General features: G+C 59.0%; 103 protein-coding genes (1 of these 103 only partly in view). 65 read left to right on the top strand and 38 right to left on the bottom strand.

Translation table 11 applies throughout. From position 1 onward, the window contains the following. Together BLQ09_RS25605 and acnA are read right to left on the bottom strand one after the other, a co-directional pair. On the bottom strand, positions 1-242 hold a 242-nt coding region (locus BLQ09_RS25605), incomplete at its 3' end, for a helix-turn-helix domain-containing protein (RefSeq protein ID WP_043293829.1). A 120-nt stretch (positions 243-362) separates the two neighbouring features. After that, positions 363-3,104 carry an aconitate hydratase AcnA gene (gene acnA, locus BLQ09_RS25610; RefSeq protein WP_065938941.1) on the bottom strand — a complete coding sequence of 914 codons (2,742 nt, stop codon included), beginning with the start codon at positions 3,102-3,104 and terminating at the stop codon, positions 363-365. Between the two features lie 196 nt (positions 3,105-3,300). Between acnA and rlmM the strand changes: the two genes are divergently transcribed. Together rlmM and tusA are read left to right on the top strand one after the other, a co-directional pair. Then, positions 3,301-4,377 (top strand): 23S rRNA (cytidine(2498)-2'-O)-methyltransferase RlmM, encoded by a 1,077-nt coding sequence (gene rlmM, locus BLQ09_RS25615; protein ID WP_092358971.1) that lies wholly within the window; start codon positions 3,301-3,303, stop codon positions 4,375-4,377. 27 nt (positions 4,378-4,404) lie between these two features. Then, positions 4,405-4,656, top strand: coding sequence for a sulfurtransferase TusA (gene tusA / locus BLQ09_RS25620; RefSeq protein WP_027604251.1), 252 nt, complete (start codon positions 4,405-4,407; stop codon positions 4,654-4,656). Here tusA and BLQ09_RS25625 read toward each other — a convergent pair. Further along, the gene (locus BLQ09_RS25625; RefSeq protein ID WP_027604250.1) at positions 4,653-6,047 is read right to left on the bottom strand and encodes an MATE family efflux transporter; all 1,395 of its coding nucleotides are present in this window, start codon (positions 6,045-6,047) and stop codon (positions 4,653-4,655) included. The genes tusA and BLQ09_RS25625 overlap by 4 nt on opposite strands. Positions 6,048-6,208: 161 nt before the next feature. Between BLQ09_RS25625 and pdxB the strand changes: the two genes are divergently transcribed. Continuing rightward, a complete protein-coding gene (gene pdxB / locus BLQ09_RS25630) occupies positions 6,209-7,354 on the top strand; it encodes a 4-phosphoerythronate dehydrogenase PdxB (protein WP_027604249.1) in 1,146 nt (381 codons plus the stop codon). A 54-nt stretch (positions 7,355-7,408) separates the two neighbouring features. Here pdxB and BLQ09_RS31355 read toward each other — a convergent pair whose 3' ends face one another. Then, entirely contained in the window at positions 7,409-7,582 is a 174-nt protein-coding gene (locus BLQ09_RS31355; RefSeq protein ID WP_027604248.1) for a PA1571 family protein, read from the bottom strand. 246 nt (positions 7,583-7,828) lie between these two features. Between BLQ09_RS31355 and BLQ09_RS25635 the strand changes: the two genes are divergently transcribed. Continuing rightward, positions 7,829-9,613, top strand: coding sequence for an ABC transporter transmembrane domain-containing protein (locus tag BLQ09_RS25635; protein ID WP_166655311.1), 1,785 nt, complete (start codon positions 7,829-7,831; stop codon positions 9,611-9,613). Between the two features lie 65 nt (positions 9,614-9,678). Here BLQ09_RS25635 and BLQ09_RS25640 read toward each other — a convergent pair whose 3' ends face one another. Then, positions 9,679-11,607, bottom strand: a complete 1,929-nt coding sequence (locus tag BLQ09_RS25640) for a transglycosylase SLT domain-containing protein (RefSeq protein WP_027604246.1) — start codon at positions 11,605-11,607, stop codon at positions 9,679-9,681. Between the two features lie 213 nt (positions 11,608-11,820). Between BLQ09_RS25640 and BLQ09_RS25645 the strand changes: the two genes are divergently transcribed. Beyond that, on the top strand, positions 11,821-13,740 hold the full coding sequence (locus BLQ09_RS25645) for an ATP-binding cassette domain-containing protein (protein ID WP_065938947.1): 1,920 nt from the start codon (positions 11,821-11,823) through the stop codon (positions 13,738-13,740). Between the two features lie 82 nt (positions 13,741-13,822). Here BLQ09_RS25645 and BLQ09_RS25650 read toward each other — a convergent pair whose 3' ends face one another. Beyond that, a complete protein-coding gene (locus BLQ09_RS25650; RefSeq protein WP_027604244.1) occupies positions 13,823-14,263 on the bottom strand; it encodes a universal stress protein in 441 nt (146 codons plus the stop codon). A 105-nt stretch (positions 14,264-14,368) separates the two neighbouring features. On the opposite strand from BLQ09_RS25650, the gene BLQ09_RS25655 reads away from it, so the two are divergent. The 7 genes from BLQ09_RS25655 to BLQ09_RS25685 all read left to right on the top strand — a co-directional run bounded on the left by BLQ09_RS25655 (position 14,369) and on the right by BLQ09_RS25685 (position 22,843). Further along, on the top strand, positions 14,369-14,806 hold the full coding sequence (locus BLQ09_RS25655) for a hypothetical protein (protein ID WP_027604243.1): 438 nt from the start codon (positions 14,369-14,371) through the stop codon (positions 14,804-14,806). Between the two features lie 495 nt (positions 14,807-15,301). Next, a complete protein-coding gene (gene fadB, locus BLQ09_RS25660; protein WP_027604242.1) occupies positions 15,302-17,449 on the top strand; it encodes a fatty acid oxidation complex subunit alpha FadB in 2,148 nt (715 codons plus the stop codon). Between the two features lie 29 nt (positions 17,450-17,478). After that, positions 17,479-18,654, top strand: a complete 1,176-nt coding sequence (gene fadA, locus BLQ09_RS25665; RefSeq protein ID WP_026136849.1) for an acetyl-CoA C-acyltransferase FadA — start codon at positions 17,479-17,481, stop codon at positions 18,652-18,654. Between the two features lie 96 nt (positions 18,655-18,750). After that, positions 18,751-18,987 (top strand): DUF1653 domain-containing protein, encoded by a 237-nt coding sequence (locus BLQ09_RS25670; RefSeq protein ID WP_027604241.1) that lies wholly within the window; start codon positions 18,751-18,753, stop codon positions 18,985-18,987. Positions 18,988-19,101: 114 nt separating this feature from the next. After that, entirely contained in the window at positions 19,102-21,723 is a 2,622-nt protein-coding gene (gene topA, locus BLQ09_RS25675; RefSeq protein WP_027604240.1) for a type I DNA topoisomerase, read from the top strand. Positions 21,724-21,969: 246 nt separating this feature from the next. Further along, complete coding sequence (locus BLQ09_RS25680) at positions 21,970-22,491, top strand: DUF6586 family protein (protein WP_027604239.1); 522 nt, start codon at positions 21,970-21,972, stop codon at positions 22,489-22,491. Between the two features lie 118 nt (positions 22,492-22,609). Further along, positions 22,610-22,843 carry a hypothetical protein gene (locus tag BLQ09_RS25685; RefSeq protein ID WP_010212068.1) on the top strand — a complete coding sequence of 78 codons (234 nt, stop codon included), beginning with the start codon at positions 22,610-22,612 and terminating at the stop codon, positions 22,841-22,843. Between the two features lie 83 nt (positions 22,844-22,926). On the opposite strand, the gene sulA is transcribed toward BLQ09_RS25685, so the two are convergent. Both sulA and lexA read right to left on the bottom strand, forming a co-directional pair. Continuing rightward, entirely contained in the window at positions 22,927-23,400 is a 474-nt protein-coding gene (sulA, locus tag BLQ09_RS25690) for an SOS-induced cell division inhibitor SulA (protein WP_092358973.1), read from the bottom strand. A gap of 10 nt (positions 23,401-23,410) precedes the next feature. Further along, positions 23,411-24,019, bottom strand: a complete 609-nt coding sequence (lexA, locus tag BLQ09_RS25695) for a transcriptional repressor LexA (protein WP_003172575.1) — start codon at positions 24,017-24,019, stop codon at positions 23,411-23,413. Positions 24,020-24,282: 263 nt separating this feature from the next. On the opposite strand from lexA, the gene BLQ09_RS25700 reads away from it, so the two are divergent. Together BLQ09_RS25700 and nagZ are read left to right on the top strand one after the other, a co-directional pair. Further along, a complete protein-coding gene (locus tag BLQ09_RS25700; RefSeq protein ID WP_027604237.1) occupies positions 24,283-24,990 on the top strand; it encodes a TetR/AcrR family transcriptional regulator in 708 nt (235 codons plus the stop codon). A gap of 136 nt (positions 24,991-25,126) precedes the next feature. After that, complete coding sequence (gene nagZ, locus BLQ09_RS25705; RefSeq protein WP_092358975.1) at positions 25,127-26,134, top strand: beta-N-acetylhexosaminidase; 1,008 nt, start codon at positions 25,127-25,129, stop codon at positions 26,132-26,134. On the opposite strand, the gene BLQ09_RS25710 is transcribed toward nagZ, so the two are convergent. The 3 genes from BLQ09_RS25710 to mfd are packed head-to-tail and all read right to left on the bottom strand — an operon-like array spanning position 26,131 to position 32,861. Then, positions 26,131-28,824 (bottom strand): DEAD/DEAH box helicase, encoded by a 2,694-nt coding sequence (locus tag BLQ09_RS25710; RefSeq protein ID WP_092358977.1) that lies wholly within the window; start codon positions 28,822-28,824, stop codon positions 26,131-26,133. The genes nagZ and BLQ09_RS25710 overlap by 4 nt on opposite strands. Positions 28,825-28,833: 9 nt before the next feature. Next, positions 28,834-29,400, bottom strand: a complete 567-nt coding sequence (locus tag BLQ09_RS25715; RefSeq protein WP_092358979.1) for a CsiV family protein — start codon at positions 29,398-29,400, stop codon at positions 28,834-28,836. Between the two features lie 11 nt (positions 29,401-29,411). Further along, the gene (mfd, locus tag BLQ09_RS25720) at positions 29,412-32,861 is read right to left on the bottom strand and encodes a transcription-repair coupling factor (protein WP_027604233.1); all 3,450 of its coding nucleotides are present in this window, start codon (positions 32,859-32,861) and stop codon (positions 29,412-29,414) included. A 340-nt stretch (positions 32,862-33,201) separates the two neighbouring features. On the opposite strand from mfd, the gene BLQ09_RS25725 reads away from it, so the two are divergent. Further along, positions 33,202-34,665, top strand: a complete 1,464-nt coding sequence (locus tag BLQ09_RS25725) for a glyceraldehyde-3-phosphate dehydrogenase (RefSeq protein WP_027604232.1) — start codon at positions 33,202-33,204, stop codon at positions 34,663-34,665. A 194-nt stretch (positions 34,666-34,859) separates the two neighbouring features. Here BLQ09_RS25725 and BLQ09_RS25730 read toward each other — a convergent pair whose 3' ends face one another. Continuing rightward, positions 34,860-35,393 (bottom strand): chalcone isomerase family protein, encoded by a 534-nt coding sequence (locus BLQ09_RS25730; protein WP_092358981.1) that lies wholly within the window; start codon positions 35,391-35,393, stop codon positions 34,860-34,862. A 234-nt stretch (positions 35,394-35,627) separates the two neighbouring features. On the opposite strand from BLQ09_RS25730, the gene sthA reads away from it, so the two are divergent. Beyond that, a complete protein-coding gene (gene sthA / locus BLQ09_RS25735) occupies positions 35,628-37,022 on the top strand; it encodes a Si-specific NAD(P)(+) transhydrogenase (RefSeq protein WP_003189670.1) in 1,395 nt (464 codons plus the stop codon). Between the two features lie 42 nt (positions 37,023-37,064). Here sthA and BLQ09_RS25740 read toward each other — a convergent pair whose 3' ends face one another. Beyond that, complete coding sequence (locus tag BLQ09_RS25740; RefSeq protein WP_027604230.1) at positions 37,065-37,787, bottom strand: glycerophosphodiester phosphodiesterase; 723 nt, start codon at positions 37,785-37,787, stop codon at positions 37,065-37,067. 44 nt (positions 37,788-37,831) lie between these two features. Further along, positions 37,832-38,416 (bottom strand): PilZ domain-containing protein, encoded by a 585-nt coding sequence (locus BLQ09_RS25745; RefSeq protein ID WP_027604229.1) that lies wholly within the window; start codon positions 38,414-38,416, stop codon positions 37,832-37,834. 94 nt (positions 38,417-38,510) lie between these two features. Between BLQ09_RS25745 and BLQ09_RS25750 the strand changes: the two genes are divergently transcribed. From BLQ09_RS25750 to BLQ09_RS25760, 3 genes are read left to right on the top strand one after another with little or no spacing between them, the layout of a single operon-like run. Beyond that, positions 38,511-39,761, top strand: coding sequence for a lipoprotein-releasing ABC transporter permease subunit (locus BLQ09_RS25750; RefSeq protein WP_027604228.1), 1,251 nt, complete (start codon positions 38,511-38,513; stop codon positions 39,759-39,761). Positions 39,762-39,768: 7 nt separating this feature from the next. Continuing rightward, positions 39,769-40,452 carry a lipoprotein-releasing ABC transporter ATP-binding protein LolD gene (lolD, locus tag BLQ09_RS25755; RefSeq protein WP_024074097.1) on the top strand — a complete coding sequence of 228 codons (684 nt, stop codon included), beginning with the start codon at positions 39,769-39,771 and terminating at the stop codon, positions 40,450-40,452. A 58-nt stretch (positions 40,453-40,510) separates the two neighbouring features. After that, positions 40,511-41,755 carry a lipoprotein-releasing ABC transporter permease subunit gene (locus BLQ09_RS25760; RefSeq protein ID WP_092358983.1) on the top strand — a complete coding sequence of 415 codons (1,245 nt, stop codon included), beginning with the start codon at positions 40,511-40,513 and terminating at the stop codon, positions 41,753-41,755. 104 nt (positions 41,756-41,859) lie between these two features. Here the strand turns inward: BLQ09_RS25760 and BLQ09_RS25765 are convergent, their stop codons facing one another. Both BLQ09_RS25765 and BLQ09_RS25770 read right to left on the bottom strand, forming a co-directional pair. Beyond that, on the bottom strand, positions 41,860-43,215 hold the full coding sequence (locus BLQ09_RS25765) for a heavy metal sensor histidine kinase (RefSeq protein WP_027604225.1): 1,356 nt from the start codon (positions 43,213-43,215) through the stop codon (positions 41,860-41,862). Further along, positions 43,212-43,892 (bottom strand): heavy metal response regulator transcription factor, encoded by a 681-nt coding sequence (locus BLQ09_RS25770; protein ID WP_027604224.1) that lies wholly within the window; start codon positions 43,890-43,892, stop codon positions 43,212-43,214. The genes BLQ09_RS25765 and BLQ09_RS25770 overlap by 4 nt, the downstream gene beginning before the upstream one ends. Positions 43,893-44,049: 157 nt before the next feature. Here BLQ09_RS25770 and BLQ09_RS25775 point away from each other — a divergent pair, with 157 nt between their 5' ends. Both BLQ09_RS25775 and queF read left to right on the top strand, forming a co-directional pair. After that, the gene (locus BLQ09_RS25775; protein WP_065928149.1) at positions 44,050-44,571 is read left to right on the top strand and encodes a copper-resistant cuproprotein CopI; all 522 of its coding nucleotides are present in this window, start codon (positions 44,050-44,052) and stop codon (positions 44,569-44,571) included. A gap of 66 nt (positions 44,572-44,637) precedes the next feature. Beyond that, positions 44,638-45,468, top strand: a complete 831-nt coding sequence (gene queF / locus BLQ09_RS25780) for an NADPH-dependent 7-cyano-7-deazaguanine reductase QueF (RefSeq protein ID WP_092358985.1) — start codon at positions 44,638-44,640, stop codon at positions 45,466-45,468. 63 nt (positions 45,469-45,531) lie between these two features. Here queF and BLQ09_RS25785 read toward each other — a convergent pair whose 3' ends face one another. Both BLQ09_RS25785 and BLQ09_RS25790 read right to left on the bottom strand, forming a co-directional pair. Beyond that, positions 45,532-45,798, bottom strand: a complete 267-nt coding sequence (locus BLQ09_RS25785; protein WP_027604221.1) for a DUF4404 family protein — start codon at positions 45,796-45,798, stop codon at positions 45,532-45,534. 110 nt (positions 45,799-45,908) lie between these two features. Continuing rightward, positions 45,909-46,517 carry an HAD superfamily inactivated hydrolase PcrP gene (locus tag BLQ09_RS25790; RefSeq protein ID WP_092358987.1) on the bottom strand — a complete coding sequence of 203 codons (609 nt, stop codon included), beginning with the start codon at positions 46,515-46,517 and terminating at the stop codon, positions 45,909-45,911. Between the two features lie 194 nt (positions 46,518-46,711). Here BLQ09_RS25790 and BLQ09_RS25795 point away from each other — a divergent pair, with 194 nt between their 5' ends. Further along, positions 46,712-47,401 (top strand): MlaA family lipoprotein, encoded by a 690-nt coding sequence (locus BLQ09_RS25795; protein ID WP_027604219.1) that lies wholly within the window; start codon positions 46,712-46,714, stop codon positions 47,399-47,401. 62 nt (positions 47,402-47,463) lie between these two features. On the opposite strand, the gene BLQ09_RS25800 is transcribed toward BLQ09_RS25795, so the two are convergent. Further along, positions 47,464-47,760, bottom strand: a complete 297-nt coding sequence (locus BLQ09_RS25800; RefSeq protein ID WP_065947405.1) for a PilZ domain-containing protein — start codon at positions 47,758-47,760, stop codon at positions 47,464-47,466. 276 nt (positions 47,761-48,036) lie between these two features. Between BLQ09_RS25800 and rssB the strand changes: the two genes are divergently transcribed. Together rssB and rssC are read left to right on the top strand one after the other, a co-directional pair. Continuing rightward, positions 48,037-49,218 carry a two-component system response regulator RssB gene (gene rssB / locus BLQ09_RS25810; protein WP_027604216.1) on the top strand — a complete coding sequence of 394 codons (1,182 nt, stop codon included), beginning with the start codon at positions 48,037-48,039 and terminating at the stop codon, positions 49,216-49,218. Next, positions 49,218-49,700, top strand: coding sequence for an anti-sigma factor antagonist RssC (rssC, locus tag BLQ09_RS25815; RefSeq protein WP_003172602.1), 483 nt, complete (start codon positions 49,218-49,220; stop codon positions 49,698-49,700). The genes rssB and rssC overlap by 1 nt, the downstream gene beginning before the upstream one ends. An 88-nt stretch (positions 49,701-49,788) precedes the next feature. Here the strand turns inward: rssC and tal are convergent, their stop codons facing one another. Both tal and dusA read right to left on the bottom strand, forming a co-directional pair. Then, a complete protein-coding gene (tal, locus tag BLQ09_RS25820) occupies positions 49,789-50,715 on the bottom strand; it encodes a transaldolase (protein ID WP_027604215.1) in 927 nt (308 codons plus the stop codon). 315 nt (positions 50,716-51,030) lie between these two features. Continuing rightward, complete coding sequence (gene dusA, locus BLQ09_RS25825) at positions 51,031-52,017, bottom strand: tRNA dihydrouridine(20/20a) synthase DusA (protein ID WP_092358989.1); 987 nt, start codon at positions 52,015-52,017, stop codon at positions 51,031-51,033. 348 nt (positions 52,018-52,365) lie between these two features. Here dusA and BLQ09_RS25835 point away from each other — a divergent pair, with 348 nt between their 5' ends. Beyond that, positions 52,366-52,587: a hypothetical protein gene (locus tag BLQ09_RS25835; protein WP_027604213.1), complete on the top strand. Its 222-nt coding sequence runs from the start codon at positions 52,366-52,368 to the stop codon at positions 52,585-52,587. A gap of 52 nt (positions 52,588-52,639) precedes the next feature. Here the strand turns inward: BLQ09_RS25835 and BLQ09_RS25840 are convergent, their stop codons facing one another. Continuing rightward, complete coding sequence (locus tag BLQ09_RS25840) at positions 52,640-53,479, bottom strand: lipopolysaccharide kinase InaA family protein (RefSeq protein ID WP_092358990.1); 840 nt, start codon at positions 53,477-53,479, stop codon at positions 52,640-52,642. 162 nt (positions 53,480-53,641) lie between these two features. Beyond that, the gene (locus BLQ09_RS25845) at positions 53,642-54,829 is read right to left on the bottom strand and encodes an MFS transporter (RefSeq protein WP_027604211.1); all 1,188 of its coding nucleotides are present in this window, start codon (positions 54,827-54,829) and stop codon (positions 53,642-53,644) included. 480 nt (positions 54,830-55,309) lie between these two features. Between BLQ09_RS25845 and mqo the strand changes: the two genes are divergently transcribed. Beyond that, positions 55,310-56,956, top strand: a complete 1,647-nt coding sequence (mqo, locus tag BLQ09_RS25850; protein ID WP_027604210.1) for a malate dehydrogenase (quinone) — start codon at positions 55,310-55,312, stop codon at positions 56,954-56,956. A gap of 87 nt (positions 56,957-57,043) precedes the next feature. Here the strand turns inward: mqo and BLQ09_RS25855 are convergent, their stop codons facing one another. Continuing rightward, a complete protein-coding gene (locus BLQ09_RS25855) occupies positions 57,044-57,757 on the bottom strand; it encodes an NADPH-dependent F420 reductase (RefSeq protein WP_256569170.1) in 714 nt (237 codons plus the stop codon). A 50-nt stretch (positions 57,758-57,807) separates the two neighbouring features. Here BLQ09_RS25855 and BLQ09_RS25860 point away from each other — a divergent pair, with 50 nt between their 5' ends. Both BLQ09_RS25860 and BLQ09_RS25865 read left to right on the top strand, forming a co-directional pair. Beyond that, the gene (locus tag BLQ09_RS25860; RefSeq protein ID WP_092358994.1) at positions 57,808-58,704 is read left to right on the top strand and encodes a LysR family transcriptional regulator; all 897 of its coding nucleotides are present in this window, start codon (positions 57,808-57,810) and stop codon (positions 58,702-58,704) included. A gap of 131 nt (positions 58,705-58,835) precedes the next feature. Next, a complete protein-coding gene (locus BLQ09_RS25865) occupies positions 58,836-59,165 on the top strand; it encodes a YXWGXW repeat-containing protein (RefSeq protein WP_065928138.1) in 330 nt (109 codons plus the stop codon). Positions 59,166-59,172: 7 nt separating this feature from the next. Here the strand turns inward: BLQ09_RS25865 and BLQ09_RS25870 are convergent, their stop codons facing one another. From BLQ09_RS25870 to BLQ09_RS25890, 5 genes are all read right to left on the bottom strand, one after another. Beyond that, complete coding sequence (locus BLQ09_RS25870; RefSeq protein WP_092358996.1) at positions 59,173-59,544, bottom strand: hypothetical protein; 372 nt, start codon at positions 59,542-59,544, stop codon at positions 59,173-59,175. A 69-nt stretch (positions 59,545-59,613) separates the two neighbouring features. Then, positions 59,614-60,009 (bottom strand): PIN domain-containing protein, encoded by a 396-nt coding sequence (locus tag BLQ09_RS25875; RefSeq protein WP_092358998.1) that lies wholly within the window; start codon positions 60,007-60,009, stop codon positions 59,614-59,616. Beyond that, complete coding sequence (locus tag BLQ09_RS25880) at positions 60,006-60,263, bottom strand: AbrB/MazE/SpoVT family DNA-binding domain-containing protein (protein ID WP_027604204.1); 258 nt, start codon at positions 60,261-60,263, stop codon at positions 60,006-60,008. The genes BLQ09_RS25875 and BLQ09_RS25880 overlap by 4 nt, the downstream gene beginning before the upstream one ends. A gap of 207 nt (positions 60,264-60,470) precedes the next feature. Then, complete coding sequence (gene ppnN, locus BLQ09_RS25885) at positions 60,471-61,844, bottom strand: nucleotide 5'-monophosphate nucleosidase PpnN (RefSeq protein WP_027604203.1); 1,374 nt, start codon at positions 61,842-61,844, stop codon at positions 60,471-60,473. Positions 61,845-61,991: 147 nt separating this feature from the next. Then, a complete protein-coding gene (locus BLQ09_RS25890; RefSeq protein WP_027604202.1) occupies positions 61,992-62,816 on the bottom strand; it encodes an aspartyl/asparaginyl beta-hydroxylase domain-containing protein in 825 nt (274 codons plus the stop codon). A gap of 309 nt (positions 62,817-63,125) precedes the next feature. Here BLQ09_RS25890 and fabV point away from each other — a divergent pair, with 309 nt between their 5' ends. After that, the gene (gene fabV, locus BLQ09_RS25895; RefSeq protein WP_092359000.1) at positions 63,126-64,322 is read left to right on the top strand and encodes an enoyl-ACP reductase FabV; all 1,197 of its coding nucleotides are present in this window, start codon (positions 63,126-63,128) and stop codon (positions 64,320-64,322) included. A gap of 149 nt (positions 64,323-64,471) precedes the next feature. Further along, positions 64,472-65,095, top strand: a complete 624-nt coding sequence (locus BLQ09_RS25900) for an HAD family hydrolase (RefSeq protein ID WP_092359002.1) — start codon at positions 64,472-64,474, stop codon at positions 65,093-65,095. On the opposite strand, the gene BLQ09_RS25905 is transcribed toward BLQ09_RS25900, so the two are convergent. Continuing rightward, the gene (locus tag BLQ09_RS25905; protein ID WP_092359004.1) at positions 65,092-65,997 is read right to left on the bottom strand and encodes a LysR family transcriptional regulator; all 906 of its coding nucleotides are present in this window, start codon (positions 65,995-65,997) and stop codon (positions 65,092-65,094) included. The two genes, BLQ09_RS25900 and BLQ09_RS25905, sit on opposite strands and share 4 nt — an antisense overlap. Before the next feature lie 103 nt (positions 65,998-66,100). Here BLQ09_RS25905 and BLQ09_RS25910 point away from each other — a divergent pair, with 103 nt between their 5' ends. Further along, the gene (locus BLQ09_RS25910) at positions 66,101-67,270 is read left to right on the top strand and encodes an aspartate aminotransferase family protein (protein WP_092359006.1); all 1,170 of its coding nucleotides are present in this window, start codon (positions 66,101-66,103) and stop codon (positions 67,268-67,270) included. Here BLQ09_RS25910 and punR read toward each other — a convergent pair. Further along, on the bottom strand, positions 67,259-68,179 hold the full coding sequence (gene punR, locus BLQ09_RS25915; protein WP_092359008.1) for a DNA-binding transcriptional activator PunR: 921 nt from the start codon (positions 68,177-68,179) through the stop codon (positions 67,259-67,261). The two genes, BLQ09_RS25910 and punR, sit on opposite strands and share 12 nt — an antisense overlap. Before the next feature lie 122 nt (positions 68,180-68,301). On the opposite strand from punR, the gene punC reads away from it, so the two are divergent. Further along, the gene (gene punC / locus BLQ09_RS25920) at positions 68,302-69,486 is read left to right on the top strand and encodes a purine nucleoside transporter PunC (RefSeq protein ID WP_027604196.1); all 1,185 of its coding nucleotides are present in this window, start codon (positions 68,302-68,304) and stop codon (positions 69,484-69,486) included. Here punC and BLQ09_RS25925 read toward each other — a convergent pair. Continuing rightward, positions 69,483-70,316, bottom strand: a complete 834-nt coding sequence (locus BLQ09_RS25925) for a nucleoside-binding protein (protein ID WP_092359010.1) — start codon at positions 70,314-70,316, stop codon at positions 69,483-69,485. The two genes, punC and BLQ09_RS25925, sit on opposite strands and share 4 nt — an antisense overlap. 159 nt (positions 70,317-70,475) lie before the next feature. Between BLQ09_RS25925 and BLQ09_RS25930 the strand changes: the two genes are divergently transcribed. Next, complete coding sequence (locus BLQ09_RS25930) at positions 70,476-71,978, top strand: nucleobase:cation symporter-2 family protein (RefSeq protein ID WP_065947414.1); 1,503 nt, start codon at positions 70,476-70,478, stop codon at positions 71,976-71,978. Positions 71,979-72,017: 39 nt separating this feature from the next. Here the strand turns inward: BLQ09_RS25930 and BLQ09_RS25935 are convergent, their stop codons facing one another. Continuing rightward, positions 72,018-72,950, bottom strand: a complete 933-nt coding sequence (locus BLQ09_RS25935) for a proline iminopeptidase-family hydrolase (protein WP_065928127.1) — start codon at positions 72,948-72,950, stop codon at positions 72,018-72,020. Between the two features lie 92 nt (positions 72,951-73,042). Then, positions 73,043-73,807, bottom strand: coding sequence for a LuxR family transcriptional regulator (locus tag BLQ09_RS25940; protein ID WP_027604192.1), 765 nt, complete (start codon positions 73,805-73,807; stop codon positions 73,043-73,045). Positions 73,808-73,990: 183 nt separating this feature from the next. Between BLQ09_RS25940 and BLQ09_RS25945 the strand changes: the two genes are divergently transcribed. The 6 genes from BLQ09_RS25945 to BLQ09_RS25970 are packed head-to-tail and all read left to right on the top strand — an operon-like array spanning position 73,991 to position 80,148. Next, on the top strand, positions 73,991-74,878 hold the full coding sequence (locus BLQ09_RS25945; RefSeq protein WP_027604191.1) for a proline iminopeptidase-family hydrolase: 888 nt from the start codon (positions 73,991-73,993) through the stop codon (positions 74,876-74,878). A 3-nt stretch (positions 74,879-74,881) separates the two neighbouring features. Next, entirely contained in the window at positions 74,882-75,829 is a 948-nt protein-coding gene (locus BLQ09_RS25950; protein WP_092359012.1) for an ABC transporter permease, read from the top strand. Beyond that, positions 75,826-76,683: an ABC transporter permease gene (locus BLQ09_RS25955; protein WP_092359013.1), complete on the top strand. Its 858-nt coding sequence runs from the start codon at positions 75,826-75,828 to the stop codon at positions 76,681-76,683. The genes BLQ09_RS25950 and BLQ09_RS25955 overlap by 4 nt, the downstream gene beginning before the upstream one ends. Beyond that, the gene (locus BLQ09_RS25960) at positions 76,680-77,636 is read left to right on the top strand and encodes an ABC transporter ATP-binding protein (protein WP_092359015.1); all 957 of its coding nucleotides are present in this window, start codon (positions 76,680-76,682) and stop codon (positions 77,634-77,636) included. The genes BLQ09_RS25955 and BLQ09_RS25960 overlap by 4 nt, the downstream gene beginning before the upstream one ends. Next, complete coding sequence (locus BLQ09_RS25965; protein WP_092359017.1) at positions 77,633-78,652, top strand: ABC transporter ATP-binding protein; 1,020 nt, start codon at positions 77,633-77,635, stop codon at positions 78,650-78,652. Before BLQ09_RS25960 ends, BLQ09_RS25965 begins: the two co-directional genes overlap by 4 nt. Then, entirely contained in the window at positions 78,634-80,148 is a 1,515-nt protein-coding gene (locus BLQ09_RS25970) for an ABC transporter substrate-binding protein (protein ID WP_065939299.1), read from the top strand. Before BLQ09_RS25965 ends, BLQ09_RS25970 begins: the two co-directional genes overlap by 19 nt. Positions 80,149-80,269: 121 nt before the next feature. Here the strand turns inward: BLQ09_RS25970 and BLQ09_RS25975 are convergent, their stop codons facing one another. From BLQ09_RS25975 to BLQ09_RS25990, 4 genes are all read right to left on the bottom strand, one after another. Then, positions 80,270-81,010 (bottom strand): YciK family oxidoreductase, encoded by a 741-nt coding sequence (locus BLQ09_RS25975; RefSeq protein WP_027604185.1) that lies wholly within the window; start codon positions 81,008-81,010, stop codon positions 80,270-80,272. Positions 81,011-81,198: 188 nt separating this feature from the next. Beyond that, positions 81,199-81,870: an N-acetylmuramic acid 6-phosphate phosphatase MupP gene (mupP, locus tag BLQ09_RS25980; RefSeq protein WP_027604184.1), complete on the bottom strand. Its 672-nt coding sequence runs from the start codon at positions 81,868-81,870 to the stop codon at positions 81,199-81,201. Between the two features lie 4 nt (positions 81,871-81,874). Continuing rightward, positions 81,875-82,573, bottom strand: coding sequence for a bifunctional 2-polyprenyl-6-hydroxyphenol methylase/3-demethylubiquinol 3-O-methyltransferase UbiG (gene ubiG / locus BLQ09_RS25985; protein ID WP_003172645.1), 699 nt, complete (start codon positions 82,571-82,573; stop codon positions 81,875-81,877). Positions 82,574-82,637: 64 nt separating this feature from the next. After that, positions 82,638-83,969: a TRZ/ATZ family hydrolase gene (locus BLQ09_RS25990; RefSeq protein ID WP_074844549.1), complete on the bottom strand. Its 1,332-nt coding sequence runs from the start codon at positions 83,967-83,969 to the stop codon at positions 82,638-82,640. A 109-nt stretch (positions 83,970-84,078) separates the two neighbouring features. On the opposite strand from BLQ09_RS25990, the gene mtnA reads away from it, so the two are divergent. The 26 genes from mtnA to BLQ09_RS26115 all read left to right on the top strand — a co-directional run. After that, positions 84,079-85,149: an S-methyl-5-thioribose-1-phosphate isomerase gene (gene mtnA / locus BLQ09_RS25995; RefSeq protein WP_092359019.1), complete on the top strand. Its 1,071-nt coding sequence runs from the start codon at positions 84,079-84,081 to the stop codon at positions 85,147-85,149. A gap of 421 nt (positions 85,150-85,570) precedes the next feature. Next, the gene (gyrA, locus tag BLQ09_RS26000; protein ID WP_092359021.1) at positions 85,571-88,225 is read left to right on the top strand and encodes a DNA gyrase subunit A; all 2,655 of its coding nucleotides are present in this window, start codon (positions 85,571-85,573) and stop codon (positions 88,223-88,225) included. Between the two features lie 110 nt (positions 88,226-88,335). After that, the gene (gene serC / locus BLQ09_RS26005; protein ID WP_092359023.1) at positions 88,336-89,421 is read left to right on the top strand and encodes a 3-phosphoserine/phosphohydroxythreonine transaminase; all 1,086 of its coding nucleotides are present in this window, start codon (positions 88,336-88,338) and stop codon (positions 89,419-89,421) included. Next, a complete protein-coding gene (pheA, locus tag BLQ09_RS26010; RefSeq protein WP_003172650.1) occupies positions 89,421-90,515 on the top strand; it encodes a prephenate dehydratase in 1,095 nt (364 codons plus the stop codon). Before serC ends, pheA begins: the two co-directional genes overlap by 1 nt. A 9-nt stretch (positions 90,516-90,524) precedes the next feature. Continuing rightward, a complete protein-coding gene (gene hisC / locus BLQ09_RS26015) occupies positions 90,525-91,637 on the top strand; it encodes a histidinol-phosphate transaminase (RefSeq protein WP_092359025.1) in 1,113 nt (370 codons plus the stop codon). 28 nt (positions 91,638-91,665) lie between these two features. Next, on the top strand, positions 91,666-93,876 hold the full coding sequence (locus BLQ09_RS26020) for a bifunctional prephenate dehydrogenase/3-phosphoshikimate 1-carboxyvinyltransferase (RefSeq protein ID WP_256569224.1): 2,211 nt from the start codon (positions 91,666-91,668) through the stop codon (positions 93,874-93,876). After that, a complete protein-coding gene (cmk, locus tag BLQ09_RS26025; protein WP_003172653.1) occupies positions 93,873-94,562 on the top strand; it encodes a (d)CMP kinase in 690 nt (229 codons plus the stop codon). The genes BLQ09_RS26020 and cmk overlap by 4 nt, the downstream gene beginning before the upstream one ends. 120 nt (positions 94,563-94,682) lie before the next feature. Further along, complete coding sequence (gene rpsA, locus BLQ09_RS26030) at positions 94,683-96,368, top strand: 30S ribosomal protein S1 (RefSeq protein ID WP_027604177.1); 1,686 nt, start codon at positions 94,683-94,685, stop codon at positions 96,366-96,368. Positions 96,369-96,519: 151 nt separating this feature from the next. Further along, positions 96,520-96,804, top strand: a complete 285-nt coding sequence (locus tag BLQ09_RS26035) for a hypothetical protein (protein ID WP_092359029.1) — start codon at positions 96,520-96,522, stop codon at positions 96,802-96,804. Between the two features lie 131 nt (positions 96,805-96,935). Further along, a complete protein-coding gene (gene ihfB / locus BLQ09_RS26040; RefSeq protein WP_027604175.1) occupies positions 96,936-97,238 on the top strand; it encodes an integration host factor subunit beta in 303 nt (100 codons plus the stop codon). Between the two features lie 19 nt (positions 97,239-97,257). After that, positions 97,258-97,506 (top strand): LapA family protein, encoded by a 249-nt coding sequence (locus BLQ09_RS26045; protein WP_027604174.1) that lies wholly within the window; start codon positions 97,258-97,260, stop codon positions 97,504-97,506. A 1,016-nt stretch (positions 97,507-98,522) separates the two neighbouring features. Beyond that, positions 98,523-99,836 (top strand): UDP-N-acetyl-D-glucosamine 6-dehydrogenase, encoded by a 1,314-nt coding sequence (gene wbpA / locus BLQ09_RS26050; RefSeq protein ID WP_027604173.1) that lies wholly within the window; start codon positions 98,523-98,525, stop codon positions 99,834-99,836. A 17-nt stretch (positions 99,837-99,853) separates the two neighbouring features. Further along, positions 99,854-100,804, top strand: a complete 951-nt coding sequence (gene wbpB, locus BLQ09_RS26055; protein ID WP_092359031.1) for a UDP-N-acetyl-2-amino-2-deoxy-D-glucuronate oxidase — start codon at positions 99,854-99,856, stop codon at positions 100,802-100,804. Positions 100,805-100,811: 7 nt separating this feature from the next. Continuing rightward, the gene (gene wbpD / locus BLQ09_RS26060; RefSeq protein ID WP_027604171.1) at positions 100,812-101,396 is read left to right on the top strand and encodes a UDP-2-acetamido-3-amino-2,3-dideoxy-D-glucuronate N-acetyltransferase; all 585 of its coding nucleotides are present in this window, start codon (positions 100,812-100,814) and stop codon (positions 101,394-101,396) included. Next, positions 101,393-102,484, top strand: a complete 1,092-nt coding sequence (locus tag BLQ09_RS26065) for a DegT/DnrJ/EryC1/StrS family aminotransferase (protein ID WP_027604170.1) — start codon at positions 101,393-101,395, stop codon at positions 102,482-102,484. The genes wbpD and BLQ09_RS26065 overlap by 4 nt, the downstream gene beginning before the upstream one ends. A 14-nt stretch (positions 102,485-102,498) precedes the next feature. Then, complete coding sequence (locus BLQ09_RS26070; protein ID WP_092359033.1) at positions 102,499-103,473, top strand: SDR family NAD(P)-dependent oxidoreductase; 975 nt, start codon at positions 102,499-102,501, stop codon at positions 103,471-103,473. A gap of 5 nt (positions 103,474-103,478) precedes the next feature. Continuing rightward, positions 103,479-104,624, top strand: a complete 1,146-nt coding sequence (locus tag BLQ09_RS26075; RefSeq protein WP_092359035.1) for a DegT/DnrJ/EryC1/StrS family aminotransferase — start codon at positions 103,479-103,481, stop codon at positions 104,622-104,624. Positions 104,625-104,736: 112 nt separating this feature from the next. Beyond that, the gene (gene asnB / locus BLQ09_RS26080) at positions 104,737-106,617 is read left to right on the top strand and encodes an asparagine synthase (glutamine-hydrolyzing) (RefSeq protein ID WP_092359037.1); all 1,881 of its coding nucleotides are present in this window, start codon (positions 104,737-104,739) and stop codon (positions 106,615-106,617) included. Continuing rightward, complete coding sequence (locus BLQ09_RS26085; protein WP_092359039.1) at positions 106,599-107,624, top strand: DegT/DnrJ/EryC1/StrS family aminotransferase; 1,026 nt, start codon at positions 106,599-106,601, stop codon at positions 107,622-107,624. Before asnB ends, BLQ09_RS26085 begins: the two co-directional genes overlap by 19 nt. Continuing rightward, the gene (locus BLQ09_RS26090; protein ID WP_092359041.1) at positions 107,614-108,660 is read left to right on the top strand and encodes a GNAT family N-acetyltransferase; all 1,047 of its coding nucleotides are present in this window, start codon (positions 107,614-107,616) and stop codon (positions 108,658-108,660) included. Before BLQ09_RS26085 ends, BLQ09_RS26090 begins: the two co-directional genes overlap by 11 nt. Then, positions 108,657-109,415 carry a methionyl-tRNA formyltransferase gene (locus tag BLQ09_RS26095; RefSeq protein ID WP_092359044.1) on the top strand — a complete coding sequence of 253 codons (759 nt, stop codon included), beginning with the start codon at positions 108,657-108,659 and terminating at the stop codon, positions 109,413-109,415. Before BLQ09_RS26090 ends, BLQ09_RS26095 begins: the two co-directional genes overlap by 4 nt. A gap of 8 nt (positions 109,416-109,423) precedes the next feature. Continuing rightward, positions 109,424-110,719 (top strand): glycosyltransferase family protein, encoded by a 1,296-nt coding sequence (locus BLQ09_RS31155; protein ID WP_139202138.1) that lies wholly within the window; start codon positions 109,424-109,426, stop codon positions 110,717-110,719. Then, positions 110,716-112,176: a flippase gene (locus tag BLQ09_RS26100; protein WP_175472329.1), complete on the top strand. Its 1,461-nt coding sequence runs from the start codon at positions 110,716-110,718 to the stop codon at positions 112,174-112,176. Before BLQ09_RS31155 ends, BLQ09_RS26100 begins: the two co-directional genes overlap by 4 nt. After that, on the top strand, positions 112,173-113,393 hold the full coding sequence (locus BLQ09_RS26105) for a glycosyltransferase (protein ID WP_092359048.1): 1,221 nt from the start codon (positions 112,173-112,175) through the stop codon (positions 113,391-113,393). The genes BLQ09_RS26100 and BLQ09_RS26105 overlap by 4 nt, the downstream gene beginning before the upstream one ends. Before the next feature lie 14 nt (positions 113,394-113,407). Beyond that, a complete protein-coding gene (locus BLQ09_RS26110) occupies positions 113,408-114,271 on the top strand; it encodes an NAD-dependent epimerase/dehydratase family protein (RefSeq protein ID WP_218190477.1) in 864 nt (287 codons plus the stop codon). Beyond that, on the top strand, positions 114,271-115,050 hold the 5' portion of the coding sequence (locus BLQ09_RS26115) for a glycosyltransferase family protein (RefSeq protein WP_256569203.1). The gene runs 378 nt beyond the window's last position; only the first 780 of its 1,158 coding nucleotides appear in the window; the start codon lies at positions 114,271-114,273; its stop codon lies beyond the right edge, outside the window. The genes BLQ09_RS26110 and BLQ09_RS26115 overlap by 1 nt, the downstream gene beginning before the upstream one ends.

Consider the following 115,050-nt stretch of genomic DNA (forward strand, 5'->3'; position numbering starts at 1 on the left):
TCCTTCATCGCGACTACACGGGCCAAAATCTCGTCGTCGGTTTTATTTGGGCTGTTGTGAGGTCGCCGGGACAGTTCGGATAAAGACCTCAAATCGCCGTCGTGCCGGGCAATCCACTTATCGACGGTAGGTCGGCTAACGTCAAAGCGGCGTGCCAACTGGCTTTTAGTGAAGTTGCCAGAAAGCCAATCAGCTACCAGCTTGATTCTTTGATTCATGGGGGACTCTTGGTTCCAGGGCATGATCAGTTACCTCCTGATCATGCGTATTAGCCTGTAAACCATGTCCCCGGTTAGAAATGTAAACGATGTCCCCGGTTTGTACCGGGGCAAGCCCCCTCCCACATTTGATCTCCTGTGTTCTTAAGAGGCAATCAACTGCCGCAGCACATAGTGCAGAATCCCCCCCGACTTGAAGTACTCCACTTCATTCAAGGTATCGATCCGGCACAGCACCTCGACCTTCTCGCTGCTGCCGTCCTCGCGGGTAATCACCAGCGTCAGGTTCATCCGCGGCACGATCTCTACCTCGGTCAGGCCGAGGATATCGATCTTCTCCTTGCCCGTAAGCTTCAACGCCTTGCGGTTCTGATCCAGCTTGAACTGCAGCGGCAGCACGCCCATGCCCACCAGGTTGGAACGGTGAATCCGCTCGAAACTCTCGGCGATCACCGCCTTGACCCCCAACAGGTTGGTGCCCTTGGCGGCCCAGTCGCGGCTGGAGCCGGTGCCGTATTCCTGGCCGGCGATCACCACCAGCGGTGTGCCCGAGGCCTGGTACTTCATGGCCGCATCGTAGATCGGCATTTTCTCGCCGGTGGGGATGTACAGCGTATTGCCGCCTTCCTCGCCGCCAAGCATTTCGTTGCGAATGCGGATATTGGCGAAGGTGCCGCGCATCATCACTTCATGGTTGCCCCGGCGTGAGCCGTAGGAGTTGAAGTCACGCGGCTCCACGCCTTGCTCGCGCAGGTAGCGGCCGGCGGGGCTGTCGGTCTTGATGTTGCCGGCGGGGGAAATGTGGTCGGTGGTCACCGAGTCCCCCAGCAACGCCAGTACGTGGGCGCCCTTGACGTCTTTGATCACCGGCAGAGGCCCGGCGATGTCGTCGAAAAACGGCGGGTGCTGGATGTAGGTGGAGTCTTTCTGCCACACGTAGGTCGCGGCCTGAGGCACTTCAATGGCTTGCCACTGTTCGTCACCGGCAAACACCTCGGCGTATTCCTTGTGGAACATGCCGGTGCTGACCTGCGCAACGGCGTCGGCGATCTCCTGGCTGCTCGGCCAGATGTCCTTCAAATACACCGGATTACCCTGTTGATCGTTACCCAGCGGTTCGCTGCTGATATCGATGCGTACGGTCCCCGCCAAGGCGTAAGCCACCACCAGCGGCGGCGAGGCCAGCCAGTTGGTTTTCACTAATGGGTGCACGCGGCCTTCGAAGTTGCGGTTGCCGGACAGCACCGAGGCTACGGCGAGGTCGGCCTTCTGGATGGCTTTTTCAATCGGCTCGGGCAACGGGCCGGAGTTGCCGATGCAGGTGGTGCAGCCATAGCCCACGAGGTCGAAGCCAATTTTATCCAGATACTGGGTGAGGCCCGCGGCCTTGTAGTAGTCGGTGACCACTTTGGAACCGGGCGCCAGGGAGGTCTTCACCCAGGGTTTGCGCGTGAGGCCTTTCTCCACGGCTTTTTTCGCCACCAGCCCGGCGGCCATCATCACGCTGGGGTTGGACGTGTTGGTGCAGGAGGTGATGGCGGCGATCACCACGGCGCCGTTTTTCAGGCGATAGGTCTGGCCTTCGTATTCATAGTCGGTTTCGCCCACCAGGTCGGCGTTGCCCACGGCCACACCGCCGCCGCCTTCACTTTCCAGGCGGCCTTCTTCCTTGGTGGTGGGTTTGAACTGCAGGTCGAGGAAGTCGCTGAACGCCTGGCCGACATTGGGCAGGGACACGCGGTCCTGTGGGCGTTTCGGCCCGGCGAGGCTGGCTTCGACGCTGCCCATGTCGAGGGCCAGGCTGTCGGTGAACACCGGCTCCTGGCCAGCGTGGCGCCACAGGCCCTGGGCCTTGGTGTAGGCCTCGACCAGCTTCACGGTGGCAGCCGGGCGACCGGACAGGCGCAGGTAGTCCAGCGTCACCTCATCTACCGGGAAAAAGCCACAGGTGGCGCCGTATTCCGGGGCCATGTTGGCGATGGTCGCGCGGTCCGCCAGGGGCAGGTCGGCCAGGCCGTCGCCGTAGAACTCGACGAACTTACCCACCACGCCTTTTTTACGCAGCATCTGGGTGACGGTCAGCACCAGGTCGGTGGCGGTGATGCCTTCTTTCAATTTGCCGGTGAGCTTGAAGCCGATCACTTCCGGGATCAGCATCGACACCGGTTGGCCGAGCATCGCCGCTTCTGCTTCGATCCCGCCCACGCCCCAGCCGAGCACGCCGAGGCCGTTGATCATGGTGGTGTGGGAGTCGGTGCCCACCAGGGTGTCGGGGAAGGCGTAGGTGCGACCGTCCTCGTCCTTGGTCCACACGGTGCGGCCCAGGTATTCGAGGTTGACCTGGTGGCAGATGCCGGTGCCCGGCGGTACCACGCTGAAGTTGTCGAAGGCGCTCTGGCCCCAGCGCAGGAAGGCGTAGCGTTCGCCGTTGCGCTGCATTTCGATGTCGACGTTCTGCCCGAAGGCGTCGGCGTTGCCGAACTTGTCGACCATCACCGAGTGGTCGATCACCAGGTCCACCGGCGAGAGTGGGTTGATGCGCTGCGGGTCGCCACCGGCCTTGGCCACGGCGGCGCGCATGGCGGCCAGGTCGACCACGGCGGGTACGCCGGTAAAGTCCTGCATCAGCACGCGGGCGGGGCGATACTGGATCTCACGGTCGGACTGGCGCTCTTTGAGCCAGGCGGCAATGGCCTTGAGGTCGGCGCCGGTGACGGTCTTGTTGTCCTCCCAGCGCAGCAGGTTCTCCAGCAGCACCTTGAGGGACATCGGCAGCTTATCCAGGTCACCCAGGCGCTTGGCGGCTTCGGGCAGGCTGAAATAGTGGTAGGTCTTGTCGTCGATTTCTAAAGTTTTAAGGGTACTCAGGCTATCAAGGGATGACATTACATGACTCCTTATGGTCCGCACGGCTACGGACCTGACGGGACGAACAGAGCTTTCAAACTAGCGCTGTTTTCAGTAGCTGGCTAATTACTGGACTCTATGGACAGAACCAAGGTTCCGAACTCGGCTATTATGCGCGCGTTTTCATGACAGGCATTGCGATAGCGCAACGTCAGTTGAGTCACCAGGAGAGTCGATGAACACCCTTTTTATGCACTGCCGCCCGGGTTTTGAGGGCGAAGTCTGTTCCGAGATCGCGGAACACGCCACGCGCCTGAACGTTTCCGGCTACGCCAAGGCCAAGACCGGCAGCGCCTGCGCCGAATTTGTCTGCACCGAAGAAGACGGCGCCCAGCGCCTGATGCACGGCCAACGCTTTGCCGAGCTGATCTTCCCGCGGCAGTGGGCGCGCGGGGTGTTTATCGACCTGCCGGAAACCGACCGTATCAGCGTGATCCTCGCCCACCTGCGTGAATTCCCGGTGTGCGGCAGCCTGTGGCTGGAGATGGTCGACACCAACGACGGCAAGGAACTCTCGAACTTCTGCAAGAAATTCGAAGTGCACCTGCGCAAAGCCTTGTTGAACGCCGGCAAGCTGGTGGACGACCCGAGCAAGCCGCGCCTGCTGCTGACCTTCAAAAGCGGCCGCGAAGTGTTCATGGGCCTGGCCGAGTCGAATAACTCGGCGATGTGGCCGATGGGCATCCCGCGCTTGAAATTCCCCCGGGACGCGCCCAGCCGCTCGACCCTGAAGCTGGAAGAGGCCTGGCACCACTTTATCCCCCGCGACCAATGGGACGAGCGCCTGCATGGCGACATGACCGGTGTCGATCTGGGTGCGGCCCCTGGCGGCTGGACCTGGCAGCTGGTCAACCGTGGCATGCTGGTGACCGCCATCGACAACGGCCCCATGGCCGAAAGCCTGATGGACACCGGCCTGGTGCAGCACCTGATGGCCGACGGCTTTACCTTCGTGCCCAAGCAGCCGGTGGACTGGATGGTCTGCGACATCGTCGAAAAGCCGGCGCGCAACGCGGCATTGCTGGAGACCTGGATCGGCGAAGGGCATTGCCGCGAGGCGGTGGTGAACCTGAAGTTGCCGATGAAGCAGCGTTACGCCGAGGTCAAGCGCCTGCTGGAGCGTATCGAAGACGGCTTCAAGGCGCGCGGTATTCGGGTAGAGATCGGCTGCAAGCAGCTGTATCACGACCGTGAAGAAGTGACCTGCCACCTGCGTCGGCTGGTGGATGTGAAGAAAACCAAGGCCCGCTAAACTGAGCGCCGGTTCCAGGAGTAGACAATGAGCGATATTTTCGACACCGCCGTGGATGGCACCCTCGACGCAACGGGCCTCAACTGCCCTGAGCCGGTGATGATGCTGCACCAGCACATCCGCGACCTGCCGCCCGGCGGCTTGCTCAAGGTGATCGCGACCGACCCGTCGACGCGCCGCGATATCCCCAAGTTCTGCGTGTTCCTTGACCATGAACTGGTGGATCAACAGGAGCAGGCCGGTACGTACCTGTACTGGATCCGTAAAAAGGCCGACTAACCCCGCGCCTTCTCCAGGCGAATGCGCCGGCGTGCACTGCGCGCCAGGCGCACCAGCAGCATCCCCGCCGCACAGCTCAAGCCCACGATCAGCCCTTGCCATAAACCGCTCGGGCCGCTGGGTTCGCCCAGCCAGTTGCTCAGCCCCAGGGCGTACCCCACCGGCAGCCCCACGCCCCAATAGGCAAACAGGGTCAGCACCATGGTGACACGAGTGTCCTGGTAGCCACGCAGGGCGCCGGCGGCGGTGACCTGGATCGAGTCACTGAACTGGAACAGCGCTGAAAACACGATCAGCGTCGAGGCCAGGTGGATGACGATGGGGTCCGGGGTGTAGATCGCCGCAATCTGCTCGCGAAACACCAGCATCAGGCTGCAGGACAGGCAGGCGTACGCCAGCGCCGTGCCCATGCCGACCCCGGCGGCGAAGCGTGCTTCACGCGCCTCGCCACGCCCCAGGGCCTGGCCGACGCGCACGGTGACGGCCATGCTCAGGGAATAAGGGATCATGAACACCAGTGAGCTGACGTTCAGCGCGATCTGGTGCCCCGACACAACCGTGGCGCCCAGGCTGCCGAGCAGCAGGGCGATGACGGCAAAGATGCTCGATTCGGCAAAGATCGCGATGCCGATCGGCAGGCCAATCCCCAGTACGCGCTTGATCACCGACCACTGCGGCCAGTCGAAGCGCTTGAACAGTTCACTGCTCTGGTAGGCGGCCCCCCAGCGGGTCCAGGCGGCCATGCCGAGCATCATCACCCACATCGCAATGGCCGTGGCCCAGCCGCAGCCCACGCCGCCCATGGCCGGCACGCCCAGGTGACCGTAGATGAAGATGTAGTTCAACGGAATATTCAGCGCCAACCCGCACAGGCCCATGGCCATGCTGGGCAGGGTGCGGCCCAGGCCATCACTGAAACAGCGCAGCACGTAGTAGAGGGCGATGGCCGGCATCCCGGCGGCGATGCCATGCAGGTAGCCCATGGTGGGGGCGATAAGGTCCGGCTCGACCTTCATGGCATGCAGGATTGGCTCGGCGCAGAGCAACAGCAGCGCGCCGATGATGCCGACCACCACCGCCAGCCACAGTGACTGACGCACCAATGGCCCGATTTCGCCGTAGTGGCCCGCACCGTAGCGCTGGGCGACTTTCGGCGTGGTGGCCAGCAGCGTACCGGTCATCAGCAGGTACACCGGAATCCAGATCGAGTTGCCCAGGCCCACCGCCGCCAGGTCCTGGGGGCTGACGCGCCCGGCCATCACCGCATCGACGAAGCTCATGGCCGTGGTTGCCAGTTGGCCGATCATGATCGGCAGCGCGAGCGTCAGCAGGCCACCCACTTCCCGGCTGATGCGGGCGGGGCGGGTGAGGGGGGCAGTGGCAGTGTTCACGTACGCAAGTCCAGTCAAGAGGGTGCAAGGCCGCGGATTCTACGCCTTGACGTAACGGTCAGGAAAAAACCTGTGTTAGGGATTTGTAAGCGACCTGCCAGCCCCCTCCCACATTGAAGATCGCATCCCTGTACACTGCTGATCCGCCAAAGGAGCCTGCCATGCTGATTGTTGCCGACGAAAATATCCCGCTGCTCGATGAGTTCTTCCAAGGATTTGGCGAGATTCGCCGAGTGTCCGGTCGTTCCATCGACCGCGCCACCGTCGAACAGGCCGATGTGCTGCTGGTGCGCTCGGTGACCAACGTCAACCGCGCCCTGTTGGACGGCACGAAGGTGCGTTTTGTCGGCACCTGCACCATCGGCACCGACCACCTCGACCTCGATTACTTCAAGCAGGCCGGTATCCAGTGGTCCAGCGCTCCCGGCTGCAATGCGCGGGGCGTGGTGGACTATGTGCTGGGCAGCCTGCAAACCCTGGCCGAGATCGAAGGCGCCGACCTCAACCAGCGTACCTATGGCGTCGTCGGCGCCGGTGAAGTGGGCGGGCGCCTGGTCGAAGTGCTCAAGGGCCTGGGCTGGAACGTGCTGGTCTGCGACCCGCCGCGCCAGATCGCCGAAGACGGCGATTACGTCAGCCTCGAGCAGATCATCGAGCAATGCGATGTGATCAGCCTGCACACGCCGTTGACCAAATCCGGCAATGGTTCCACCTGGCACCTGTTTGATCGCGATCGGCTCAGCCGCCTCAAGCCCGGCACCTGGCTGATCAACGCCAGCCGTGGCCCGGTGGTGGACAACGCGGCCCTGCGCGACGTGCTGCTGGCGCGTGAAGACCTGCAAGCGGTGCTGGACGTGTGGGAAGGCGAGCCCGAGGTGGACGTCGACCTGGCCGACCTGTGTGTGTTGGCCACCCCGCACATCGCCGGCTACAGCCTTGATGGCAAGCAGCGCGGTACGGCGCAGATCTATCAGGCGTTCTGCTCGCACCTGGGCCAGGGGCCGAGCATTCAGCTGGGCGACTTGTTACCGCAACCGTGGCTGGCCGAGGTGCACTTGAACGCATCGACCGACCCCGCCTGGGCGCTGGCGACGTTGTGCCGCAGCGTGTACGACCCGCGCCGTGATGATGCGGATTTCCGCCGCAGCCTGGTAGGTACCGTCGAAGAACAACGCAAGGCGTTCGACGTGCTGCGCAAGCATTATCCGGAGCGTCGTGAAATCGACGGCTTGAAGGTGCGCATTGTGAATGGGGAGTCAGCGGTGTTGGCGCGCATCGTGTCCGCATTGGGCGCGGCAACCGTTTAAACACCGAACAAAAAACCCGGCCACCTGGGCCGGGTTTGAAAGAGCGTAGGCCCTTCAGCCTTGCTGGGCAGGCTTGACCAGTCGCTGTTCCAGCTCGCGGCACGCCTGCTGGATCATCTCTTCGGTAATCTGCACTTCGCGGCCCTGGGCGTCGATCACGGAGCAAGGCAAGTGCTGCGGTTGGCGGATCACTTCAATCTTGGCATCGCTGCTGTTTTGCAAGGTCATGGCCTGTCTCCTCATCAGGTTGTGTACCTACTGTATAGCCCCCGAGTGACCGCGCTGTTACAACTCCTTACGAGATCACCGGTTCGAACATCCAGTCCACCAGAAACCGCTGTGGATTTCCAGCCGGGCGTTAGACCGATAGCCTCTAGGGGCCAGCATCGGCGGGCATAATTAACCTGACTCATTGTTATTCGCGCAAGTTCCCCCCATGTAAGCAGGCAGGTACCAACCCTTTCCGATCAGGTGATGCCCTCCATGCTCTCAGTCCGTCAACGCCGTGCAATTCGCCTGGCCAGCCGCTTCATCGCGCCCTACCGCTGGCAGGCCCTCGGTGCCCTGGTCGCGCTGATCGTCACTGCGGGCATCACCTTGTCCATGGGGCAGGGCATTCGCCTGCTGGTGGACCAGGGCTTCATGACCCAGTCGCCGCACCTGCTCAACCAGTCCATCGGCCTGTTCATGGTCCTGGTGCTGGGCTTGGCCGTGGGCACGTTTGCGCGGTTTTACCTGGTGTCGTGGATCGGTGAGCGGGTGGTGGCGGACATTCGCCGGCAGGTCTTCAACCACCTGATCTACCTGCATCCAGGTTTCTACGAGAACAACCGCAGCTCGGAAATCCAATCGCGGTTGACCACCGACACCACACTGCTGCAATCGGTGATCGGCTCGTCGTTGTCGCTGTTCCTGCGCAATGCCTTGATGGTGATCGGCGGCATCGTGCTGTTGTTCATCACCAACCCCAAGCTCACCAGCATCGTGGTGGTGGCGCTGCCGCTGGTGCTGGCGCCGATCCTGATCTTCGGCCGTCGCGTACGCAGCCTGTCGCGCCTGAGCCAGGACCGTATCGCCGATGTGGGCAGCTACGTGTCCGAAACCCTCGGCCAGATCAAGACCGTGCAAGCCTATAACCACCAGGTCCAGGACGAGCAACGCTTTGCCGTGACCGTGGAAGAGGCGTTCACCACCGCCCGCAAACGCATCGCCCAGCGCGCCTGGTTGATCACCCTGGTGATCATGCTGGTGCTGGGTGCGGTGGGCGTGATGCTCTGGGTCGGAGGAATGGATGTGATCAGCGGGCGCATTTCCGGCGGCGAGCTGGCTGCGTTCGTGTTCTACAGCCTGATCGTCGGCAGCGCCGTCGGTACCCTGAGCGAAGTCCTCGGTGAACTGCAACGTGCCGCCGGTGCAGCGGAGCGCATTGGTGAGCTGTTGCAGTCGAGCAACGAGATCCAGGCGCCGGCCACGGGCAGCGTGCAGTTGCCCGAGCGGGTCAGCGGGCGCATGGAGCTGCAGGACCTGCGCTTTTCCTACCCTTCACGACCGGACAGCTACGCCATCGACGGCCTGAACCTGAGCATCAACCCCGGCGAAACCCTGGCACTGGTGGGGCCGTCCGGCGCGGGCAAGTCGACGCTTTTCGACCTGCTGCTGCGTTTCTACGATCCTCAGCAAGGCCGCATCCTGATTGAAGGCCAAGCGCTGACCGATCTCGACCCCCTGGACCTGCGTCGCCACTTCGCCCTGGTGTCCCAGAGCCCGGCGCTGTTCTTCGGCAGCGTCGAAGAGAACATCCGCTACGGCAACCCCACCGCTACCCGCGAGCAAGTCGAAGCCGCTGCCCGCATCGCCCACGCCCACGATTTCATCCTGCAAATGCCCGACGGCTACCAGACCCACCTCGGCGACGGCGGCATGGGCCTCTCCGGCGGCCAGCGCCAACGCTTGGCGATTGCCCGTGCGTTGCTGGTGGACGCGCCGATCCTGCTGCTGGACGAAGCCACCAGTGCCCTGGATGCCCAGAGTGAACACCTGATCCAGCAAGCGTTGCCGCAATTGATGCAAGGGCGTACCACGCTGGTTATCGCCCATCGACTGGCGACGGTGAAGAACGCTGACCGCATCGCGGTGATGGATCAGGGCAGGCTGGTGGCGGTGGGCACGCATCAGCAGTTGATTGCGAGCAATCCGTTATATGCGCGATTGGCGGCGTTGCAGTTCAGTGATGGGGTTGAGGAGAGCAGCGAACACTGAGTTTCGGTGCCGATAAAAAATGCCCGCATCTCTCAATGCGGGCATTTTCATTTCTGCTTCAAACCTTATTGATCATCAAAGTAGCGCTCATGCCAATCCACCAACGGCTGTGGTGAGTTGAGCTTCTGCCCGTAGATCACCGAATAAGACAACACGTTCTGCACATACTGGCGGGTTTCGTCGAACGGGATGCTTTCCACCCAGACGTCGAAGCTCAGGTGGTCGGCGCCGCGCAGCCATTGGCGTACGCGGCCGGGGCCGGCGTTGTAGGCGGCGGAGGCGAGGACACGGTTGCCGTTGAACTGACTGTGCACCTGGCTCAGGTAAGCCGCGCCGAGCTGGATGTTTTTGTCCGGGTCCAGCACCTGGGCGGGTGAGGCCAGGGGGATGCTGAACTTGCGCGCGGTGTCCTTGGCGGTGCCGGGCATCAGTTGCATCAGGCCGCTGGCGCCGACGCCGGAGCGGGCGTCGTCCATGAAGGCGCTTTCCTGGCGGGTGATGGCGAATACCCAGCTGGAATGCAGGCCACGGACCTTGGCTTCGCGCACCAGGGTGTCGCGGTGGGCCATCGGGAAGCGGATATCCAGGTCATCCCAGTACTGGGCCTGGCTGATGGTGCGGATCGCCGGGAAGTACCACTTCATGTCGTAGGCCAGCTTGGCCTGGGCGACCATTTCGTCACGGTTGAAGTGGCGGCTGACGTGGTACCACTCGCGACGACCATCCACGATCTGGCCACGGGCGTAGAACTCAAGGGCACGGCGCACGCCCGGGGTGTTACGCACTTTGTTGACCAGCGCCTGGCTCATCAGCAGCGGCTTGTTCTTCAACTGGTACGGCGCCTTGGAGCGATCGGCGGCCAGGAAGCCATAGAAGTCCCGTTCCTGCGCGAGATTCTTGTACAGCACCAGGGCTTGCGGGTTTTTCGGCTCGGCCAGTTCCAGGCTGCGGGCCTGCCAGTAGCGCCAGCGGTTGGTGGTGGCCAAATCCTGCGGGAGTTTGCGCGTCAGTTGGTAGGCATCTTCCCAGCGGGCCAGGCGCAACAGCAGGCGCAGGCGCCATTCGGACACCGTGTTGTCGCGCAACTCGGGGTCGTACTTGGTCATCACCTCAAGCGCCCGCGGGTCGAAGCGCTTGGCCAGGGTCAGGCCGATTTCACGGGCGATTGCCACTTTTTCGTCACGGGAGAAGTGCATGCTGCTGGCGTAACCGTCGAGCAGGGCCATGGCCTTGTCCGGATCCTGGCGTGCCAGGCGGCGCAGGCCCAGGCCCACGGCGTCAGACATCGCCTCGGTGGCCGGCAGGAAGCGCGACGGGTCGCCGAGCATGTCGGGTTTTTGCGCCACGTCCACCATCAGGCGGCCCTGGGCGCCCAGGGTCGGCAGGGTTTTTACCAGGCTGTTGGCCAGCGGGTAATTGCGTGCTTCGGCGGCGAGTTTGGCGCGGTCCCAGATTTTTTGTTCAGTCAGTTGGCCGTCGGCGGCCCATTGGCTGAAGGTGGCATCGCAGGCGGCCGGCTGGGATTTGCCGGTCATCCACAGTTTTTCGGTGGTCTTGTAGCCTTCAGCCTTGAGGTTGTGGGTCAGTTGGAACTGACCGTGCAGGCAGTCCAGCTCGACGAAATTAAGCTTGGGGTCGTAGTACTTTTCAAAGGTCTGCCAGTCGCCACGGTCGGCCAACCAGCGCAACCAGCGCAGCTTCATCCAGTTGGCCTGGGGCAGGTCGCCGTTTTTGGCGAGGAATTGTTCGATTTCCTCGTTGCTGGCGGTCTTCAACCGGGCGGTCAGTTCGTCGTAGGCCAGGTAGGGCGTCAGCGGGTAGTCGGCCAGGGCCTGGCTGTATTGCATGTAGGGGCCGGTATCGCCCTTGGCCAGGGCGCGTTTGGCTTCATCGTAATATTGACGTTGGGTGGTGAGGTCCACGGCCTGGGCGGATTGAACGGCGGTGGCGGAAAGAAGCAGGCAAGATAAAAAGTTGAAAAGGCGACTGCGCATGAGACGTCCGTGCAGAGAAATCACGACTAGCACCGGCACCGCCGACACTGATTGCCCCTAGCTTAGCCTTTTGCCAGCGGCCGGCGAAAGCTTTGCCGGGTGGTTCGTTCAAGTTCTCCGGAAATGTCCTACAGAACGTGTCGGTAGCGAAAATGCTGGCCGCATCCCACCCTCAAGTCAGGTAGAATGCGCGCCCAGTTTTTGGAGAAGCGTATGACCCTGCTCAAATTCAGCGATGTGTCCCTTGCTTTCGGCGCTATGCCGTTGTTGGACAAGGTGTCCTGGCAGATCGCCCGTGGTGAGCGGGTGTGCATCATCGGCCGCAACGGCACCGGCAAGTCCAGCATGATGAAGCTGGTAAAGGGCGACCAGAAGCCCGATGACGGCTCCGTCTGGCGTGCCCCAGGCCTCAAGATTGGCGAATTGCCGCAGGAATTGCCGGTGGCCGACGGACGGACCGTGTTCGACGTGGTTGCCGAAGGCCTGGACGGTGTCGGTGAGTTGCTTGCGCAATACCATCACTTGGCCCAGAACTGCGTCACCGAAGCCGACCTGGACAAGCTGATGCACGTTCAGCAGGACCTCGAAGCCCGTGACGGCTGGCGCCTGCAGCAACTGGTCGACAGCACCCTGAGCCGCCTGCAACTGCCGGCCGACAAGACCCTCGCCGAGTTGTCCGGCGGCTGGCGTCGTCGTGTGCTGCTGGCCCAGGCCCTGGTGTCCGAGCCGGACCTGCTGCTGCTCGACGAGCCAACCAACCACCTGGACATCGGCGCCATCGCCTGGCTGGAAGAAGCCCTCAAGGATTTCCAGGGCGCCGTGCTGTTCATCACGCATGACCGTTCCTTCCTGCAAAACCTCGCCACGCGGATCCTCGAGCTGGACCGTGGTGGCCTGATCGACTGGAACGGCGATTACGCCAGCTTCCTGGTGCACAAAGAGGCGACGCTGGCTGCCGAAGAAACCGCCAACGCGCTGTTCGACAAGAAACTGGCCCAGGAAGAAGTCTGGATCCGCCAGGGCATCAAGGCGCGTCGCACCCGTAACGAAGGCCGCGTGCGTGCCCTCAAGGCCCTGCGCGTAGAGCGCAGCGAACGTCGCGAGCGCACCGGCAAGGCCAATATCCAGCTGGATACCGCCGATAAGTCGGGCAAGCAGGTCATGGTGCTGGAGAACGTCAGCTTCCATCATCCGGATGGCCCGTTCCTGATCAAGGACTTCTCCATGGTCCTGCAACGCGGCGACCGTATCGGCCTGTTGGGTGCCAACGGTACCGGCAAGACCACCTTGCTCAAGCTGATGCTCAATGGTCTGCAGCCGACCAGCGGCACGGTAGAAGAGGGCACGCGCATCGACGTGGCCTACTTCGACCAGTTGCGCCATCAGTTGGACCTGGAAAAGACCGTGATCGACAACGTCGCCGAAGGCCGCGACTTTATCGATATCGACGGCCAGAGCCGCCACGTACTCAGCTACCTGGGCGACTTCCTGTTCAGCCCGCAGCGTGCGCGTACACCCGTGAAGGCCTTGTCCGGTGGCGAGCGTGCGCGCCTGCTGCTGGCCAAGCTGTTCAGCAAGCCGGCCAACCTGCTGGTGCTCGACGAACCGACCAACGATCTCGACGTGGAAACCCTCGAGCTGCTGGAAGAGGTCCTGCTGACCTTCAACGGCACTGTGCTGATGGTCAGCCACGACCGGGCATTCCTCGACAACGTGGTCACCAGCACCCTGGTCTTCGAAGGTGAAGGCAAGGTGCGCGAATACGTCGGTGGTTACCAGGACTGGCTGCGTCAGGGCGGCTCGCCGCGTCTGTTGGGCGTGACCGAGAGCAAGTCCGGCAAGGCTGACCTGGCCTCGGCTGTGGTGGCTCCGGTGGAAGCGGCTGCACCGGCCCAGGAAGCGGCACCGGCGACCAAGAAGAAACTCAGCTACAAGCTGCAGCGTGAGCTGGAAGCCTTGCCGGGTGATATCGACGCCAAGGAACAGCAGATCGCCGCGGTAGAAGCGGAAATGGCTGACGCAGGTTTCTACCTGCGCCCGGCGGCGGAAACCGCCAAGGTCATCGCCTCCCTGGAGACGTTGAACCAGGAGCTGGAAGTGCTGGTCGAGCGTTGGGCCGAGCTGGATGCCTGAGTGACCTTCGTGCAATAAAAAAGCCCGGCGCCCTAATATGGGCGCCGGGCTTTTTCATATGAAATGCGGTTCAAATGTGGCCTTAAGAGGTTTTTACCAGCCTGACGGCCAATACATCGCACGGCGCACCGTGCAGCACATCATTGGCAGTAGAACCCAGCAGCAACGCCAAACCATGACGGCCATGGCTGCCGACCACGATCAGGTCGCAATGCTGCTCCTTGGCCAGGTGGTGGATTTCCTGGCGCGGTTGGCCGTAGGTGAGGTGGGAGTTTTCCTTGGTCACTTCGGGGTATTTGACGATCAGGCGGTCAAGGCGCTCCTTGGCCTGGTCGAACTGTTGTTGCTGCAGTTGGGAGAGGTCCATGGGCACGTCGCCGCCAAAGGCCATGGCCATGGGCTCGACGATATGCACCAGTGACAGTTTTGCGCCACTGGCAACGGCAAACGCTCGGGCGCGCTTGATCACTGGATCGCACTCTTCGGTCAGGTCTACGGCGACCAGAATATGTTCGTAGGACATGGGGCGTTCCTCCAGGGGACTGCAATAGATTCAGTATGGCTGCTTTCAAGCGGATAGGGTTGCGTCAGGTCAAATCCGCTCATCAGAAAAATCGGGAGTACACATATGACGGTCTGGATAGTGGTGTCAATCCTTGTCGTGGTTCTGAGCCCCCTGGCATGGCTGCGCCCATCGCGCCATCAGAGCGGGCGCATGGCCCTGCGCATGGAGGCACGCCGCATCGGCCTGGCCATGCAACTGGCGCCCCAGGAATGGCCGCACTGGCTCAAGCAAGAGCCGCCGAGCCCCTGTGCGCAGTACTGCCGACCCCGGCGCGGCAGTATGCCGGCCGTTTGGAGCTACTGGCAGCTGGAGCCGGGCGTGTGGGTCAATCAGTGGCGCGAAGTATGTGTGGATGAGAAGTTGTTGCCGCATTTTGCAACGCTGCCGGCGAATGTCTACAAGGTCGAGGCCGACAAGCAAATGATCGCCCTTTACTGGGGCGAGAAGGGCGAGGCGAGCGACCTGCTGGCCATTGATACATTGCTCAAGGCCCTGGCCTGATGCCTGTGTGTCAAAACCCAGGCAATAAAAAGCCCGAAAGCATCATCGGGCTGGAGTTGGCCAGGCAGGCCGGTAAATCCGGGTTTCCCGCGTAGGATGTTCATCCAGGCGCGTTACGGTTGTCGCTAGCCTAGCGGCATATCCGGTTCTGTACAGCGGTTTTCCCTATCTTTTTCATTATTGATTTCGCGAATAGTCGAATATTGACGAATCGCGGGCCTGGCCCCGGGGTTCTGAAATGACTGGAAAGTCGCGTTTTTCCTAGCCTTTCGAGCGATTGACAATTGCTCGGAATTGGATGAAGGTGGCGTACCCAAATCAAACGGGCGTATGAATTGAGCGTTTGTCTGTCAGACCGCTCATACAGAAACCCGACTATCGCATTGGCGGGTGTGCCTGGCGGATTGGCCTGAGCATTGACGAAATTATCAATGTCCAAGCATAGGCCAGCGTCCAATGTGTACTGTTCAGCTTCCATATCGTGGAGATCAGTTGATGATTTACGAAGGTAAAGCCATCACGGTTAAGGCTCTTGAAAGTGGCATCGTCGAACTGAAGTTCGACCTCAAGGGTGAGTCCGTCAACAAGTTCAACCGTCTAACCCTGAACGAACTGCGTCAGGCCGTAGACACCATCAAGGCTGATGCATCGATCAAAGGCGTGATCGTCTCCAGCGGCAAGGACGTGTTTATCGTCGGCGCTGACATCACCGAATTCGTCGACAACTTCAAGCTGCCCGATGCCGAGCTGGTGGCTGGCAACCTCGAAGCCAACAAGATTTTCAGCGATTTCGAAGACCTCAACGTACCCACCGTTGCCGCGATCAATGGCATCGCGCTGGGCGGCGGCCTGGAAATGTGCCTGGCGGCGGACTTCCGCGTCATGGCGGCCACCGCCAAGATCGGCCTGCCCGAAGTCAAGCTGGGCATCTACCCAGGCTTCGGCGGCACCGTGCGCCTGCCGCGCATCATTGGTGCCGACAACGCCATCGAGTGGATTGCCGCCGGCAAGGAAAACCGTGCCGAAGACGCACTGAAAGTCGGTGCCGTCGACGCCGTGGTGGCTGCGGACAAGCTGGCTGAAGCCGCGTTGAACCTGATCAAGGGCGCCATCAGCGGCGAATTTGACTACAAGGCCAAGCGTCAGCCGAAGCTGGAAAAACTCAAGCTCAACGCCATCGAACAAATGATGTCGTTCGAAACCGCCAAGGGTTTCGTGGCTGGCCAGGCTGGCCCGAACTACCCGGCGCCGGTTGAAGCGATCAAGACCATCCAGAAGGCCGCGAACTTCGGTCGCGACAAAGCCCTGGAAGTGGAAGCGGCAGGTTTCGTCAAACTGGCCAAGACCTCGGCGGCCCAGAGCCTGATCGGCCTGTTCCTGAACGACCAGGAACTGAAGAAAAAGGCCAAGGCCTACGACGAAATCGCCAAGGACGTGAAACAGGCTGCCGTGCTCGGCGCCGGTATCATGGGCGGCGGTATCGCCTATCAGTCGGCGTCCAAAGGCACGCCGATCCTGATGAAGGACATCAACGAGCACGGTATCGAACAGGGCCTGGCCGAAGCCGCCAAGCTGCTGGTCGGCCGCGTTGATAAAGGTCGCATGACGGCTGCGAAGATGGCTGAAGTGCTTAACGGCATTCGTCCTACGCTGTCCTACGGCGATTTCGGCCATGTCGACCTGGTGGTCGAAGCGGTTGTCGAGAATCCGAAGGTCAAGCAGGCGGTACTGGCTGAAGTTGAAGGCCACGTCAAAGACGACACCATCCTGGCGTCTAACACCTCGACCATTTCCATTTCGCTGCTGGCCAAGGCCCTCAAGCGTCCGGAAAACTTCGTCGGCATGCACTTCTTCAACCCGGTACACATGATGCCGCTGGTGGAAGTGATCCGTGGCGAGAAGTCCAGCGAGCTGGCGATTGCCACCACCGTTGCCTACGCCAAGAAAATGGGCAAGAACCCGATCGTGGTCAACGACTGCCCGGGCTTCCTGGTCAACCGCGTGCTGTTCCCGTACTTCGGCGGTTTCGCCAAGCTGGTCAGCGCCGGTGTGGACTTCGTGCGCATCGACAAGGTCATGGAAAAATTCGGCTGGCCAATGGGCCCGGCGTACCTGATGGACGTGGTCGGCATCGACACCGGCCACCACGGTCGTGACGTGATGGCTGAAGGCTTCCCGGACCGCATGAAAGACGACCGCCGCTCGGCGATCGACGCGCTCTACGAGGCCAAGCGCCTGGGCCAGAAGAACGGCAAAGGCTTCTACGCCTACGAGGCGGACAAGAAGGGCAAGCAGAAGAAAGTGGCCGACCCGTCGGTGCACGAAGTGCTGGCTCCGGTCATCTACGAGCAGCGTGAGGTGTCCGACGAGGACATCATCAACTGGATGATGATCGCCCTGTGCCTGGAAACCGTGCGTTGCCTGGAAGACGGCATCGTTGAAACCGCCGCCGAAGCCGATATGGGCCTGGTGTACGGTATTGGCTTCCCTCCATTCCGTGGTGGTGCGCTGCGTTACATCGATTCGATCGGTGTGGCCGAGTTCGTTGCCCTGGCTGATCAATACGCTGATCTGGGCCCGCTGTACCACCCGACCGCGAAGCTGCGTGAGATGGCCAAGAACGGCCAGCGCTTCTTCGGTTAAGTGCCCAGACGACTAGAGCGAGAATATTTATGAGCTTGAATCCAAGAGACGTCGTGATTGTCGACTTCGGTCGTACGCCGATGGGCCGCTCCAAGGGCGGCATGCACCGCAACACCCGCGCTGAAGACATGTCGGCGCACCTGATCAGCAAACTGCTGGAACGTAACGTCAAGGTCGACCCGAACGAAGTCGAAGACGTGATCTGGGGCTGCGTCAACCAGACCCTGGAGCAGGGCTGGAACATTGCGCGCATGGCGTCGTTGATGACGCAGATCCCGCACACGGCAGCCGGCCAGACCGTCAGCCGCCTGTGTGGCTCGTCCATGAGTGCGCTGCACACCGCCGCCCAGGCGATCATGACCGGCAACGGTGATGTGTTCGTGGTCGGTGGCGTGGAGCACATGGGCCACGTCAGCATGATGCACGGCGTCGATCCCAACCCGCACATGTCGCTGTACGCGGCAAAAGCCTCGGGCATGATGGGCCTGACCGCGGAAATGCTCGGCAAGATGCACGGCATTACTCGTGAAGCCCAGGACGCGTTCGGCGTGCGTTCCCACCAGCTCGCCCACAAGGCGACCGTGGAAGGCAAGTTCAAGGATGAAATCATCCCGATGAACGGTTACGACGAGAACGGCTTCCTCAAACTGTTCGACTACGACGAAACCATTCGTCCGGATACCACCCTGGAAAGCCTGGCGGCCCTCAAGCCTGCCTTCAATCCAAAGGGCGGCACCGTGACGGCGGGTACTTCGTCGCAAATCACCGACGGTGCCTCGTGCATGATCGTAATGTCGGCGCAGCGTGCCCAGGACCTCGGCATCCAGCCGCTGGCGGTGATTCGCTCGATGGCGGTGGCGGGTGTGGACCCGGCAATCATGGGCTATGGTCCAGTACCGGCGACACAAAAAGCCTTGAAGCGCGCGGGCCTGACCATCTCCGATATCGACTTCTTCGAGCTCAACGAAGCTTTCGCTGCACAGGCCCTGCCGGTGCTGAAAGATTTGAAAGTGCTCGACAAGATGAACGAGAAGGTTAACCTGCACGGCGGTGCGATTGCCCTGGGCCACCCATTCGGTTGCTCCGGTGCGCGTATTTCCGGCACTTTGCTTAACGTGATGAAGCAAAATGGCGGTAACCTTGGGGTTGCAACCATGTGCATTGGTCTCGGCCAAGGCATCTCCACCGTCTTCGAACGCGTCTAAGCGTTGAGTCGACGGAAGCCGGGGCCCAGTGCCCCGGTTTTTGTTTTTTGGAATTTTTAATATTTTTTTCAACAAATTTTGTAAGGGGGCCAGAGCATGAAAGTCGAACCAGGGCTCTACCAACATTATAAAGGTCCGCAGTACCGCGTTTTCAGCGTGGCACGGCATTCCGAGACCGAAGAAGAAGTGGTGTTCTACCAAGCACTGTATGGCGATTACGGCTTTTGGGTGCGCCCCTTGAGCATGTTCCTGGAGACCGTCGAAGTTGACGGCGAGCAGGTCCCGCGCTTTGCTTTGGTCCAGGTCGAACCCAGTCTTTTTTCAGGGCAATAACGGCAGGTCGCGCAGAATGCTGCGCTTGACCTCACCTTGTTGCCACTATATATAGCGTTGCCGCGTCAGGCGCCAACTGCCTTTCACTTCTCGAATTCAGGAATTTTCCGATCCATGGGCAAATCGCTGGTCATTGTGGAATCCCCGGCTAAGGCCAAGACCATCAACAAGTACTTGGGCAACGAGTACGTGGTGAAGTCGAGTATCGGCCATATCCGAGACCTGCCCACCAGCGGTTCGGCTAGCGCCAGCAAGGAGCCTGCCGCCAAGCGCGGCAAGGCGGCTGCGGGCGAAGGCCCGGTGCTCACGCCTAAAGAGAAAGCGCGCAAGCAGCTGGTCTCGCGCATGGGTGTGGACCCGGATCATGGCTGGAAGGCCAAGTACGAAATCCTTCCGGGCAAGGAAAAGGTCATCGAAGAGCTGCGCCGGCTCGCCAAGGATGCCGACACCATCTATCTCGCAACGGACTTGGACCGCGAAGGGGAAGCCATTGCCTGGCACCTGCGGGAAGCCATCGGCGGTGATGACAGCCGCTACAAGCGTGTGGTGTTCAACGAAATCACCAAGAAAGCCATCCAGGAAGCCTTCTCCAAGCCGGGCGAGCTGGACATCGATCGCGTCAACGCCCAGCAGGCCCGTCGTTTCCTCGACCGCGTCGTGGGCTACATGGTCTCGCCGCTGCTGTGGGCCAAGATCGCCCGTGGCCTGTCCGCCGGCCGTGTGCAATCGGTAGCGGTCAAGCTGGTGGTGGAGCGCGAACGTGAGATCCGTGCGTTCAACCCCGAGGAATACTGGGAAGTCCACGCCGACCTGGGCACCGCCAAGGGCGCCAACGTGCGCTTCGAAGTGGCCCGTGAGAAAGGCGAGGCGTTCAAGCCGCTGAACGAAGCCCAGGCCATGGCCGCGCTGGAGAAGCTCAAGGCCTCCAGCTACAGCATCGTCAAGCGTGAAGACAAACCGACCAGCAGCAAGCCGTCGGCGCCGTTCATCACCTCCACCCTGCAACAGGCCGCGAGCAACCGCCTGGGCTTCGGGGTGAAAAAAACCATGATGATGGCCCAGCGTCTGTACGAAGCCGGCTACATCACTTATATGCGTACCGACTCCACCAACCTGTCGCAAGACGCGGTGGCGATGGCGCGTACCTATATTGAAAGCGAATTCGGCAAGAAGTACCTGCCGGAAAAACCGAACGTCTACAGCAGCAAAGAAGGCGCCCAGGAGGCTCACGAAGCGATTCGTCCTTCCGATGCCAACACCGAGCCAAGCAAGCTGAGTGGCATGGAGCGCGACGCTGAGCGCCTCTACGAGCTGATCTGGCGCCAGTTCCTGGCTTGCCAGATGCTGCCGGCGCAATACCTGTCCACTACCGTCAGTGTCGGCGCCGGGGACTTCGAGCTGCGCGCCAAGGGCCGTATCCTCAAGTTCGACGGCTACACCCGGGTGATGCCGCAGATCGCCAAGCCTGGCGATGACGATGTGCTGCCGGACATGGCCCAGGGCGACACGTTGAAGCTGATCAAGCTCGACCCGTCCCAGCACTTCACCAAGCCGCCGGCGCGTTATTCGGAAGCCAGCCTGGTGAAAGAGATGGAGAAGCGCGGTATCGGTCGTCCGTCGACCTACGCGGCGATCATCTCCACTATCCAGGACCGTGGCTACGTCGCGCTGCACAACCGTCGTTTCTATTCGGAAAAGATGGGCGATATCGTTACCGAGCGCCTGTCCGAGAGCTTCTCCAACCTGATGGACTACGGCTTTACCGCCGGTATGGAAGAGAACCTCGATGACGTGGCCCAGGGCGAGCGCGACTGGAAAAACGTGCTCGACGAGTTCTACGGCGACTTCAAGAAAAAACTCGAAGTGGCCGAAAGCCCCGAGAGCGGCATGCGTGCCAACCAGCCGGTGATGACCGACATCCCGTGCCTGACCTGTGGCCGTCCGATGCAGATTCGTACCGCATCCACCGGCGTGTTCCTCGGTTGCTCGGGCTACAGCCTGCCGCCGAAAGAACGCTGCAAGGCCACCGTCAACCTGGTGCCGGGCGATGAAATCGCCGCCGACGACGAGGGTGAATCCGAGTCGCTGGTACTGCGTGGCAAGCACCGCTGCCCGATCTGCAGTACGGCGATGGACGCCTACCTGCTGGACGAGAAGCACAAGCTGCACATCTGCGGTAACAACCCGGATTGCGACGGCTACGAGATCGAAGAGGGCAGCTACCGCATCAAGGGCTATGAAGGCCCGAGCCTGGAATGCGACAAGTGCGGCAGCGAGATGCAGCTCAAGACCGGCCGTTTCGGGAAGTTCTTCGGTTGCACCAACCCAACCTGCAAGAACACGCGCAAACTGCTGAAAAGCGGTGACGCGGCGCCGCCGAAGATGGACCCGGTGAAGATGCCGGAACTCAAGTGCGAGAAGGTCAACGACACCTACATCCTGCGTGATGGCGCCTCGGGCCTGTTCCTGGCGGCCAGCCAGTTCCCGAAAAACCGCGAGACCCGAGCGCCGTTGGTGCTGGAGATCGTGCCGCACAAGGACGAGATCGATCCGAAGTACCACTTCCTGTGTGAAGCGCCGAAGAAGGACCCGGATGGTCGCCCAGCCGTGATCCGCTACAGCCGCAAGACCAAGGAGCAGTACGTGCAGACCGAAGTGGACGGCAAGCCTACCGGCTGGAAAGCGTTCTACGACGGTGGCAAGTGGAAGGTCGAGGACAAGCGCCAGGGCGCTTGACCCGTCGGATGCGCTGAAGATCCAATGTGGGAGGGGGCTTGCCCCCGATAGCGGTATATCAGTCGACATGTGTATGACTGATGCTTCGCTATCGGGGCAAGCCCCCTCCCACATTTGGATCTGTTTGGATCTGAAAGTCGAGTTTTGACCCGCATAAGCAGCGGTTTATTGCACTTGCAGTAGGCTCGGCTGATCCGTGACACTGTTCAGCCAGCATCACGCTTATTCGTTGTGGAGATTGCCGTTATGGCCAACGAGCTCTATACCCGTACCAATCAGAAAATTTATTTTGCGGGTTTGTCCCTGGAAGCCCTTGGCCGTGCCGAGGAGGGGAAGGAGATGAACGCGATCGCGCTGGTCCAGGCCGGGCGTGAAGCCGCGTTGTTCCACCTGTATGGTGCGTTACTGGGCTTGTGTCATGAAATCGCCGGGTTCTACCGCTTGCCCCAGGCCGGTTCGCCCCGTGCGGAAATGATCATGAATCGTGAGGTGCTGGAAAGCATGGCGATCCCTGAGCTGGCCGAGTTGGTGGAAATGGCGCAGAGCCCTGACAGCTGGGTCGCGCGTCTGCTTAAGGCCCATGCTGATATGTTTCAGCCACCCCGTGTTCCCCATGTGCCCAAGGGCGATGTGACCCAGCCCTTGATCGTGGCGGTAGCGCTGGAAGAGGAAGAGCCCGAGCCACTGAGTCGCGAAGAGTTGGAAGGCTGGCGTCAGGCGCTGAAAAAGATGGCATTGCGCTTTCGTGAAGGTTTGAACGAGTGCTGAACGTTGGTCGGATTCACATGGCACCGTTCATCAAGCCGTAAAGAAACCTCTTCAGATCCTCAGCGAGGCCGGGCGGATGACTGATATAATCCCGGCCTTTCGTGGAGAACAGACTTTTATGCCGACGTCCTTTCTGGAAATTGTTGAGTTGCCTGACGGCCGAATCGAGCTGCGCCGGGCCGAGGACGAAGGTTCTCTGGTTATCCTGGATTTTTCCGAGGACGCCAAGGTGTTCCTGCAGGGCCAGCACGTGGAAGTGGCAAAAGCCATGTTGAGCGTTGGTGTGCAGATGGCCGGTCGCCTGGCAGAAGGCGAGCCCGAGAAAGAAGACGGCCCGCGCGTTCTTCACTGAGTGTGGCAAGTGGGTTCGCTGTTGTGGCAAGCCCGCTCACCACAACAGGCCCCCTCCACAGGGATAGCCTGCGGCACACAGAATTAACCCAATCGAATATTCAAGCTCTGTGCATCGCCGGTACGCGCTGCGCTGATCAGCTGTCCCTTGGCAGTGGCATTCAGCGGGTTGAGCCAGCTCACCACGGTGTGGCTACGGCCCAGGCGCAAGGCTTCACAGGTTAACTGCTGAGCACTTTGCGCACCGCGGGGTTGCAGCAACAGGATGCGCTCGCGATTAAGGCCGGCATCCCGCAGCCAGGCCTGGGTCAGGCTGGCGGGCGGGGCGATCAGCGTCAACCAGCGTGCATCCTGTTCCTCGCTCAGTTCACGAAGGATCGGCGCCAGCAGGCTCAGGCAGCTCCCGGCCGCACCGCGCAACGACAGTTCACTGAACGCCTCAGGTTCGGCGCTCCAGGGCGCCTCGACCGTTTCCTTGAGGATGGGCGCAAGGGGTTGGGCCATAAAGGCCTCGAACAGCGACAGTTGTGTGTGTTGGGGGGTGTGCACGAGCTGCATGATGCCTCCTTTAGCGGCGAATGACGCCGACGCTCAGGCCTTCGATCACCAGGTCCTGATCTTTCAGGTTCACTTCAATCGGGGCGAACTCAGGGTTCTCGGCCAGGAGCCAGACCTTGCTGCCTTCGCGCTTGAAGCGTTTGACGGTGACTTCATCGCCGATACGGGCGACGACGATCTGGCCATTACGGGCTTCGCGGGTAGTGTGGACGGCCAGCAGGTCGCCATCGAAGATCCCTACGTCCTTCATGCTCATGCCGTGCACCCGTAACAGGTAGTCGGCGCGAGGGTGGAAGAAGGTCGGGTTGATGTTGCAGGATTCCTCGACGTGCTGCTGCGCCAGGATGGGCGCACCGGCGGCGACACGACCGATGATCGGCAGTGTCGATTCGTCGGCCTTGGCTTCGAAGCCAGGGATGCGAATACCCCGTGAAGCACCGGGGGTCATCTCGATCGCGCCTTTGCGAGCGAGGGCCTTGAGGTGTTCTTCGGCGGCGTTGGGGGACTTGAACCCCAGTTCCAGCGCAATTTCCGCTCGTGTCGGCGGGTAGCCGTTGTCATCGAGGCAGCGCTTGATAAAAGCCAGAATCTCAGCTTGGCGTGGCGTCAGTTTTAGCATGTTGATCGCTCTGTCTTTTTATACAGTGACTGGGATTATATACAGTGGACTGCACTTGGCAATCATCCTTTTCTGCGCCTCCGCTGGACGGTCATTCGTCAAGTGTCCTACAAGGCAGAGATAGCGCTGCCTACAGACCTGGGAGTATGTGATTAAATAGCGATGAAATAGATGACTGCCCGGCCGGAAAGCGAACTTGCAGGCTTGACAAGACACACCCTGAAACGTATGTTTCAAACAAGTGTTTGTCAGGCGGAGTATCCATGGCCCAGTCGGAAACCGTTGAACGCATTCTCGATGCTGCCGAGCAATTGTTCGCGGAAAAAGGATTTGCTGAAACTTCATTGCGGCTGATCACCAGCAAAGCCGGGGTCAACCTCGCCGCAGTGAACTACCATTTCGGCTCGAAAAAGGCCCTGATCCAGGCGGTATTCTCGCGCTTCCTGGGTCCGTTCTGTGCCAGCCTCGACCGTGAACTCGAGCGCCGCCAGGCCAAGGCCGACCACAAGCCGACCCTGGAAGACCTGCTGGAAATGCTCGTGGAGCAGGCGCTGGTGGTTCAGCCACGCAGCGGCAATGACCTGTCGATCTTCATGCGCCTGTTGGGCCTGGCATTCAGCCAGAGCCAGGGCCACTTGCGCCGTTACCTGGAAGACATGTACGGCAAGGTATTCCGCCGCTATATGTTGCTGGTCAACGAAGCCGCCCCGCGTATTCCGCCTATCGAACTGTTCTGGCGCGTGCACTTCATGCTCGGTGCGGCCGCATTCAGCATGTCCGGGATCAAGGCGTTGCGTGCGATTGCCGAGACCGATTTCGGCGTGAACACTTCTATTGAGCAGGTCATGCGCCTGATGGTGCCATTCCTTGCCGCCGGTATGCGCGCTGAAACCGGCGTGACCGACTCGGCCATGGCTGCCGCCCAATTGCGCCCGCGCAGCAAATCCACGCCAGCTGCCGCCAAGGTTTGACCGCTCCGGGTGTGCGCGGCCGCTTGCATCCGCTAAGCTAGCTGCCCATGTCGAATTCAGCTATTTACTCGCAACCTGTTGTCCTCACTGCGCCTGGTGGGGTCAACGGGTTGTGTGCGTTATTTAAGGAAGGTTTATGACTGCTGCCCTGCAAGGTTCTTTGATGGTCGACGTGGCCGGTACTTGGCTGACGGCCGAGGATCGCCACCTGTTGCGCCAGCCTGAAGTCGGTGGCCTGATCATTTTTGCGCGCAATATCGAGCACCCGCGGCAGGTGCGGGAATTGAGCGCGGCGATTCGTGCCGTGCGCCCGGACCTGCTGCTGGCGGTCGACCAGGAAGGCGGTCGCGTACAGCGCCTGCGCCAGGGCTTTGTGCGCCTGCCGGCCATGCGCGCGTTGGCGGACAACCCCAGCGCCGAGTACCTGGCCGAGCAGTGCGGCTGGATCATGGCCACTGAAGTACTGGCGGTCGGTCTCGACCTGAGCTTCGCCCCGGTACTGGACCTGGACTACCAGCGCAGCGCCGTGGTCGGCACCCGTTCCTTCGAGGGCAATCCCGAGCGCGCCGCCGTGCTCGCCGGTGCCTTTATCCGAGGCATGAACAGCGCCGGCATGGCCGCCACCGGTAAACACTTCCCGGGCCATGGCTGGGCCGAGGCTGATTCCCACGTCGCGATTCCCAATGATGAACGCAGCCTGGAACAGATTCGCGCCAATGACCTGGTGCCTTTCGCACGCCTGAGCAAGCAGTTGGCGGCAGTGATGCCGGCGCATGTTATCTACCCGCAGGTGGATGCGCAGCCTGCCGGTTTCTCACGCCGCTGGTTGCAGGACATCCTGCGCGGCGAGTTGCAGTTCGATGGGGTGATTTTCAGCGATGACCTGTCGATGGCTGGCGCCCATGTGGTCGGCGACGCGGCCAGTCGGATCGAGGCGGCGCTGACCGCCGGTTGCGACATGGGGCTGGTGTGCAACGATCGTGCGGCGGCTGAGCTGGCGCTGAGTGCGGCGCAGCGCATGAAGGTCACGCCGTCGGCCCGCATCGCGCGTATGCGTGGGCAGGCGATTGCTTCGACTGACTACAAGCAGGATCCGCGCTGGCTCACCGCACTGGGCGCTTTGCGGGATGCACAGCTGATCTAGCGCTTTTCCTGCTTATTGGGCAACGGCGCAAACAACGCCTCGATATCTTCGTTGCCCAACTGCCAATCCCCCGTCGTACGCCCATCCAGCACGCCCGCTGCCAGGTCGGATTTTTCCTTCTGCAGGTGCTGGATTTTCTCCTCCACCGTGCCCCGCGCAATCATCTTATAGACGAACACCGGCTTCTCCTGGCCGATGCGGTATGCACGGTCGGTGGCCTGGTTCTCGGTGGCCGGGTTCCACCAAGGGTCGTAGTGAATCACGGTGTCGGCTTCGGTCAGGTTCAGGCCCACGCCACCGGCCTTCAGGCTGATCAGGAAAATCTGCAACTTGCCGCTCTGGAAATCCTTCACCGGTGTGCGCCGGTCGCGGGTCTGGCCCGTCAACAGGGCGTAAGCGACACCGCGCTTTTTCAGCTCCACTTCGATCAGGCTCAACATCGAGGTGAACTGGGAAAACAACAGGATCCGGCGACCTTCCTCAAACAGCTCTTCGAGCATTTCCATCAGGCTGTCGAGCTTGCCCGAGCTGCTGCCGCGGGTGGGCAGGGTCGCGTCGTTGACCAGGCGCAGGTCGCAGCACACCTGGCGTAGCTTCAGCAGTGCTTCAAGGATGATGATCTGGCTGCGCGCCACGCCTTTGCGGGTGATTTCGTCGCGGACCTTTTTATCCATAGCCAGGCGCATGGTTTCGTACACATCACGCTGAGCCTCATTGAGATCGACCCAGTGAATGATTTCGGTCTTGGGCGGCAGCTCCGTGGCCACCTGCTCCTTGGTGCGGCGCAGCAGGAAGGGTTTGATACGGCCGTTGAGGTGCTGCAATCGCATCTCACTGGCGCGCTTTTCGATGGGAACGCGGTAGTCGCGGTTGAAGCTCTTGACGTCGCCCAGCCAGCCCGGCAGCAGGAAGTGGAACAGCGACCACAACTCGCCCAGATGATTTTCCAGCGGTGTGCCGCTCAGGCACAGGCGCTGCCGGGCATTCAGCTCGCGCGCGGCCTGGGCAGCCTTACTGGAAGGGTTCTTGATGTACTGGGCTTCATCGAGGATCAGCACATGCAAGGGCAGGGCGGCCAGGTGCTCGATGTCTTTGGGTAGCAGGGCGTAGGTGGTCAACAGCAGGTCGTAGTCCTGCAGGCTGGCGAAGTGTTTTTTGCGCGTGGCCCCGTACAGCGCCAGCACCTTGAGTTGCGGGGTGAAGTGCGCCGCTTCGTCGAGCCAGTTGGGGATCAGGCTGGTGGGCATCACCACCATGCACGGCCGGTCCAGGCGCCCGGCGATCTTTTCACTGAGGATATGCGCCAGGGTCTGCAGGGTTTTGCCCAGGCCCATGTCATCCGCAAGTATGCCGCCCACCTCCAGTTGGCGCAGCGACTGCATCCAGCTCAACCCTTCCAGTTGATAAGGTCGCAAGGTCGCGTTCAGGCCTTCGGGCGCCACGCAGGTGAAGTCCTTGATGTCCCGCAGGCGCTGGGCAAAGTTGCGGATCTTCTCGCCGCCCTCCCATTGCAGGGGCAGGTCTTCCAGCGGGTTGAGGCGAATAGCATCGGCCTTGGCCAGGCGCAGCGCGGTGGTGCCGGGCTCCTGCAGGTAAAACTCGCCGAGGGTGGCCAGTACCGGTTTCAGGCGGCCGTAGGGCAGGGCCACTTGCAGCGGGCCGTGGCCGCCATTGGGCAGGCCGGGAATATTCACCAGGATCAGCTCGTCATCCCGGCGTCGCGCGAGTTTTTCCGGGTTGAGGATCTCGGTGTGGGAGCGCATCAGGTTGAGCAGGATCGGTAGCAGGCTCAGGCGCTCACCGTTGACGATAATCCCCAGTTCCAGGTCGAACCAGTCGCGCTCGGGGCCTTCATCGACGGTGGCGTACCAGTCGTCGACGGCGCTCAGGTCAAACCCGAAGTCATCATCGATCTGCAGTTCCCAGCCCTCGGCCCGCAGGGTCGGCGAGGCATTGAGGGTGAAGTTCAGCCAGGCGCTGTCATTGACCATCTCGAACAGCTCGCCGGCGCTTTCCGGCAAGGCCTTGCTCTGGCGCGTGGCGATCTTGAAACCGAGCAGGCGCAGTTGTTCGCGATAGGGCTGCTCCAGCTCGGGATGGCGCTTGATGCGCAGGCTCTGGGTTTCCTGGCGCACGATGATGTCGGCGTTCTTCTGCCCGCTGACATAGTTGCCCAGGTAGTTGAACGACAACGCCGCACGGTGCTGGATATAGCGTTGCATCTTGCCGTTGCGCGGCTCAAATGCGCTGAACTCGACGCTGGCCAGCCACAGGCGCGGCACGGGCACCACATCCTCCATCACCACCTGCGGCAACACCACGCGGTTATCCAGCACGGCCTGGAGTTTTTCCAGCAACTCGGCATCCTGGGCCGCCGCCGGGTAGGCCAGGGTTTCCTGGACCTTGAGCAGCACCGCCGCGATGTGTTTGCAGTTGGTGTGCACCGGGCAGGTACAGCGGCTGTCCACCAGGATCAGCGCGCCCTTGGCAGATTCGCGCAATGAGATGGTCTGCCGGTAAACGTTGCCCCCCGAGCCTTCGCAACTGGCGATGATGGTGCTGTCGCCGGACTCGACGATGCGCACACGGTTTTCCAGGGCATAGCGCCGCCCGCGCTCCAGGCTTTGTTCTTTGAAGCGATTGGCCCATGAAGGGGCCAGGGGTTTGGTCAACGGCGACGTCAGGGGCATGGCGCTGGATCAGTCCTGAATGTCGGGTGGGGGTGCGCTGGGTGGCTTGGCGGTCAGCGAAGTGATCTTGATCAGCAGTGCCAGGTGGCCGCCGTCCAGGTAGTTGAGCTGGTTGTTCTTGGTGCGCACGTCTTTCTGGCTCAGGTGTTCGCTGGCCACCACGCTGCCGTTGCTGTCGAACGTGTTGAGCCAGAAGTCCGCATCGATATCCGTGAAGCGCCCCAGTTGCAGGCTCAACACGCCCTCGATGGGGAACTGGCCGAACTGCTCCTTGCCGTCGGTGATCGCGATCCTGACCGGCTGCTCGCCGAGGTTCTGTTCCCAGGCCTTGTGCGCCAGCACGGTGAAGCTGTTATCGGCGTTGAGTTTGTCGACGATATTGTTCAGGCGCGGCGGGCTCAGCCTGTCGCCCAACCGCTGCGCGCCCGCATCCCAGTTTTCCGGCGCAGCGCGGCTGTTGAGCGCCGGCTCCGCGTTCTGGCGTACCAGGATCATTTCCACCTGGTACGGACTGTCGGCAAATGCCGAAGGCGCGAGTACCACCAACAACAGGCTCAGAATGCGGAACAGGCGCATTGGGGCGTCCTTCAAGCAGATTTCGGGATGAGGCGCTCGAACAACGCCTCCAATGTATTAAAGCGTTCTTCGGCACGTTCCATCGGCACCATGAACTTGAACAGCGTAGCCCCTTCGAACTTGTAGCGATTGGGCTGGCCCTGGATCAGCTTGATCAGCACCAGGGGGTCCACCGGCGTCTGCGCTTCGAACTCGATACGCCCGCCTTGCGGCCCGGCGTCGACTTTCTTGATCCCGAGCTGCTCGGCCTGCAATTTGAGCAGGGTCAGGCGCACCAGGTTCTTGGTCGGCTCGGGCAGCAGGCCGAAGCGGTCGATCATCTCCACCTGCAGGTCCTTGAGGCCCTCTTCGTCGGTGGCCGAGGCGATGCGCTTGTACAGGATCAGGCGTGCATGCACATCCGGCAGGTAGTCTTCGGGGATCAACGCCGGCAAGCGCAGGTTGATTTCCGGACCGCCGCCCAGGGGCTGGTCGAGGTTTGGCTGCTCGCCCTTGCGGATGGCTTTCACCGCGCGTTCGAGCATCTCCATATACAGGGTGAAGCCGACGGCCTGGATTTGCCCGCTCTGGCCATCGCCCAGCAGTTCGCCGGCACCGCGGATTTCCAGGTCGTTGGTGGCCAGGACAAAACCGGCGCCCAGGTCCTGGGTGTTGGCGATCGCTTCCAGGCGCTTCTCGGCGTCCCCGGTGATCTGCTGGCGGGGCGGCGTCAGCAGGTAGGCATACGCCTGGTGGTGACTGCGCCCAACCCGGCCGCGCAGCTGGTGCAGCTGGGCCAGGCCGAACTTGTCCGCCCGTTCGATGATGATGGTGTTGGCGCTAGGCACGTCGATGCCGGTCTCGATGATGGTCGAGGCGATCAGCACGTTGAAGCGCTTGTGGTAGAAGTCGCTCATCACCTGTTCGAGATCGCGTTCGCGCATCTGCCCGTGGCCGATGGCGATGCGTGCTTCCGGCACCAGTTCGGCGAGGTCGGCGGCGCATTTCTCGATGGTTTTTACGTCGTTGTGCAGGTAGTACACCTGGCCGCCACGCAGCAATTCCCGCAGCAGCGCTTCCTTGACTGTGCTTTTGTTCTGCTCCATCACGAACGTGCGCACCGACAGGCGCCTCGCCGGCGGTGTGGCGATGATCGACAGGTCGCGCATGCCCGACACCGCCATGTTCAGCGTACGCGGAATCGGCGTGGCGGTGAGAGTAAGGATGTCGACCTCGCTGCGCAGGGCCTTGAGCTGTTCTTTCTGACGCACACCGAAGCGGTGTTCTTCGTCGATGATCACCAGGCCCAGGTTCTTGATCTTTACATCGTCCGACAGCAGCTTGTGCGTTCCGATCACGATGTCGATCTTGCCTTCGGCGAGGTCGGCGACGGCGGCATTCACCTCCTTGGCGGACTTGAAGCGGCTCATCACTTCCACGGTCACCGGCCAGTCGGCAAAGCGGTCACGGAAGCTGTTGTAGTGTTGCTGGGCGAGCAGGGTGGTCGGCACCAGGATCGCCACTTGCTTGCCGCCGTGTACCGCAATAAAGGCCGCGCGCATGGCCACTTCGGTCTTGCCGAAGCCCACGTCGCCGCACACCAGGCGGTCCATCGGCTTGGGCGCGAGCATGTCGGCGCGCACCGCTTCGATGGTGGTTTGCTGGTCCGGGGTTTCTTCGAATGCGAAGCCGGCGCTGAAGGTGGCGTAGTCGGCCTTCGGGTCGGCGAAGGCATACCCTTCGCGCGCCGCACGACGGGCATAGATGTCGAGCAGTTCGGCGGCGACATCGCGCACTTGCTCGGCGGCCTTGCGCTTGGCTTTCTGCCAGGTCTCGGAGCCCAGGCGGTGCAACGGCGCCAGGGCGTCGTCGCTGCCGGTGTAGCGGGCGATCAGGTGCAGGTTGGCCACCGGCACGTAGAGCTTGGCGCCCTCGGCGTATTCCATGGTGAGGAATTCGGCGGCCTGGTTGTCGATCTCCAGGGTCTGCAGGCCCAGGTAGCGGCCGACACCGTGGTCGATATGCACCACCGGCGCGCCTTCGCGCAGTTCCGTGAGGTTTTTGATCACCGCGTCGTTGTTGGCGTCGGCGCGTTTTTCACGGCGGCGACGCTGCATCACGCGCTGGCCGAACAGCGGGCTTTCGGCGATCAGCGCGAGCGCCGGGTCATCCAGCAGCAGGCCTTCGTCCAGTGGCGCGATGGTGATCGCCAGGCGCTCTTTGCTGGCGACAAAATCCGGCCAGCTGTCGACGGTTTTCGGCCGCAGCTTCAGGCGTTCCAGCAGCTCCAGCAGCACTTCACGGCGCCCGGCGGATTCGGCGGTGAACAGCACGCGGCCGGGGAAGTCGCCGAGGAAGTTCGAGAGTGCTTCCAGGGGTTGCGTGGCTTTGGCCTGGATCGCCAGGTCCGGCAACGTCGCCGCAGGGAAGCGCTCGCGGCCGCTGCCGGTGTCCACATCCTGCTGGCTGGCGACCACGCGCGGCCAGTTTTTCAGGCGGGCGAAACAGTCTTCCACCGGCAGGAACAGCTCGGCGGGCGGTAATAAAGGCCGGGAAGGATCGACGCGGCGCTCTTCATAGCGGTTACGCACGTCGTTCCAGAAGTTTTCCGCCGCCTGTTCGATGCCCGGCAACGAGAACACCTGGGTGTCCTGGGGCAGGTAGTCGAACAGGGTCGAGGTTTCGTCGAAGAACAGCGGCAGGTAGTACTCGATGCCCGCCGGGGTAATCCCGCTGCTCAAGTCCTGGAAGATCGGGCAGCGGCGGAAGTCCACGTCAAAGCGTTCACGGAAGCGCGCCTTGAAGCGCGTGACCGCGTCCTTTTGCAGCGGGAACTCCCGTGCCGGCAACAGCTTGATCGACTCGACCTTGTCGATGGACCGCTGGTTTTCCGGGTCGAAGGTGCGCAGGGTCTCGATTTCGTCATCGAACAGGTCGATGCGGTACGGCAACTTGCTGCCCATGGGGAACAGGTCGATCAGCGCACCACGCACGGCGAATTCACCGTGTTCATACACCGTGTCGACGCAGCGGTAGCCGCTGGCTTCGAGGCGCGTGCGCATCTGTTCCACGTCGAGCTTCTGGCCGATATCCAGCACCAGGCTGCTGCCCAGCAGGAACTTGGTCGGCGCCAGGCGGTGCAGGGCGGTGGTGATCGGCACCACCAACACACCGTGGGCCAGTTCCGGCAGGCGGTACAGGCTGGCGATGCGCTGGGAGATGATGTCCTGGTGCGGAGAGAACAGGTCGTAGGGCAGGGTTTCCCAGTCGGGAAAATGCAGCACCGGCAAATCGGGGGCGAAGAAGCTCAGCTCCTGCTCCAACCGTTCGGCGCTTTGGCTGTCGGCGGTAAGCAGCAGGGTAAAGCGCTTGGCTGCGCTGGCAGCCTCGGCAATGGCCAGGCTCAGGGCGGCACCGGGCAGGTTGCCCCAGTGCTGTTTACCTGCCGCGGCAGGGAGAAGCGGTAGACGCAGAACGGGCACGGAAGGTTGAGCTCCAAGCGTTGCGACAAAGTCGGTAATTGTAACGGCCCGGGGTGCCGCCTGTCAGTTGCTGACTGAGCCTATTACGGTTTGTAGGAAATGTAGTGGCTAAGACAAACAAAGCAGCCTTTTGACTCATTATGTAGTGCCGTTTTGCACGGATGTTTCGGAGAGTTACGGACAAGTTGGCGGCACTGCGCCATTGGTGGCCTTCTGAAGCCCGCGTGTTTCCTGGCCTGTAGCGGGGTGGTATTTTTTTGCAAGGGCTTTTTGTTGTGGTTGGCGCATTGCTCAACGGGCGGTCGGACGACATAATGTAGCCCCTTTTTTCAGCCCCTACATGTGGAAGGTTCCCGTGACTCAGAAGCCCGACCAGTGTCTTGGTGAATGGATCGACCGTGAAGCACTCGCAGAAGCGATGATCCCGCTTATCGGTCAGCTGTACCGCAATAACAATGTGGTGAGCTCGATCTATGGCCGCAGCCTGATCAACCAATCAGTCATCGCGATTCTCAAGGCGCATCGCTTTGCTCGCCATCGTTCCGCCGACGACAGCGAACTCTCCGTCCACGAAACATTCCCCCTGCTCAAGGCCATGAGCGAGCTCAAGCTCGGCGCGGCTTCGGTAGACCTGGGCAAGCTGGCCTACAAGTTCCGCAAGGAAGGTGCCGGCCGCAGCGCCGAGCAGTTCGTGCGTGAAGAAATGGCCGATGTGGTGGGCCAGCAAAACGCCGCTGCCCGCAAAGGCACCGACGTTGTCCTCTACGGTTTCGGTCGTATCGGCCGCCTGCTGGCGCGCATCCTGATCGAAAAAACCGGTGGCGGCGACGGCCTGCGCCTGCGTGCCATCGTGGTGCGCAAAGGCGCCGAGAACGACCTGACCAAACGCGCCAGCCTGCTGCGTCGCGATTCGGTACACGGTTCGTTCAACGGCACCATCACCATCGACGAAGAAAACAACACCATTACCGCCAACGGCAACCTGATCCAGGTGATCTACGCGAAGAACCCGACCGAGGTGGATTACACCCAGTACGGCATCAAGGACGCCCTGCTGGTGGACAACACCGGCGTATGGCGTGATGCCGAAGGCCTGGGCCAGCACCTGGCCTGCCCGGGCATCGACCGCGTCGTGCTGACCGCGCCTGGCAAAGGCAAGCTCAAGAACATCGTGCACGGCATCAACCACGGTGAAATCACCGCTGACGACAAGATCGTGTCCGCCGCCTCCTGCACCACCAACGCCATCGTGCCGGTGCTCAAGGCCGTTAATGACAAGTTCGGCATCGTCAACGGCCACGTTGAAACCGTTCACTCGTACACCAACGACCAGAACCTGATCGACAACTTCCACAAGGGCGATCGCCGTGGCCGCAGCGCCGCGCTGAACATGGTCATCACCGAGACCGGTGCCGCCACCGCCGCTGCCAAGGCCTTGCCTGAGCTGGCCGGCAAGCTGACCGGTAACGCGATCCGTGTGCCGACGCCGAACGTGTCGATGGCCATTCTCAACCTGAACCTTGAGAAAGCCGCTACCCGTGAAGAGATGAACGAGTACCTGCGCTACATGGCGCTGCACTCCGACCTGCACAAGCAAATCGACTTCGTCAATTCCCAGGAAGTGGTGTCCACCGACTTCGTTGGCTCGCGCCACGCCGGTGTAGTGGACGCGGAAGCGACCATTACCCAGGACAACCGCGTTGTACTGTACGTCTGGTACGACAACGAGTTCGGCTACAGCTGCCAGGTGGTTCGCGTGATGGAAGACATGGCCGGGGTCAACCCGCCTGCGTTCCCGCGCTAAGCCTTAGCACTGAATGAAAAAGCCCCGACTGGTTCGGGGCTTTTTCATGGCAGCGGGTTTGTGTTGTCGAGCAGGGCCTGATCGGCAGCAGGCTCCTTCCCACATTTCGAGGTGTGAATACCTTCAAATGTGGGAGGGGGCTCGCCCCCGATAGCGGTAGTTCAGCGTATGCCTGCCTAACGGGCAGGCCATTTTCATTTCAGCAGTTTGCCGCGCAAGTCATCGGACAAACCCTTGGGCGCCAGCCAAATGCCCAGGTAGGCCCTTGCCAGCGCGTCATTGGCGCTGCTGAACACCACCTGCCCATTGATCTCCAGATTCAGGCCACGGCCGGGGCGAAAGTCCAGGGCGTAGCGATCACCGCTGCGGATGTTACGAAAGCTGGCGTGCAACTGGTCGACTTCAAGCCTCAGGCGAGGGCTGGCTTGCTGGCGCTCCAAGGTGGCCGTCGCCGCCTTGATCACATCGTTGCGGTCGATGTCGCGAAAGTAATACAGCACAAGGCGCAGCGGCTGTTGCGAGTCCCATGCCTGCCTGGCGCTCACGGTCTGCGGGGTATACAGCGCAGCCGCGTACACATCCGCCCAGAGGTAGGTGAACACCGTCTGGTTTTTCAGCGCCAGTCCGGGGGCTTGCGCAGGAAAATCGGCTTGCCGGAGGCGGTCTGCTTCATTCGCATACACCACAACCGAAAAAATCATCATTAAACAGAAAACGACATGCCGCATAATGGCCCGTCCTGCAAAGGTGCGTGTCAGCAGTGTAATGCCGGTTTCCTGTTCCTGTAGTAAAGGCAAAACTGGCCTACGACGCGACCAAGGGTTAATGTGCGCGGCGTTGAGCCTTATATAGACTGTGCCCCGGTTCACACACTTGAGCCAAATTGTCCTTCATGACCGCTGGCCGCGGCATGATTTAGCCAGGCGTCCAACCGTGCGCCTGGCCTGTTCTGAGGAGTACGCATGGCTGTCTACAACTACGACGTGGTGGTACTGGGTTCCGGCCCGGCTGGAGAAGGTGCGGCGATGAACGCCGCGAAGGCAGGGCGCAAGGTGGCGATGGTCGATAGCCGTCGCCAGGTCGGCGGTAACTGCACCCACCTGGGCACCATCCCGTCCAAGGCTTTGCGTCACTCGGTGCGCCAGATCATGCAGTTCAACACCAACCCGATGTTTCGGGCCATTGGTGAGCCGCGCTGGTTCTCGTTCCCGGACGTGCTGAAAAGCGCCGAGAAGGTCATCTCCAAGCAAGTCGCTTCGCGCACCGGCTACTACGCCCGTAACCGTGTCGACCTGTTCTTCGGCACCGGCAGCTTCGCCGACGAGCAAACCGTCGAAGTGGTGTGCGCCAACGGCGTGGTCGAGAAGCTGGTGGCCAAGCACATCATCATCGCCACCGGTTCGCGCCCGTATCGCCCGGCGGATATCGATTTCCACCACCCGCGTATCTACGATAGCGACACCATCCTCAGCCTGGGCCACACCCCGCGCAAGCTGATCATCTACGGCGCCGGCGTGATCGGCTGTGAATACGCCTCGATCTTCAGCGGCCTGGGCGTGCTGGTGGAGCTGGTGGACAACCGCGACCAGTTGCTGAGCTTCCTCGACTCGGAAATTTCCCAGGCGTTGAGCTACCACTTCAGCAACAACAACATCACCGTGCGTCACAACGAAGAATACGAGCGGGTCGAAGGCCTGGACAACGGCGTGATCCTGCACCTCAAGTCCGGCAAGAAGATCAAGGCCGATGCCTTGCTGTGGTGCAACGGCCGTACCGGCAACACCGACAAGCTCGGCATGGAAAACATCGGGGTCAAGGTCAACAGCCGTGGCCAGATCGAAGTCGACGAGAACTATCGCACCTGCGTGCCGAACATCTACGGTGCCGGTGACGTGATCGGCTGGCCAAGCCTGGCCAGTGCGGCGCATGACCAGGGCCGTTCGGCGGCCGGCAGCATTGTCGACAACGGCAGCTGGCGTTACGTGAACGACGTGCCGACTGGGATCTACACGATTCCCGAGATCAGCTCGATCGGCAAGAACGAGCACGAACTGACCAAGGCCAAGGTGCCTTACGAAGTGGGCAAGGCGTTCTTCAAGAGCATGGCGCGTGCGCAGATCGCCGGTGAGCCGCAAGGCATGCTCAAGATCCTGTTCCACCGCGAAACCCTGGAAGTCCTCGGCGTGCATTGCTTCGGCTACCAGGCTTCGGAGATCGTGCACATCGGCCAGGCGATCATGAACCAGCCGGGTGAGCAAAATACCCTCAAGTATTTCGTCAACACCACGTTCAACTACCCGACCATGGCCGAAGCCTATCGGGTAGCGGCCTACGACGGCCTCAACCGGCTTTTTTGAGCGGCTCCGGCCGGTGGCCTGAGCCGGCCGGGGAGACCGATTTCAGTAATTCTCGAGGGTGGCAGTGGCCAAACCGGGAAAGTCTGTAATCAGGCTATCTACGCCGAAGTCGGCGAGCCTGCGCATCAGCGCAGGTTCGTTGACCGTCCACACGGACACATGCAAACCCTGGCGCTGGGCTTTTTCCAGGCGTTCGGGGGTGCACAACGTCCAGTTCAACGCCAGCATCTCACAGCCGTAGTTCTGCGCGACCTTCAGCGGGTCGAGCCAGGCATATTCGGCGACGAGCCCGCGTGACAGGTCGGGGGTGAGTTCAACCGCTGCTTTCAACACTTCCCGCGAGCTTGAGGTCACGGTGACCTTGTCCATCAGGCCGAAACGCACGGCCATCTCACGAATGGCCAGCACGGTGGTCGCGGCGCGGGTGCGCGAGGCGCTTTTGACTTCCAGTTGCCAGTGATCGAAGTCGCACTGTTCGAACAGCTCTTCCAGGCGCGGAATCGGGCAAGGCTTGACCCAGCCCGGGCCGCCTTTGCGCGCGTCCATCTTCACCAGGTCTGCCGCCGAATACTCGACGACTTTGCCGCGCCGGTCGGTGGTGCGCTTGAGGGTCGGGTCGTGGATGACCATCAGCTCGCCGTCCATGGACAGGTGCAAATCCAGTTCGCAGCGGCGTACACCGTGCTTGAGACACGCCTGGAAGCTGGTCAGGGTGTTTTCCGGTGCTTCGCCTTTGGCACCGCGGTGGCCGTAGATCAGGGTCACAGTTGCTCCTTTACGCCAGCTTGTCTGGCGGGGTAAATACGAATTCAGGTGTCTTGGGCGTCGCTCTGTTCCCGTGCCAGGCGCCGTTCCTGCGCCTGTTTCTGCAGGATGTAGCGCGCCAGCAGCTGGCGTTGGGCATCGGTCATGGCTTCGAATTCCGTGCCGACGTCAAAGCCTGTGCCCTTGGGATCGCAATGGGTGACCCGCGCGCGCAGCAGCAGGCCGAGCGCCTGGGGCATCAGCACCAGCTTGACCGCCAGGTGCGCACCCACCGTCAGGGGGGAGGGGTGTTGGAAATCGATGCCGCCTTCGGAAATGATCACCGGCTGCGGGGCGCCGACCTCATCCAGCAGGCCGCGGGCCATGATTTGGCTGAGCAAGTCCAGGCGTTTGTTCTGCACCCGGAGAAAGGCCACGAGGGTGCGATCCTTCTCGCTGAGCTGGCGCAGCAGGTGCTGGGCTTCAAATTCGCTCAGGTGCAGTTCACTGAGCAGATTGAACAGCGGTGAATCATCCAGCAACACTTCCTTGCTCGCCGCTTCGGGGGCAGACAGGCTTTTGATTTGGAGTGCGATCATGTCGTCGATACGGTAGTATTCGCGGCGCTCTTCTTCATCTAATGTCGACATGGCGAACCCCAGGTAACGGTAATGGTCTGAGTGTAAAGCTGCTTACCAGACCCCGCCACCGGGACGTCTTCTTTTCCTCCGAACAAGCCCCGACATGTTCAGACCTCTCTTCGTATTTATTGGCACGCGTTATACCCGTGCAAAGCGTCGCAATCATTTTGTGTCGTTCATTTCCTTGACCTCGATGATCGGTCTCGCCCTTGGCGTGGTCGTGATGATCGTAGTGCTGTCGGTGATGAACGGCTTCGATCATGAGATGCGCACCCGCGTGCTGGGCATGGTGCCCCACGCGACCATCGAGGGCGATGCGCCCATCAGCGACTGGCAAAGCCTGGCCGCCAAGGTCAAGCAGAACCCCAAGGTAGTGGCCGTGGCGCCGTTTACCCAGATGCAGGGGCTGCTGACCAACGACGGCAAGGTGCAGAAAATCCTGCTCAATGCCATCGACCCGGCCCAGGAACGCAACGTCTCGATCATCGACAAGTTCATGTTGCAGGGCAAACTCGACGATCTGGCCCCCGGCAGCTTTGGCATTGTCATCGGTGACAAGGCGGCGGCCAAGCTCGGCGTAGGCATCGGCGACAAGCTGACCTTCGTCGCGCCGGAAGTCACCGTGACGCCGGCCGGCATGTTCCCGCGCATGAAGCGCTTTACCGTGGTCGGCACTTTCCACGTCGGCGCCGGCGAGATCGACGGCTACCTCGGCCTGACCAACCTCACCGACCTGGCCCGCCTGCATCGCTGGCAGCCGGACCAGGTGCAAGGCCTGCGCCTGAAGTTCAACGACTTGTTCGATGCCCCGCGCGGCGCCTGGGAAATCGCCCAGCACCTGGGTGAAAGCCAGTACTACGCCCGCGACTGGACTCGCACCCACGGCAACCTGTACCAGGCCATCCGCATGGAAAAAGCCATGATCGGCCTGCTGTTGCTGCTGATCGTCGCCGTTGCCGCCTTCAACATCATCTCCACGCTGGTGATGGTGGTGAATGACAAGAAGGGCGACATCGCCATCCTGCGCACCCTCGGCGCCACGCCGGGGCAGATCATGGCGATCTTCATGGTGCAGGGCACCGTGATCGGCGTGGTCGGCACCTTGATCGGCACCGCGGTAGGCATTTTGGCCGCGCTGAATGTCAGTGCCGCCATCGCCTTGCTTGAAAAGGTGATCGGCCACAAGTTCCTCAACGCCGACGTCTACTTCATCGATTACCTGCCGTCCCAGGTGCAAGCCCAGGACGTGCTGATGGTGGGCGGCGCCGCGTTGGTCCTGAGTTTCCTTGCCACCCTGTATCCAGCCTGGCGCGCGGCACGTACCCAGCCAGCACAGGCCTTACGTTATGAGTGAATCGGGCATGAGTGAAAAAGCAATCCTGAGCTGCCGCAACCTGGGCAAATCCTACGAGGAAGGCCCGGAATCGGTCGTGGTGCTGTCCAACCTGCAACTGGAACTGCATCCCGGCGAGCGCGTGGCGATCGTCGGCAGTTCCGGTTCCGGCAAAAGTACCTTGCTCAACCTGTTGGGCGGCCTCGATACGCCGTCCCAGGGCAGCGTATGGCTGGCCGGTGAAGAACTGTCGGCCCTGAATGAAAAGGCCCGTGGCCAGTTGCGCAACCGTTCGTTGGGCTTTGTGTACCAGTTCCACCACCTGTTGCCGGAATTCACCGCCCTGGAAAACGTGTGCATGCCGTTGCTGATCGGCAAGACCGCGATCCCGGAAGCGCGCCAGCGCGCCAAGGCGTTGCTCGAGCGCGTCGGCCTCGGCCATCGCCTGGAGCACAAGCCGGCCGAACTGTCCGGCGGTGAGCGCCAGCGTGTGGCGATTGCCCGTGCCCTGGTGAACAACCCGGGGCTGGTGATGCTCGACGAGCCCACCGGCAACCTCGACTCCCACACGGCCCAGGGCATCAAGGACTTGATGCTGGAACTGAGCACCCAGATGCGCACTGCGTTCCTGGTGGTGACCCATGACATGAGCATGGCCCGCCAGATGGACCGTGTGCTGCACCTGCAGGAAGGTCATCTGGTCGCCATCTGACCTGTTTCAAGCCCGGTGCCTGACGCCGGGTTTTCTATTTTTCCAACGGTGCCCGCGAATGTTCAGACCGTTATCGATTTTCATCGGCACGCGCTATACCCGCGCCAAGCGCCGCAACCGTTTTGTTTCGTTCATCTCGATGACCTCGATGATCGGCCTCGCCCTGGGCGTGCTGGCGATGATCGTGGTGCTATCGGTGATGAACGGCTTCCAGCGTGAAATGAGCTCGCGCATCCTTGGCATGGTGCCCCACGCCACTGTCGTCGGGGTGAACCCGATCGACGATTGGCAGCCGGTGGCCGCTGCGGCGATGAAGAATCCGCAAGTGACTGCCGCCGTACCGTTCACGCAGATGGACGGCATGTTCTCCTACAAGGGCGCGATGCAGCCGATTGAGATCAGCGGCGTCGATCCGGCCCAGGAAGGCAAGGTGTCGATCGTGGCCCAGCATATCGTGCAGGGCAAACTGGAAGACCTGAAGCCCGGCGAGTTCGGCGTGGTGGTCGGCGAAATCACCGCCCGGCGTTTTCGCCTGAATGTGGGCGACAAATTGACCCTGATCGTCCCGGAAATCAGCAGTGCGCCCGGTGGTATCACCCCGCGCATGCAGCGTCTGAACGTAGTGGGTATCTTCAAGGTCGGCGCCGAGCTGGATGGCTCCATGGCCCTCATCCACATGGCTGACGCTGCCGAGATACAGCATTGGCAGCCGAACCAGGTGCAGAGCGTGCGCCTGGCGTTGAAAGACCTGTACGCAGCGCCCAAGGTCTCGGCGGACATCGCCGCCAGCCTCGGCAGCGGCTACAAGCCCGATGACTGGACCCACACCCAGGGCAGCCTGTTCAGTGCGATGAAGATGGAAAAGACCATGATCGGCCTGTTGTTGCTGATGATCGTCGCCGTCGCGGCGTTCAACATCATCGCCACGCTGATCATGGTGGTGAACGACAAGGGTGCGGACATCGCGATCCTGCGCACCATCGGTGCCACGCCACGGCAGATCATGGCGATCTTCATGGTGCAGGGCACGGTGATCGGCATTGTCGGCACCTTGATCGGCGGCGTGCTGGGGGTGATTGCGGCGCTGAACGTGAGTGAGCTGGTGGGCTGGCTGGAGCGGGTGAGCGGGCAGCATATCTTCAGTTCGGATGTGTACTTCGTCAGCAACCTGCCTTCGGAGCTGCAAAGTGGCGATGTGGTGCTGATTTGTACGGCCGGGTTTGTGTTGAGCTTCCTGGCGACGATTTACCCGGCGTATCGGGCGGCGAAGATTGAGCCGGCGCATGCCCTTAGGTATTCGTAGTCTTTAAGACCGCTATCGGGGGCAAGCCCCTCCCACATTTGAATGTATTCACGGATCAACGTGTGGGAGGGGGCTTGCCCCCGATAGGGCCGGCCTGGCTTGCATCAATTTCCCCTGGGCAACTCAATCACAAACCTTGTCCACCCCGCCGCGGACTCACAAAAAATCCTCCCCCCGTGTGCCCGCACAATCGACTGGGTAATCGCCAATCCCAGCCCCGCATGCTCGCTGCTGCCTTCATGGCGCGCCGGGTCGGCTCGGTAGAACCGGTCGAACAGCCTCGGCAACACGTGCGCTGGAATACCTTCCCCGCTGTTTTCTACCGTCAGTGTCACGCCCCGTACGCCTTCAACCATCCGCACGCGCACTTGGCCGCCGGCCGGGGTAAACCTGAGGGCGTTATCCAGCAGGTTCGACAGGGCCCGGCGCAGCATGCCGCGATCGCCGGCGGTTTGTGCGCCGCCTTCGCGTACCAGCGAGACCTGTGCGTCTTCTGCCAGCAACGCGAAAAACTCCAGCAACGTCTCCACTTCATCCGCCAGCACCAACGGCTCGCGCTTGGGCACCAGCAAGCCGTGGTCCGCCTTGGCCAGGTACAGCATGTCATTCACCAGCTGCGCCATCCATTGCAGCTCTTCCAGGTTGCTGTGCAGCGCTTCGCGGTAATCCTCCAAGAGGCGCGGTTGGGTCAGGATGACCTGGGTCTGGGTCAGCAGGTTCGACAGGGGCGTGCGCAGTTCATGGGCAATGTCGGCGGAGAAGGCCGACAGGCGTTGGAAGGCGTCGTCCAATCGCCCCAGCATGGCATTGAAGGCCTGGGCCAGTTCGGCCAATTCCGCCGGCATTTGCTGCTGAGGCAGGCGTTGGGTCAAGGAGTGGGCCGACACACTGGCAGCCACTTCGCCCATGCGCCGCAACGGCCGCAAGCCACTGCGTGCAGCCCAGGCGCCCAGCAGCGCGGTGGCCAGGGCCGATAGGCCGACGGTGAGCCAGATCAAATGTTGCATGCGTTGCAGGAAGTGCTGGTGATGGGTGATGTCGAGCATCAGGGTCAGTTGCGGTGAGGCGGGCTGGCCGGGCCTCAAGGGGGCGTTGTACACGCGGTAGTCGGTGCCGGCGTTCTGCAGGGTGTGCAGGCCAGGCGCCTCGGGCAGGCTGACGCTTGGCGCATCGTCCAGCCAGCGCTGGCCGGCGGCGGTGATGCGCAATGTCAGGTCAGGCTGGCGATTGAGCTCGGCTCGCAGCTGCGCTTCGCGTTGGGCGAATGAGTCCAGTGATTCGACGCCCTGCAAGGTACTGCGCAGCGCCACCAGCTTGCTGTCGAGTTGCTGTTGGTCCAGCTCAATGAAGTGCGCCTCGCTGGCACGGTTGAACAGCACGCCGGCGAACAACGAGACCACCGCGGTGCACGCCGCAAACAGCAGGGCCAGGCGGCTGGCCAGGGACAGACGCTGGATCAATGGCTGCGCTCCTCCAGCACATAACCCATGCCGCGCACGGTATGGATCAGTTTGGTGGGGAAAGGATCGTCGACTTTCAGGCGCAGGCGCCGGATCGCGACTTCGATGATGTTGGTGTCACTGTCGAAATTCATGTCCCACACTTGGGAGGCAATCAGCGACTTGGGCAGGACTTCGCCCTGGCGGCGCAGCAGCAGCTCCAGCAGGGAGAATTCCTTGGCGGTGAGGTCGATGCGCTGGCCGTCCCGTTCGACGCGGCGGCGGAGCAGGTCCAGGCGCAGGTCGGCCAGTTGCAGGGCGGTTTCCTGCGGCGTGCTGCTGCCACGGCGCAACAGGCTGCGTACCCGCGCCAGCAGTTCGGAGAAGGCAAAGGGCTTGACCAGGTAATCGTCGGCACCCAGTTCCAGGCCGTGCACCCGGTCTTCCACGGCATCCCGGGCGGTCAGAAACAGCACCGGGATCTCCAGGCCGGCACTGCGTACCGCTTGCAGGATTTGCCAACCGTCGCGACCGGGCAGCATCACATCCAGGATCAACAGGTCATAATCGCCGGTCAGCGCCAGGTGCTGGCCGCTGGTACCGTCGGCCACCAGTTCGGTGGTGAAGCCCGCCTCGGCCAGGCCTTGGCGCAGATAGTGGCCGGTTTTCGGTTGGTCTTCGACGATCAGCAATTTCATGGGCGGCTCTTGGCAACAGTTCACGAGGGGCTTTATACCCTGGGTGCCAGGGGAAGGGCGCAACCTGACAAAGTTGTAATCTAGCAGTCAGCTGGCTGGCAGCGGCGCACTCTTAGAGTGCTGTCCAAGCAGGTTGCACACTTTTTGGAGAATCGAGATGGCATTGCGTACACCCCTGTTGTTGGCGGGCTGCCTGTTGGCGTTGAGTTTCAATGCAATGGCGGATGCGGCCCATACCTATGCGTTCGGCCAGCCGGCACCGGCGGATAAGGCCACACGCACCGTGGAAGTGACGCTGCAGGATATTTCCTTTTCGCCCAAGTCCCTGGACGTCAAGGCCGGTGAGACGGTGCGCTTTGTACTGGTCAACAAAGGTCAGTTGCTGCATGAATTCAACCTCGGTGACGCGGCGATGCACGCCGAACACCAGAAGGAAATGCTGCAGATGCAGGCCAGCGGCATGCTCACTTCCACGGGAATGGGCAAGATGGATCATAGTGCCATGGGCCACGGTGAAATGGGCGGCATGAAACACGACGATCCCAACAGCGTGCTGGTGGAGCCCGGCAAGACCGCTGAGCTGACCTGGACGTTCACCAAGGCCACCGGCCTGGAGTTTGCCTGCAACCTCCCCGGGCATTATCAGGCGGGCATGGTCGGCAAGCTGACCGTTGAGTAAGGCGTTTCTTAAGGGCGGGGGCAAAGGCTGGTAGACTGGCGCGGTTTATTTAGCCAGGTTTCCGCCATGCATCCCGCAGCCGAACATTCGCCGCTGGGCAAGTCCAGTGAATACATTTCCACCTACACCCCTTCGTTGCTGTTCCCGATTCCACGCGCCGCCAAATGGGCCGAGCTGGGCCTGAGCGCCGAGACCCTGCCGTACAAGGGCGTGGATTTCTGGAACTGCTTCGAGTTGTCCTGGCTGCTGCCGTCGGGCAAGCCGGTGGTGGCCATCGGTGAGTTCAGCATCCCCGCCGACTCGCCGAACATCATCGAGTCCAAGTCGTTCAAGCTGTACCTCAACTCGCTGAACCAGACCGCGTTCACCGATACACCAAGCCTGGAAGCGACCCTGCGCACCGACCTCAGCGCCGCCGCCGGCAAGCCTGTTACCGTGCGTATCCGCAGCTTGGCCGACATTGGGGCCGAAGGCGTGATGGCGTTGCCGGGCACGTGCATTGACGATCTGGATATCAGTGTCAGCAACTACGAACACCCGCGCCCGGAGCTGCTGCGTTGTGATGACTCGCGCATTGTCGAGGAGAGCGTGCACAGCCACCTGCTCAAGTCCAACTGCCCGGTGACCAGCCAGCCCGACTGGGGCAGCGTGGTGGTGGAGTACCGTGGTTCGGCGTTGGATCACGGGAGTTTGCTGGAATACCTGGTGAGCTTTCGCCAGCACTCGGATTTCCATGAACAGTGCGTGGAGCGCATTTTCCTCGACCTGCAGCGTTTGCTGAAGCCGGAGAAGTTAACGGTGTATGCGCGCTATGTGCGGCGCGGCGGGTTGGATATCAACCCTTACCGCAGTACTGAGGATGTGGCGTTCCAGAACGTGCGCCTGGCCCGTCAGTAAGCAAAGGTGGGAGGGGGCAAGCCCTCTCCTACCTTTTGGTTCTGCGCCTGGCTTGGGCTCGGGTCAGATCCCCATATTGCCCAAGGTGATCATGATATTGCGCAGTGTCCCGGAAATCACCGGGTGCTCAGCGTCGAACTCTATGGCAGCTTGGCTCACATCGTCGGAAATACTCGGCGTTTGAGTGGCTGGTTCAAGTTCAAGTTGCAATTCAAACTTGGCAATCAAGGCTTGCAGAGCATCACGTTTTTCTTCCGACAGCGGCGGCTCCTGTTCCAGCTGCCCGCGCAGGATCTCGACCTGTTCTTCCAGTTTTTTGCGATCAGGCATGACGTTCTTCCTTTTATCGATAGGCACTGGCATAGACCACGGCACGCCGTGAAAGGTCTACGGACTGACCTGTAGATTAATCCACGGGCGCCGACTGTGCATGATCTCGATCAGGGCTTCTCGCCTTTGAGCTGGCGCAGGCTGATGTCGGCCAGGCAGGTGCCGAGTTCACCGAGGTGATCGATCACCGAGTGGACCCCCAGGCCATAGAGCTCAACGGTTGCTTTGCCGCGCTTGTGCTCGCGTTCCTTGTCGCTCAACGCGTGCCACTGCTCAGGCGCCAGGCCGCACAATGAACCACAGGAGGCCAGGCCAATGGTCCACAAGCCGGCATTCAGGCCCGATTGCAACAGGCGCGGTTCGCCGCTGACCAGTACGCAACCTTCCAGGCGTTCAATGTTGAGTTCCATCAAGGCTTGCCAGCAGGCATGAGGGGCGGGCCAGCGGATGGAGGAGGGGGATGCGGCCTTGAGCCAGCCGGGCAGTACGGCGGCCAGTGGTGTGGTTACCGAAGGCGGCAGTTCATCCAGCCAGGCACAGGGGACGCCTTGTTCCTTGAGGCTGCGCAGGATTTTCAGGGCGCCGGGTGTGGCTTGGGAGTCCGGGGAGGGGGAATCGGTGCGCGCCCGGGAACCAAAGTCCACCAGGCAACCACTCAGGCCAAACAGAACAGCAGTCAAGGCGGGCGCGTTGGCGATGGCTATCTCGGCGTGAGGCATGTCGACATCCCTGAAATAGCTGTGACGCTATCGGGGCAGGATGACAAGCAGATGACAGCGGGGTAATTGTAGGAAAATTGTCCATTTGTGTTAGGACGATTCCTAGCAGCTGCCTAATTGGGTACTTCCGTCATATACTGACGGCCTTATTCAGGGCATAGCGCCCATGACAGACCATTCAAGGAGCAAAAGCTATGCGCTGGAGCCACTACTTCGCTCAGCTATCGGTGTGTGCCACTGTCCTGCTGGCGCCTTTCGCTGCACAAGCTGCATCGGAAGATGATCCATGGGAAAGCGTCAACCGCCCGATCTTCACCTTCAACGACACCGTTGATACCTACGCCCTCAAGCCATTGGCCCAAGGCTATCAGTGGATCACCCCTCAATTTGTCGAAGACGGTATCCACAACTTCTTCCGCAATATCGGCGATGTCGGCAATCTGGCCAACAACGTGCTGCAGCTCAAACCCCACAATGCCGGGGTCGACACTGCGCGCTTGCTGGTTAACACCACCTTCGGCGTGCTGGGCTTTATCGACGTCGGCACCAAAATGGGGCTGCAACGCAGTGATGAAGACTTCGGCCAGACCCTCGGTTACTGGGGCGTGGGCAGCGGTCCCTACGTGATGATCCCGCTGCTGGGCCCGAGCACCTTGCGTGATGCACCGTCCAAATACGTGGACAGCTACACCCAACCGTACCGCTATATGAACGATATCGGCTGGCGCAACAGCACCATGGGCCTGAACATCGTTGACACCCGTGCCAGCCTGCTCGACAGCGAGAAATTGATCACCGGCGACAAGTACACCTTTATCCGCAATGCCTACCTGCAGAACCGCGAGTTCAAGGTCAAGGACGGCAAGGTCGTCGACGACTTTTAAGCTGTGATGTTTTGAAATGAAAAAAAGGCGACCCTGGCGGTCGCCTTTTTTGTGCGCGGGTTTCAGCGCATTTTCAGGATCCTAAGCCCGAGTTGTTGCTCGTCGCCCACGGTTTTGGTCCAGACCACTTCCGTGTCAGCCTCCAGGCCCTTGAGCGCCGCGTGCTCTGAATCAATGCGCACGGTGAGTAGGTCTCCCACCGCGAACTGACGCGGTGCCTGCACCTGCATCCCGGAGCTGGAAAGGTCCACGCAAACCCCGGCAAACTCCTGGCCTTCGTGGAGCAAAGATACTTCGGCATCCACCCGCATGCGGATGAAATCGCGTTTTTCGGCGTAGTCGCGCTCGTGTTCGCCCATCGGTTCCATCCTTACTTTGTGTTGTGGTCTTGGCTGTTCTTATAACTCCCGGTGATTTGCGATGTAAAGACGCCCGGCGACCATCGGCATGAGCTTGAAACCCCCGGCGGATGGGAGTACCGTCTGCGCCTTAGAAGGGCACCTCTGCTTTACAGTTGTGCATGGGAAAAATCCCATTGCGTTGTAGTACAGAGAGGCTAGAAAGCGAATCCAGTACGTGAGCCCGGCCATTGCCGAGCCACCTACGCCAACCTAATTCTGGCGCCGTTTGCCCACATGCAAAAAACCAGTGCCACGCTGCTGATAATCGATGACGACGAAGTAGTGCGCGCGAGCCTCGCGGCCTATTTGGAAGACAGTGGCTTCAGCGTCCTGCAGGCCAGTAATGGCCAACAGGGTCTCCAGGTATTCGAGCGCGACCAGCCCGACCTCGTGATCTGCGACCTGCGCATGCCCCAGATGGGCGGCCTGGAGCTGATTCGCCAGGTGACCGAGCTTGCCCCGCAGACGCCGGTGATTGTCGTGTCCGGTGCCGGCGTCATGAACGATGCCGTCGAAGCGTTGCGTCTGGGCGCTGCCGACTACCTGATCAAGCCCCTCGAAGACCTGGCGGTACTGGAGCACTCTGTGCGCCGCGCCTTGGATCGTGCGCGCCTGCTGGTCGAGAACCAGCGCTACCGCGAAAAGCTCGAAACCGCCAACCGCGAACTCGAAGCCAGCCTTAACCTGCTCCAGGAAGACCAGAACGCCGGTCGCCAGGTGCAGATGAACATGCTGCCGGTCAGCCCCTGGACCATCGACGAATTCCAGTTTGCTCACCAGATCATCCCGTCGCTGTACCTGTCGGGCGATTTTGTCGACTATTTCCGTGTTGACGAGCGGCGTGTCGCGTTCTACCTGGCCGATGTCTCCGGCCATGGTGCTTCCTCTGCTTTTGTCACCGTGTTGTTGAAGTTCATGACCACACGGCTGTTGTTCGAATCCAAGCGCAATGGCACCTTGCCGGAGTTTACCCCCTCCGAGGTGCTGGGCCACATCAACCGAGGCCTGATCAGCTGCAAGCTGGGCAAGCACGTGACGATGGTAGGCGGTGTGATTGATGAAGAAACCGGTCTTTTGACCTACAGCATCGGCGGTCACCTGCCGATGCCTGTTTTATACACTCCCGACAGTGTGCGTTACCTGGAAGGGCGTGGTCTGCCCGTAGGCTTGTTCAATGAAGCTACTTACGAAGACCACATCCTGGAGCTGCCGCCGACGTTCAGCCTGACGCTGATGTCCGACGGCATCCTGGACCTTCTTCCAGAGCCTACACTCAAAGAGAAAGAAGCCGCCTTGCCCCAGAAGGTCAAGTCGGCGGGCGGCAGCCTGGATGGCCTGCGGCAGGTTTTTGGATTGGCCACGCTAGGGGAGATGCCGGATGATATCGCCCTATTGGTGTTGAGCAGGAATCTTTGATGAGTACCGGAAGAATCCAATTCGCCGAGCAAGACGGGACCTTCGTCCTGAAGTTTGTCGGTGAAGTGCGCCTGACCTTGTGTTCGGCGCTGGATGCGACGATTGAGCGGATTTTCACGGCGTTGAATTTCTCGGCGATCGTGATCGATCTGACCGAAACCCGCAGCATCGATAGCACCACCCTTGGGCTGTTGGCCAAGTTGTCCATTCTGTCCCGGCAGAAGGTCGGCCTGTTGCCGACCGTCGTCACCACCCACGAAGACATCACCCGTCTGTTGCAGTCCATGGGCTTCGACCAGGTGTTCAACATCGTTGATCGCCCGATCCCTTGCCCGGAATGCCTCACCGACCTGCCGTCCCAGGATCAGTCCGAGGAAGTGGTGCGGGTCAAGGTGCTGGAAGCGCACAAGATCCTGATGGGCCTCAACGAGTCCAACCGCGAAGCCTTCCACGACCTCGTCAACGCCCTCGAGCGTCACTGATCCCAGGGATCGCCTGCTACTTTAGGGACAGCAGAGCAAAAAAGGGCGGTACCCTCACAGGTACCGCCCTTTTTGTCGCCGGCGCCGTTTACAGCTTGGCGGACAACAGTGCCTCAAGCTTCTCCTGGTCCCGGGCAAACTGACGAATCCCCTCCGCCAGCTTCTCAGTCGCCATCGCATCCTCGTTGGACTCCCAACGGAACTGCGCTTCAGTCAGATGCACTCGCGCTTCTCCGGCGTGCCCTGGCGACAACTTGCGTTCCAGCTTGCCGTCATCCGCCGCCAGCTTCTCCAGCAGGTCCGGGCTGATGGTCAGGCGATCACAGCCGGCCAGCTCTTCAATCTGGCTCAGGTTGCGGAAACTCGCACCCATCACCACGGTCTTGTAGCCATTAGCCTTGTAGTAGTTGTAGATGCGTGTCACCGACTGCACGCCCGGATCATCAGCGCCGGTGTAGTCGTTGCCATTGGCTTTCTTGTACCAGTCGTAGATACGGCCTACGAACGGTGAAATCAGGAACACGCCGGCTTCTGCGCACGCCACCGCCTGGGCAAACGAGAACAGCAGGGTCAGGTTGGTCTGGATGCCTTCTTTTTCCAGCTTCTCCGCCGCGCGGATGCCTTCCCAGGTGGACGCGATCTTGATCAGCACGCGGTCACGGCTAACCCCAGCTTTGTCGTACAGGTCGATCAGACGGTGCGCACGCTTGAGTACGGCGTCAGTGTCGAACGACAGGCGGGCATCCACCTCGGTGGAGATGCGCCCTGGCACGACCTTAAGGATCTCCTGGCCCACAGCCACCGCGAAACGGTCGCTGGCCAGGCCGACATCACCGTTGCAATCCTGCACACACTCATCCAGCAGCTTGGCATAGCCCGGAATCGACGCGGCCTTGAGCAGCAGGGAAGGGTTGGTAGTGGCGTCTTGGGGCTTGAGCTTGGCGAGGGTGGAAAAATCGCCGGTATCGGCTACGACAGTAGTGAATTGCTTGAGTTGTTCCAGCTTGGAAGTCATGGGCGTGCTCTGTCCTATGGGTCTGATGACATTACCCGAGCGCTGGCAGGCGCTCAAGGGCGCAAATGCGTTCGATCGTTTGCGAGGGCAACAACCTGAAAACAGCCGTTTGAATGCCCGGCCGTAGTGCTGAATAGGAGGCCAGAACGGCCGACAGGTTCAACCCGACTGCCCGATGACACTTGGATAGCGCCTTCATGCCAACTGACTCCTTCCCTGGCACACACCGCACCAAATGTGGGAGGGGGCTTGCTCCCGATGGCAGTGTGTCGGCTCATCCAATAACCAACTGCCCCCCCCCTGCAAGCTATCCAATCAACGCCCTTCCAACAAAGCCCCAGCCTGATCAAGCAATGCCAATGGATCCGCAGCCTTATGGATATCCACCGACAACAACTGCCTGAATCTGCGCGCCCCAGGGAAACCGGTGCCCAACCCCAACACATGCCGCGTAATGTGATGCATCGTCCCGCCAGTCGCCAAATGCTCAGCAATATAAGGCCGCAACTGCGCCAACGCCTCCGCCCGACTGATCACAGGCTGCGCGCTACCAAACAACTGCTGATCCACCTCCGCCAGCAGATACGGATTGTGATAAGCCTCGCGGCCCAGCATCACCCCGTCAAACGTCTGTAAATGCTCATGGCATTGCTCCAGCGTCTTGATCCCGCCGTTGAGAATAATCTCCAGCTCAGGGAAATCCTGCTTCAACTGCGCCGCCACGTCATACCGCAACGGCGGAATGTCGCGGTTTTCCTTCGGCGACAAGCCCTCAAGAATCGCAATCCGCGCATGCACGGTGAAACTGGTGCAGCCGGCGTCCTTCACCGTCCCGACGAAATCACACAACTGGGCATAACTGTCCCTGCCGTTGATGCCGATACGGTGCTTCACCGTTACCGGAATCGACACCGCATCACGCATCGCCTTCACACAATCGGCCACCAGGGCCGGGTGAGCCATCAGGATCGCGCCGATCATGTTGTTCTGGACGCGGTCGCTGGGGCAGCCGACGTTCAGGTTCACTTCGTCGTAACCGGCAGCCTCGGCCATACGGGCGCAGGCGGCCAGGTCTGCGGGGACACTGCCGCCGAGCTGGAGCGCGAGCGGGTGCTCGGCTTCGTTATGACGCAGGAAGCGGTCATGGTCGCCGTGGAGGATTGCGCCGGTGGTGACCATCTCGGTGTAGAGCAGGGCGCGTTTGGAGAGCAGGCGCAGGAAGAACCGGCAGTGGCGGTCGGTCCAATCCATCATCGGGGCGACGGAGAAGCGGCGGGAGAAAGTAGCAGTGTGTAGGGACATTGGGGATCTGAGTCAACGAGGCGAATTGGGCGCAGTTTATCAGGGATGGATCTAGGCTGTGGGAGACGCTTGTTTTGCGGTATTCACCACTTCGAACGCGGACATTGCCGTGTATGGAATATGCCGAGGATTTACAGGCGATCACTGCGAGCCCGACATGCGATCAGGTAGGACCAGTTGGCTACTGCCCATTCGCGGTTGTGTTTGACCCGGCCTCCGTCGATCAACCAGCCGGCAACCTGAACCCTCCCTGTCCCCCAGCAAAGTTTCATAATTCCTTCCACCGTTGAGGTCTACGATCTTCCTCAAGAGAAGCCCCCACGGTCCAGTCCACAGGGAACTGAAAAAATGATTTTGAACCTCGTCAAAGTCGTGATGATTACCGGCGCGTTGCTGTTGGGCGCTTGTTCTTCGGGTGCGCCGGGCATGAGTGGCGACCCTTGCTTTTCAGGCGGATGCCAGGCGTTTGGTGACCACAGCTCCAGCAAGGCTGCCAAAGCTAATTTTGGCGGCAGTGGCCTGGGGAGTAGTTATGGGGAATATGGGACGGGGTTGTTGCATGATGATTGATGGCGCATATGGCCCGGCGGGGGCAAGCGCCCTTGTCGCCGAGGGAGGTGAGTCAGCCTGTTATCACAACCCCATTATGGAAAATCTCGCGCCTGGCGCGGCGGCTGATGTTTTCATGTTTGCTTGAGGTGTAGATTTCGTCAAAACGACGGCGATCAATGCCCTCGTAGTTGTCAAGTTCTTGCAGCACCCTCCGGTCGTAATCCTCTTCGATCATGAACCGGAAAATTTCCCGCCGATAATAGAACCCGAATTGAAACGCCAGTACCTCGGTCAAGTAGTCCGTTGGCGTGAGAAAGCAGTTTTCCAGGTCGATGGCCTTGGCGTGCGTCGGCTGCTCCAGGTTGATCATCACATTGTTTGCCCAGAAGTCCATATGCACCACGCCTTTGCTGTGCAGGCAGTGCAACAGTTTGAACGACGCGGTGATCAGGCTCTGGATGTCACGCTCCTGCTTGAGCCATTCCAGGCCATTGAGGTGGCCCTCCAGCATCTCGGTAAAGATGAAGAATTCCTGGATCAGGCCAAGCGCTGACTTTCGATAACCGAACCCATACAAGCCAGCAACCGGCGCACCGCGTTTCTGGGCGCCGAGGGTGTTGATGACTTCTTCGACCGGCCAGTCAAACGCACCGTCCCGCTTGGCGCGCCCGAAGGTCACGCGCAATTTGGGCCTGAGGCTGTCCAGCGGCTGGGACTTGGCGAACAGGTTGGCTTCCATCCCTTTGAGCGGTGCGCTGATGCGATCTGTCAGTTGGTGGCGCGTGTCGATCAGGTCCTGAATCGCCTGCTGCGTTTTGTGGTCGGTGGTGTCGGTGGTGAAGATCGTCGCTTTGCGATGAGTGAGGGTCGTCGGAAAACTTTGCAATACACCTGTGTCAGGAAAGCTCAAAACACGTCCTTGTCATTGGGAATAAATATGACGGATATGTTACAGCTTGTGCTTATTGGATCCAACCTGAACTTTACCTGAACGAAAATGAAATAGTCTAACTGCGCCGATTCTTCACTGTTCATGGCGATTGAAATGTGCTTATAGCCATGGGGCTTGAGCTTAATGCCCTCCCTGCATCCGCCGTGCTATCAGGTAAATGCCCAGCCCGACCAGTGCCGTCGCCGCGCCGATGTAGCCGGTGCTGGTCCAGCCATACCCGGCCGTAATCGCCATCCCGCCAAACCATGGCCCCAGCGCATTGGCCAGGTTGAACGCCGCATGGTTGGACGCTGCCGCCAGGCTCGGTGCTTCGTGGGCGATGTCCATCAGGCGGATCTGCAGCGGTGCGGCCAGCGAGACCATGGTGCCGACCAGGCCCATGCTCAGCAGCACGCCCCATAGCGAGGACGCCGCGAAGGGGAAGAACAGCAACACGGCCATCGACCACACCAATATCCAGCCCACGGCGCGAAACTGCATGCGATCAAACAGCTTGCCGCCGGCGATGTTGCCGATAATCCCGCCCACGCCGAATGCTGCCAGCCCGAATGGAATCCACTGCGGGGATACCTTGGTCACTTCCAGCATGGTCGGTGCCAGGTAGCTGAACACGCAGAACATACCGGCAAAGCCGATGGCGCCAATGGACAGCGCCATCCACACCTGGGGTTTGGTGAAGGCGCGCAGTTCCTTGCGCGGGTCGCTGCGTTGTTCGTCGTGGCGATGGGGCACAAATTGCCAGACCAGGGCGATGGTGCACAGGGCGATCACGCTCACCAGTGCAAACGCCGAGCGCCAGCCCAGGTGCTGGCCGAGGAAGGTGGCGATGGGGTTGCCCAGCAGCATGGCCAGGGTCAGGCCCATCATTACCCGCGCCACGGCGCCGGCACGTTTGTCGTTGGGCACCATGCTCGAGGCGACCACCGCAGCAATGCCGAAGTAGGCGCCGTGGGGCAGGCCGCTGATAAAGCGGAACGCCACCAACGAGCCGAAGGTCGGGGTGAACGCAGTGGCGAGGTTGCCCAGGGCATACAGGCCCATCAGCAACAGCAACATATGTTTGCGCAGCAGCTTGGCGCCGAGGATGGCCAGCAGTGGGGCGCCGACCATCACGCCCAACGCATAGGCGCTGATGGCGTGGCCAACCTGGGGTTCGCTTAAACCCAGGTTTTGCGCGATGTCGGGCATCAGGCCCATGATGGCGAATTCGCCGGTACCGATAGCGAAGGCGCCCACGGCCATGGCAGCTTCCATTTTGGCGGCGCTGCGCGCGGGCAGTACGTGCCCGGGAGTTTGGTGGATAGACATGGATCGCTCTGTATTGAAGGGGTACGAGGGAAAACCGTCGATGCTACGCAAGCAGCGACGAAGGAGTCTAGAACCACCTTTTGCCCGAGAGTTCCTGCCCTGTGACCTCAGGTCGCGCTTGCCACACTTGACACTCGCGCGTTAAAACCGGCGATTTAGAGTTGTCAATTGGCCAAACGACGCATAAACGCCGTGTGGCGTGATATTCTGCGCGCCGTCTTGGTCTGGTCTTTCCCCGGTACGTACACCCGTATACGTCCCGGCGTTTGGCTGTCGCCCAGGTAGCTGAAGCCAATAATGATAAGAAGTCAGCGCAGAAGGGACATAAAAGTGAGGTCGATACGTCGGCCTTGTGTGCCCACCCTGCGGTCCCCGAGTGAATGTGCAAACCCCGCGGTGCGTTGCCTGGCGCAGCGTGATTGAGGGTTGCCCATGATCAGGGGCGGTGGGGCGGATGGCGTTTTATCATAGGTGCTACTGATGTTTAAAAAAGTAAACACTGCCCTGCTGGGGCTGGCTTTGTCGATGGGGATCACGTCCGTTCACGCGGAAGAGGCAAAGAAAGTCGATGTGCTGCTGATCGGCGGCGGCATCATGAGTGCAACCCTGGGTGTCTGGCTCAATGAGCTGGAGCCGGGTTGGTCGATGGAAATGGTCGAGCGCCTCGATGGCGTCGCCGAAGAAAGCTCCAACGGCTGGAACAACGCCGGTACCGGCCACTCGGCCCTGGCTGAGCTGAACTACACCCCTGAAGACAAGAACGGCAACGTTGAGATCCCGAAAGCGGTCGAGATCAACGAAGCGTTCCAGATCTCCCGTCAGTTCTGGTCCTGGCAGGTCCAGCAGGGCGTGCTGAAGAACCCGCGTTCGTTCATCAACTCCACACCGCACATGAGCTTTGTGTGGGGCGATGACAACATCAAGTTCCTCAAGAAGCGCTACGAAGCCCTGCAAGCGAGCCCGCTGTTCGCCGGCATGCAGTACTCCGAAGACCCGGCGCAGATCGCCAAATGGGTTCCGCTGATGATGGAAGGGCGTGACCCGAACCAGAAAATCGCGGCCACCTGGAGCCCGCTGGGTACCGACATGAACTTCGGCGAGATCACCCGCCAGTTCGTCGCTCACCTGCAAACCACGCCTAAGTTCGACCTGAAACTGTCGAGCGAAGTGCAGGACATCACCAAGAACGCCGACGGTTCGTGGCGTGTCAGCTACAAAAACCTGAAAGACGGCACCAAGACTGAAACCGACGCCAAGTTCGTGTTCATCGGCGCTGGCGGCGGTGCACTGCACCTGCTGCAAAAGTCGGGCATTCCTGAAGCCAAGGAATACGCTGGCTTCCCGGTCGGCGGCTCGTTCCTGGTGACCGATAACCCAACCGTCGCCGAGCAGCACCTGGCCAAGGCCTACGGCAAGGCTTCGGTTGGCGCGCCACCGATGTCGGTTCCGCACCTGGACACCCGCGTGCTGGATGGCAAGCGCGTGATTCTGTTTGGCCCATTCGCCACCTTCTCGACCAAGTTCCTGAAAGAAGGCTCGTACCTGGACCTGCTGACCAGCACCACCACCCACAACATCTGGCCAATGACCAAAGTCGGTATTCGTGAATACCCACTGGTCGAGTACCTCGCCGGCCAACTGATGCTGTCGGATGACGATCGCTTCAAGGCGCTGCAGGAGTACTTCCCGAACGCCAAGCAATCCGACTGGCGCCTGTGGCAGGCCGGCCAGCGCGTGCAGATCATCAAGCGTGACGAAGAGCAGGGCGGCGTCCTGAAACTCGGTACCGAAGTGGTCAGCTCTGCCGACAACACCATTGCAGGCCTGTTGGGTGCGTCGCCAGGCGCGTCTACCGCGGCTCCGATCATGTTGACCGTGCTGCAGAAAGTGTTCAAGGACAAGGTTGCGACCCCTGAGTGGCAGGCAAAACTGCACCAGATCGTGCCTAGCTACGGCACCAAGCTGAACGACAGTCCTGAGGCTGTTGCCAAGGAATGGGCCTACACCGCCAATATCCTGCAACTGCCTGCACCGCCTGCGATTCCGCAACAGGCTGCTGTCAAGGCGCCCGAGGCTGCCAAGCCTGCGGCTGAGCCGAGCAAGCCGGCGTCTGACCTGGCGCTGTAAGCCGCTGGGGAGGTCCTGGGTCAGGACCTTGCCGGTAACAAAAAGCCCGCTGAACCGGTAACGGTCAGCGGGTTTTTTTGTGCGTGTCTAACGGCGGGTGCGTTCGACAGGCGGCAGTTCAGCCGTACGCTCGGCGGCGGCCAGCGCTGCCTTCAAGCCAGCCTGGTCCAGCGGCACGCAATAGGCAGGCTTGCCGCGTTCCAGCCGCCAGCTGTCATCCAGGCTGCCGGCATCCACGGCGTCGAAACCCAATTCGTCGAGAAGCGTGATGACGCGTGCCTTCGCTGCGGCGTCATCCGCGGCCACCGGCAACGCCCGGCGGTCGGGGGCACCGTGGGGGCGGGCGTCCTGCGTCAGGTCGGGAGCGAAGATCGCGTTGAACACTTTGACTACATGTGAATGGGGCAAATGCTCGGCGAGCAGCCGGCTGGTGGTGGTTTCGAAGCGATCCAGTACCGGTATATGGCCGTCGCGGTTCGGGTAGTAATTATTCGCGTCCATCACGGTCTTGCCCTCCAGCCATTGCGCCGGGACGCTGCGGTAATGCTCCAGGGGGATCGCCACGAGTACCACATCGCCGAATTTGGCGGCGTCGTCGGCACTGCCCACCTGCACGCCGAGTATGCCGCTCACGACGCTGCTCATGGTGTGGGGGCCACGGGAGTTGCTCAACATCACTTCGTGCCCGGCCGCCAGCGCCAGTTGGGCCACGGCGCGTCCGATAAAGCCTGCTCCAATAACACCAATCTTCATGGTCTTGCTCCAATGAGTAGGGGAGCGGTTATGATGATTGGCAACCAATTGGCGATAAATCGTCGTTTTGGCGTGGATGTTGTTACTGGGAGTAGGGAATGATGGATCGCCTGTCGAGCATGAATGCCTTTGTGATGGCTGCTGAGTTGGGCTCGTACGCGCGGGCTGCCGAGCGCTTGGGCATGTCGCCGCAGATGGTGGCCAAACATGTCACCGCGCTGGAGCAGCGCCTGGGCGCTCGCTTGCTTAACCGCACCACACGGAGGCAAAGCCTGACGGAGCTGGGGAGCGCGTATTACGAGCGTTGCAAACATATCCTGGTAGAAGCCGAGGCTGCCGATTCACTGGCGCAGATCATGAACGACACGCCGCGCGGCAAGCTGAAAATCACCGCGCCCGTCACCTTCGGCTCCTACAGCCTGATGCCGTTGATTACCGGGTTCCTGCGCGACAACCCGGATGTGGAAATCGACCTGCACTTGACCGACCGTTTCGTGGACCTGGTGGAGGAGGGCTATGAAGCCGCTTTTCGTATCGGCCCCCTGGCGACCACCGGCCTGACAGCCAGGCCACTGGCACCTTACCGCCTGGTGGTCTGCGCGTCGCCTGAGTACCTGGTTGCACGTGGTACCCCGCAGGCCCCGGTGGACCTTGAGCGTCATGAATGCCTCGGCTACGCCTTCTGGTCGCGGCCGGCGGATCGCGAGTGGGTGTTCTACCAGGGTTCGACGCCTTGCAAGGTGCAGGTTGCCAGTCGCTTGCAGATCAATGAAAGCAGGGCCTTGATGACCGCCGCGCTGGATGGTTTTGGCATCGTGCTCGGTCCGGAAGACTTCTTGCGCGGGGCGTTGGACAGGGGCGAATTGGTGAGAGTGCTGCCGGACTTTGAAGCGCCGAGCCGGCCGATGCACCTTGTCTACACGGCGAACCGCCAGCGTACGGCCAAGTTGAGACGCTTTGTCGAAGCGGTGTTGGGACGCTTCGGTCACCCTTGATGCGTGCTGCTTCAGCAATCCGACAGACACAACCTGTTAAAAAAGTACCCAGGCCTGAGCAGGAGCATGGCTGAAACACGGGGGCATTTTTACCGGTGCAGGTGTTGGGCGATAACGCCCGAGGGGGTTGTATGTTGTTACGTTACGCGGCATTAGCGGCAGTTGTGGTCGCGGCGTCCGGGTGTGTACAGGAGCGCGTGGTGCATGAGCGCCGGCCTGTACAGCGTGAATATGTCGAGGTGGTTGCGCCACAACCGCCGCCGACCCAGATCATCGAAGTCGAGCCTGCCGTACGTGAAGGTTACATATGGTCACGTGGTTACTGGCGCTGGGAAGGCGGGCGCTACGTTGCCGTACACGGCCATTGGGAGCCGGTGCGCGAAGGCTATCGTTATGTGCATCCGCATTGGGTGCAGCGCAATGATGGCTATCACTGGCAGGTGGGCGGCTGGGTTCGTTGAACCCCGACTAGGAGGGCTTCTTTGTACCCAGGAGCCGTACTTCCCGCAGCAGCGCGGCACCGAGTTGATCGGTGCCCAGTTCCTTGTATCCCACGGCCTTGACCTCTCCGTTCTCTTCGGCCTGGATGATGATCACCGGTGTCTCTTTGCCGCTGGCTTCGTCGATGTGAAAAGCATATTGGGGAATATCCACCTTGATCGGCGTACCTGCGGCCTTGCCTTGCACATTGATCAGGAACGCTGCGCAGCCGGCGTCGACATCCACACTGGTGGCAGAACGCCCGCTGACGAAGCAGCTCTTTGGCAGGTCGGGCCAGATGATCTCGGCCAGTGCGAGGGGCGGCGTCAGGGCCAGGGCAGCAAGAAGAAGCGTGCGCACGTGGGGCGTTCTCTCGTTCAGGGATTAGCGACTTTTACCAAAGCCTGCCCCTTGCCGCAATGTTGCCGCTCAGCCCAGACGCTTCATACCCGCGGCCTTGGCCGCACCGAGGTCAAAGGTAGCAGTGTATTCGCACCCGGCCGCGTGGGCGCAGCGCTCTATCAGGCAATCGGCAAAATCGGCGTTGTTGGCCGTGAACCGTCGAAGCGCCTGCCAGACGACCTCGGCATGTTCGACGGTCAATTCACGGGTGCGCAGCAGTGTTTCCAGAACGACGACAATGTCATTTTTGGCGCATTGGTAGCAGCTCTGTAATACCCACACCAGCTCCACCACGGACACCAGGCTGACAAACCCTGGCGAAAGCGTGGTGAGGGATTCAATCAATTCGCAGGCCTTGGGGGATTGAACGGGATCATCCTGGGTGACGTAGCGCACCAGCACATTGGTATCCAGCCCGATCATCCAGCCTTCGCTCCCTGTGCTGCGATGGCGCGGTTCATGTCGTCAATGGACACGGCCCTTGCAGGCTTACGGACCAGCCCCTTGAGGTCATGGACCGTCTTGCTCGCTGCAATGATGGAAAACTTGCCATCTTCCGTTTCGACGAATTCGACGCGGTCGCCTGTTTCCAGGCCGAGTGCGGTCCTGACTTGGACGGGGATGGTGATTTGCCCTTTTGAGGTAAGTGTGGCGGTCGCCATGGTAAAGATCTCCAACATGATGCTCCTTACCTTAGGGTAAGGAGTGGTGGAGGACAATATCCGTTGGTCCATAGGTCGCTCTTCAGGTGGAGGATGAGTCGGAGTCATGAAAACCTAGTCCGAACTCAGCCCTCCCGCACGCTTACCCATGGCGCAAAGAGATACCAACTATGACCGACCGCCAATAAAGCCTGGCGGCTGTAAGCAAATTACCTGGCGAGCTCACTGCACTACGCGATAACACGGCACATACGCCGCGCCACCCGGCAACTTCATGCGATGCTGGGCAACGAACGCCTGCAACAGCTCATCCAGTGGCTTCATGATGGCCGGGTCGCCGTGGATCTCGTACGGGCCATGTTCTTCGATCAGGCGAATGCCCTTGTCCTTCACGTTACCCGCCACGATCCCCGAAAACGCACGGCGCAGGTTGGCTGCCAGTTCATGGGGCGGCAGTGCGTGGCTCAGTTGCAGGCTGGCCATGTTTTCGTGGGTCGGGTCGAACGGGCGCTGGAAGCCTTCGTCGATCTTCAGCAGCCAGTTGAAGTGAAACGCGTCGTTGCGCTCACGGCGGAACTGCTTCACCGCCTTGAGGCCGGCAGTCATCTGGCGGGCCACTTCGGCCGGGTCGTCGATGATGATCTGGTAGTGCGCCTGCGCGGCTTCGCCGAGGGTGGCGCCGACGAAGGCATGCAATTGTTGCAGGTACGGCGCGGCTTGTTTCGGCCCGGTGAGAATGACCGGGAAGGGGACGTCGCGGTTGTCCGGGTGCATCAGGATGCCCAGCAGGTACAGGAACTCTTCGGCCGTACCGGCGCCGCCGGGGAAGATGATGATGCCGTGGCCCACGCGCACGAAGGCTTCAAGGCGTTTTTCGATGTCCGGCAGGATCACCAGTTCGTTGACGATCGGGTTCGGTGCTTCGGCGGCGATGATGCCCGGCTCGGTCAGGCCCAGGTAGCGCCCGCCGGTAATGCGTTGTTTGGCGTGGGAAATGGTCGCGCCCTTCATCGGGCCTTTCATCACGCCCGGGCCGCAACCGGTGCACACGTCGAGGCTGCGCAGGCCGAGTTCGTGACCGACTTTCTTGGTGTATTTGTACTCTTCGGTATTGATCGAGTGCCCGCCCCAGCACACCACGATCTTCGGCTCCACGCCCGGACGCAGGGTGCGAGCATTGCGCAGCAGGTGGAATACGTAGTCGGTGATGCCCTGGGAGTTGCTCAGGTCGATGCGCTGGCTGTCCAGCTCGTTCTCGGTGTAGACGATGTCCCGCAGGGCGCTGAACAGCATTTCGCGGGTGCTGGCGATCATTTCGCCATCGACGAAAGCATCGGCGGGGGCGTTCAACAGCTCCAGGCGTACGCCACGGTCCTGCTGGTGGATGCGCACTTCAAAGTTCTTGTAGGCGTCGAGGATGGTCTTGGCGTTATCGATATGGGCGCCGGTGTTGAGGATCGCCAGGGCGCACTGGCGAAACAGGGTGTAGATGCTGCCGGTACCGGCTTCGCTCAGTTGCTGGACTTCACGTTGGGACAGGGTTTCGAGGCTGCCCTTGGGGCTGACGGAGGCATTGATGACTTGGCGTTGGGGCATTCTGATTCCTTGAAAACGCAGCCACCGCACCTGTCGAGGTGCGATGACGTGAGAATGGTGGGCGCAGGTTAGGGCGCACGAGCCGGATATTTACCTCAGGCGCAGGGCCGAGCGCAAATACCGTCCAACACCATCATGCCGCAGAACTTACTCAATCAGCTTCCAGTTTTTGTAGAAAACCCGACGCAGGGTAAAGACCAGCCCGGCAAATCCCGCGATGACGGCGTTAAGCACCGACGGCAGCGGCGTCGGCCGTACGATGTCGATGAACAGGCAGTAGCGCTTGGCGTCGTTCTTGTTGAAGGACGCATGCATCAGCGTGTCATCAAAGATAAACAGCGGGTCGTCGTGCCAGTAGTGCTTGTGCTTGCCGACCTGGATGTACACGCCGTCGTGATGGGGCGCCGGTGCCATGTTGTAGAGCACGCGGAACATCATGCGCAGGGGACCGAAGTGAAAGGACGTCGAGCGGTTCTCGTTGAACACCGACACGCCGATGGTTTTCACGAACGGCAGTTTTTTGCGCAGTTCAGGAATATCCAGGGTGGTTTCGATCGGGCGCCCGTACCACTGGAAAAACAACATGCCGCGCTTCTTCTCGGCCATGCGTTCGTCCAGGTAGCCGATGATTTCATCCTTGTGGGCCATGGCGTCATCAAGCACCTGTTGCAGGTCTGTGCGCCAGGCCGGTGGCAGGTCGCCCATCGTGTAGACGTGACGGTTACGCGCGCTTAGAAGGTCGAACAGGGTGTTGAACGGCGCCAGCAGCCAAGTGTTGCGACCGCTGCCGATAAAGTATTTCTTGACGGTCGGCTTGTCATACAGGCCGTTACGCAGGAAGTCGTAAACGCCGCACACCAGTACCAGGCAGAGGAACACCAGCGTGGTTTCGGGGAACACATCGATAATCAGCAACACGCCGAGTACCCAGGCGACCGATACCGCTTTCTTACGCAAAGCAGACTTGTTCATGCAACTCAGCTCCAGGAGGACGCCATTCGACAGGTCCGGATCCGTGGCCGCGAGTGGTGGGGTTTTGAAACATAATGAAACATCTTCGTCATGATAAGGCGTCCAGCAGCGGATTGGCGTTTTAAATAGTGCAAAATTGTGAAGGCTCGACACAGTCTTTAACCCTGGTGGGCTCGTATGGATTGGATTTTGTAAACAGAAGATTTGCGACTATCGTGACGCTTCGGTTTTTCGGACGTCATAGACCGGTACGATTGAAGTTGAATGGCCACCATTGGCCTTCGGCACCTTGGAAGAGGCAGAAATTTTATGATCATCAAACCGCGGGTTCGTGGCTTTATCTGTGTGACCGCTCACCCTGTTGGCTGTGAAGCGAACGTCAAGGAACAGATCGACTACGTAACTGAGCACGGCGCCATCAAAGACGGCCCGAAGAAGGTGCTGGTCCTTGGCGCTTCCACCGGCTACGGCCTGGCCGCGCGCATCAGTGCAGCGTTTGGCTGCGGCGCCGACACCCTGGGCGTGTTTTTTGAGAAAGAAGGCGAAGAAGGCAAGCTGAGCTCCGCCGGCTGGTACAACAGCGCTGCGTTCGAGAAGTTTGCCGTTGAAAAAGGCCTGTACGCCAAGAGCATCAACGGCGACGCGTTTTCCGACGAGATCAAGCGCCTGACCATCGAAACCATCAAGAAAGACCTGGGCAAGATCGACCTGGTCGTCTACAGCCTGGCCGCGCCACGCCGTACCGATCCCAAGACCGGTGAAGTCTACAACTCCACCCTCAAGCCAATCGGCAAGGCTGTAACCCTGCGCGGTATCAATACCGACAAAGGCGTTGTGGTCGACACCACCCTCGAACCTGCAACCCAGGAAGAAATCGACGGCACCGTCAATGTCATGGGCGGCGCCGACTGGCAGCTGTGGATCGACGCCCTGCGTGACGCCGACGTACTGGCCGAAGGCGCCAAGACCACCGCGTTCACCTACCTCGGTGAGAAGCTGACCCAGGACATCTACTGGAACGGCTCCATCGGCGAAGCCAAGAAAGACCTGGACAAGAAAGTCCTGACCCTGCGCGACAACCTCGCTGCACTGAAGGGCGATGCCCGCGTATCGGTACTCAAGGCGGTGGTCACCCAGGCCAGCTCCGCGATCCCGATCATGCCGCTGTACTTGTCGTTGCTGTTCAAGGTGATGAAAGAGCAGGGCACCCACGAAGGCTGCATCGAGCAGGTCTACGGCCTGTTCAAGGACAGCCTGTACGGCAGCGAGCCGAAGCTCGACGCCGACGGCCGCCTGCGTGCCGACCTGGCCGAACTGGAACCGAAGGTCCAGGACGCCGTGGCGGCACTGTGGAACCAGGTCACCGACGAGAACGTCAACGAGATCAGTGATTTCGCCGGCTACAAGGCTGAGTTCCTGCGCTTGTTCGGCTTTGAAGTCGATGGTGTGGACTACGAGGCTGACGTCAACCCGACCGTGAAGATCAAGGGTCTGGTCCAAGCCTAAACGCGGTTAAAAATGTGGGAGGAGGCGTGTCCCCCTCCCATATTTGTTTTTTTGGTTTTTCAGATCCGTCTTACGCTCCGGCGCGCACCTCCCTCCTTGTAAATCTGCCAGACTCCCTCAGCTCTCAAACCATGCTAACGGAGGATCTGATGACGATTCGTGCAGTCGTTTTTGATTTCGGCGGTGTTCTCTTCGATTGGAACCCGCAGCACCTCTATCGCAAACTGATTGCCGACGATCAAGTGCGGCAGTGGTTCCTCGATAACATCTGTACCCAGGCCTGGAACACCGAGCAGGATGCGGGGCGGCCGCTGGCCGAAGCCACGCAGATCCTGATCGATCAATACCCCGAGCATGAACCCTTGATCACGGCCTATTACGGCCGCTGGCACGAAATGCTGCGTGGCCCGTTGCCCGAAGGCGTGGCGATTCTCAACGCGCTGCATCAGGCCAACATGCCACTGTTCGGGCTCACAAACTGGTCGGCCGAGACCTTTCCCTATGCGCTGGCCCATTACCCCTTCCTTCGCAAATTTCGCAACATCGTGGTGTCTGGCGAGTTGAAGCTGATCAAGCCTGACGCGGCGATCTACCACGCCAGTCTCAGCCAGGTACGGGTGTACCTGCCGGATATCCAGCCGGGGGAAGTGGTGTTTATCGATGATGTCGCCGGCAATATCGAAGCGGCCGTCGCCCTCGGCTGGCAAGGCATTCACCATGTGTCTGCCGAGCAGACGGCGGCGCGACTGCGCGAGTTGGGCGTGGGCTTCTAGCGCGCCCACTTTTCCATGGCGAAATCCACAAAGGCGCGCAGCTTCGGCAAGCGATAACGGTCCTGGCCGTACAGCAGATGCATGGGCCGGCTGGGCAGTTGATAGGTGGTCAGCAAGGCCACCAGCTTGCCGGTTTGCAGGTCGGGCTGTACCAGGGCATCCGGCAGCATGACGATCCCCATGCCTTGCACGGCGGCCTGGCGCAAGGCCTGGGAGCTATTGATGGTCAGCGAGCCGGACACCGGGATTTCCACTTCACCTTCTGCGCCGGTCATGCGCCACAACTTGTCGGCGTTGCGCCAGTCATCGGTGGAAGGGTAGGCGAACGCCAGGCAGTCGTGCTGTTGCAGGTCCTCGGGCGTTCGGGGTGTACCACGTCGCGCCAGGTAGTCCGGTGAGGCGCACAGGGTGATGGTGTAGTCCTGCATCGGTCGGGCGATCAGGCTTGAGGGTTCCAGCTCGCCCAGGCGGATAGCCACGTCAAAGCCGCTGTCGACCATGTCCATGCGCTGGTTGCTGAGCACTACGTACAGCTTGATCAGCGGGTAGCGCTGGGAAAACTCGCTCAGGGCCGGCGCCAGGCGTTCAGTGCCGAACGCCGGTGGCGCGGTGATGCGCAGTGTGCCTTTGGGGACGTCGCCGTGGGCCTGTTCGGCCCATTGCTCGGAGTCGGCCACCAGCCCGAGTACTTCCAGGCAACGCTGGTAATACTGGCCGCCGAACTCCGTGAGGCTCTGTTTGCGGGTAGTGCGCTTGAGCAGGCTGACGCCCAGGCGTCGTTCGAGGGCGCGCAAGTGGTTGCCGACCATGGTGGTCGACATCCCGCAGGCGTGGGCGGCGGCGGTCATGCTGCCGGTCTCCACCACTTTCACGTACACCGACATCGCTTGGAACAGGTCCATTATCAAGTCCTGGTTTAAAGTCATTGCAGGAAGGCGCAGTTTATCCAGCTGGGATGGCTAACGATACTGTTGCTATCTCAACGATGCACTGGAGTCCGCCACCATGACCGCCGCCTGCCTGATGACCACCTATCAACCCCTGGCCCTGAGTTTCACCCGTGGCCTCGGCACGCGCCTGTGGGACCAGCAGGGGCGCGAATACCTGGACGCAGTGGCGGGTGTGGCGGTGACCAACGTCGGGCATTCCCACCCGAAACTGGTGACGGCCATCAGCGAGCAGGCCGGCCTGTTGTTGCACACCTCCAACCTCTACAGCATCGACTGGCAACAACGTCTGGCCCAGCGCCTGACGCGGCTGTCCGGCCTGGACCGTGCCTTCTTCAATAATTCCGGCGCCGAAGCCAACGAGACGGCGCTGAAACTGGCGCGGTTGCATGGCTGGAAAAAAGGCATCGAAGAGCCCTTGGTAGTGGTGATGGAGAATGCCTTTCATGGCCGTACGCTGGGCACCATGGCGGCCAGCGATGGCCCCTCGGTGCGCTTGGGTTTCCAACGCTTGCCGGGGGATTTTCTCAAGGTCAGGTTTGGTGATCTGGCGGCGATCGAGGCAATCACCCAGACGTTTGGCACACGGATCGCGGCGGTCTTGCTGGAGCCCATTCAGGGCGAAAGTGGTGTACTGCCCGCGCCGCCGGGTTACCTGCAAGCCCTGCGTGACCACTGCACACGGCACGGCTGGCTGATGATGCTCGACGAAATCCAGACCGGCATCGGCCGCACCGGCGCCTGGTTTGCCTTCCAGCATGAAGGCATTGTCCCGGATGTGATGACCCTGGCCAAAGGCCTCGGCAATGGCGTGCCCATCGGTGCGTGCCTGGCCAGGGCAGCGGTAGCCGCGCTTTTCACGCCCGGCAGTCACGGCAGCACCTTTGGCGGCAACCCGCTGGCGTGCCGGGTGGGCTGCACGGTGTTGGACATTATCGAAGAGCAAGGCTTGTTGCAGAACGCTGCACAACAGGGCGAGCGCTTGCTGGCGCGGTTACGCATGGAATTGGAAGAGCATCCGCAGGTGCTGGCGATTCGCGGGCAGGGCCTGATGATCGGTGTTGAGTTGGCCAGCCCCTATCGCGACCTGGCCCAGCGTGCTGCCCAGGAGCATGGGCTGCTGATCAACGTGACGCGGGGCAAGGTCATTCGCCTGCTGCCGCCGCTGACCCTGGATGCCAAGGAGGTGGAGATGATCGTGCGGGCCATCACTCGGCTATTGAACTAGGTCCTTTCCGTTGAGCCACTCCTGGTTCATGGTTTCGGTATCCCCCAGGTATTCCAATAACCACGCCATGGCCGGGGACAGTTTGCTCTGTGCCCAGGCCACGCACGATGGGCTGGCCGGGAAGGGGCGCGTCAGTTGCAGCGCCATCAATTCGCCGCGTTCGATCCACGGCAATACCTGATGCGCCGGTGCCATGCCGACGCACAGGCCATCGCGCAGGCAATCGATGGCGGAGGCCCAGTTCGGGACTACCAACCGGCGTTGGTTATCCAGGGTCCAGGTGTCGCGCTTGGGCAGGTTGCGCGAGGTGTCGGTCATGCACAGCGAGGCGAAGGGGCGCAGTTGGTCGTCATTGAGCAACCCGTCCACCGCCGCCAATGGGTGCCGGGCGCTGACCACGCACAGCCAATTCAATAAGCCCATATCGCGAAAAGTAAAGTGACTGGCCACCGGCACGGCGCTGGTGGCACCGATGACAATATCGGTGCGCTCATCCGCCAGGGCATCCCACACACCGTTGTACACCTCGTATTCCAGCAGCAATTCCACCTCGGGAAACTGCCGATAGAAATCCAGCACCAACTGTCGGCAGCGCTGGGGTTTGACGATGGAATCCACCGCGACCTTCAACTGGCCACTCCAGCCATTGGCCACCTGCTGGCACAGGCGCCGTGTGCCGAGCATTTTTTTCATTACCCCGCGGGCCTCGTCGATAAACAGGCGGCCGGCGGGTGTCAGTTCCACATCACGATGCCGGCGCACAAACAGCGGTACCGCCAGCCACTCTTCAAGTTGGCGTACGGTATAACTGATGGCTGATGGCACGCGGTGCAATTCCTGGGCGGCGGCGCTGAAGCTGCCATGGCGCGCTACCGCATCGACGACATCCAGGGAGTATTCGGACCACATGAGGGTTGCCTTCAAAATTATTGATAACAGACGCCAATTATTATCGCTTCACAGCAAAACTGTCAGCTTCATAATGGGCGGCAGTCAGCAAATAGTTTGATGGCAGGATTAACAAGGTTTCAATGAAAAATTCTTTTGGTTTCACCTGGTATCTGGCGGGGCTGAGCATGCTCGGTTACCTCGCCATGGACATGTATTTGCCGGCATTCGGCGCCATGGGCGAGCAGTTGCAGATTGGTGCGGGCGCGGTGGGCGCCAGCCTGAGTATCTTCCTCGCGGGCTTTGCCGTGGGGCAGTTGCTGTGGGGGCCGTTGTCCGACCGCCTGGGGCGCAAGCCGATCCTGCTCGCAGGCTTGAGCCTGTTTGTGGTGGGTTGCGCGGGGATGTTTTGGGTCGAGACCGCGCCGCAGTTGCTGGCCTTGCGCTTTATGCAGGCGATTGGCGTGTGTTCTGCGGCCGTGAGCTGGCAGGCGCTGGTGATCGACCGCTACCCGGCCGACAAGGCCCACCGTGTGTTCGCCAGCATCATGCCGTTGATGTCGTTGTCACCGGCGCTGGCGCCACTGCTGGGCGCGATGGTGCTGAACCACTTCGGTTGGCAGGCCATCTTCGGTGTATTGCTGGGGGTGTCGCTGCTGTTGTTGCTGCCGACGTTGTTCCTGCGCTCCGTGTCGAAACCTCAGACGCGGGAAGACGAACCTTCGCGCCTTGGCTATTGGCAGTTGCTCACCTCCCGGGTGTTTACCGGCAATGTGATGATCTTCGCCGCCTGCTCGGCCAGTTTCTTCGCCTGGCTGACCGCTTCACCCTTCATCCTCGGCGACATGGGCTATAGCCCGAATGACATCGGCCTGAGCTACGTGCTGCCGACATTGGCGTTTCTGGTGGGTGGCTACAGTTGCCGTAGCGCTTTGCAGCGTTTCCAGGGCAAGACGCTGTTGCCGTGGTTGCTGCTGGCCTATTGCATCAGCATGGTGGCGCTGTACCTGGTCGCCACCTTGACCGTGCCGACGCTCACCACCTTGCTGATTCCGTTCTGCCTGATGGCGCTGGTCAACGGCGCCAGCTACCCGATCGTGGTGGCGAATGCGCTGATGCCGTTTGCAGAACATTCCGGCAAGGCGGCGGCACTGCAAAACACGCTGCAATTGGGCCTGTGCTTTCTCAGCAGCCTGTTGGTGTCATCGATGATCGAACAGCCGTTGCTGATTACTGTGATAGTGATGCTGGCGACCGCGCCCTTGGCCGTCTTGGGCTATTGGCTGGCGCGGCCGAAAGCAGACAAGTCGGAACTGGCCGCCGCCTAGAACGTCACTTCCATGTTCACCGTCGGCGTTGACGTACGGCTGCCCCGGCCGCCGTCCACGCCGAACTTGTTATGCCAGTACTCGTAACCCACCCCGAGGTACAGGTTCGGCTTCACGCTCCTGCCCGGTCGCACCGCGACCATCAGCGCGCTGCGCATCAGGGTTTCCGGTGCCGTGTCACGGCCATGGTAGTCCGCGCCTTTTTCCCCGACGTAGTTCACAAAACCCTGGAATTTCGCCGCATGGTTGGCGATCTCGAAAGGGCGCATCCACGTCAGGTTGAGCATGTAGGTGTCGTCAAACGTGTGGTTCGACTCACGTGCACCGGGGATGCCGGTGTGGTTGCGCTCCTTGTAGTACAGAAGGCTCAGGTCCAGCACGCCCACGGTGTTGAACTTCAATGTCGGGCCGAGCACCAGTGCGCGTTTTTTCGCCGAAGCGACGTTGTTGTTGCGGTTGGCATCAAAGCCCAGGGTCAGCGCGTAATCCTTGACCAGCCCGGTGCCCAGGGGCACATCCAGCACCCGTGATGCATACAACTGATGCCGGTATACCGCGTACACCTCGCTGCCGCCGTGGTCGGTGCCCTTGCGCGGGTCGCGGTTGTCGGACAGGAACACGTCCAGGTTCAGGAAGTTGCTGCCATACCGGTAGCCGCTGGCGTGGGTAACGCTGTAGATGCGCTTGCTGAATTCGTCGGGGTTATTCGGATTGGTGAACTGCTGGCCGTAGCGAAAACCTACGCTGTTGTTCATCCATTCCACCGCGACGGCCTCCCCGCCGCCGAGGAGGGTGAGTGCAACGGTGGCTCCCTGTAATGCCTTTTTCATTGTTCTAGTGTCCTTTGGCGTTCTGGCTCATCACGGCCGGGTTGTTTTTGTAACGCCGATGGAGGGTATCTTGTTCGAGCGATTGTATACAACTCTATGGACATCCAGTCTAAACATTGCATACAGTGTCACCACAACAAAAACAGAGAACCCCTCACCATGACTATCCCGAAGGCGTCACCGCAGCGGCCGGAAGATGAGAATCTAGGCGTCGCCGCCAACATGGCTTACGGCCTGCAGCATGTGCTCACCATGTACGGCGGCATCGTCGCGGTACCGTTGATCGTTGGCCAGGCGGCCGGGTTGTCACCGGCGGATATCGGCCTGTTGATCGCCGCGTCGCTGTTTGCCGGTGGCCTTGCCACCCTGTTGCAAACCCTTGGCCTGCCGTTCTTTGGCTGTCAGTTGCCGCTGGTGCAGGGCGTGTCGTTTGCCGGTGTGGCAACTATGGTGGCGATTGTCGGCAGCGATGGCGCCGGCGGGGTACCGGCGATTCTCGGCGCGGTGATGGCCGCGTCGTTTATCGGGCTGTTGATCACCCCGGTGTTTTCGCGGATCACCCAGTTCTTCCCGCCGTTGGTGACCGGTATTGTGATCACCACCATCGGCCTGACCCTGATGCCCGTGGCGGCGCGCTGGGCCATGGGCGGTAACAGCCGCGCGGCGGATTTCGGCAGCATGCCCAATATCGGCCTGGCGGCGTTGACCCTGGTGCTGGTGCTGCTATTGAGCAAGATCGGCAGCGCGACCATCTCGCGCCTGTCGATCCTGCTGGCGATGGTGATCGGCACGGTGATCGCGGTGTTCCTCGGCATGGCGGATTTTTCCGGGGTCAGCCAGGGGCCTATGTTCGGTTTCCCTGCGCCGTTCCATTTCGGTATGCCGACCTTTCACATCGCGGCGATCATTTCCATGTGCATCGTGGTGATGGTGACACTGGTGGAAACCTCGGCCGACATCCTGGCGGTGGGGGAAATCATCGATACCAAGGTCGACTCCAAGCGTCTGGGTAATGGCCTGCGTGCCGATATGCTGTCGAGCATGTTCGCGCCGATCTTCGGTTCGTTCACCCAGAGTGCCTTCGCCCAGAACGTTGGCCTGGTGGCGGTGACCGGAGTGAAGAGTCGTTTTGTGGTGGCAACCGGTGGCTTGTTCCTGGTAATCCTCGGCTTGCTGCCATTCATGGGGCGCGTGATCGCGGCGGTGCCGACCTCGGTACTGGGCGGTGCCGGGATTGTGCTGTTCGGTACCGTGGCGGCCAGTGGTATTCGCACCTTGTCCAAGGTGGATTACCGCAACAACATGAACCTGATCATCGTCGCCACGTCCATCGGGTTTGGCATGATCCCGATTGCCGCACCGAGTTTCTACGACCAGTTCCCCAGCTGGTTCGCGACCATTTTCCATTCGGGTATCAGTTCATCGGCGATCATGGCGATCCTGTTGAACCTGGCGTTCAACCATTTCACCGTAGGCAATTCGGACCAGCAGTCGGTGTTTGTGGCGGGGACTGAGCGCAGTTTGTGTTTCCACGACGTAGCGGCGTTGCGTGATGGGGACTATTTCAGGGGGGGCAAGTTATTTGATGCCGAGGGCAAGGAAATTCCATTGGTGGCGCAGGAGCCAAGGAAAGCCCCACACGCAGAAACCACAGAGGTCTAAAAATGTGGGAGGGGGCTTGCCCCCTTCCACATTTGGAACTCAACCAGCCTTGCGGACTGTGTGCGGAACAGAGCACGCCTCATCCAGAAACTTCACCACGGTGCCCATGCACGCCTGGCGTTCTTCCACGTGGGGCATGTGGCTGGAGTCTTCGAACAGCGCCCAGCGCACATCCGCGATTTCATCCAGGAACGGCTTGACCACCAGTGGCGTGGCTTCGTCATGCCGGCCGGAGATCACCAGGGTCGGTACCTTGATCGCCGACAGGCGACCAATGGATTTCCAGTCCTTCAGGCTGCCGATCACGTGGAACTCGGTCGGGCCGCTCATGGCGTGATACACCGTGGGGTCCGAGTCGACCTGGGCGAAGGTGCGCGCCACTTCTTCCGGCCATGGGTTCACCCGGCACACATGCTGGTCATAGAACACCCGCGAGGCGGCGAGGTATTCCGGGTCGAGGTAGGTGCCGGCGGCTTCATGCTTGAGCAGGGTTTCATGCACGCCTTGGGGCAGTAGCTTGCGCAGGCGGTTGGCTTCGCTGACCCAGGTGCGCATGCAGGTCGGCGAGTTGGCCGGGATAAACGCACGCAGGCCCTTGGGTTGCAGGATTGCGTGCTCGCTGCCGAGCATGCCGCCCCAGGACTGACCAAGGATCGCGTAGTTATCGCTGATCTGCAGGTGGTCCAGCAGGTTGTCCAATTCTTTAAGGAACAGATCGACGGTCCAGAAGGACGGGTCTTTCTCAGGCAGGTGCGTGGAGCGGCCGTTGCCCAATTGGTCGTAGTGGATGACCGCATGACCGCTGGCCGCGACGTCCTTGAAGGCGTCGACATAATCATGGGTGCAGCCCGGGCCGCCGTGGATGACCACCAGCGGCGTGCGGCCGCTGGCCAGGTCGCCAGTGACGCGGTACCAGGTCTGGTAGTCGCCAAACGCGGCATACCCTTCGCGGATTTTTTCGATGAAGTCCATTTCCTACCCTGCCCTGAAAAAATGATCAGGGACACGATAGTCTGCGGGCGAGATTTAGGTAACTAGCAAAACAGCTAGGTTTTGCCGGGGGATCAGTCTTCCAGCAGGCGGTAATGGGTGGCGCGGACCACCGCCTGCACGCGGTTCTTGGCGCCCAGTTTGTGCATCGCCGAGGCCAGGTGCAGGGTGACGACGGCCAGTGAGCGGCTCAGTTGCGTGGCGATTTCGGCGGCGGTCAGGCCGTCGGCGGCCCATTTGAGGCATTCGCGTTCACGTTTGGTCAGGTGAATGTGCGGGTAGGTGCGCAGCTCCTTGCCGAACAGCGGGTAGGCCGCTTCCTGCAAAGCGTGGGAAATCAGGCTGAAGTCCGACAAGGTCTGCTGCGCGTCCTGCAACACGGTAGGCGTTTTGCCAGTGCGCAAGCCGGTCAGTGACGCGAAGCCGCCACGGGGCAGATGCATCGGCACGCTGACGCCGCAGGTCAGTTGCTGGTCGTGCAGGTAGGATGAAACGGGGGCGTGGCAGGGGTCGATGATGGTTTGCAGGGCCGTGTCAGCCTTGGCTTCGTAGGACCACACGAACGGCGATACCGTGCGCAGGGCCAGGTGTTGCACCGGGTCGATCTGGTAGAAACCCTTGCTGCACCATAGTGCATGCCAATCGGTCGGCGTGTTACGCAGCTCCAGCACCGAGGGGGTGATCAACGCACCATTCTGGTCGATCGGCACCGGGGTGTAGTCGTATACCAGTGCATCGAAGCCCAACTGCTGGGCGAGGATAAAAGTGTTGTCCATCTGCTCATCCAGGCTCCTGCCCGGCATCAGACGATTATTGAAGGCAGTTAGCTTGGCCAGCATCCGTTCTGCTCCCGAATTCATTTGAATCTCCACTTCCTGCAAGTAGAATGCCACGCCCCGGCGAAGGACTGCCAGGCCAAACCTATAAGAAATACCAGGTTATGGACGCGCGGCATCCTCGGTAGTGTTGGCCTGATAAACGGCCGCTGCCCGCCAGGCCGAAACAACACAAGGAATGTATGCATGTGGCGTGAAATTGCCCCCGACCAGCAGTACAACGTGCAAGTCGATGGCCACAACCTCGTGGTCTACAGCTTCGGCGAAGGCGATGAGGTGCTCTTGTGTCTCAACGGCGGGCCGGGCCTGCCGTGTGACTACTTGCGCGACGCCCATGGCTGGCTCAAGGACCATGACCTGCGAGTGGTTGCATTCGACCAGCTTGGCACAGGCGCATCAGCCAGACCGACCGATGTTTCCCTGTGGGAAATCCGCCGTTATGTCGAAGAAGTCGAAACCGTACGCCAAGCCCTTGGCCTCGGCCGCGTGCACCTGCTCGGGCATTCCTGGGGCGGCTGGCTGGGCATCGAATACGCCATCCATTACCCCGACAGGCTGAAAAGCCTGATCCTCGAGAACACCGTCGGCGACATTCCGCATCTTTCTCAAGAACTCGAACGCCTGCGCGGCGCGCTGGGCAGTGAGACCGTGGCGATGATGCAACGCCACGAAGCCATGGGCACCCTGGATCACCCGCAATACCAGGCCGCGATCACCTTGCTCAACTATCGCCATGTCTGCCGCCTGGACGAATGGCCCGAGCCGGTCAAGCGCTCCCTCGGCGACTGGAACATGGGCCCCTACGAAACCATGCAGGGCCCCAACGAATTTCTCTACGTCGGCAACCTCAAGGACTGGAACCGCATCCCCGAGATGGCCGCTTTCAACATGCCGATCCTGATCACTACCGGCCAGCACGACGAACTCACCCCAGCCTGCGCCATGCGCATGAAGATGGCGGCCAGACACGCCGAACTGCATGTATTTCCCAACAGTAGCCATATGCCGTTCTATGAAGAGCCACAGGCTTATTTTCCGGTACTGTTGGACTTTCTCGCTCGCCACCGAGGCTGACCGATGAACCTGGCGCGCTACCGTTTTGTACTGTCCCGGCCGCTGCAATTGCTGCCGGTACTGTTTGGCATCAGCCTGATCACGTTTGTGCTGGTGCGCTCGATTCCTGGCGACCCGGCACGGGCCCTGCTGGGTTCGCGCAGCACGCCGGACGCCTTGCTGAAAATCCGCGCCCAGTACGGCCTCGACCAGCCTTTGTGGCAGCAGTATTTCTATTTCCTGAAGAACCTGCTCAAGGGCGATCTCGGCCAATCACTGCTGTACAAAGTCGACGCCTTGAAATTGATCGTCACCCGCATCGAACCCACCCTGGTGCTGGTGCTCGGCAGCGTGGTGCTGGCGCTGCTGATCGCGGTGCCGCTGGCGACGTGGGCCGCGCGCAATAAAGGCGGGTGGGCGGACAACCTGATCCGCGTGTTCACCACCGTGGGCCTGGGCATGCCGGCGTTCTGGCTGGGCCTGATGCTGATCCTGCTGTTCAGTGTGCAATGGGGCTTGTTCCCGGTGTCCGGCTACGGCCGTACCTGGCTGGACAAGGCGCACCATATGGTCTTGCCGTGCCTGACCATCGCCCTGGCGCTGTCGGCGGTGCTGGTCCGCAACCTGCGGGCGAGCATGTTGATGGAGCTGCAGGCCGACCACGTCACTGCCGCGCGGGCCCGCGGGCTGTCGGAAGCAGCGGTGTTCCGTCGCCATGTGTTGCCCAATTCCCTGGTGCCGGCGGTCAACCTGCTGGCGGTGAATATTGGCTGGCTGATCAGCGGCACCGTCGTGATCGAAAGCCTGTTCGCCATTCCCGGCATCGGCCAGTTGCTGGTGCGTGGCATTTTTACCCGCGACTACATGGTGGTGCAGGGCGTGGCCATGGTGCTGGCGTGCGCGACGGTGGTGGTCAACTTTATCGCCGACGTGGTCACGGTGGCCCTCGACCCTCGGGTGAAAATGCAATGAGCAGCCGTCCACTGATTACTCCATGGCGCCTGCGTGTGCGGTTTGGCTTTCGCAATGGTCGCCTGACGGCCGCGTGGGGGCTGTTGATCCTGCTGGTGTGGTTGGTCCTGGCGCTGTGTGCGCCGTGGATCGCGCCCTATGACCCGATCGCGCAGAACACCGACATCAGCTTGCTGGGGCCGAGTCTCGCCCATCCATTCGGTACGGATAACTACGGTAGGGACATCCTTTCGAGGGTGATCTGGGGTGCGCGCGTCGATCTGCAACTGGCCATTATCGGGGTGATTTTCCCGTTCATGATCGGCACGTTTGTCGGCGCGGTTTCCGGCTATATCGGCGGGCGCTTCGACAGTTTCTGCATGCGCGTGATCGATGTGATCCTGGCGTTCCCGTTCCTGGTGTTGATGCTGGCGATCATGGCTATCCTCGGTCCGGGTTTGAAGAGTTTTTATATCGCCATGGCGCTGGTGGGCTGGGTGTCGTATGCACGGCTGATCCGCTCACAGATCCTGGTGCTCAAGGAAAGCGACTTCGCCCTCGCGGCCAAGAGCCTGGGCTTTGGCCATGGGCGCATCCTGTTCCGGCATTTGCTGCCGAATGCGATGTTTGGCTCGATTGTGTTTTCCATGTCTGACGCGGTGCTGGTACTGCTCAACGGTGCCGCCGTGAGCTACCTGGGCCTGGGCGTGCAACCGCCGACGGCGGAGTGGGGGACGATGATTGCCGAAGGGCAGGCGTTTATCACCACGGCCTGGTGGATCTGCACCTTTCCGGGGTTGGCCATCGTGACCCTGGCCATGGGCTTCAGCCTGCTGGCCGATGGTGTGGCGCAAGTGCTGGGGGATCGCTCATGAGTCTGCTTCAAGTGCGGGATCTGAGTGTGATCGCCAATAACAGCGGGCGCGATGTGAACCTGGTCGACCGCGTGTCCTTCGACCTGGCCGAAGGCGAGATCCTCGGCCTGGTGGGCGAAAGCGGCTCGGGCAAGACCATGGCCTGCCGTGGCTTGATGCGCTTGTTGCCGTCACCCAACCTGCGCGTGCAGGGCGGTGCGGTACGCCTGGCGGGCCAGGACCTGCTGCAACTGGATGACGCCGGCATGCGCGCGGTGCGTGGCGGGCAGTTGGGCATGATTTTCCAGAACCCCAGCAGCCACCTCGACCCCTTGATGCGCATCGGCGATCAGATCGCCGAAGGCATCCGCCTGCATCAGGGTGCGTCGAAAAAACACGCGCGCCGACAAGCCATCGAAGTGTTGCGCCAGGTGGGCATTCCCGATCCCCAGGCACGGGTCGACAACTATCCCCATGAGTTTTCCGGTGGCATGCGCCAGCGCGCGATGATCGCCGTGGCCCTGGGCTGCAACCCGAACGTATTGATTGCCGACGAGCCGACCACGGCGTTGGACGTGACTGTGCAGGCGCAGATCCTGCGCCTGTTGCTGGACCTGCGTGACCAGCGCGGCCTGTCGCTCATCATGATCACCCACGACCTCGGCGTGGTTGCGCAAACCTGCGATTCCATCGCCGTGATGTATGCCGGGCGCCTGTGCGAGCACGGCAGCAAGTACGACGTGCTCGCCCACCCGCAACACCCCTACACCGCCGGCCTGATTGATTGCCAGCCGGCCCACGGCAGTGGCCCTGGGTTGCTGCGTACCATCCCCGGCCAGCCGCCCTTGCTCGATGCATTACCCGGCGGCTGCCGCTTCAACCCGCGTTGCCCGCAGGTCGGCGCGTTGTGCACCGAACGGTTGCCCGAAGGCGCGCGCGTGGCCTGTCACTACCCGCTCGGAGCACGCCCATGAGCCTGTTGCAGATCAAGAACCTGGAGGTGCGGTTCGCCGCGTCCGGCACGGGGGTGTTCGGCCTGAACAAGCAGTGGGTGAGGGCGGTGAACGGTGTGTCGCTGAACCTGGCCGCCGGTGAAACCCTGGGGCTGGTGGGGGAGTCCGGCAGCGGCAAAAGCACCCTGGGCCGGGCGATCCTGCACCTCAACCCGATCAGTGCCGGGCAGGTGCTGTTCGATGGCATCGACATGGCCCATGGCAGCGCGATCGACATCGCGCGCCTGCGCCAGGAAACGGCGATGATCTTCCAGGATCCCTACGCCGCGTTGAACCCGCGCCACACCATCGGCGAAACCATCGCCGAGGTGCTGCGGGTGCAGCGCAAAGTCCCGGCAGAGCGTATCCCGGCTCGCGTCAACGAACTGCTTGACCTGGTCGGCCTGCGCCCCGAACTGGCCAGTCGCAAACCCGGCGCCCTCAGTGGCGGCCAATGCCAGCGTGTCGGTATTGCCCGGGCGCTGGCGGTGGAGCCTCGCTTGATCATCGCCGATGAATGCGTGGCGGCCCTGGATGTATCGATCCAGGGCCAGATCATCAACCTGCTGTTGGAACTGCAACAGCGCATGAACCTGGCGATCCTGTTTATCGCCCACGATTTGGCCATCGTGCGGCGCCTGTGCGACCGCGTGGCGGTGATGTACCTGGGCAAGATCGTCGAGGAAGGGCCGGTGGAAGCGGTCTTCACCGCGCCGCGCCATCCGTATACCGCGGCGTTGATCGAGGCGATTCCGGAGATCGATCCGCACCGGCCTTTGCCGACGCAGCTGTTGCCTGGCGAGCCGCCGAGCCCGCTGAATTTGCCTACGGGCTGTGCCTTCCACCCGCGTTGCCGGTACGCCCGGACGATGTGTTCCGTGGTGTTGCCGCCTACCCATTCCCAGCACGAGCATCGATACAGTTGCGTGCTTGAAGAACCGTTGACCCTTCCTGCCCATCATGAACAAGGAGTTATGACATGCAATCGCGCCACTTGAAGTTGCTCGCCGCTGCTACGTTGACCGCGTGGTCCCTCACTGCCGGATTGGCGCAAGCCGCCGGCGTCCTCACCATCGGTTGCCGTGAAGACAGCACCACGTTCGACCCGATCAAAAGCGCGCAGAACCGCGATACCTGGGTATTTGCCAACGTCTACGACACCCTGGTGCGCGTGGACAACCTGGGGACCAAGATGGAGCCCGGCCTGGCTGAAAGCTGGGATATTTCCAAGGACGGCCTGACCTACACCTTCAAGCTGCGCGATGCGAAGTTCTCCGATGGCTCGGCGATCACCGCCGAGGATGCGGCGTTCAGCCTGTTGCGCATCCGCGATAACAAGGCTTCGTTGTGGGCTGATCCCTTCAACCTGATCGACACCGCAAAGGCGACGGACTCGAAAACCCTGGTTGTCACACTGAAGACCCCGGCAGTCGCCTTCCTGTCGCAACTGGCTTCGCCGACGGTGTCGATCCTGTCGGAAAAAGCCATGACAAAAATGGGTGAAGACGCCTACTCGGAAAATCCGGTGACCTCCGGCGCGTTTACCGTGGACGAATGGCGCAAGGGCGACCGGGTCATCCTGAAGAAGAACCCGAACTTCTGGCAGGCCAAGAAGGTCAGCCTGGATGGCGTGGAGTGGGTCTCCGTGACCGACGACAACACGCGGATGCGCATGGTGCAGAACAACGAGCTGGACACGGCGATCTTCGTACCGTTTTCCCGGGTTGAAGAGCTGAAGAAAGACAAGAACGTGGTGATCCACTCCGACCCGTCCACCCGTGAAGATCACCTGCTGATCAACCACGCCCACGGTCTGCTGGCCAAGCAGGAAGTACGCGAGGCGCTGGACATGGCCATCGACAAGCAGTCGCTGGTGAAAACCGCGACCTACGGTCAGGGCACTGTGGCCTATTCCTACATCCCGAAAGGCTCGTTGTTCCACTACGCCAACAACCTGCAACGCCCGTATGACCCGACCGCCGCCAAGAAACTGTTGGAAAAGGCTGGCGCGAAGGACTTGAAGCTCAACTATGTGGTCAACGCCGGCAACGAAGCCGACGAGCAGATCGCGGTGATCATCAAGGACCAGTTGGCCAAGGTCGGCGTGACCGCCAACCTGCAGAAGGTCGACCCGACCCAAAGCTGGCAGATGCTGGTGGACGGTGAGTACGATATTTCGGTGATGTACTGGACCAACGACATCCTCGACCCGGACCAGAAGACCACCTTCGTGCTGGGCCACGACACCAACCAGAACTACATGACCCGCTACAAGAACGATAAGGTCAAGGAACTGGTCGCGGCGGCGCGCATCGAGGCTGACCCGGTCAAGCGTGAGCAGATGTATGTCGAGTTGCAGAAACTGGCGAAACAGGATGTGAACTGGATCGACCTGTACTACAGCCCGTACATCAACATCTCACGCAAGAATGTGAGCAACTTCCTGCAAAATCCGTTGGGTCGTTTCACGCTTGAAGATGTCGTGAAAAACTAAGGCCCAGAGAACACCGCAATACAAATGTGGGAGGGGGCTTGCCCCCGATAGCGGTGGGTCAGTCACAGATACAGTGACTGACACCTTGCAATCGGGGGCAAGCCCCCTCCCACATTTGGTTTCACTGGGCGTCAAACGCCTGCCCATTGATGCCGGTACTGTCCGGCCCCATCAGGTACAGGTACACCGGCATGATCTCTTCCGGTGCCGGCCTTTCCATCGGGTTCTCCCCTGGATATGCCTGGGCCCGCATGCTGGTGCGCGTGCCGCCCGGGTTGATGCTGTTGGCTCTTACTGCAGCCACGTCTTCGAGCTCATCCGCCAGGGTTTGCATCAGGCCCTCAGTGGCGAATTTCGACACCCCGTAAGCCCCCCAATACGCCCGGCCCTTGCGCCCGACGCTGCTGGAGGTGAACACCACCGACGCATCCTGGGACAGCTTGAGCAGTGGCAACAACGTGCTGGTGAGCATGAACATCCCATTGACGTTGATGTGCATCACCCGCATGAAGTTTTCGCCGGACAGCTGCTCGATCGGCGTACGTGGGCCGATGATCGAGGCGTTGTGCAGCAGGCCATCGAGGTGGCCGAATTCTTTTTCGATCATCGCTGCCAGCTCATCGTATTGATGGGGCAGGGCGGTCTCCAGGTTGAAGGGGATCACCACCGGCTGCGGGTGGCCGGCCGCTTCGATCTCGTCATACACCTGGGCCAGGTTGGCTTCGGTCTTGCCCAGCAACAGCACGGTCGCGCCATGGGCGGCGTAGGTTTTCGCCGCCGCCGCACCAATTCCGCGACCGGCGCCGGTCACCAGGATCACCCGGCCTTTGAGCAGTTCTGGACGTGCAGAGTAATCAAACATAAAAAGCCTCGACAGAATTCAGCGGGTTACAAACACCCATCTTGAGCGCAGTGAAGATCCAAATGTGGGAGGGGGCTTGCCCCCGATAGTGGTATATCAGTCACCAAATGCAGTGACTGACACACTGCAATCGGGGGCAAGCCCCCTCCCACATTGGATCTTCCTTAGTCAGTAGAGTGAGTGAGCCATCAGCAACTGCACAGTGCGTTATCCAGCACCGTGCGCAGTTCCAGCGGGTGATCCACCACCACATCCGCGCCCCAATGGCGCGGGTTGTCGTCCGGGTGGATGTATCCATAGGTGACCGCCGCCGTGCGGGTGCCGGCGTCGCGGCCGGACTCGATGTCGCGCAGGTCATCCCCCACGAACAGCACGCTGGCCGGGTCCAGGCCGAGCATCTTGCACGCCAGGATCATCGGCTCCGGGTCCGGCTTGCTGTTTTTCACATGGTCCGGGCAGATCAGCAGCGCCGAGCGCTCGGCCAGGCCCAGTTGCTGCATGATCGGCTCGGCAAAGCGCAGTGGCTTGTTGGTGACCACGCCCCAGATCAGCTTGGCCTTCTCGATGTCTTCCAGAAGCTCGGCCATGCCGTCGAACAATGTGCTGTGGACCGCACAACCCTTCAGGTAACGCTCGAGGAATTCCAGGCGCAGCTCTTCAAAGCCGGGGGATTCCGGGTCCATCGAGAAGGTCACGGCCACCATCGCCCGTGCACCGCCGGAGATTTCATCGCGGATATGCTGTGGGTTGATCGGTGGCAGGTCGCGGTCGGCGCGCATCGCCTGGCAGATGGCGATAAAGTCCGGCGCAGTGTCCAGCAGGGTACCGTCCATGTCGAAGAGAACCGCTCGCAACTTCACAGGCTTACTCCTCGCGCAGGGTCTGGATCATGTAGTTGACGTCAACGTCGCTGGCCAGTTTGTAGTGCTTGGTCAGCGGGTTGTAGGTCAGGCCGATGATGTCCTTGACGGTCAGCCCGGCCTGGCGGCTCCACGCACCCAGTTCGGACGGGCGGATGAATTTCTTGAAATCGTGGGTGCCGCGCGGCAGCAGCTTCATGATGTATTCGGCGCCGATGATCGCGAACAGGTAGGCCTTGGGGTTGCGGTTGATGGTGGAGAAGAACACCTGGCCGCCCGGCTTGACCATGCGGAAGCAGGCGCGGATCACCGACGATGGGTCTGGTACGTGCTCCAGCATTTCCAGGCAGGTGACCACGTCGAACTGCTCGGGCATTTCCTCGGCCAGGGCTTCGGCGGTGATCTGGCGATATTCCACGCTCACGCCGGATTCCAGCTGGTGCAACTGGGCCACGGCCAGCGGCGCTTCGCCCATGTCGATCCCCATCACGGTGGCGCCGCGCTGGGCCATGGCTTCGCTGAGGATGCCGCCGCCGCAACCGACGTCCAGCACCTTCTTGCCGGCCAGGTTGACGCGTTCGTCAATCCAGTTGACCCGTAACGGGTTGATGTCGTGCAGGGGTTTGAACTCGCTTTCGCGGTCCCACCAGCGGTGGGCCAGGGCTTCAAACTTGGCGATTTCGGCGTGGTCGACGTTGCTCATGGTGAATCCTCTAAATCTGATAAATCGGTTTGTCGGTCCTGAACACGCGGGTTCAGAGCCAGCGTTATTCGGTGTGCCCGCTGATGCGTTTTCCCCAGGCAATCGCCGTGGCGGTCAACTGTTGTTCATCCATGCGGGTGAGTTGCCGGTCGTCGAGCAACTGCTTGCCGGCGACCCAAAGGTGTTTCACGCAATCGCGTCCGGTGGCATATATAAGCTGTGAGACCGGATCGTAGATCGGTTGTTGCGCCAGCCCGGTCAGATCGAAGGCAACCATATCCGCCGCCTTGCCCACTTCCAGGGAGCCGATTTCGCTCTCCAGGCCCATGGCACGTGCACCGTTGAGCGTAGCCATGCGCAGCGCGCGGTGGGCGTCCAGGGCGGTGGCCGAACCCGCGACGGCCTTGGCCAGCATCGCGGCGGTACGGGTTTCACCCAGCAGGTCCAGGTCGTTGTTGCTGGCGGCGCCGTCGGTGCCGATGGCCACATTGACGCCCGCCTGCCATAGACGCTCCACCGGGCAGAAGCCACTGGCCAGTTTCAGGTTAGATTCCGGGCAATGGATCACGCTGGTGTTGCTTTCTACCAGCAAAGCCAGGTCGTCCTCGCTGATTTGGGTCATATGAACCGCCTGGAAGCGCGGGCCCAGCAAGCCCAGGCGTCCCAGGCGCGCCAATGGCCGCTCGCCGGTCTGTTCGACGGCCTGTTGTACCTCGAAAGCGGTTTCATGCACATGCATATGGATCGCGGCGTCCAGCTCTTCGGCGATGACCCGGATCTTTTCCAGGTTGGCATCGCACACCGTGTAGGGCGCGTGGGGGCCGAAGGTGATCTTGATGCGCGGATGGTGCTTGAGGTCGCCGAACAGCTCGATGCCCTGGCGGATCGCCTCATCGGCGGTGCCGGCGCCGGGAATCGGGAAGTCGAGGATCGGAATCGCGATCTGCGCACGCATGCCGCTGTTGTGCACGCAATCGCTGGCGACCTTGGGGTAGAAGTACATGTCCGAGAAGCAGGTGATACCGCCCTTGAGCTGCTCGGCAATGGCCAGGTCGGTGCCGTCACGCACGAAGGCCTCGTCGACCCACTTGGCTTCGGCGGGCCAGATGTGTTTTTCCAGCCAGGTCATCAGGGGCAGGTCATCGGCCAGGCCGCGAAACAGGCTCATCGCCGCATGCCCGTGGGCGTTGATCAGGCCCGGACTGAGCAGCATGCCCGGCAGTTCGCGCACTTCAGTGGCCGACAGCTTCAATGCCGCAGCCCGTGGACCGATAAAGGCGATACGCCCATTGCGGATGCCCACGCCATGGTCCTTGAGCACCACGCCGGCGGGTTCGACAGGTACCAGCCAGGTTGGCAGTAGCAATAAGTCGAGCGGGGCGGCAGTGGAGGTCATCGCAGGCTTCTTCCCGGGCAGCTATAAAAGAAGCGCGAAGTATACCCGAGCGTCCTGGCTGGCGGATCGCTATAATCGGCGGCTTTTGTTGATGAGTATGGGGTGATGGATGCGCGATCGACTGTTGGCAGCGGAGAAAGTGAAGGCCATCGATTGGCGTGATGGCACGCTGCACCTGCTCGATCAACGCGCCCTGCCGTCCCAGGAACGCTGGGTGGCCTGCTCCACGGTCGATGCAGTGGCTGCGGCCATTCGTGCCATGGTGGTGCGTGGCGCATCGGCGATCGGCATCAGCGCGGCCTATGGCCTGGTGCTCGCCGCTCGCGAGCGCATCGCCGAGGGCGGTGACTGGCAGGCCGCCTGGGAAGAGGACTACGCACTACTGGCCGATACCCGTCCGACCGCCTCGAACCTGTTCTGGGCGCTCAAGCGCATGCGCGATCGCCTGGATCGCGTCAAGAAGCACGCCGATCCGCTGGCGGTGCTGGAGGCCGAAGCGATCGCTATCCATGAAAGCGACCGGGAAGCCAACCTCGTCATGGCCCAGTTGGGCGTTGAGCGGATTCGCAAGCATCAGGGCAACGCCCAGGCGATCTTGACCCATGGCAACGCCGGCGCCTTGGCAACCGGCGGTGTCGGAACGGCCCTCGGGGTGATTCGCGCGGCCTTTCTGGAAGGCTTGATCGAGCACGTCTACGCCAATGAAACCCGCCCATGGCTGCAAGGCTCGCGGCTGACCGCCTGGGAGCTGGCGGGCGAGGGGATCCCGGTCACCGTGAATGCCGACTCGGCCGGTGCGCATCTCCTCAAGACCAAGGGCATCACCTGGGTGATCGTCGGCGCCGATTGCATTGCCGCCAATGGCGATGTGATCAGCAAGATCGGCACTTATCAATTGGCAGTGTGCGCCATGCACCACGGCGTGCGTTTCATGGTGGTGGCGCCGAGTTCGAGCCTCGACTTGATGATGGCCACTGGTGACGATGTGGCCCTGGAGGAGCGCGATCCCGGTGAACTGCTGGAGGTCATGGGGCAGCGCTTGGAGGTCAATGCGTTGAATCCGGTATTTGATGTGACCCCGGCCGACCTGATCGATGTGATCGTGACTGAGAAGGGCGTGGTTGAGCGGCCGGATACGGCGAAATTGGCCAAGCTGATGTGCCGTAAGCGGCTGCATTGAAGGATTTGGTGTCTGTGAAGTGGCTATCGGGGGCAAGCCCCCTGCCACATTTTGACTGTTCACAATTAACGTGTGGAATGGGCTTGCCCCCGATTGGCCCTGAAAGTCAATAAAACCCTCGGATCCACCCTCAAAAAAAAGCACCACCCCATCTCTGAGCCCCTCTCGGCCTCCTCAAGCCTGTCATCCGTCAAATTACTAGTCTCCATGCGCATCAGGGGGATAGGTGCGTGGCGGCGATTGTGATAACATCCGGCGGTTTCCAGGGCCGCCCCCAGGGGTTGCCCATAACGTGCAGATCCGTGTCATAACTCGTTGATTTGTCGTAAGTCGTTGTCAGGCAGTGTGCCGGCGACGGCGAGCTTCGTTCGTCCCATATGGATGCGACGAGGTTTCACCCGAAAAAGGAATCAGGCTTCTCATGGGCGAACTGGCCAAAGAAATCCTCCCGGTCAATATCGAAGACGAGCTGAAACAGTCCTACCTCGACTACGCGATGAGCGTAATTGTCGGTCGGGCACTGCCTGATGCGCGCGATGGCTTGAAGCCCGTGCACCGGCGCGTGCTGTTCGCAATGAGCGAGCTGGGTAACGACTGGAACAAGCCGTACAAGAAATCTGCCCGTGTTGTCGGTGACGTGATCGGTAAGTATCACCCTCACGGCGACACTGCGGTGTACGACACCATCGTTCGGATGGCCCAGCCGTTTTCCCTGCGCTACCTGCTGGTAGACGGCCAGGGCAACTTCGGTTCGGTCGACGGCGACAACGCCGCGGCCATGCGATACACCGAAGTGCGCATGACCAAGCTGGCGCACGAGCTGCTGGCCGACCTGCATAAAGAAACCGTGGACTGGGTGCCGAACTACGACGGCACCGAAATGATCCCGGCGGTCATGCCGACCAAGATTCCCAACCTGCTGGTCAACGGTTCCAGCGGTATCGCCGTGGGCATGGCCACCAACATCCCGCCGCACAACCTCGGTGAAGTCATCGACGGTTGCCTGGCCCTCATCGACAACCCTGAGCTGACCGTCGATGAGCTGATGCAATACATCCCGGGCCCGGACTTCCCGACCGCCGCGATCATCAACGGTCGCGCCGGCATCATCGAAGCCTACCGCACCGGTCGCGGCCGTATTTACATGCGCGCCCGCTCGATCATCGAGGACATCGACAAGGTCGGTGGCCGCCAGCAGATCGTCATCACCGAACTCCCGTACCAGTTGAACAAGGCGCGTCTGATCGAGAAGATCGCCGAGCTGGTTAAAGAGAAGAAACTCGAAGGCATCACCGAGCTGCGCGACGAATCCGACAAAGACGGTATGCGCGTGGTGATCGAGCTGCGTCGTGGCGAAGTGCCTGAGGTGATCCTCAACAACCTCTACGCCCAGACCCAGCTGCAAAGCGTGTTTGGTATCAACGTGGTTGCACTGATCGACGGCCGCCCACGCATCCTGAACCTCAAGGACCTGCTGGAAGCCTTCGTACGTCACCGTCGCGAAGTGGTTACCCGCCGTACCGTGTTCGAGCTGCGTAAGGCCCGCGAGCGCGGCCACATCCTGGAAGGCCAGGCTGTAGCGCTGTCGAACATCGACCCGGTCATCGCCCTGATCAAGGCTTCGCCGACGCCGTCGGAAGCCAAGGAAGCGCTGATCAAGATGCCATGGGAATCCAGCGCCGTGGTGGCGATGGTTGAACGTGCCGGCGCCGACTCGTGCCGCCCGGAGACCCTGGACCCGCAATACGGCCTGCGTGACGGCAAGTACTTCCTGTCGCCGGAACAGGCCCAGGCCATCCTGGAACTGCGCCTGCACCGCCTGACCGGCCTGGAGCACGAGAAGCTGCTGGCCGAGTACCAGGAGATCCTCAACCAGATCGGCGAGCTGATCCGCATCCTCAACAGCGCCGTGCGCCTGATGGAAGTGATCCGCGAAGAGCTGGAAGTGATCCGCGCCGAATACGGCGACGTGCGCCGCACCGAAATCCTCGATGCTCGCCTCGACCTGACCCTGGGTGACATGATCCCGGAAGAAGAGCGCGTGGTGACCATCTCCCACGGTGGCTATGCCAAGACCCAGCCATTGGCTGCGTACCAGGCCCAGCGCCGTGGCGGTAAAGGTAAATCGGCTACCGGCGTGAAGGATGAGGACTACATCGCCCACCTGCTGGTCGCCAACAGCCACACCACGCTGCTGCTGTTCTCCAGCAAGGGTAAGGTGTACTGGCTCAAGACCTATGAAATCCCGGAAGCTTCCCGTGCTGCCCGTGGTCGTCCGTTGGTCAACCTGCTGCCGCTGGACAGTGATGAGTACATCACCACCATGCTGCCGGTCGAGGAATACACCGAAGGTCACTTCATCTTCATGGCCACCGCCAAAGGCACCGTGAAGAAGACCCCGCTGGAATCCTTCAGCCGTCAGCGCAGCGTGGGCCTTATCGCCCTGGAGCTGGACGAAGGCGACGTGCTGATCAGCGCGGCCATCACCGATGGCGAGCGTGAAGTCATGCTGTTCTCCGACGGCGGCAAGGTCACCCGCTTCAAGGAATCCGACGTTCGCGCCATGGGCCGTACCGCCCGCGGTGTGCGCGGCATGCGCCTGCCGGAAGGGCAGAAGCTGATTTCGATGCTGATCCCGGAAGAAGGCAGCCAGATCCTCACCGCTTCCGAGCGTGGTTATGGCAAGCGCACCGCCATCAGCGAGTTCCCGGAGTACAAGCGTGGCGGCCAGGGCGTTATCGCCATGGTCAGCAACGACCGCAACGGCCGTCTGGTCGGCGCGGTCCAGGTGCTCGATGGCGAGGAAATCATGCTGATTTCCGACCAGGGCACCCTGGTGCGTACCCGTGTGGCCGAAGTGTCGAGCCTGGGCCGTAACACCCAGGGTGTGACCTTGATCAAGCTGGCCAAGGACGAAAAACTGGTCGGCCTGGAGCGTGTCCAGGAACCATCGGAAGTCGAAGGCGAAGAGCTGGAAGGTGAGGAGTTCGAAGGCGAGGTGATCGCAGCCGGCGATGACAGCGTCGACGAGCCAACCCTCGATGCTGCCGCAGACGAAGAAGAACCGCAGGAATAAGCGGACACACAGGGGGCGGATGAAGATTCGCCCCCTTGTTGTTTGTCCCTTATGAAAGTATTGAAACCCGATTTATTGCACCACCCCACCAGATCAGAGTGAGATTGGATGTGAGCAAGAGAGCCTATAACTTCTGTGCCGGTCCCGCGGCGCTTCCTGAAGCAGTCCTGCAGCGCGCGCAGGGTGAACTCCTCGACTGGCATGGAAAAGGCCTCTCCGTGATGGAAATGAGCCATCGCAGTGATGAGTTCGTGTCCATTGCCACCAAGGCCGAGCAGGATCTGCGCGACTTGCTCGACATTCCATCCAACTACAAAGTGCTGTTCCTGCAAGGCGGCGCGAGCCAGCAGTTCGCCCAGATCCCGCTGAACCTGCTGCCGGAAGACGGCACGGCCGACTACATCGACACCGGCATCTGGGGGCAGAAGGCCATTGAAGAGGCTTCGCGCTACGGTCATGTCAATGTGGCCGGCACCGCCAAGCCTTACGACTACTTCGCCATTCCCGGTCAGAACGAATGGAAGCTGTCCAAGGACGCGGCCTACGTGCACTACGTCGCGAACGAAACCATTGGCGGCCTGGAGTTCGACTGGGTGCCGGACGTCGGCGACGTTCCGCTGGTGTGCGACATGTCCTCGGACATCCTCTCGCGGCCTATCGATGTGTCGCGCTACGGCATGATCTACGCCGGTGCGCAGAAGAACATCGGTCCGAGCGGCATCCTGGTCAATATCGTCCGTGAGGACCTGCTGGGTCGCGCCCGTTCACTGTGCCCGACCATGCTCAACTACAAGGTCGCGGCCGACAACGGCTCGATGTACAACACCCCGCCGGCCTTCGCCTGGTACCTGTCGGGCCTGGTGTTCGAGTGGCTGAAAGAGCAGGGCGGCGTGGCGGCCATGGGCAAGCTCAACGAAGAGAAGAAGCGCACCCTGTATGACTTCATCGACGCCAGCGGCCTGTATAGCAACCCGATCAACCTCACCGATCGCTCGTGGATGAACGTGCCGTTCCGCCTGGCCGATGACCGCCTGGACAAGCCATTCCTGGCCGGTGCCGACGCCCGTGGCCTGCTGAACCTCAAGGGGCACCGTTCGGTAGGTGGCATGCGCGCCTCCATCTACAACGCTGTCGACATCCACGCGATCAACGCGCTGGTTGCCTACATGGCAGAGTTCGAAAAGGAACACGGCTAATGTCTGAACAAGAACTCAAGGCCCTGCGTGTACGCATTGACAGCCTGGACGAGAAAGTCCTGGAGCTGATCAGTGAGCGTGCGCGCTGCGCCCAGGAAGTGGCACGGGTGAAGATGGCGTCCCTGGCGGAGGGCGAAGTGCCGGTGTTCTACCGGCCGGAGCGTGAAGCCCAGGTGCTCAAGCGCGTCATGGAGCGTAACAAGGGCCCGCTGGGCAACGAAGAGATGGCGCGGTTGTTCCGTGAAATCATGTCGTCGTGCCTGGCGCTCGAGCAGCCGCTGAAAGTGGCCTACCTCGGCCCGGAAGGCACCTTTACCCAGGCGGCGGCCATGAAGCACTTCGGCCACGCGGTGATCAGCAAGCCCATGGCGGCCATCGACGAGGTGTTCCGTGAGGTGGCGGCCGGCGCGGTGAACTTTGGCGTGGTACCGGTGGAAAACTCCACCGAAGGCGCGGTCAACCACACGCTGGACAGCTTCCTTGAGCACGACATGGTGATCTGCGGCGAAGTCGAGCTGCGCATCCACCATCACCTGCTGGTGGGTGAGAACACCAAGACCGACAGTATCAGCCGCATCTATTCCCACGCCCAATCCCTGGCCCAGTGCCGCAAGTGGCTGGATGCGCATTACCCGAATGTGGAGCGCGTGGCGGTGTCCAGCAACGCCGAAGCGGCCAAGCGGGTCAAGGGTGAATGGAATTCGGCGGCGATCGCCGGTGATATGGCGGCAGGTCTGTATGGCCTGACGCGCCTGGCCGAGAAAATCGAGGATCGCCCGGACAACTCCACGCGCTTCCTGATGATCGGCAGCCAGGAAGTGCCGCCGACCGGCGACGACAAGACTTCGATCATCGTCTCCATGAGCAACAAGCCCGGCGCGCTGCATGAGCTGCTGGTGCCGTTCCACGATAACGGGATTGACCTGACGCGCATCGAGACACGTCCTTCGCGCAGCGGTAAATGGACTTACGTGTTCTTTATCGACTTCATCGGCCACCACCGCGATCCGCTGGTCAAGGGCGTGCTGGAGAAGATCAGTCAGGAAGCTGTGGCACTCAAGGTGCTGGGCTCTTACCCGAAAGCGGTTTTGTGAGGCTTTAACATGAGTGGCAACTTCCTCGCCCTGGCCCAGCCGGGCGTGCAACAACTGTCGCCTTACGTTCCGGGCAAGCCTGTGGACGAGCTGGCGCGTGAGTTGAACCTGGACCCCTCCAAGATCGTCAAGCTGGCGAGTAACGAGAATCCACTGGGCCCAAGCCCCAAGGTATTGGCGGCGATTCGCGAAGAATTGGCCGAGCTGACCCGTTACCCGGACGGCAATGGCTTCGCCCTCAAGTCCCTACTGGCAGAAACATGCCGGGTCGAGCTGAACCAGGTCACCCTGGGCAACGGTTCCAATGACATCCTCGAGCTGGTCGGGCGTGCCTACCTGGCGCCGGGCCTGAACGCTGTGTTCAGCGAGCACGCGTTTGCGGTCTACCCGATCGTCACCCAGGCGGTCGGTGCCGACGCCCGTGTGATTCCTGCCAAGGACTGGGGCCATGACCTGCCGGCCATGCTGGCCGCCATCGACGCCCAGACCCGCGTTGTGTTTATCGCCAACCCGAACAACCCGACCGGCACCTGGTTTGATGCGCAGGCGCTCAACGACTTCCTGCAGGACGTGCCTGAGCATGTGCTGGTGGTGTTGGACGAGGCCTACATCGAGTACGCCGAAGGCAGCGACCTGCCGAACGGCCTGGATTTCCTGGCGGCCTACCCGAACCTGCTGGTGTCGCGCACCTTCTCCAAGGCCTATGGCCTGGCGTCGCTGCGGGTTGGCTATGGCTTGTCGACTGCTGTGGTGGCCGATGTGCTGAACCGCGTGCGTCAACCGTTCAACGTCAACAGCCTCGCCCTGGCGGCAGCCTGTGCGGCGGTGAAGGATGCCGAGTACCTGGAAGAAGGTCGCCGCATCAACGCCAGCGGCATGCTGCAGTTGCAGGATGGTTTCCGTGCGTTGGGCCTGGGCTGGATTCCCTCCAAGGGCAACTTCATCTGTGTCGACCTTGGTCAAGTGGCCGCCCCGGTATTCCAGGGGCTGCTGCGTGAAGGTGTGATCGTGCGGCCGGTGGCCAACTACGGCATGCCGAACCACCTGCGGATCACCATCGGCTTGCCGGCTGAAAACAGCCGCTTCCTGGAGGCGCTGGCCAAGGTCCTGGCTCGTGGTTGATGTCACTGCATTGCAACCTGCCGTGCCTATGATCGGTCGCCTGGTGGTGGTCGGCCTGGGCTTGATCGGTGGCTCCTTCGCCAAAGGCCTGCGCGAAAGCGGGCTGTGCGGCGAAGTGGTTGGTGTGGACCTGGACCCGCAATCGCGCAAGCTGGCGGTGGAGTTGGGCGTGGTGGATCGCTGCGAGGCGGACCTGGCGCTGGCGTGTCAGGGAGCTGACGTCATCCAGCTCGCGGTGCCGATCCTGGCGATGGAGAAACTGCTGGCGGTATTGGCCGGCATGGACCTGGGCCAGGCGATCCTGACGGACGTCGGCAGCGCCAAGGGCAATGTGGTGCGGGCCGCGCAGCAGGCCTTTGGCGGCATGCCGTCGCGCTTTGTGCCGGGCCATCCGATTGCCGGTTCCGAGCAGAGCGGGGTGGAAGCGTCCAATGCGCAGCTGTTCCGCCGTCATAAAGTGATCCTGACGCCGCTGGAACAAACCGATCCGGCCGCGCTGGCGGTGGTGGATCGTCTCTGGCGTGAGCTGGGGGCGGATGTGGAACATATGCAGGTCGAGCGCCACGACGAAGTGCTGGCGGCGACCAGCCATTTGCCCCATCTGTTGGCATTCGGCCTGGTGGACTCCCTGGCCAAGCGTAACGAAAACCTCGAGATTTTCCGTTATGCCGCCGGTGGCTTCCGCGACTTCACACGGATTGCCGGCAGCGATCCGGTGATGTGGCATGACATCTTTCTCGCCAATCGCGAAGCGGTGTTGCGCACCCTGGACACCTTCCGCAGTGACCTCGACGCCTTGCGCGACGCGGTCGATGCCGGGGATGGCCATCAATTATTGGGCGTGTTCACCCGTGCGCGGGTGGCGCGTGAGCATTTCAGCAAGATCCTGGCTCGCCGGGCCTATATGGAAACCGCTGTGAACGCCGATGACCTGACTTTCCTCGCCAACCCGGGCGGCCGCTTGAGCGGGCGTATCCGGGTGCCGGGTGACAAGTCGATCTCCCATCGCTCGATCATGCTCGGCTCGTTGGCCGAGGGCGTGACGGAGGTGGAAGGGTTCCTTGAGGGTGAAGATGCCCTTGCGACCCTGCAGGCGTTTCGCGACATGGGCGTGGTGATTGAAGGGCCGCACCATGGGCGCGTGACCATTCACGGTGTGGGCTTGCACGGCCTGAAGCCGGCGCCGGGGCCGATCTACCTGGGCAATTCCGGTACGTCCATGCGCCTGCTGTCCGGTTTGTTGGCGGCACAACGCTTTGACAGCGTGTTGACCGGCGATGCTTCCCTGTCCAAGCGCCCGATGAACCGCGTGGCCAAGCCATTGCGGGACATGGGCGCGGTGATCGAGACCGGGCCGGAAGGGCGTCCGCCGCTGACCATTCGTGGCGGCCAGGCGCTCAAAGGCATGAGCTATGCAATGCCGATGGCCAGTGCCCAGGTCAAATCCTGTCTGTTGCTGGCGGGGCTGTATGCCGAAGGTCAAACTGCGGTGACCGAGCCTGCGCCGACCCGTGACCATACCGAGCGTATGTTGCGCGGTTTTGGTTACCCGGTTGCGGTGGAAGGCGCTACCGCATCGGTGGAATCGGGTCATGTACTGACGGCTGCCCATATTGAAGTGCCGGGGGATATCTCCTCTTCGGCATTTTTCCTGGTGGCGGCTTCGATTGCCGAAGGCTCCGAGTTGTTGCTGGAGCATGTCGGCATCAACCCGACCCGCACCGGGGTGATCGATATCCTGCGGTTGATGGGGGCCGATATCACCTTGGAAAACCCGCGCGAAGTGGGTGGCGAGCCTGTCGCTGACCTGCGGGTGCGGGCAGCTGTATTGAAGGGTATCGAGATTCCAGAAGCGCTGGTGCCCCTGGCTATTGATGAATTCCCGGTGTTGTTCGTCGCGGCCGCCTGCGCTGAAGGCCGGACCATTTTGCGGGGCGCCGAAGAGTTGCGCGTGAAGGAGTCCGACCGTATCCAGGTCATGGCCGACGGTCTGCAGGTGTTGGGGGTGAAGTGTGAACCGACCGCCGATGGGATTATCATTGACGGTGGCCTGATGGGCGGTGGTGAAGTCCATGCCCATGGCGATCACCGGATTGCCATGGCCTTCAGCGTGGCTTCCCTGCGGGCGGCTGCGCCGATTCGTATCCATGACTGCGCCAATGTTGCTACGTCTTTTCCGAACTTTCTTACACTGTGTGCCCAAGTCGGCATCCGTGTTGCCCAAGAGGCTCAATTGTGAATATCAAAGCACCGGTGATTACCATCGACGGGCCAAGCGGCTCGGGCAAAGGCACGATCGCCGGCATCCTGGCCAAGCGCCTGGGCTGGTGCCTGCTGGATTCCGGCGCGTTGTACCGCCTGCTGGCGTTTGCCGCACGCAACCATGGCGTCGACCTGACCAACGAAGAATCCCTGAAGCTGCTGGCCGCGCACCTCGATGTGCAGTTCGTCGGCGCGACGGAAGGTCATCCCCAGCGCATCATCCTGGAAGGGGACGATGTGACCGATGACCTGCGTAACGAGCAGGTCGGCTCCTGGGCCTCCCAGGTTGCCGCGCTGCCGGCGGTGCGTGATGCGCTGTTGCAGCGTCAGCGGGCTTTCCAGGAGCCGCCGGGGCTGGTGGCCGATGGCCGCGACATGGGCACGGTGGTGTTTCCCGAGGCGCCGCTGAAGATTTTCCTGACCGCCAGCGCCGAGGAGCGGGCTCGCCGCCGCTACTTGCAGTTGAAGGGCAAAGTCGATGGTGTTAGTCTGTCGAGTCTGCTAGATGAGATCCGTGCACGCGATGAGCGTGATACCCAGCGCGCAGTAGCCCCGCTCAAGCCGGCGGCTGATGCCATACAGCTGGATTCCACGGAGTTGTCCATCGAGCAGGTGCTGGAACGCATCTTGAGTGAAATCGCCATTCGCGATATCGCCGGGTGATCAAGAAGGCCGCAGGGGACCAGTCATAGTCCTGCGGTGGCTTCTTTTAACTGAAACTGACCCACACCGTCTGGGGTGTGGAGATGGGCGTATTCTTCGCCCTTATCAACAGGAATTAAAATGAGCGAAAGCTTTGCGGAACTCTTTGAAGAAAGCCTAAAAACCCTGAACCTTCAGGCAGGCTCCATCATCACCGGTGTTATCGTTGATATCGATTACCAAGCTCGCTGGGTAACCGTTCACGCTGGTCTGAAGTCTGAAGCTCTGATCCCGCTGGAACAGTTCTACAACGATGCTGGTGATCTGACAATCAATGTCGGTGACGAAGTTCACGTTGCTCTGGACTCGGTTGAAGACGGTTTCGGTGAAACCAAGCTGTCCCGTGAAAAAGCCAAGCGCGCTGAATGCTGGATTGTTCTCGAAGCAGCCTTCGCAGCTGAAGAAGTGGTCAAGGGCGTTATCAACGGTAAGGTTAAAGGCGGCTTCACTGTCGACGTTAACGGCATCCGTGCGTTCCTGCCAGGTTCTTTGGTCGACGTTCGTCCTGTGCGCGACACCACGCACCTGGAAGGCAAAGAACTCGAATTCAAGGTCATCAAACTCGACCAGAAGCGCAACAACGTTGTCGTTTCCCGTCGCAGCGTCCTGGAAGCAGAGAACTCCGCCGAGCGTGAAGCTCTGCTGGAATCCCTGCAGGAAGGCCAACAAGTCAAAGGTATCGTCAAGAACCTCACCGATTACGGCGCATTCGTCGATCTGGGTGGCGTCGATGGCCTGCTGCACATTACCGACATGGCTTGGAAGCGTATCAAGCATCCTTCCGAAATCGTCAATGTTGGCGACGAGATCGATGTCAAGGTTCTGAAATACGATCGCGAGCGCAACCGTGTTTCCCTGGGCCTGAAGCAACTGGGTGAAGATCCATGGGTCGCTATCAAAGCCCGTTACCCAGAAAGCACTCGCGTCACCGCGCGTGTTACCAACCTGACCGACTACGGCTGCTTCGCTGAGCTGGAAGAAGGCGTTGAAGGCCTGGTACACGTTTCCGAAATGGACTGGACCAACAAGAACATCCACCCTTCGAAAGTCGTACAAGTCGGCGACGAAGTGGAAGTCATGGTCCTGGACATCGACGAAGAGCGTCGTCGTATCTCCCTGGGTATCAAGCAGTGCAAATCTAACCCATGGGAAGATTTCTCTGGCCAGTTCAACAAGGGCGATAAAATCTCCGGCACCATCAAGTCGATCACCGATTTCGGTATCTTCATTGGTCTGGACGGCGGCATCGACGGCCTGGTTCACCTGTCCGACATCTCCTGGAACGAAGTTGGCGAAGAAGCTGTTCGTCGTTTCAAGAAGGGCGACGAGCTGGACACCGTTATCCTGTCGGTTGACCCAGAGCGCGAGCGCATCTCCCTGGGTATCAAGCAACTGGAAAGCGATCCGTTCTCCGAGTACGTTCAAGAGAACGACAAAGGCGCAATCGTTAAAGGCACTGTGAAAGAAGTTGACGCCAAAGGCGCCATCATCGTTCTGGCCGACGATATCGAAGCGACTCTGAAAGCCTCCGAAATCAGCCGTGACCGCGTTGAAGACGCGCGCAACGTTCTGAAAGAAGGCCAGGAAGTAGAAGCCAAGATCATCAGCGTCGATCGCAAGAGCCGCGTGATCCAGCTGTCCATCAAGTCGAAAGACGAAGTGGAAGAGAAAGAAGCCATCCAGAGCCTGAAATCGGCTCCGGAAGCTGCAACAGGCGAGACCACCATGGCCTCCCTGCTGCGCGAAGCAATGGCTAAACAGAACTAAGTTCTGTAAGGCTGTTAAAAAGGGCGACTTCGGTCGCCCTTTTTTGTGCCTGAAATTCGCTGAATCAACACGCAAGAACCAAGGCAGACGCCTTGGTGTCAGAGCTGAATACAGTATTGATAAAGGCGCTCCCGTGTTTTTAAGGATTTCGATGAACAGGCTTATCGTGGTGTTCGCAGTGGTAATGCTTGCAGGCTGTTCCGTTACCAGCGCCAAAACTCACGCGAGGCGCGGTGTCAGCGGCATTGAGGTCGATTGCTCGGGGTTGGGCAACAACTGGGATAAGTGCGAGAAACGCGCCGCCCGCGAATGCAGGATGCAGGGCTATAAGGTCATCACCAGATCCAGCGACGCCAAGGACGAAGAGGGTGATTACGTGTTCGGTTGGAACCCTGCAGGAGCGGTCACTCGTACCATGCTCGTGATCTGCAATTGAGAGTGTGGGTCGCTCATGGCGGGCGTTATTCAAACGGCAGATAAGTTGGTAGATGGGCTGTTCAAATTCATCAAGTCATGCTAAAACCTTCGAAGCGCTTTTCCTAGCTGCTTGAAAAAGAAGGGAAAAATATGACGAAGTCGGAGTTGATCGAACGAATTGTCACCCATCAAGGGCTGCTTTCATCCAAGGATGTGGAGCTGGCTATCAAGACCATGCTTGAGCAAATGTCCCAGTGCCTCGCGACCGGGGATCGAATTGAGATCCGTGGGTTTGGCAGTTTTTCGCTGCACTACCGCGCGCCAAGGGTAGGGCGGAATCCTAAGACTGGGCAGTCGGTGAGCCTGGATGGGAAATTTGTGCCTCATTTCAAGCCGGGGAAGGAATTGCGGGATCGGGTGAATGAGGATGAGGAAGTTGAAGGTAGCCTGTGATTGCGGTTTGGAGGTTTGGATGAGCAAGGTTAAGCAGTTTTTCGGTGTCGCGCTGCTCGTTTTCGTTGTGGCGGTTGTGATCATATTCACTCTGGAAAATGATCAGCGAGTAACCTTGGTTTTCCTTACGTGGTCCACGCCTCAAGCCTCTATTGCTGTCTATGTTGTGTTGGCTTTGCTGGTTGGTTGCTGTATAGGTCCAGTTATCAGTTGGTTGGCAGCCATTCGGGGTGGGCGAGTCGAAAAGGCAGGTCCGAAGGTACAGTAAGCTAGTGGTATGTGGCCCTGTTGTGGCTTTCTGGTTGTGTTATTGCTGGTTGATATAGCCGCTCTCTGGATTTGATGCTCAAAATCAATGTCTGCGCGCTCTTCGTCAGAGTGGTATTTTTAGTTTCGCCGATTTGAATGCTGGTGAGTTGGCCTGGTGGCGCAATGCTATCGGAGGTTTGGGCGATTTTGATCGCTGAATTATTGGCTTTGTGTTTCGCATGGCTATTTGCTTCAGGGGTTGATTGTTCATGCCCCGGCTTTTTATACGGCGTATCCGCTACCCTCCTGTGTTAGGCGGTATTACATCCGCTTCCCTTCATGGTCTCGCTTGATCTTCTTCGTGCATGTGGCAGAATGCCGTCTTTTTTTGCGGTGCTAGCTCTCTCCGCATCATCTGCGGCGCCCATTACGAAAAGTGCCCCAGGCCTCGAGAGCATGTTTTGAGTGGTCAATTTGGCTGGCTGATTTGCTGTGGTTAAACCTGACAGCCTTGTATCGAGCATGACATTTTGCAGCGGTGAGGAAGGCCCTTTTGGTTGATGTGGTCGACACTGCTCGGGGTGGGGGGCATCAGTCTAGCCGTTAACATACGCGAGTCCTTGGTCTGGATTTGCACGCCGGTATCCCGTGATTGCTGGCATTTATCTCCGGTGCTGTGGTGGAATCATCAATTTGGCTACAGCCATGCGGGAAGAATAACGGCATAATGTGCACTTTGACTCATTGTCTGTATTGTATCCGCTCAGGCTATCCTGCAGGTTGGTAGACCCCAACCGGTGAGGTCCCTTGAAGGTTTCGTCGTGCGACCTTGCTGATAGCAGTCTTTTGTTTTTTTGGGATGCGTAGAAGTGGCAGTGAAACGCACGTGCAGTGTGCAACGTAGGACATAGGTGGCGATACGCGTGTTCGGGAATTGTCAGGCGCGTATGAAAAGAGAACCTCAGCATCGGGTTGTGATTCCCGGGATAGTTGATGTGTTGAACGTTCCAGAATTAGCTAATGGAGTTTTACCTGATGTCAGGCATCAAGCAGTCAAGTGTTGACAAATTCAAGAGCAAAGAAGCCCTAATTGGTATCGTTGGATTGGGATATGTCGGTCTGCCCTTGATGTTGCGTTATAACGCCATTGGCTTTCGTGTATTAGGTATTGATATTGACGAGGCTAAAGTCGCCCGACTGAACGCCGGTCAGAGCTATATCGAACATATTGCCGCTGAAAAAATTCACAAGGCCCGCCAAAGTGGTTTCGAAGCCACCACTGATTTCGAGCGTGCCAGCGAATGCGACGCCTTGATTCTGTGTGTTCCGACGCCTTTGAACAAGTACCGTGAACCAGATATGAGCTTCGTGATTAATACCACGGAAGCAATCAAGCCGTACTTGCGCGCAGGTCAGGTTGTATCGCTGGAAAGCACTACTTATCCAGGCACAACTGAAGAAGAACTACTCCCACGTGTTCAAGAAGGCGGTTTGAGGGTAGGGAAAGACATTTTCCTGGTTTATTCACCAGAGCGTGAAGATCCGGGTAATCCAAACTTTGAAACTCGTACCATTCCAAAAGTGATTGGTGGGCATACCCCCGCTTGTCTGGAAGTAGGTATCGCATTGTATGAGCAGGCGATTGATCAAGTTGTATCAGTCAGCTCCACTAAAGCTGCCGAAATGACTAAGTTGCTGGAAAATATTCACCGAGCAGTGAATATCGGTTTGGTCAACGAGATGAAAATAGTAGCGGACCGCATGGGAATCGATATTTTCGAGGTGGTCGACGCAGCTGCAACCAAGCCATTCGGCTTCACACCTTATTACCCCGGCCCAGGCCTTGGTGGGCATTGCATCCCGATTGACCCCTTCTATTTGACCTGGAAGGCTCGTGAGTACGGCTTGCACACTCGTTTCATCGAACTCTCCGGTGAAGTCAATCAAGCCATGCCTGAGTACGTAGTCAGCAAGCTGATGGACGGCCTCAACAACAACAGCAAGCCGTTAAAAGGCAGCAAAGTGCTGGTGCTGGGTATTGCCTATAAGAAAAACGTAGACGATATGCGTGAGTCGCCTTCTGTGGAGATCATGGAGTTGCTCGAATCCAAGGGTTGCGTCGTAGCCTACAGTGACCCCCACGTACCGGTATTCCCAAAGATGCGCGAGCATCACTTTAACCTGTCCAGCGAAGCGCTGACCGCTGAGAATGTCAACAGCTTCGACGCTATTGTTCTGGCGACTGATCACGATAAGTTCGATTACGAGTTGATCCGTAAACACGCTCGTTTGCTTGTCGATAGTCGCGGCAAATACCGCACCCCTGAAGCTCATATCATTAAAGCCTGATTGCTGGAGTGTTGCTTTTGAAACGTTTCGCCCTTATCGGCGCCGCCGGCTATATCGCCCCGCGGCACATGCGCGCAATCAAAGACACGGCCAATGAGCTGGTGTCCGCTTATGACATCAATGACTCCGTAGGGATTATCGACAACCTGTCTCCGCAGAGTGAGTTCTTTACCGAGTTCGAGCGTTTCATCGAGCACGCGTGGCAGCTTAAGCGTGATCCAGCTACCGCGCTGGATTACGTCGCGGTCTGCTCGCCCAACTATCTGCATCATTCGCACATCGCAGCCGGCTTACGTCTTGGCTGCGATGTGATTTGCGAGAAGCCATTGGTACCCACGCCTGCGATTCTGGACGAACTGGCTCAGGTCGAACGCGAAACAGGCAAGCGTGTCTACAATATTCTGCAATTAAGGCACCACCAAGCCATTCTTGACCTCAAGGAAAAGGTTGCCCGTGAAGCTCGTGACGGCAAGTACGACGTAGAACTCACCTACATAACCTCGCGCGGCAAGTGGTACATGGAAAGTTGGAAGGGGGATCCGCGCAAGTCTTATGGAGTCGCGACCAATATCGGGGTGCACTTCTACGACATGCTGCATTTCATCTTCGGCAAGCTCCAACGTAATGTTGTGCACTATGCCAATGATTATAAAGCCGCTGGTTATCTGGAGTATGAAAAAGCCCGTGTGCGTTGGTTCCTATCGATTGATGCCGATGATTTGCCGGAGTCGGTCAAGGGCAAAAAACCTACCTACCGCTCCATTACGGTAGATGGTGATGAAATAGAGTTTTCCGAAGGTTTTACTGACCTGCACACCACCAGCTACCGGGAAATCCTCGCAGGCCGTGGTTATGGCATCGAAGATGCCCGTCACTGTGTAGAAACCGTGAATACCATTCGTTCGTCCGTCATCGTTACACCGCAAAATGACGAGGGCCACCCTTTCCTTGCAACTCTGAGTCGCTGAGGCAGGCATGAATTATCAGGTCCATCCTTCCGCTATCGTCGATGACGGTGCGCAGATTGGTGATGAGTCGCGGGTTTGGCATTTCGTGCATGTGTGCGGTGGTGCCCGTATCGGCAAAGGCGTCTCTCTTGGGCAGAATGTCTTTGTCGGTAACAAAGTGGTCATTGGTGATAACTGCAAGATCCAGAACAACGTGTCGGTGTACGACAATGTCACGCTGGAAGAAGGCGTGTTCTGCGGACCGAGCATGGTGTTTACCAATGTATACAACCCACGTTCGCTGATCGAGCGCAAGAGTGAGTACCGAGATACCCTGGTCAAAAAAGGCGCCACCTTGGGTGCCAACTGCACCATTGTCTGTGGTGTCACCATCGGCGATTACGCTTTTGTTGGTGCTGGCGCAGTGATCAACAAGTCTGTGCCTGCCTATGCTCTTGTAGTGGGTGTGCCTGCACGCCAAGTCGGCTGGATGAGTGAGTTTGGCGAGCAATTGGACTTGCCGCTGGAAGGCGATGGAATTGCGATTTGCGAGCACAGTGGTGCTCGCTACGTATTAAGGGGTAAAGCGCTGGTCAAGGAGGTCGTGCGGTGATCGAGTTTATTGATCTGAAAATCCAGCAAGCCAGAATCAAGGACAAAATCGATGCTGGTATCCAGCGCGTTTTGGCTCATGGGCAATACATTCTTGGGCCTGAAGTGTCGGAGCTGGAAGAGCGCCTCTCCACATTTGTCGGTGCTAAACACTGCATAACGTGCGCCAATGGCACCGACGCGCTGCAGATTGCCCAGATGGCCTTGGGTGTAGGCGCGGGAGATGAAGTAATCACTCCGGGCTTCACGTATATCGCAACCGCAGAAACTGTAGCATTACTGGGCGCCAAGCCGGTCTATGTTGATGTTGACCCGCGTACTTACAATCTAGATGCGACCAAGTTGGAAGCTGCGATCACGTCGCGCACCAAAGCGATCATTCCAGTATCACTCTACGGGCAATGTGCGGATTTTGACGCCATTAATGCCATCGCTTCCAAGCACGGTATTCCCGTGATAGAGGATGCGGCGCAGAGTTTTGGTGCAACGTATAAAGGTAGGCGCTCCTGCAATCTAACTACTATAGCGTGTGCCAGTTTTTTCCCGAGCAAGCCGTTGGGTTGTTACGGCGATGGTGGCGCGATTTTCACCAACGATGATGAGCTTGCCAAGCTGTTACGTCAGATCGCTCGTCACGGCCAGGATCGTCGTTACCACCACATCCGCGTCGGTGTGAACAGCCGTCTTGATACGCTTCAGGCAGCAATATTGCTTCCCAAGCTGGAGATCTTCGAAGAAGAACTCCAACTGCGTCAGCAGGTGGCCGACCGCTACGCGACGCTTCTCGACGAGACGCGAATTGCCGCTCCTTATGTCGAAGCGCACAACACCAGCGCCTGGGCCCAATACACCGTTCAAGTCGAAGAGCGCAACACCGTCCAGGACCGCCTGAAGCAAGCGGGTGTTCCTACAGCAGTCCACTATCCGATTCCGTTGAACCGCCAGCCGGCGGTCAAGGATGATCATGCACATTTGCCTATCGGTGACACCATTGCCACACGGGTAATGAGCTTGCCAATGCATCCCTATATTGGTCTGGCCGACCAGCAACTTATATGTGAGTCGCTATCGGCCGCCACCCACATTTGAATGGAGTACGTTGCATGAAGGTTCAAGGTTCTAAAGTTCTGGTTATTGGTGGCGCTGGTTTCATCGGTAGTTTCGTGGTTTCAGAATTGCTGAAGGCTGGTGCTGAGAAAGTTGTTATCTACGACAACTTCGCTCGTGGAAAGGTCAGCAACATCGCTGAACAGCTGAAAGACCCACGTTGCAGCCTCTACGCTAATGGCGGTGACGTACGCGAAATAGACTTGCTGAACGATGCCATGAAAGGCATGGATGGCGTAATTCATCTCGCCGCCATGTGGCTTCTGCACTGTAAAGACTTCCCCCGAACAGCTTTTCACGTGAACATCGAGGGTACTTTCAACGTACTTGAGGCTTGTGTTCAAAACAACATCAAGCGTCTGGTGTATTCCTCCTCCGCCTCCGTTTATGGTGACGCGGTGCAGGTGCCAATGACCGAGGAGCATCCGTTCAACAACCGAAACTTCTACGGCGCCACCAAGATTGCAGGTGAAGCCATGTGCCACGCCTACCACGACCGCTTCGGCCTGAGCTTTGTCGGCCTGCGCTACATGAACGTCTATGGTCCGCACCAGGATCAGACAGCCGCCTACACCGGTGTTATCCCGATCATGCTGAACAAGATCGACGCCAACGAAGGCCCTGTTATCAACGGTGACGGCACTCAGGCTTACGACTTCATCTATGTGGAAGACGTTGCTCGTTGCAACGTGCTGGCGCTTGAGGCTGAAGTTACCGATCAGTTCTACAACGTCGGCACGGGTGTCCAAACCAGCATCAAGCAACTGTGCGACGGTATCTTGGATCTGAAGAAGTCCGATCTGGTTGTCGAATATCGCCCTTACAGCGCAGACGACGCGCGCCGCATGGTGCAAAACCGCATCGGCTGCCCGAAAAAAGCAGCAGAAGATCTCGGTTTCACCTACAAGTACGAACTGCGGGAAGGCTTGCAGAAGCTGGTTGATTGGCGTGAAGCGCACGGCGCGGAGTGAGCGTAATGGAAATGCGTAATATCGCTATCTCGTTACCTTGTACTGGTGAGGAAGAATGGCAGGCAACTCGCGAGCCTCTGATGAGCGGCTGGTTGACCCAAGGCCCAAAAGTGGCGGCTTTTGAAAAAGCTTTTGCAGAGCGTCATGAGGTGCCTCATGCACTGGCGGTGACCTCCTGCACCACGGGACTTCATTTGGCTTTGGCCGGCCTGGGTATCGGCCCAGGTGATGAAGTGATCGTGCCGGCCTTTACTTGGGTTGCCACCGCTAACGTGGTTCTGTATTGCGGCGCGATTCCTGTTTTCGTGGATGTCGATCCCCTGACATACAACCTCGATATTCAGCAGATTGCGCGCAAGCTGACGCCAAAAACACGCGCAGTCATCGCTGTGCATCTGTTTGGGCGTTGCCTGGATATGGATGCTCTGCGTGCACAACTGCCTGCCAATGTGGCTATCGTTGAAGATGCCGCTTGTGCCGCAGGCGCGAGTTGGAAAGGTCGCCCTGCTGGCAGTCTTGGTGACGTCGCTGCGTTCTCCTTCCACCCGCGAAAGTCGGTAACGACCGGTGAGGGAGGCATGGTCACTACGGCCAACGCAGAGTTAGCCGAGCGCATGAACCAGCTGCGAAACCATGGCGCCACGCTCTCCGAGGAGCAGCGCCATCACGGCCCTCGTCCCTACCTCCTGCCGGAGTTTAATCTGCTGGGTTTCAACTATCGAATGACCGATCTACAAGGTGCAGTCGGTATCGTACAGTTGGGTAAACTCGATGGATTCATTGATGAGCGCGCGCGTTGGGCCGAGTACTACTGCGAGCAGCTGGCGGATATAGATTGGCTGCGTTTGCCGACCACCCCGGAAGGTAGCCGTCATGGCTGGCAGGCATTTGTGACCTACATCGATCCGGCCAAAGCACCGATGCCGCGAAACGACATGATGGAGATACTTCAGGCTAAAGGGATCGCCACCCGTCCAGGAACGCACGCAGTGCACATGCTAGCTTACTACCGTGAGCGTTTCGGTCTCAAGCCAGACGACTTTCCGGGCGCGCGCGACTGCAACGATCACAGCATGGCCATACCTTTGCACAATCGTATGTCGCCTGAAGATTATGCGTATGTAGTCGAGGCAATTCGCTATTTGGGTTAAGCGAATAGTGGTAAATCACCTGGCGTTCAGCCAGGCGTCATTTCAAGGTGGTGCCTCAGGAAAAAGTTTTCCTGAGGCACCGCCTTAACGGATTTTAGGAGCAACAAAGCGCATGTGTGGTATTGCCGGCCTCATTTATTTAGATAACAACCCGGTGTCGCCTGTAGTGCTGCAGCGCATGACGGACGCGATTGCTCATCGTGGCCCGGATGGAGAAGGGCATTGGATCGAAGGCAACGTTGGCCTTGGTCATCGCCGTTTGGCAATCATTGATCTTTCGCCTGCTGGTCATCAGCCGATGGCTTCTATCTCCCAGCGTTACGTAATGGTATACAACGGTGAGGTTTACAACTACCGTGAACTGCGTATCGAGCTTGAGTCGCTGGGCTACCAATTCCGCTCTCGCACAGACAGCGAAGTCGTGCTCAATGCACTGATTGCCTGGGGGCCAAAAGGGCTGGAACGTTTCAATGGGATGTTCGGTTTGGCGTTGTGGGACCGTCAGGAGCAAACCCTATTGCTGGCACGTGACCGCTATGGGATTAAGCCTCTTTACTACTCAATGCAAGGTAATACGTTGTCATTTGGTTCCGAGCAAAAAGCAATTCTTGCGATGCCGGAGTTTCGCCGCAGCTTGGATAAAGAAGCGCTTCTGGAATACTTTACATTTCAGAACATTTTCACAGACAAGACTTTACTTAATGACGTGAAACTGCTTCCGGCAGGGCACTATGCAGTTTTGGATTTGAAGTATAAGGCTCCAGGCCTGCAATTCACCCAATATTGGGACTATGATTTTCGTGAGCCGGAACATAAGGCTAGCGATGAAGAATATCGCGAAGAGCTTGATCGCCTGTTCAAGCAGGCAGTCAATCGCCAATTGGTGACGGATGTTGAGCTTGGAAGCTATCTCAGCGGCGGTATGGATTCGGGCTCAATTACGGCAATAGCCGCGAAGTCTTATCCCTATATGAAAACGTTTACCTGTGGTTTCGACCTTAACTCTGCTTCCGGCATTGAGATGGGCTTTGACGAGCGCAGTAAGGCTGAGTACATGTCCTATCACTTCAAGACTGAGCATTACGAAATGGTGCTTAAAGCGGGGGATATGGAAAGAGTTTTGCCTAAACTGGCTTGGCACTTGGAAGAGCCACGCGTAGGGCAGAGCTACCCAAACTACTATGCCGCGCAGTTGGCTTCGAAGTTTGTTAAGGTTGTAATGTCAGGAGCGGGGGGGGACGAACTTTTTGGTGGTTACCCTTGGCGTTACTACAGAGCCGTCGTAAATGACAATTTTGAACACTATATCGACAAGTATTATAACTTCTGGCAGCGCCTTATTCCAAATTCCCAGATAAAACAAGTTTTTGCGCCTATTTGGGATGACGTGAAACATGTTTGGACAAGAGATATATTTCGTGATGTATTCAAACATCATGCAGATAATCTTTATACTTCTGAAGACTATATAAACCATTCTTTGTATTTCGAAGCCAAGACTTTTTTGCACGGGCTGCTAGTTGTAGAGGATAAACTTAGTATGGCGCACGGTTTGGAAAGTCGTGTTCCTTTTCTAGATAATGATCTAGTCGACTTTGCAATGCGCTGCCCAGTTCATTTGAAACTGAATAATCTCTCAGAAGTGGTACGCCTGAATGAAAATGAACCAGGTGGCAAAACTGACAAGTATTTTCAGAAAACGCGTGATGGAAAGCAAATTTTGCGTGATGTAATGGGTAAATATATACCGAGCGACATCACTAAAGCCGAAAAGCAAGGTTTCTCCGCACCCGACGCAAGTTGGTTTAAAGGAGAAAGTATTGAATTTGTAAAAAGAAAAATATTAGAGCCGAAAAGTAAAGTTTACGAGTACCTGGATTTTCATAGTGTGTCTGATTTGGTGGGAGAGCATCTTGACGGTAGCAGCAACCGACGTTTACTTATCTGGTCAATGCTGAGCGTAGAAGAGTGGATATGCGCAAATTTGAAGTAAATAAAGATATCTCTCACTCTGCTCCTTGGATTACTGAAGAGGATGTTGCTTCGGTGGTGGTGGGCTTGAATTCCGGAATGATTGCAGCGGGGGTAAGGGTAACTGAGTTTGAAGTTCAGTGTTCTGAATATTTAGGTGGCAAGTATTCAGAATTGACTCCTTCTGGTCAAATGGCCCTAGAACGTGCTTTACTGCTTCTTGATCTGCCGGCAGGCGGAGCTGTTATTATTCCTACTTATGTTTGCTCCTCGGTTGAGGCTGCAGTAATAAATATTGGATTACGGCCGCTTTACTGTGATATAGGCGAGACTTGGTGTGTGACCGCGGAGTCCATTTCAATTTTTTTTGATTCTTCTGTGGTTGCAATTATTGCGGTGCATCTATTCGGTATAAAGGTCGATGTTGAATCTCTGACGATTTTCGGAGTTCCAATTATCGAAGATTGTGCTCAATGTTTTCACCCGAACGTCGGTAATGTAGGGGCTGTTGCAATTCACTCGTTTCATGCTACCAAATGTCTCACGACTGGAGAGGGTGGGTTGTTGACGATCCCCAAATTGTCCAATTTAAACAGTGAAGTTGCTATTCAGTCAAAATCAAAAAGCATCAGCGACTTTCAAGCTGTGCTTGGGATTTCTCAACTGTCTCGTTATGAGATAATGCTGGAAAAAAGAAAAGCTATAGCTGATTTTTATTTTTCAAATATTCCGGCTGTTTTATTAGAAAAAATTCGATCAGTAAATGATCAGCCACTTTACTTTAGGTTTCCTCTTTTTTTTCTAGAGGGGTTTAATCAAGTTGCCCCTATTTTCTGGGATAAGGGAGTGATGGTGCGTAGAGGGGTTGATACCTTGTTACACCGTTCACGAGGTTTGAATGACGAGCGATTTCCTAATGCAATTTCCGCATTCAATAATACGGTTTCAATACCGTGCTACCCGGCATTATCAGATGCTGACATTGCTCGAGTAGTTGAAGCAGTCGAGAGTGTTTTTTATGGGCTATAAAATAAAGTTATTCAATTTAGGTGATTCAGTTGCGTTGGATTTATTCTTTTCAAAAGTCCAAGGCGCGCTCTTATATCACTCGATTAAATATGCGCGGCTTGTGAGTGCCTTCTTAAAAGTAGAGTATTTGTGTGTCGTTGCGGTTAATGAGGATGATACTGTAATCGGTGCCTTGCCTTTTTTTATAAAAGAACAGGGCGGTATGCGCGTAGCTAATTCTATGCCATTCTACGGTAGTCATGGCGGTATTGTTTTAGCAAGTCAAGATGAATTTTTGTTTTCACGAATTCTGAACTTCTACCTTACTTATGTTAAGGAACAAGCGTGTGCTGTAAGTACGATAATAACTTCACCATTTACAGATGACGCGAAGTGGTATGAGCATTGTTTGAATGTCTTACCAAGTGATACCAGGATTGGTCAGGTTACCAAACTACCACTTGACTCAAGCCACGAAGCTGTAATGGCAAGTCTTTGCAGCAAAACACGAAATATGGTTCGCAAGTCAGAAAAGCAAAATATTGAATGGTCTTCAGCGTATGTCGACTGGGGGATCGATTTTTTAGCGGAGATACATCAGCAAAATATGTTAGAAATTGGTGGGTTGGCAAAACCCGACAATTTCTTTGAGTTGATAAAATCAAATTTTGATTACGGGGCTGACTATTTAGTCTATATAGCTTATTTGGATGGGCAGCCTATCTCCGCGCTGCTTCTTTTTTACAGTGGTAAAACCGTAGAATACTTTACACCTGTTATAAAGTCAGACTATCGCTCTATGCAGCCATTGACCTGTTTAATATTTAATGCAATGCGGGATGCCGTGGCGAGAGGATGCCGTTACTGGAATTGGGGTGGCACTTGGGCTACACAAGAGGGTGTTTATAGATTCAAAAAAAGTTGGGGGGCGGTTGATATGCCTTACAGCTATTATTCAAATGTTTTTGACTCTTCAGTGCTTAACTATGATAGTAAGCAATTACTTTCTGAATTTCCGTATTTTTATACGGTGCCTTTTAAGTGGTTGAATAAATGAAGATCGCATTCCTTTCTGGCGGTGCGCGACATAATGCTCTTCGGTATCTTTTGGAGCAAGGTGAAGATGTTGGAGCTGTCATTACTCCCTTATTAACTCAAGCGAATAGACGGTTTGAAAATGTAGTTCTTACGGCGGTTGAGTTCGGCGTTCCGGTTTTTCCCGTTTCGCGCGAAGGTGTATTTGACGTGTTAAATAGGTTAAGGCCAGATGTAATTGTATCATGTGGTTTTCCATACATTATATCTGAAAAAACTATTGCTTTGGCACGGTACGCCATTAACGTACATCCAACGCTTCTGCCTAAATATCGAGGTTTTAGAAGTGGGCCTTATATATTGATTAATGGTGAAAGTCAATCTGGAGTGACTGTGCATTTTATTACCCCGCAAATGGACCGTGGGGATATTTTGGTGCAGGAAGCCTTTCCGTTAACTATATTTGATACGCCAAAAAGTATGTATCGCAAAGGTCAAGAGTTGGAACCTAAGGTTGTATACGAAGCCATTAAGCTTTTAAAATCTGGTTCTTATTCAGTGACGGCTCAAGATGAGAGAGAGGCCAGTGAGTATTCTGATGTAAGGACGCCATCAGACTCCAATATAGACCCGCATAAGCCATTGCTTGAACTGATTAACGAGATTCGGGCATGTGATCCTGATGCGTATCCAGCTTACTTTTTACATGAAGGACAGAAAGTTTGTATAAAGATGTGGCGTCCGGAAAAAAGTGCAGATGAGTGGGATATGATTTAGAGGTGAATATGAGTATCAAATATAGGTTTTACGCTGGTTTATGTTATTTGTTTTTTCCGGTCATGTTGGTCGTATTTTTGATTTTCGCAGTTTGCGCACGCTATTGTTCAGCGCGAAATAATAAACCTCGCTTGGTCTGGGGGGAGGCGCCAATTATAAACAATAGCTACTGGGCCCGCGCTATGCGTAAGGCAGGATATATTTCCTATTCTTACACGGATGGTTTCTGCTCTTCCATAAATGAACGTGAAGACTACGATTTTGTCTTGCAAGATAGGTTTTGGTGTGTTCCGGTTTTTTTAAAATATTATCTGGGGTTTTTATGTTCGTTGTTTTCCTATGAGGTTTTCTTTATTTCGTTTAACGGTTTTTTCCTAGGACGAACACCTTATTGGTTTTTAGAGTCTTTTCTTTTAAAACTGGCAGATAAAAAAATTGTTGTTATACCGTTTGGCTTGGACTCTTATGTATACCATCGTGTTGGCTCAACGGCGGTTAGCCATGGGCTTCAAGCTTCCATTCCTCGGCGTTCCAGAGAGCAGGGCCTAGTGGCGAAGAGGGTCGATTACTGGTGCGAACGAGCGGACTGTGTTATTCCTGGGTTTATAGGGTTTGATGGGTTAGGCCGATGGGATGTTCTACTGGGAAGTCAGTTGTTTATTGATGATAGCCTATGGAGTCCTTCAAGACGTTTGAGCATGGCTGACGGCGCTGGGGGAGGTACTGTTTACGTGGCTCACTCGCCAAATTTTAGAGGATTCAAAGGCAGTGAGTTTGTTATAGAAGCAGTCAAGATACTTCAGAAGGAAGGTCTAAAAGTAGAGTTGGTTTTAATTGAGGGGATGCAAAATTCTTTTGTTAAAAAAACATTTGAACTAGAAGTGGATTTACTAGTAGAGCAGCTAATAATTAGTGGTCATGGTTTAAATGCTATTGAAGGTATGGCTTCTGGGTTGCCGGTGATTTGCAATCTTGAAGATGAACGGTACATTCTTCCACTGAGGCGGTGGTCATTTTTTTCTGAGTGCCCAATTGTCTCTGCATCTCCGGAAAGTTTGGCAGATATTTTAAGGCGGCTAGTTGTTGATCCCAAACTACGCCACGAATTGGGGGGAGCAGGTCGTGCGTATGTAGAAAAGTATCATAGTTATGAGGCAGCAGATTTCTTTTTTTCTTCAGTGCTGGATTATGTATATAAAAAGAGAGCGACGCTTTCCGATTTCTGCCATCCACTGTTTGGCGATTTTGTGATGAGAAAGGAAAAAGTCATACATCCCCTAAAAAATGGCCGGCTTCCAAATTGACCTTGTTACGTAGTTTGTTGAGAGAGAGTGTAATTTATGGAGGGGTGGACTTTTCACTCAAGTTCATTGCTTTTTTTACGTTTCCGTTGCTGGCCGCCGCTCTTTCAACATCAGGGTATGGACTTCTCGAGCTGGCGATGACAGTGGTGTCGCTCGGTGGAGTATTGGTCAGGTTCGGACTTAATAACGCGGTGCAGCGGTTTTATTGGGATAAAACTGTTTCGTTTAATGAACGGCCATTGCTTGTCTCCACGGGGTTTTTAATAACTTTTTTTTTAGGAGTTTTTTTTGGCCTGGTGGCGTTTGTAATTACACCGTACATTTTTCCTTTCATGAGTCAAGATTTGGCTAAGCTGAGCGTTGTTGGGGCATTGGGAGTTGCGCTCCTATTGCCGTTAACTCAATGGGCTCAATATTTGCAGGATGTACTTCGACTGCATTTTTCGGCTTGGAAATTCTTAGGTTTTTCTTTTGCTAGTCGCGCCCTTGGCGCACTGTTGTCCGTTGTCGTAGTTCTATATTGGGGCGGCGGCGCAGAAGGGGTTTTGCTAGCTCAGGCGGTTGTTCTTTTTTTGGCGATTCCGCTAGGACTTTGGTTTATTCGTAAAGATCTAATTATAAAATTTGATGTTGTATGGTCTCGTCGTCTTTTGGCTTATGGTTCACCCTTCATCTTTACCGAATTAGCATATTGGCTTTTTGCTTCGATTGATCGATGGATGTTGGCGTCGATGTCGGGTGTTGATGCAGTTGGGATGTACTCTGTTGCGTTTCGATTTTCGACTCTTGCCGTTTTTGTGGCGACGGCTTTTGGAATGGCATGGAGCCCCTATGCTGTAAAAATACGCTCTGATTATCCAGGGACATACCGACAACTATACTTCGAAGTCCTATTGATTTTGCTTGTAGTAATGTTGTCGGTAGCAGGATCTATCGCATTATTTTCAGGTGAAATATTGGGGGTTTTCTTGCCGGCGGAATATTTTTCAGCGGCTGCTCCATTGGCTATTCTTTGCTTTACTGCGGTGTTGCAAGCAAGTCAACAGGTTACAGCAATAGGGATTTCTCTCGCAAATCGCACCAAGGTCTTCGCATATTTAGTGTGGGGCGCGGCACTATTAAACATAGTGCTCAATTGGTTTCTAATTCCGCGATTTGGCGTTTCTGGTGCGGCATGGGCGACTGTTGTAGCTTATATTTTTCTATCGTCAAGTTTTTTGTTTTTTACTCAACGCTATTATCCCTTGCCTGTTGCTTGGTTGCGATTGGTTTGGGTATGTCTGTTGGGTAGTATTGTTCTTGTGTTCAGTATTTTTCTTCAGCAACGGGAGATGAGTTTTACCGTTGTATTGATAAAATTTACGATTGCCGTAAGCTGTCTTTTACTTGCGCTACCCGCTATTGATTTGAAAATCTTTAGGAAGTTACAGGAAATCCAAGTGGTCACTGAAAAATGAAATTTATTTATTATGGTTTTCGGTTCTTGTTTGAGGCAATTGCTTTGCCTTTTCTATGTGTGGTGATGCTTATTGCTAGGCGCATTAATAAAAGTGTTGATGTTGGTTTAGGGCCTTTTCCTCTTATCAACAATATTTACCATAAGCGCGCTCTTGAGTTGGCCGGCTATTCCGCTGAAACGTTCGTAAGTCAGGTATGGCACATTACCAGCAGTTTTGATGTTCGTTTTGACTTACACTGGCTGTCAAAGAGTCTGCTTTGTCGCAAGCTTTTTCTAAATTTTTATATCTTTTGCTGGTCAACTTTACGTTATCGCTCGTTGATTCTCTATTTTGATGGGGGGCCTTTGGGGCAAGGGACCGCATTTTTGTGGAGGCTGGAACCTTACCTGTATCGCTTGGCGGGTGTGAAAACGGTCGTGCTTCCTTATGGTTCTGATGTTCAGATAATGACTCGCTCTCCGAATCTCCAATTTAAGCATGCGATGGCAATGGACTATCCGCTGCATCGGAAGCGGCATAGTCATATCCAAGCAATGGTTGACGTATGGAGCTCAGCAGGAAGTCATATCGTGGGTGGCTGTGAATGGGTGGACTACATGCACCACTGGGATACCCTGATGATTGCCCACTTTTCCATTCCGTTACCAAATTTCGTTGATAATGGCACTATTGAGCCATCACGAAAGGGGCCACTGAAACTCTTGCACGCACCGAATCATCGTGAAATCAAGGGAACGCGCCATATTGTGCGGGCGGTCGAAGAGTTGCGCGCAGATGGTCTCGATATCGAGTTGACGATGCTGGAGCGTGTACCCAATGAGGAGGTGCGGCGTATGATTCTTGAAGCCGATGTCATAGTGGATCAGTTGGTTATCGGCTGGTACGCAATGTTTGCGATCGAGGCGATGGCATCTGGGAAACCTGTCGTTTGCCACCTTCGACGCGATCTTGAAGAGCTTTATGTCGCTACTGATTTGCTGCAAGGCTTCGACGAGATCCCGATTATTCGTGCGGACGCTTTTTCGTTTAAAGAAGTTATTCGAAACTTGCATGTAAATCGCGATACTCTTGTTGAGGCGGCGGGAAAGGGCCGCAGCTACATCGAGCGTCATCACTCCGTGGAGGCTATTTCGCTTGTCTTTTCAGAGATTTTCGCCAAATTGATCGGCCCTCCCCAAGGGGCAGTCGAGAACAGGCCTAGGAAGGTTAATTAGGTGGGGTTGCAATTTTGAATATTCTTATTAGTGGCGCCAACGGATTGTTGGGCGCACATTCGGTAGCGCAACTGGTTGCTCGCCATCAGGTTCATGCGATAGTGCACACCGCACCGGACGTACCTTTGGCAGGAGTTAATTACCACGTTCTGGACCTCTCGCAGGCGTGGTCGCCTCAGTTATTGCCGACTTCAGTCGACGCGGTTATTCATCTGGCACAATCCTCTCGATTTCGGGAATTTCCCGATCAGGCTCTGGATGTCTTCGGTGTCAACGTGGCATCTACAGCACGTTTATTGGATTATGCGAAGAGCGCAGGGGCGAGGCATTTCATCCTGGCGTCATCCGGGGGGGGTTACGGGGCTGGAAATGAGGCTTTCAAGGAAAACGCCCAAATACCTCATCCCGGTCAACTGGGTTACTATCTTGGCAGCAAGTTGTGCAGTGAAGTGTTAGCGCATAATTACGCATCGTTGATGAATGTCACCGTTCTTAGATTCTTTTTTATGTATGGCAAGGATCAGAAACGTTCGATGCTTGTTCCTCGCCTTATTGATAACGTCATGTCTGGGCAAGCAATTACATTGCATGGCAATGACGGGATTAAGATCAATCCAATTCACGTCAGTGACGCCGTAGCTGCGCTTGAACATTGCTTGGGACTCGAGGGGAGTCATACGTTCAATGTGGCTGGTACGGAAGTTCTTTCACTTCGCGATATTGCCGGGATCATTGGCACAGCAGTTGGACGTGATCCGATTTTCAATATTGAAGAGATCGAATCTCGAAATCTGATCGCCAATATTGATTCATTGAGTGAGTCACTGATTACCCCTAGGGTTTCTTTTGCTCAAGGAATTCTGGAACTTATTCCCTGATGAAGAATTATAGCGTTCTGCACGCCCCCAGTTCAGTGGGCGGCAATCCTCAAACGCTCAGTCGGGCACTGCAGCTGCTGGGGGTGAAAAGTTATTCCCTTGTAGTGTCTCAGAACTATCTTGCCTATCCCGCTGATATGGAGTTGCATCGCCCAGGCCAAAGTTTAGTAATGCGAGAGCTGAAGCGTATCGGGGCAATTCTATTCTTGCTCCCTCGTTTCGATGTAATCCATTACAACGCTGGGACCACGCTGGCAAACGCTTATGCTTTCAGTTTCAGTCCGCGTCAGGGTACTAAAGGCTTCCTGCGCCTTTTTTATGCCGGCTACTTGCGCGCACTGCAGCGCTTGGAAATCGCCTACATTCGTATGCTTGGCAAGGCTGTGTTTATCACCTACCAAGGCGATGATGCACGTCAGGGCGATTACAGCCGCGAACATTTCGCTATCAATATTGCCAGCCAGGTAGACGAAGGCTACTACTGCGCGGCTTCCGATGCCTTTAAGCGGCGCAACATCAAATTGCTTTCGAGTATCGCCCATCAGGTTTACTCGGTGAACCCGGATTTGTTGCATGTGCTTCCTGAGAGCGCACGTTTCACTCCCTACTCTCTTGTCTTTCTGGATGAGTGGGTGCCTTCATATACCCAAGATCAGAACCGGCCTTTGCGAATCGTGCATGCACCAAGTAACCGGAAGGTTAAAGGTTCGGATCTTATTCTCCATGGGCTGGAGAGATTGCGTGCTCAAGGCTTCGAGTTCGAGTTGCTGCTGGTCGAA

This window comes from Pseudomonas sp. NFACC25 (assembly GCF_900100935.1).
Taxonomy (GTDB): Bacteria; Pseudomonadota; Gammaproteobacteria; order Pseudomonadales; family Pseudomonadaceae; genus Aquipseudomonas; species Aquipseudomonas marginalis.

Bases quoted from the DNA above. Each gene is read 5' to 3' on its own strand.
- acnA (WP_065938941.1), bottom strand. From the start codon at position 3,104: ATGTCATCCCTTGATAGCCTGAGTACCCTTAAAACTTTAGAAATCGAC.
- rlmM (WP_092358971.1), top strand. From the start codon at position 3,301: ATGAACACCCTTTTTATGCACTGCCGCCCGGGTTTTGAGGGCGAAGTC.
- tusA (WP_027604251.1), top strand. From the start codon at position 4,405: ATGAGCGATATTTTCGACACCGCCGTGGATGGCACCCTCGACGCAACG.
- pdxB (WP_027604249.1), top strand. From the start codon at position 6,209: ATGCTGATTGTTGCCGACGAAAATATCCCGCTGCTCGATGAGTTCTTC.
- BLQ09_RS31355 (WP_027604248.1), bottom strand. From the start codon at position 7,582: ATGACCTTGCAAAACAGCAGCGATGCCAAGATTGAAGTGATCCGCCAA.
- BLQ09_RS25635 (WP_166655311.1), top strand. From the start codon at position 7,829: ATGCCCTCCATGCTCTCAGTCCGTCAACGCCGTGCAATTCGCCTGGCC.
- BLQ09_RS25640 (WP_027604246.1), bottom strand. From the start codon at position 11,607: ATGCGCAGTCGCCTTTTCAACTTTTTATCTTGCCTGCTTCTTTCCGCC.
- BLQ09_RS25645 (WP_065938947.1), top strand. From the start codon at position 11,821: ATGACCCTGCTCAAATTCAGCGATGTGTCCCTTGCTTTCGGCGCTATG.
- BLQ09_RS25650 (WP_027604244.1), bottom strand. From the start codon at position 14,263: ATGTCCTACGAACATATTCTGGTCGCCGTAGACCTGACCGAAGAGTGC.
- BLQ09_RS25655 (WP_027604243.1), top strand. From the start codon at position 14,369: ATGACGGTCTGGATAGTGGTGTCAATCCTTGTCGTGGTTCTGAGCCCC.
- fadB (WP_027604242.1), top strand. From the start codon at position 15,302: ATGATTTACGAAGGTAAAGCCATCACGGTTAAGGCTCTTGAAAGTGGC.
- fadA (WP_026136849.1), top strand. From the start codon at position 17,479: ATGAGCTTGAATCCAAGAGACGTCGTGATTGTCGACTTCGGTCGTACG.
- BLQ09_RS25670 (WP_027604241.1), top strand. From the start codon at position 18,751: ATGAAAGTCGAACCAGGGCTCTACCAACATTATAAAGGTCCGCAGTAC.
- topA (WP_027604240.1), top strand. From the start codon at position 19,102: ATGGGCAAATCGCTGGTCATTGTGGAATCCCCGGCTAAGGCCAAGACC.
- BLQ09_RS25680 (WP_027604239.1), top strand. From the start codon at position 21,970: ATGGCCAACGAGCTCTATACCCGTACCAATCAGAAAATTTATTTTGCG.
- BLQ09_RS25685 (WP_010212068.1), top strand. From the start codon at position 22,610: ATGCCGACGTCCTTTCTGGAAATTGTTGAGTTGCCTGACGGCCGAATC.
- sulA (WP_092358973.1), bottom strand. From the start codon at position 23,400: ATGCAGCTCGTGCACACCCCCCAACACACACAACTGTCGCTGTTCGAG.
- lexA (WP_003172575.1), bottom strand. From the start codon at position 24,019: ATGCTAAAACTGACGCCACGCCAAGCTGAGATTCTGGCTTTTATCAAG.
- BLQ09_RS25700 (WP_027604237.1), top strand. From the start codon at position 24,283: ATGGCCCAGTCGGAAACCGTTGAACGCATTCTCGATGCTGCCGAGCAA.
- nagZ (WP_092358975.1), top strand. From the start codon at position 25,127: ATGACTGCTGCCCTGCAAGGTTCTTTGATGGTCGACGTGGCCGGTACT.
- BLQ09_RS25710 (WP_092358977.1), bottom strand. From the start codon at position 28,824: ATGCCCCTGACGTCGCCGTTGACCAAACCCCTGGCCCCTTCATGGGCC.
- BLQ09_RS25715 (WP_092358979.1), bottom strand. From the start codon at position 29,400: ATGCGCCTGTTCCGCATTCTGAGCCTGTTGTTGGTGGTACTCGCGCCT.
- BLQ09_RS25725 (WP_027604232.1), top strand. From the start codon at position 33,202: ATGTGGAAGGTTCCCGTGACTCAGAAGCCCGACCAGTGTCTTGGTGAA.
- BLQ09_RS25730 (WP_092358981.1), bottom strand. From the start codon at position 35,393: ATGCGGCATGTCGTTTTCTGTTTAATGATGATTTTTTCGGTTGTGGTG.
- sthA (WP_003189670.1), top strand. From the start codon at position 35,628: ATGGCTGTCTACAACTACGACGTGGTGGTACTGGGTTCCGGCCCGGCT.
- BLQ09_RS25745 (WP_027604229.1), bottom strand. From the start codon at position 38,416: ATGTCGACATTAGATGAAGAAGAGCGCCGCGAATACTACCGTATCGAC.
- BLQ09_RS25750 (WP_027604228.1), top strand. From the start codon at position 38,511: ATGTTCAGACCTCTCTTCGTATTTATTGGCACGCGTTATACCCGTGCA.
- lolD (WP_024074097.1), top strand. From the start codon at position 39,769: ATGAGTGAAAAAGCAATCCTGAGCTGCCGCAACCTGGGCAAATCCTAC.
- BLQ09_RS25760 (WP_092358983.1), top strand. From the start codon at position 40,511: ATGTTCAGACCGTTATCGATTTTCATCGGCACGCGCTATACCCGCGCC.
- BLQ09_RS25770 (WP_027604224.1), bottom strand. From the start codon at position 43,892: ATGAAATTGCTGATCGTCGAAGACCAACCGAAAACCGGCCACTATCTG.
- BLQ09_RS25775 (WP_065928149.1), top strand. From the start codon at position 44,050: ATGGCATTGCGTACACCCCTGTTGTTGGCGGGCTGCCTGTTGGCGTTG.
- queF (WP_092358985.1), top strand. From the start codon at position 44,638: ATGCATCCCGCAGCCGAACATTCGCCGCTGGGCAAGTCCAGTGAATAC.
- BLQ09_RS25785 (WP_027604221.1), bottom strand. From the start codon at position 45,798: ATGCCTGATCGCAAAAAACTGGAAGAACAGGTCGAGATCCTGCGCGGG.
- BLQ09_RS25790 (WP_092358987.1), bottom strand. From the start codon at position 46,517: ATGCCTCACGCCGAGATAGCCATCGCCAACGCGCCCGCCTTGACTGCT.
- BLQ09_RS25795 (WP_027604219.1), top strand. From the start codon at position 46,712: ATGCGCTGGAGCCACTACTTCGCTCAGCTATCGGTGTGTGCCACTGTC.
- BLQ09_RS25800 (WP_065947405.1), bottom strand. From the start codon at position 47,760: ATGGGCGAACACGAGCGCGACTACGCCGAAAAACGCGATTTCATCCGC.
- rssB (WP_027604216.1), top strand. From the start codon at position 48,037: ATGCAAAAAACCAGTGCCACGCTGCTGATAATCGATGACGACGAAGTA.
- rssC (WP_003172602.1), top strand. From the start codon at position 49,218: ATGAGTACCGGAAGAATCCAATTCGCCGAGCAAGACGGGACCTTCGTC.
- tal (WP_027604215.1), bottom strand. From the start codon at position 50,715: ATGACTTCCAAGCTGGAACAACTCAAGCAATTCACTACTGTCGTAGCC.
- dusA (WP_092358989.1), bottom strand. From the start codon at position 52,017: ATGTCCCTACACACTGCTACTTTCTCCCGCCGCTTCTCCGTCGCCCCG.
- BLQ09_RS25835 (WP_027604213.1), top strand. From the start codon at position 52,366: ATGATTTTGAACCTCGTCAAAGTCGTGATGATTACCGGCGCGTTGCTG.
- BLQ09_RS25845 (WP_027604211.1), bottom strand. From the start codon at position 54,829: ATGTCTATCCACCAAACTCCCGGGCACGTACTGCCCGCGCGCAGCGCC.
- mqo (WP_027604210.1), top strand. From the start codon at position 55,310: ATGTTTAAAAAAGTAAACACTGCCCTGCTGGGGCTGGCTTTGTCGATG.
- BLQ09_RS25860 (WP_092358994.1), top strand. From the start codon at position 57,808: ATGATGGATCGCCTGTCGAGCATGAATGCCTTTGTGATGGCTGCTGAG.
- BLQ09_RS25865 (WP_065928138.1), top strand. From the start codon at position 58,836: ATGTTGTTACGTTACGCGGCATTAGCGGCAGTTGTGGTCGCGGCGTCC.
- BLQ09_RS25875 (WP_092358998.1), bottom strand. From the start codon at position 60,009: ATGATCGGGCTGGATACCAATGTGCTGGTGCGCTACGTCACCCAGGAT.
- ppnN (WP_027604203.1), bottom strand. From the start codon at position 61,844: ATGCCCCAACGCCAAGTCATCAATGCCTCCGTCAGCCCCAAGGGCAGC.
- BLQ09_RS25890 (WP_027604202.1), bottom strand. From the start codon at position 62,816: ATGAACAAGTCTGCTTTGCGTAAGAAAGCGGTATCGGTCGCCTGGGTA.
- fabV (WP_092359000.1), top strand. From the start codon at position 63,126: ATGATCATCAAACCGCGGGTTCGTGGCTTTATCTGTGTGACCGCTCAC.
- BLQ09_RS25900 (WP_092359002.1), top strand. From the start codon at position 64,472: ATGACGATTCGTGCAGTCGTTTTTGATTTCGGCGGTGTTCTCTTCGAT.
- BLQ09_RS25905 (WP_092359004.1), bottom strand. From the start codon at position 65,997: ATGGACCTGTTCCAAGCGATGTCGGTGTACGTGAAAGTGGTGGAGACC.
- BLQ09_RS25910 (WP_092359006.1), top strand. From the start codon at position 66,101: ATGACCGCCGCCTGCCTGATGACCACCTATCAACCCCTGGCCCTGAGT.
- punR (WP_092359008.1), bottom strand. From the start codon at position 68,179: ATGTGGTCCGAATACTCCCTGGATGTCGTCGATGCGGTAGCGCGCCAT.
- punC (WP_027604196.1), top strand. From the start codon at position 68,302: ATGAAAAATTCTTTTGGTTTCACCTGGTATCTGGCGGGGCTGAGCATG.
- BLQ09_RS25925 (WP_092359010.1), bottom strand. From the start codon at position 70,316: ATGAAAAAGGCATTACAGGGAGCCACCGTTGCACTCACCCTCCTCGGC.
- BLQ09_RS25930 (WP_065947414.1), top strand. From the start codon at position 70,476: ATGACTATCCCGAAGGCGTCACCGCAGCGGCCGGAAGATGAGAATCTA.
- BLQ09_RS25935 (WP_065928127.1), bottom strand. From the start codon at position 72,950: ATGGACTTCATCGAAAAAATCCGCGAAGGGTATGCCGCGTTTGGCGAC.
- BLQ09_RS25940 (WP_027604192.1), bottom strand. From the start codon at position 73,807: ATGCTGGCCAAGCTAACTGCCTTCAATAATCGTCTGATGCCGGGCAGG.
- BLQ09_RS25945 (WP_027604191.1), top strand. From the start codon at position 73,991: ATGTGGCGTGAAATTGCCCCCGACCAGCAGTACAACGTGCAAGTCGAT.
- BLQ09_RS25950 (WP_092359012.1), top strand. From the start codon at position 74,882: ATGAACCTGGCGCGCTACCGTTTTGTACTGTCCCGGCCGCTGCAATTG.
- BLQ09_RS25955 (WP_092359013.1), top strand. From the start codon at position 75,826: ATGAGCAGCCGTCCACTGATTACTCCATGGCGCCTGCGTGTGCGGTTT.
- BLQ09_RS25960 (WP_092359015.1), top strand. From the start codon at position 76,680: ATGAGTCTGCTTCAAGTGCGGGATCTGAGTGTGATCGCCAATAACAGC.
- BLQ09_RS25965 (WP_092359017.1), top strand. From the start codon at position 77,633: ATGAGCCTGTTGCAGATCAAGAACCTGGAGGTGCGGTTCGCCGCGTCC.
- BLQ09_RS25970 (WP_065939299.1), top strand. From the start codon at position 78,634: ATGCAATCGCGCCACTTGAAGTTGCTCGCCGCTGCTACGTTGACCGCG.
- BLQ09_RS25975 (WP_027604185.1), bottom strand. From the start codon at position 81,010: ATGTTTGATTACTCTGCACGTCCAGAACTGCTCAAAGGCCGGGTGATC.
- ubiG (WP_003172645.1), bottom strand. From the start codon at position 82,573: ATGAGCAACGTCGACCACGCCGAAATCGCCAAGTTTGAAGCCCTGGCC.
- BLQ09_RS25990 (WP_074844549.1), bottom strand. From the start codon at position 83,969: ATGACCTCCACTGCCGCCCCGCTCGACTTATTGCTACTGCCAACCTGG.
- mtnA (WP_092359019.1), top strand. From the start codon at position 84,079: ATGCGCGATCGACTGTTGGCAGCGGAGAAAGTGAAGGCCATCGATTGG.
- gyrA (WP_092359021.1), top strand. From the start codon at position 85,571: ATGGGCGAACTGGCCAAAGAAATCCTCCCGGTCAATATCGAAGACGAG.
- pheA (WP_003172650.1), top strand. From the start codon at position 89,421: ATGTCTGAACAAGAACTCAAGGCCCTGCGTGTACGCATTGACAGCCTG.
- hisC (WP_092359025.1), top strand. From the start codon at position 90,525: ATGAGTGGCAACTTCCTCGCCCTGGCCCAGCCGGGCGTGCAACAACTG.
- BLQ09_RS26020 (WP_256569224.1), top strand. From the start codon at position 91,666: ATGATCGGTCGCCTGGTGGTGGTCGGCCTGGGCTTGATCGGTGGCTCC.
- rpsA (WP_027604177.1), top strand. From the start codon at position 94,683: ATGAGCGAAAGCTTTGCGGAACTCTTTGAAGAAAGCCTAAAAACCCTG.
- BLQ09_RS26035 (WP_092359029.1), top strand. From the start codon at position 96,520: ATGAACAGGCTTATCGTGGTGTTCGCAGTGGTAATGCTTGCAGGCTGT.
- ihfB (WP_027604175.1), top strand. From the start codon at position 96,936: ATGACGAAGTCGGAGTTGATCGAACGAATTGTCACCCATCAAGGGCTG.
- BLQ09_RS26045 (WP_027604174.1), top strand. From the start codon at position 97,258: ATGAGCAAGGTTAAGCAGTTTTTCGGTGTCGCGCTGCTCGTTTTCGTT.
- wbpA (WP_027604173.1), top strand. From the start codon at position 98,523: ATGTCAGGCATCAAGCAGTCAAGTGTTGACAAATTCAAGAGCAAAGAA.
- wbpD (WP_027604171.1), top strand. From the start codon at position 100,812: ATGAATTATCAGGTCCATCCTTCCGCTATCGTCGATGACGGTGCGCAG.
- BLQ09_RS26070 (WP_092359033.1), top strand. From the start codon at position 102,499: ATGAAGGTTCAAGGTTCTAAAGTTCTGGTTATTGGTGGCGCTGGTTTC.
- BLQ09_RS26075 (WP_092359035.1), top strand. From the start codon at position 103,479: ATGGAAATGCGTAATATCGCTATCTCGTTACCTTGTACTGGTGAGGAA.
- asnB (WP_092359037.1), top strand. From the start codon at position 104,737: ATGTGTGGTATTGCCGGCCTCATTTATTTAGATAACAACCCGGTGTCG.
- BLQ09_RS26085 (WP_092359039.1), top strand. From the start codon at position 106,599: ATGCGCAAATTTGAAGTAAATAAAGATATCTCTCACTCTGCTCCTTGG.
- BLQ09_RS26090 (WP_092359041.1), top strand. From the start codon at position 107,614: ATGGGCTATAAAATAAAGTTATTCAATTTAGGTGATTCAGTTGCGTTG.
- BLQ09_RS26095 (WP_092359044.1), top strand. From the start codon at position 108,657: ATGAAGATCGCATTCCTTTCTGGCGGTGCGCGACATAATGCTCTTCGG.
- BLQ09_RS31155 (WP_139202138.1), top strand. From the start codon at position 109,424: ATGAGTATCAAATATAGGTTTTACGCTGGTTTATGTTATTTGTTTTTT.
- BLQ09_RS26105 (WP_092359048.1), top strand. From the start codon at position 112,173: ATGAAATTTATTTATTATGGTTTTCGGTTCTTGTTTGAGGCAATTGCT.